The sequence below is a fragment of the Paenibacillus sp. 481 genome (genome assembly GCF_021223605.1).
Taxonomy (GTDB): domain Bacteria; phylum Bacillota; class Bacilli; order Paenibacillales; family Paenibacillaceae; genus Paenibacillus_B.
In genome coordinates this window covers 2,980,001-3,095,343 of sequence record NZ_CP075175.1, presented here as the reverse complement: position 1 = coordinate 3,095,343, position 115,343 = coordinate 2,980,001, and the positions used below count along the sequence as shown (strand labels likewise).

Here is a 115,343-nt window from a genome sequence, read left to right as displayed (position 1 = left end):
AAGGCGAGTTGGATGCCTTCCTCGTGTAATTTTGTTTCTATTCCTTGCAAAATAGGAGAAAAATAAGGGTGGTTATACTTATTATCAGGCAGTGACAAAATGCATCCGACCGCTTTCATATCCGAAACATGTTCGCCACGGCTCTTCGGTATGGGCCCACGACGTTTCGTACTGGACGTGTCATAGTTTAACGATTTTGCGATGTGCCAAACTTTTTGCCTCGTCTCTTCACTAATACGTCTGCTGTTATCGTTGTTCAGCACTCGTGATACTGTGGAAATGGAAACGCCTGCCTGGTGTGCAATATCTTTAAGCGTAGCCATTCTCCCCCTCCTTTTAAGCATGAATCTCACATGCCATGTAAATTTTCTTTATTGGTAAATTATACTTAGGGTCGAAGCAGATGAAAAGATAGCAGAAGAATTCGGTTTCGGAAACAGCGATTATAAGGTGAAAACGATTGTGGTGCATAAGTAATTGTAGAGCTAAAGTGATCGTGCGGCTAAAGTGATCGTATAGCAAAAGCGAGATCAAACAAATGTAAATATGCATTCCAGCGTGTCGAGAAAACGCTGTTTGTTAAGACGAGGGTTTCTCTTAATTGAGATAATGGCAAGCAGCTTCGCATTTATCGGTTGGTAGTCAGTTGATTCACTGTACCCCTCTCCTAACGGTTGCCACAGTTGTTATTTCAGCGAATATGAGCCCATTCTAAATTTAACGGTTATGATGGCGCTTATTACGCTGAAAATAGCTGGATTTGGAATGAAACTAGAGAAATAAGCTCACCTATAACCGTTAGAAATCAAAACGAGGCAAATCTGGCGATATAGCCACTGTGGCAACCGTTAAGAACTAACTTTGCTTTCTCAACAAGCTGAAGGGGACGACCTCTAGTGGCCGTCCCCTTTTTGCTAAATGTAGGCGTGAGAAGTATGTTACATGCTGTGCGTTGGATGCTGCGCGTCTCATTTTTCATTCAGGAAGTGCAATGCTTCATAATACATTCACAGCCATACACGAAACGCTGCCGTGCTAGCCTTGTTCCGCTAGGGCCTGCAAACAACAGGGCTTCGCAGTCCGTAGCAAATTGAACAATTTGTCGTTTGTTCAATGGCAGCAGCGCAGCATGATGTTGCACTTGCTTCGACTTCCCTGCTTGGATCATTTGTTCACTCTCTATACGCTCCCCTACCTGCTGAGCATATTCTAACAAAGTCATACCTACTGCGCGTGCTCCATACCTAGTCTCTATTAAGCACCACGCAGCCTCCCCCAAACGCAATATCCGTTGCGGGGAGGCGGGATTCTCTTGAGCTTGCTTCCGCAATAAGCGCCGTAATGCTCGCTCTGGCTTGTCCCGCCGCCTCAATTGCATAGAGACATAAGTCGCAAGCACCAATAGCATGGCTGACACAAGCCCGAGTAAGGCAGCCCACTCACGCTTCATATAGTCTGCTGCCACCTGAATTTCTCCCGCAACTTTACGAGCCAGTTGCAAGGTTGCGTGGAACGGCTGCACGAGTTGCTCATACCAAGTAGGCCGTTCAGGTAGCGCGTGCTGTGCTTTTATTTCGGTCATTAGAAATGACTTTGCCGCTTCAAATGCAACGGCAGCCTTGCTGTTGGATACGCCCGATCCACTAATAACCGAAAAATGATCGGAGCTTGCTAGCGTAATAACGTCGGAAGACAGCTTGCCTAACCTAGCAGGAGGCTCATTTAAATCAGTAGTGACATTAGAGACATTAGAAACATTAGAGTCATTTGAGCTAGAAGTTCTACTCGTTGTATCAGACTGATTAGATATACTGCTCATATCGGGTAATCTAGTTGCATTGGACGAGCTAATGGCGCTAGTCCCATTATGATTTGACCACTCGGCGTTAGGCGTCGCTTCGAACGCAATCCATCCGGCTTGGGGAAAATAAACTTCCACCCACGCATGTGCATTGGCTGCACGAACGGCATACTGGCCAGGGGCTTCTGCCTCTCCTGGCGCAAAGCCTTTTACCCAACGTGCAGGAACGCCTTGTGTCCGCAGCATAACGACCATTGCCGATGAAAAATGCGTGCAATATCCTTGCCGCTGATCGAACAAGAAATGATCGACAAAGTCGCTTCCTTGTGGCGGTACTGACGAGCCACTCATCGTATACGTATATTGTCGCTGTAAAAAGTGCTGCACCCGCTGCACTTGCTCATACCTGCTACCTGCTCCAAATGTAACTCTTCGCGCCAATTCCCGTACGCGCTCAGGCAGTGTCGAGGGCAGAGCTAGACCTTGCTCTCGAATTGGTGCCTTTTCTATCGGATCAACGGCCGCAGACAGAGTAGAACTCTGATGAAGTCGCTCTATATCGTGGCGAACAACTTGCGTCACGTATTCATACTCTAGCGTCTGACTTTTTGCTTGATTGCTTGCACTGCCCGCGTCAATTGCATTACCTGCATTGCTTGTATTGCCCATGTCATTTGCATTATCTGCCTTGCTTACATTTCCTGCATTGCCTACCTCGCTTGTATTACCTACCTTACCTGTATCGCCCATCCTGCCCGTATTGCCTACCTCGCTTGTATTGCCTACCTTACTTGCATCGCCCATCCCGCTCGTATTACCCGCCCTACTCATGTTGCTTGTATTGCTGTTGTTGCTAGTGTTACTTGCTTCAGCTGCATGACCTGTACGATTCGCAATGTCGGCATTACTTTGCGCCGCCGCTGAATCCACAGTCCAACGTTCTGCAGCAGCATCGTAAAGCAGCGTGTTTAATTTCGCTGCGGATGCAGGCGCAAGGCGCTCCACCCTTCCGCCGAATACGAGCGGTATCGTCGGCTCCCAATCGACCCATATTATGCGTTGACGCACCTGTTGAACCTTGTGCTGCTGAACGCCCTCCTGTAGCAACGAATCCGCAGCTTTCACCCGCGTAACCCCCGACTGACCATACTCCCAGCCACGCCCCGTATAAACCGACTTCGACTCTGCCCGCCAATAGGTCGGCTCAGGTGTTGTCGCGCGGAACAATACTCGGTTATCCTCCTTAACAGGCATACCTAAGCTCGAATCGTTATTGCTATATCCCGAAAAAGCTATAGCTGCACGTTCAGCATCATTCGCACGGTTGGGCATCCTTGTCCCAGACATATTTATTCCAAATGCGTTCGTCGCCAAAGCAGAATATGAACCACTCTGCTTTAGATTCGATACCCACTCCTGTAACGGTAGCAACGGTTGCTGCTCCACTCCACGGTCCATTTGCAATAAAATCGCACCACTCCCAGCAACCCCTGCTGTTACTACAATCATACCAACGAGCCACCGAACAGGCTGGCGATGCGCTTGCTCCCACGTATGACGCTGGCCCGTATCTTGCTGCCGCCGTTCGTCTAAATGCAACCAAGCAGACAGCAGCATACCCCAGCAAAAAGCCCGCAGCACGTTGTCTGCCACATCAATACCAAACCCCCACTGCAAACCGAACAAGTAAAGAATAGTCGTAATTGCAAAAAAAGAGACGGTATGGCGGTTAAACATAAGCGCCTGCACGGACGCGGTCAACATTGCCCAGCCGGCGAGCAGCAGTATTGTTCGTGTTTCGCCACTCGTATGCAACCAATTCCCATTTACCCCATGTTGTATATCCTCAACAAATGCAGTAAGAATCGACTGCGCACCTATTTTGACGGCTACCAACGCGGAAGACAGAAACCACAAGAAACCTTGCACATCACTATCACCCGAAACATGCGGAATACGATAAATGCCGAACATCCAAGCTGTCGTCATGAACATAACGACCACTCGAAACAGCACGGACCATACAGGATTTCGTACTACGAGCCCTATCGCCAAAAATAGGCCGACCGCAATCGTCACCGGAGCAACTTGGTGAAAATCGATTCGTTTGCCAAGCTCAAATAACGGCACGAACCACTCTACGAATAGAGCAAATAACAAGATAGAGAAGCCTAACCGCCTACAATGCACCTTAAATGGGCTAGAGTGATCTTTCCATGGGCTGTTGAGCGTCTGCATATCCAAACTCCGCTCCCCCCTTCATCCATAAAGCAGAAGCACTATGTTCGTTGTCCTCTCTGAAATGTGCTGCATCTTGTTCTATTGTTCGTGGCATAGATTCCGCTGCGACTGTTGCTGCAACCGCAACTTTATGTTGAGGAGGGAGCTGCACCGTTACCCATTGATTGATCGGGGTATTCCCCATCAACGCTTGCACTTGCTGACCCGTATGCTCGCTAGCATCAGAAGCAACAACGGATACAACCCGTCCGGCCAACCGTACATTTGGATGGAGTGAGCTCGAACCCGATTGCGGCTCCTTGCCCCACGTGGCGGCATCTTTTGCTTTAGGCCCAGCAACAGCTAAGGCCAAGAGCGCGTTCCAGCCCCCTGACAGCGTAATTCCGCTGCTTAGCCACTGCATATGTACTTTAATCCCGTCATGCATCGCCGTGCGGATGACGTCTGCTGTCGCACTCACAACCGCTTCCATCTGTTCAAGTTTGTACGCCACCTCATTTGGCGGCAGCGCTGTAAAGCAAGTCTCATCACTCCAGCCGCGATCATCGACGATAATGTGCAAGGCTACGTCTGCTCCCGCTTCAGGTACACGCACAACAAGCGTGCGCCGCTTGGCATACGTACGCCAATCAATGGAACGCCATGAGTTCCCAGGACGGTATTGCTGCAACTCCATTCCAGGTGCACCATTAGCGTACTCCTGATTGCGATCATGGTCTGCGGAGTCGTCTCCATTTGGCTGAATAAAATGAGCCGTGGATCGCAGTTGAGCTTGCTTCTGCTCCATATGCCTCTCTTGCTCTATCGAAGCAGCATGTGTATTGCGTGCGTATGATCCATGTGAAGCAGCATAAGGAGTAGCATGTGAACCAACATGTGTCACAGCTTGAGCGGCGAATGATGTTGTTGCGCATCCCTCTGGGAGAATGACACAGACTGGTGCCTCTCCCTCGTCTAGAGGCAGCTTTGCGCTGCGTACGAACCACCCGAACAAATCACCAGTTTGCAATTCGGTGCTAACTAACTGATAAGCTCCGCGTGGAGCTCCGGCAAAAGAGCAGGAGTAAGCAACCGAACGTCTACCTCGTAAAAAAAGGAGCCTGCGGCACAACCATCGCCCACCGTCTCCACCTGCTCGCTCCCACACGTCGGTTACAGTTATCCACGTTAAACGGTGTCGTGCAAAAATTGTGATATGGACGGCAAAATCATCCCCTTCACGTTCGTTCATCGGCCGACGCACCACACGGACATCTCGTAAGGCAAATAGTCGTAACCATAGACCGTATACGATGAACAACAAGAGTAAAGTAGCGATGAAGGATTCCAACATACTTTGACGTGACCAGCCAAGCACAGCTAACCATACGCAAGCACCTAACGTGAGTACCCAACGCAAAGTCGCCTTCATCGGAAAAAGCCTCCAAACCAGATATTTTTCTTGGTCATAGTAGCGTTAGCAGCACTAGTCGCGTTAGCAGCACTAGCAGCGTTAGCGGCGCTAGTCGCGTTAGCGGCACTTGTCGCGTTAGCGGCACTTGTCGCATTAGCAGCACTTGTCGCGTTAGCAGCGCTAGTCGCATTAGCAGCGCTAGTCACGTCAGCAGCGTTAATGGCGCTGCTTGTCCTAGCGTCAGCCTGAACAGCGGCCACCGACGCAACGGAATACGGAAGCCCCTCACGCCCAGCGAAGCTAGGCACAGCCGATTGCCGCAGCACATCGGCCAGCACGGACGCTTCCGTTGCGCCGCCAACTCTCGCGTCAGGGCGCAACATAATGCGGTGAAGCAGCACAGCCTCTGCTACCGCCTTAATATCATTCGGGATCACAAATACGCGTCCCGATACAAAAGCGTGTGCTTGCGCAGCTCGCATTAAGGCGAGCGTGCCACGTGGACTAACACCCAGCGCCACTGCACGATGCTGGCGTGTTTGCTGGGCAATGTCCGCCATATAACGGGATAATGCCGGATCAAGGTGGATGGAGCGGATGCGCCGCCTAATAAGCTGCCATTCCTCCGGCACAAATAACGGCCTTAAACGGCGCAGCGGCCCTGCATCATCCTGCCGCAGTAGCATTTCCGCTTCGGCCTCGATCGCTGGATAGCCGAGCGATAAGCGCATCATAAAGCGATCCATTTCCGCTTCCGGCAGATGATGTGTTCCTGCAAAGGAGAGCGGATTTTGCGTAGCGATAACGACAAAAGGTTGCGGCAGCGGACGCGTCACCCCGTCTATCGTAACGGCCCCTTCTTCCATCGCTTCCAATAGGGCCGATTGCGTGCGCGCTGGCGCACGGTTCAGCTCATCTACCAGCACCACATTGGCATGCAGCGGTCCCTCGCTATAGCGGAACCCACCTGTGGATGGCTCCCAAATCATACTGCCCGTAATATCAGCGGGCATCACGTCCGGTGTCATTTGCACCCGACGAAAGCCACCGCCGACTAAGCGAGCCAATCCTTTGGCAAGCATCGTCTTGCCGACACCTGGAACGTCCTCTAGCAGGATATGACCTCCCGCTAATAGGGCAATTCCAGCCAGACGAATCGTGTCGTCCTTACCTGTAATAACCGTACCTAACTGTTCCAGCAACTTAGGCCATATATGTTCAGCGAACAAGTCAGTCCACACCTCATTTTTGTCCCTCACTATGCTCATCTTTTTCCCTCCTTATTTTCAACATGATAGTGACAACCATAAGCCGCTCAACAAAAAAAGACCCGGAACGATTCCCGCACGCATTTGCACGCTTGATGAACCGTCCCGGGTCGCTCTAGTAACTAGCTTCGCCCAAGTTAATAGATTTCAAACCTAGTTATTTAATTTTATGGCGTTACTGTCGTCAGTTCGTACGTATTCAACTCCACCTTTAGTACACGCAACATTTGCCGCAACGATACCCACACAACTTCCGATTCAGCTTGAATGTCTAGTGCTTGCCGCAATGCTCCTTCTGTCGGCTGCTGCTGTTCGATCGTGTTGCCCGTGACATCTAAGACGTACGTTTGCTCGTTCCACTCAATCTGAAGCAAATTCGTCTCGCTGTCCAACCCGACTTGCCCTCCCAATTGCTCTATGAGTTGACGCAGCGGGACGTACGTCTGTTCGTTCACGGTCTTGAATTGATTTGGCGCAAAGCGAATGTCGCCTTGATCGGTCTGAATGACCAACTGTGCTACACCCGTTGGCTGTACCACTTTAGTGGGCTTCGATTCTTTCGACTCTTTCGTCTCTTTTGTTTCTTTTGTTTCTTTCTTTTCTTTTGTTTGCTTGTCTACCAATTGCTTTGCTTGTGGCTTAGTCTTCACATGTTCAGCGATCCATGCTGCCGATACAGGCGTCCGCCCCCACCCCGCTGTGTTTGCCACGCGAAACTGCACGGGCTTCATCGTCGGCGTCATTTTTGCAAAGGTATAGCCTTTGTCTTTGTAATATTTGATAATCGCTGGCAGTGCCTTTACTGTCTCACCGTGACCACCGCTATCATGCATAAGCACGACCGTATGGGGTAGCAGGACACCTTTTTTCACAGCTGCAATGATTTCACTAGCAGGAACACCACGACGGCGAGAATCCGCGCTGTCTACGTTCCAGTCGAAGACGACATATCCCGCTCTAGCCAACAGATCGAAGTACTGCTGATCAAAGTTGGCATACGTTCCGCCTGGAGCCCGTACAAGTAGCGGCTCGCTGCCCGTTATATTTTCGATTGCCTGTCCGGTTTGCTGAACTTGACTCCAAAAATGACTAAAGTCGCTATATAACTCTTTATAATTATGGTCATAGGTATGATTGCCAAGTGCATGCCCATCGCTTACGATGCGCTCTACAAGATCTGGATTACGCTCTACTTGCTGGCCTAGTACATAGAATGTCGCAGGAACTTTCTCATTTTCCAAAATGTCGAGAACATCTTTTGTATGCTTACTCGGTCCATCATCAAAGGTAAGGTAGACGATCTTTTGCTGGTGTGAGGATGTGGCCTTGCTGCCAGTTTGGCTGCTCTTACCTGTCTTGCCTGCTTCATTCTGCTTGTTGTGTTTATTAGCTGTTGCGACCGCTTGCGATAATGAAAACGGCTGTCGTTCGTTTAACTGAAGTGATGTGGCATGTGATTGTTGCAGTGGTACTGCGGGAAGGGCTGAAGCATAGCTGACTTGATTCATGTTTAAAAAGGAGAGGTCAATCAAATTCCATGTACCCACTACTAACAAACTCGTACACCACATGCGAAGCGCGCGTAGCTTCCATTTTTTTCGCCAACGTTTGTTCATGTTATGAGGTCCTCCTCGTTCTCTGTAAGGGCTGCTGTAGAGTATATGGACGAGCGCCCTTGATGATGCCACCCGCCCCGTACTCAGGTATTCACGGTATTCACGATATTCACGTGCTTCAAGTTCTTTGCTCAAGCTTCCAATCGAATTTGCCCCATGTTCGTTGTATCGTACCCACCAATAGCTTGCAGTTCTTGGCGAAAATAGTCCGAGCGCAGCATGTCCAACAAACACTCTATCCAGCGCAAATGTTCTGGCTGCTTCAGCACGACAAGTTCATACTGCTCTTGAATGAGCGGCACAAAATCTAACCCAACAGCGAGCGCTGCCTTTTCCATACCGACACCGACATCTGCTTGTCCACTAGCAATGCAGCTTGCGACTGCCAAATGCGAGCTTTCCGTATGATCGTAGCCGATAATCAACTGTGGATCGATACGATGTAAACGCAACTGCTCGTCTAGCAATACTCGCGCGCCTGCGCCTCGCTCGCGATTCACGAGTCGCAGCCCTGATTTGGACAAATCGTTCCAACCTTGGATCGCAAGCGGATTTCCTTTTTGCACAAATAAACCTGCTGTTCGCTTGGCTACATGAATGACCATAAACGGAAATCCAACGAGAATGCTACGGATGTAGGGCAAATTGTATTCCCCTGTCTCGCCATCGAATAAATGCGTGCTCACGATATGAGCATCCCCGCGAAACATAGCAAAAAGGCCTTCCATACTACCAGCAAACGAGCGCAGCGGCCGAACCCCATTCGCTTGCTTCTCCAAATGACGCGACAGTAAGTCAAGGCAAATATCTTGCCCCGTAATGACTAAAGGCGACCCTGTGAATGTGCTTACTAACGATTGCGTGGATGCATCCGCAGATGCTGACGCTACTGACGCTGACGGCTGTTGAGCGTGATTAGCTTGCTGATAGCGTGAGCTCATCTGTGTTGCTGTTGTTACTCTAGTAGATCCTTTGCGCCCACGTTGTTTGTACGCTTCTAAAGTATCCGAATCCACACGCATTTGTTTGCCGACGCGATAGGCGGGAAGCTCGCCTTTTTTAATCAGGTCGTACACGGTCAGTTTCGATACTTTCAACAGTTGGGCAATATCTTGCACGGTATAGGAAACCGATTCGGTCATCGTCTCTTCTCCTCAACATATGTACTTCCTAACGCCCAAATTTTCCAACTTTTCTGATCATACGATCTATGCGCTAGGTTCGCAATAATAGAATCCTAATATTGTCGATATAACCATACAATTTTATACTGTTCATAACTACTTATAACGAATTATAATGATCTAAATCGATATATTAACCAAAATATAACACTTAACACAAGGAGGCCATTCGTTCAAATGAATGTATCAACACGCCCGTTTCAACATGGAAGCCAGAAAAGACAGCATCGTTCTGTTGCTTGGGTCACCTTGCTCGTCCTTGCACTTGTAGGAGTCATCGTAGGGTGTGGCGCACCTTCAAGCTCATCTTCCAGCGCTACTTCAAGCACTACTCCTAGTTCTCCTGCTAGCACTTCGGTGCATTCGGATCAAAGCGATCAGAAACCTGCGGCCCAAACGGAGCTCACGATCTCCGCCGCCGCTAGTTTGCGTGATGCGCTGCAAGAGTTGGAGCAGCAATATGAAAGCAAGCATCCGCACATTATGTTGAAGTTGAACTTTGGCGCCTCTGGTGCCCTGCAAAAGCAAATTGAGCAAGGCGCACCGACAGATATGTTTATTTCAGCTGGAAAGAAGCAAATGGATGCCCTTCTGGAGAGCAACCTTATTGATGACAAATGGCAGCGGCCGCTACTGCAAAATGATCTCGTCGTTATTGTGCCGCAAGACCGCAAGGCTGAGGCCGCTTGGAGCAAGCTTGATTCGCTGGAAGGCGACCTTGTAAAGCGCATTGCCATTGGTGCGCCTGACAGCGTTCCGGCAGGTTCATATGCCAAACAAGCGTTGGAGCATGCCGGTTTGTGGGACAAACTAAATTCTAAGTTCGTGCTGACGAAAGATGTACGGCAAGTGTTGTCTTACGTCGAGACGGGCAATGTCGATGCGGGGTTCGTCTATCGCACGGACGCGCTTACTTCTAAGAAAGCGGCTATCGCCCACACGGTCGATGCTGCGTCGCACAAGCCGATTGTGTACCCAATCGGGATTGTGAAGGCAACGGCTAATCAGGCGGAAGTGCAGCAGTGGTATGAATTTTTGCTTAGTGATACTGCCAAAACAGTGTTCGAGCGCCACGGTTTCCGCACGGCTGAGTAGGCCATGCAAGGTTAGCTAGCTGGTCGTAAATTGTTAGTACGTTGTTAGCTGCATAAACATGATCGTAAGCATGATCGTAAGCATGATCATAAGCACGATCATGAACATGGATCTGAGCGTGAACATCGACAATGACTTGGCTATGACACATACGAATTGGAGGCCTAATGATGTCGTTCTGGAGCCCGATTTTACTTTCTTTACAAATTACACTCGTATCCAGCGTCATCGTGATGGTTATTGGTATTTGCGCCGCTTGGACGCTTAAAAGGCGCTCCTTTCGCGGTAAGGTGCTTGTGGAAACGGCGTTTATGCTGCCGCTTGTACTTCCGCCGACTGTGGTCGGGTTTTTACTGCTTATTATATTAGGCAGGCGTAGTGTAGTTGGACAATGGATCGAGGCGTTGTTCGGCCAGCCTGTCATTTTTCATTGGTGGGGCGGAGTCATTGCGGCGGTAGTGGTATCGTTTCCGCTGGTGTATCAATCGCTCAAGGTTGGTTTTGACGGCGTTGAGGCAGAGTTGGAGCAGGCTGCACGTGCAGAAGGAGCAAATGAGTGGCAGGTGTTCCGCCACATTACGCTTCCGTTGGCGCGGCGGTCTGTGGTCGCCGCGTATATTTTGGGCTTTGCTCGCGGCTTGGGCGAATTCGGCGCGACGCTCATGGTTGCCGGCAATATTCCCGGCGTCACGCAAACGGTGCCGACGGCCATTTATTTTGCCGTGGACGGGGGCAACTTGACGCTTGCTTGGGCATGGTCAGGCTGCACGATTGCGATGTCTTTCTTGCTGCTGTTCTTAGCGAACCAGCGAAGATAGGCAGTGTGAGATAGGTTCGTGTATGGTACTTAAACATAAAGCTGGATTGTTCTACACTAAGAAAAATCCAGCTTTATGTTGTACGATTACCCCGTTGCGGACTGTGAATCCACTATCGAGCAACTTGAGAAACTTGTTACTGTCGCCAAGGACATAAATGCCACGCGGACATAGCGAAACGTGAGTCCACAACTGCATCATGCTTCGAGATACATAATGAAACATGGCTATGGCTACTAAACTACACTTAGCTACATCTTTATTAGATTAAGCTTGGCCCAGCTCGCGCACAGCGGTGAGGACTTCGTCGGTGTGGCCCGCTACTTTGACGCTACGCCATTCGCGCGCCAATTGACCTTGCTCGTCAATCAAGAACGTCGAGCGGACGACGCCGAAGTATTCTTTGCCGTACAATTTTTTCAACTGCCAGACGCCGAACAGCTCGGACACCTTCTGCTCTGTATCCGCAAGCAGCTCGAACGGCAAGCTATGCTTCGTAATGAACTTCGCGTGCGACTTTAAGTCGTCAGGGCTGATGCCGATAACAGTCGCTCCGTATTTTTCAAAATCACCGTGATAGTCGCGGAAATCGCACGATTCTTGCGTGCAACCTGGCGTATTATCTTTTGGATAAAAATAAATGACGACCTTGCGCCCGCGCAAATCATGCAGCGCAGTCTCCCCGCCATTGGAGGAAGGCAGTTTGAAATCAGGTACTGGTTGTCCAATTTGAACCGTGTGGGACATCGGATAACACCTCTTCTTCTATATCTTTTTCAACCAAGCAAATTATAAATAAATGCCCTCACTAGCTTACCACCTACCTGTACCGATTTCAAAAATCCAGCACTATATTCCGCCTTACTACACCTTTAAATTTTTCTCCTTGTATACCGTTCCGCGCCAAGTCATCCCACCATTTTTAGTTGTGTTATATATGCCTCGTAGCGATCCGAATATAAGGAACACGTGGAGTAGTGGATGCAGTAACCCGAACCAAAACCCACTTTTTAAAAAACGGCTGTTATTCGCGTACATCAACATAATAGACACGGCTGCAACCCCGCACATCGCACGAGTAACAGATGTACCAAAGCCGATCCCGATGAATGGATATATCATTAAAAGTGAAAATAAACTTGTGCTGATTGTTCTTCCCCACGTGAATGCCGTTTTTTCCACACTGCGAATCAATTGACCTAATGTTTCGTACCAGTTCCAGACTACAACTCTATCTCGTCCAAACACAACGTCTGACATAAAACCTTTCTCCTTAACCACCTTACCAAGCATCACATCATCTAGCGTGCATAAGGCTATCGCTTCATGTGTACCTATGTCCTCGTATGCCGAACGTTTAATCATATTAAATGCGCCAATCCCAATATGCTGTTTGCTGCCTCGTTCGCGAACTTTCCAAATCTGACCGAACGAACCCCCCACCATCATCACATAAGCCCCATATACTTTGGACCACAGGTGAGTGCCGCCAAACTCCGGAATGGCGGCTAAATGATCCAATTGATGATGTTCACCATAACGGATCGCCTGCTCCAACGCTTGTGGATGGTAAAGGCTGTCGGCGTCTGAGAACAAGATCCAATCACCGTCTGTTTGCATGCTGCCCACGTATAAAGCGTGGTTTTTGCCAAGCCAGCCCTCCGGCAGCTCTTGGATCGAAATAACGTGTAAGCGGGGGTACTTCTGCTGCATCTGCTCCAATAGAGGCAGCGTCTCGTCTGTTGAACGATCATTTACGACCGTAACTTCCAAATGCGAATACGTCTGTGCCATTAGGGAATCGACACAACGCTCAATCGCCTTCTGCTCATTACGAGCCGCTATAATGACACGTAATTTAGGAAGTGCTACGCCTGATTGCACAGGCAATGGATAAGAAATGTCCCTTAAATATGAAATTTTACGCAACTGAAACGTAAGCGGCAGCGCGATACAAGTCCATAGAACAACACTAAGCACGGCAAGTACGCCGTATACAATCGTCATATCCAACCCTCTCCTCTGTTAAAAGTTGAACACAGGTTCGATTTCCCATTCGTTGCTCGATAAAGTTGTCATTCTAATAAGTAGGAAGTTACGCAAAGGAGTCGATGAAGGAGTTCGTATTATCGTAGCTTACAATAGAAAGTGGAACATTCGTTCCTCTCCAATATATGTGAATAGACATTGTGAATCAAGACACTAAAGGTACGAAGCGTGAAAAAAAGCCGTCAACCGCATCAGGACTACCCTCTGTTAAAAAACAGGGGCGGTGTCCATCATAGCGGTGACGGCTTGTACCTACATATGCTACATACGTTTACTGCAACTTGAAGCGATTAACGAGCAATTGCAGCTCTTTCGACAACACTTGTAACTGCTCTGTCAGCTGCGATATCGTTTCGATGGAAGCGGATTGCTCCTCCGATGACGCCATCACATGCTGAACAGCGTTATGTGTCGTCGCTGAAATAAGCGCCATCTCATCTACCGATGCAGATATTTCTTCGGTGCCTGCGGACATTTCCTCCGTAGCTGCCGAAGCTTCTTGAACTTGGCTCGTCACCTGCTGCACGAGCTGAACAATGTGGGCAAACGTATCGCCCGCCTGCTCAATGACGCTCATCCCGACAGCTACGTCTTGGCGAACATGCCCCATCGCGCTTACCGTTTCGGCCATGCGCGTTCGCATATCAGCGATAAGCGCTGCGATTTGCGCAGCTGATGAAGACGACTGCTCTGCCAGCTTGCGCACTTCGCCCGCTACAACAGCGAAGCCTCGTCCAGCTTCACCAGCACGTGCCGCTTCAATGGATGCGTTAAGTGCCAGCAAATTCGTCTGCCCAGCTATCGTCGTAATGACTTCAACAATTTGCTCCACCTTATCCGAACGCTCGCTCAATTGCTGAACGACAGACGATGTCGTCTGCACGGATTGCTCGATCGACTTCATTTGCTTCGTCGCATCTTGCAACTTCACATGGCCTTGCTCCGCTTGCTCGGCAGATAGCGCAGCCACATCAGACATCGATGCCGTGTTCTCGGCGATCGACTGCACACCCTTAGCGAATTCCTCTAACGCTTGCGCAATCTCAGAGGAGGATTCTTGCTGCACCTGCGCTCCGTTAGCCATCTTCTCCACTGAACGGTTAATCTGTTCAGTTGCTTGTGCCGTGTCGCGGGTATTTTCCGCAACTACACTTGCACTATGCATTAATTCCTCTGCCCGCTCGTGAACGGTGCGGGTAATCGTCACCATTCCTTCAATCATACTGTTAAAGCTTGCTGTTAGCATTCCGATTTCGTCACGGGATTCGTAGCTGCCCCGTACTGTCAAATCTCCTTGCTCGGCCTTCAACATCAAGTGTTGAATTTGCTTCAACGGACGGGTAACCATCCGAACAATAAAGAAGCCCAGCACGCCTGACACCAATACACCAAGCACTGCAAACACCAACACCGTGCGTGAAGCTACATCGGCCAACTCACGTGCTTTACTCGTCTCGTTTAATCCTAGCTTTTCATTATAATCAACGAGATCATTCAGCACAGACTGCATACTTTCCCGAATTGGGCGAACCTTTTCGATGTACTGCCTATAAGCGGCTTCACTTTGCTTCTGCTTGGTAAATGCCATAGTTTGATTAAAGTATTCCCGGTATATTTTCAAATACGATTCAAATTGCTGCATACGTTTTTTTTCTTCATCATATTTCATAACTGCTTTATATTTTTTCAACTCTACATTGTTAGCCTGCTTTAACTTCTCCATTTCATTCATAAGTTCCGAAATTCGGCCATCATTCTTGGTGACCATAAGCTCGAACAACACCGCATCGCCAGCTCGAACGTTGGCGATAACTTCTTTTACCGAAATGATGCCTTGTAAGTTATGCTCATAAATACTTTTGTTCGTTTGCTCAATGGTCGATAACGAGCCTCTAGCAATTACGGTACACAAGGCTAAAAACAGCACACCGCTTAATACGAGCAGCCCTATTTTTGTTACCGTTTTCACATCTTTAAACCTAAAACTCAAGTTGATGTCCCCTCTCAGATGTACTCTACTTATTTATCGACATTTTTTGATACATTTTTGAGGGCTCATCCAGTATATGATGAATAATATTTATATCTTTACCTTTGAGCATACCACCGCCCGCTGTATGGGCATACCTTATTCCCATTTTCTTAGTACAAGTACAGATTCGACATATAAAAAAAGAACAGACAGCGCATCTGCACTATCTGTTCCCCATTTTAATCATAACAACCTTAAGATCCTGCTCCGCGGTATCTTTTCACACCGATGTTCCACATCGTCAAACCGATTGTAAGAAACACAACGCCTACGACAGGCGTCAGTAGCGCCATTAATTGCATTCCCTTGCCATTCAAGAAGTAAGAGGCTGGAATGATACCAACAAAGGCGAACGGCAAAATCCACGTCAACAGCACTTGGATAGCGCGGTTATAAATCGTAAGCGGATAGCGCCCGTAGTTCTGAATGTTCCAGACTAGCGGCAAGATGCCGGTTGGCGCATCCGAGTAGAACGAAATCGACGTCAGTCCGGAGTAAATACCGAAGTAAATCATTACCGAGCTGATAATCATCACGAGCAGCATCAGAAACTCGAGAATGCCGAACGACAGTCCCAGCTGCGCTCCACACACCCCCATCAGCACAGCCCCGACGATGGAGCCAATCAGGGAAGGCGGATCGATATTTTCAAGCAAGATTTGAAATAAATTGTAGGCAGGACGGGTCAAAATACGGTCCATCTCGCCTTTTACGATATAGCGCTCACTGAAGTTCCACAGGCTAAAGAAGCAAGTAAATATGCCATATGGAATCATAAAATAACCATAAACGAACACCATTTCATCACGCGTCCACCCTGCTAACGTTGGCGTATGCATAAACACGACAAAAATAAAGATGAGGTTCGTGATTTGGAAAAACAGGTCCGAAATGACTTCAATCCAAAAGTCCGCGCGGTACGTTAACCGCGTTTTGATATAATTTTTTAAATATTCAGACACGAGTCCAGCATAGTACATTCCGCCTTAACCTCCTTGCACGAACAGGCGCTTCCGCGCAGATCGCCATAGCAAAATAATCGGAATAATGAGCAGAACGAACCACAATAATTGAATGCCGACAACACCCAATATCCGCTCATCTGGAATGCGTCCCGTAAATACAGAGCTTGGCAAGTACGTGATCGCCTGAAATGGCAGCCACTCATTGGCCGCCAACAGCCAGCCAGGGAAGAACGAAATCGGGATAATAACGCCTGAAAATAGGTCGACCACAACCCGCTTCATACGCATTAATCCTTCGTTATTTTCCAAATAAAACGCCATTAAGCCCGTAATAATGTTAATTTGCGAGTTAATGAGAAAGCTCATAAACAGCATGAATAAAAAGATGATCCACAGCTTCGGATCGGTTGGTAGCTTCACCGGAAACAGCAGGCAAGCGATGATCATACCTGGTGTCATAAACAAGAGCAAGCGGAATATACCTTCGCCGAAGCCTTGCATCATTTTCACGATGACGTAGTTGTACGGACGTATAAACTGAATCGCGACACTCCCGTCGCGAATATCGTTCGCAATTTCACGGTCTAGATTGTTGAAATAAAAAGCACGCGCCATCCATGAGACCGCAATATAAGTCGTCATCTGATCAGCGGTAAATCCGCCCAGCGTTTCTTGGCCGCCGTAAATCGCCTTCCACGTGAAGTAGTACACCCCGATGCTCAATGTATAAATTAAAATACCCGTGTAGTAGTTTACACGATAGGCAAGCATCATGAGGAAGCGCATACGGATCAGTTCTAGGTAGGCGCTACCCATGTTTAACGCCCTCCGCTTCCTTCTCCACTTCCTGCTCTTTCACCTGAGCGGCTGCATGCGAGTCAGCTTTAACTGCTGCTTTCGAGTCCGTGTCGACTGCTACGCGTGAGTCAGCTTCGACCTCTGCATGTGAGCCAATTTCGACTGTTGCCTGCTCCTGCTGCTGCGGTTTATCCGCGCTACCTGTACGGTAAATTTCACGAACAATATCGTCGGTGTTCGTCTCGACAATTTTCAGGTCCGAAATAGACGCCCCACCAACAACGCGACCGATCACATCAGACACATTCATGTCCAGCGGTACGAGTACGCTCGCCTCATACGGCGATGTAATCGTCCACGACAACGTGGCGAAATCACTCGTCAACGCCTCCACATCGCCAGCACGCATCGGCTTGGCGAATTGGAAATGCACCTCGCGGCCTTTGCCCCACGTCGCTTTGAGCGTGTCCAAGCCACCATCATAAATGATGCGGCCGTCATCTAGCATAATGACGCGCGAACAAAGCGCTTCGATGTCCTGTAAGTCATGGGTCGTGAGCAATATCGTCGTTCCGTGCTCACGGTTGATCATCTTCAAGAAGTCGCGAATTTCCGTCTTAACGATGATGTCGAGCCCGATTGTGGGCTCGTCTAAGAACAAGACGGACGGTTGATGCAGCAACGAAGCGACCAACTCACAACGCATGCGCTGTCCCAGACTGAGCTTGCGCACAGGACGGTTGAGCAGCTCTTGCAATTGCAAGCGCTCAACTAAATCATCCAGCCGCCGTTTAAAGTCCTGCTCGGACACACCGTAAACTTTGCGCAGCAGACGGAACGACTCGATAACGCCGATATCCCACCAGAGCTGGCTCCGCTGACCAAATACGACGCCGATCTCACGAACGAACTTTTCGCGCTCCGCAAACGGAATGTATCCGTTCACGCGCAGTTGGCCGGATGTCGGGACGAGAATGCCCGTCAGCATTTTAATCGTCGTTGATTTTCCGGCTCCATTCTCGCCAATGTACCCGCAAATTTCACCTTGCGGAATCGTAAACGATATATCTTTAACCGCCATCACTTCGTTGTACTCGCGCTTAAATAAATCAAGCAGCGCTCCTTTGAGTCCCTCACGGTTGCGCTGCACGTTGAACGTTTTACGTAAATCATGCACTTCAATGGCATTCATGATTGCTATGTTTCATCCCTTTCCTGCCTGTCCTAAACTTCTGAATCCTGTCGCCTGTGAACGGCGAGCGAAAATTGCTATAATAATGAGATAGACAAGTTATTGATTTTATCACATACCATTTAATATAGCATGTTAAACGCACAAGATGAATGCATCTGCTCCGACATCATGATCAGACAACCCCTGAACAGCTGATGCGGAAAGGACGGTCAACGATGACGGTCATCTTGAGAAAATATTGGAAGCACGCATTGATCACCTTCCTGCTACTCGTAAGTTGTGGAGTCGGTTATTATGTGTGGGCGATGTACAGCAGCTTGGACGGCTTGAAAAAGCCACCTGAGCAATCGCGTTTTCAACCAGTCCTCCATAAATTGCCCAATCCGAAACGGATTGAACCGCCAAAATGGGTAGGCGAAGAGCGGGTAAACATTTTGCTGTTGGGCGGCGATTCTCGCGGGCTAAAGGTGAAGGAAGTGCCCCGCTCGGATTCGATTATGATCGCGTCCTTTGATCCGAAAGCGAAACGAGCGAATTTATTCTCCATTTTGCGTGATACCTATGTAGACATTCCGGGTGTTGGTCGTGATCGTATGAATGCAGCACTTGCGCTGGGCGGGCCTGAGTTGGCAATGAAGACAGTGGGCAATTGGACAGGTTTGGACATGCAATATTATGTGTATACCGATTTCAAAGGATTTATTGCTCTGATTGATGCCTTAGGCGGCGTCGAATTTGAAGTCGAGAAAGATATGATTTATACGGACAGTGCTGATAAGAACCAGTTCAATATTCATTTGAAAAAGGGCAAGCAGGTGCTTAACGGCGAAACGGCGTTGATGTACGCCCGTTTTCGGTATGATGCGATGTCTGACTTTGCCCGTACGAAGCGGCAGCGCGACTTGATGCTAGCTGTGGCGAATAAGATGAAGTCGGCGTGGTCGATTATTCAGTTGCCGAGTCTGATTAATAAGGTGTCGCCGCATGTGGAAACGAATTTGTCGGCTGACGACATTATTAAGCTGGCTTCGCTCGGCTATGATAGCAGCGTTGGACAGAGCCATCAACTGCCGCCGATGGGCTTGGTCACGGATATTAAGGTGAACCATTCGGCGATGCTTGGCGTTACGGATATGAAAAAATTCAAGGCGTATATTCAACAGGCGTTGCAGCCGCCTAGTGCTCAATCATCGAGCATGCAGCAGGGTGTTGGACAACGGGACGAGAAGCAGCAGAACACGCAGCTGCCGAGCAACCAGCAGAACGCGCAACAGTCGAGCAAACAGCAACAGGGCGGGCAACAGCCCAGCAACCATTTGCAAGATGTTCAGCAGCAGAATCGTTCAGGAACTGATATAAATGCAAGTAAATCAGACAGCTCTAAGGTGCTAAAGCATAATGACCTGTGGAGTCACTAGCAATTGACTCTCTTGTTACTGTGAAGCTTTTAGGATGTATATTTGCATTAATGTTCGCTTTACATTTGGTAGCTACACTAGCTCTAGGACTCTATATCCTAATTCATAAATTAATTATGCAGTAAAAGGAGAACTCTAACTATGACAACAAATCGAACTCGTTCTGCGCAGCTATATGAAGAAGCACTACAACACATTGTGGGCGGGGTCAACAGCCCGTCTCGCTCCTTTAAAGCAGTAGGTGGCGGAGCGCCCGTCTTTATGGAGCGCGCGCAAGGTGCCTACTTCTACGATGTAGACGGCAATAAATACATCGACTACTTGGCCGCATACGGCCCGATTATTACAGGTCATGCGCACCCGCACATTACCGAAGCAATTGTGCGCGCAGCTCAGAACGGTGTGCTATACGGCACGCCGACCGAGCTTGAAATCAAGCTGGCACGCATGATGAAAGAAGCGGTGCCTTCGCTCGACAAGGTACGGTTCGTCAACTCCGGCACAGAGGCGGTCATGACGACGATTCGTGTTGCCCGCGCCTATACGAAGCGCACCAAAATTATTAAGTTCGCCGGCTGCTACCACGGCCACTCTGATCTTGTACTCGTTGCCGCAGGCTCTGGCCCGTCCACTCTGGGCATTCCGGACAGTGCCGGCATTCCGACGAGTATCGCTAGCGAAGTCATTACGGTTCCGTTCAACGACCTCGACAGCTTGAAAATCGCGTTAGAACGTTGGGGCGACGATGTTGCTGCCGTTATGGTCGAGCCTATTGTAGGCAACTTCGGCATGGTAATGCCGCAAGAAGGCTTCCTTGAGGGCATGTGCAGCCTCGCGCACGATTACGGCGCACTCGTCATTTATGACGAAGTCATTACGGCGTTCCGCTTCTACTATGGCGCAGCGCAAACGTTCAGCGCGTTTGCCGACCATGCGGCGATTGAGCCGGACTTGACGGCGTTCGGCAAACTCATCGGCGGCGGCTTGCCGATCGGTGCTTACGGCGGTCGCAAGCACATTATGGAGCAAGTTGCTCCACTCGGTCCTGCCTATCAGGCTGGGACGATGGCAGGCAACCCCGCGTCCATATCGGCTGGCATCGCCTGTCTCGAAGTATTACAGACGCCTGGCGTATACGAGCATATGGAATCGCTCGCGATTCGCCTGACGGCAGGCATTCAGGAAGGCGCTGAGCGCTACGGCTTGCCGCTCACGATCAATCGTATTCGCGGCGCGTTCTCGACACACTTCTGCGATCATCCTGTCACTAACTACGAGCAGGCGCAAGACACAGACGGCGAAGCATTCGCCGCATTTTTCCGCCATATGCTCGATCAAGGCATCTGCTTGGCACCGTCCAAGTACGAAGCTTGGTTCCTTACGACCGCGCATACTGAAGCGGACGTGGATCTTACCATCGAGGCTGCGCACGAAGCGTTCCGCCGCATGAGCCAATCTTCATAAGCGATTAGTACGTTCAAATAAATAAAATAGCAGAGCCCCCAGCACACCGATCATCACACGGTGTGCTGGGGGTTCTTTATTGAGCACTATACTTGCGATTTTATTTGTGCGGATCGTAGTTACTGCGGAGAGCGCGGAGTTTGTTGAGAGCACGGCGCTGTATGCCCAGCGTCACCATAAACGGCACCTTTTACGCTTTAACAGCCATTTTCCACTTCCAGTCTGCAACCATATCCGCTTTCAAGCACTGCCTTTCATCTACATATCCGCCTGATGTCAGGTTAGACACAGTACCTCCCCTAATTCGTTTTCACTTTATCATTTAATTCCAGCTTCGGATGCTGAAGGCGATGGAATTAAATGAAAATTCATCTCGTTAATAAACTCGATCTTCATGATGTTAAATGTAGCTTTAGCAACGGCGTTAACGTAAGGGCATCCTTCATGCTTAGTTAACGATCAATGTAAAAAGTTGACTACGTGCCAAAACAGTCGTGCACCAAGCTTGAAAGATAGAGTTGTGGAGACATTTTCAAAAAGATGATGAATTAGCCCGTGAAAATAGTCAAACGCCCAGACTAAATGTAGGCTACTGCATAGTATGGGCGTATGAGTGATCAAACACGAGTAAGGGAGTGATACTTTTGTCTCAATCTAACATTCCAAATATTACACCGCAGATTACGGTAACACGTGATGATGCAGTGACGTTATTGCTGTCCTCGATCGCTATGGAGGAGCTTGGGCTCAGTCATATCATCAATGCGGAAGGGGAAAAACTTCAATATATACTGGGCACATTGCCGGGCGTTTCAGCGCCGACAGTATCCTTGTCGGATATACTTAATGTAAACGAAAGCGTACGCGATACGTTGCGTGAGATTACGAAGAAGAACTTTATCCTCGATAGCAAACTTAACAATGTCCTTAGCACACCTATTGCAATCGGCCCAACAGGGCCAGCAGGGCCAACGGGTCCATCGGGTGGCCCTCCGGGACCAACAGGAGCAACAGGCCCAGCAGGTCCGGCAGGGCCAACGGGAGCACAAGGTGTAGCAGGCCCGGCAGGAGCGCAGGGGCCTATCGGTCCGCAAGGCCCAGCAGGTCCAGCGGGTCCGGCAGGAGCGCAAGGGCCAGCAGGCCCGGCAGGAGCACAAGGGCCAGCAGGTCCAGCAGGCCCGCAAGGTGTGGCAGGTCCGGCGGGAGCACAAGGTGACCCTGGTGTGCAAGGTCCACAAGGTCCGGCGGGTCCAGCAGGCCCACAAGGTCCAGCAGGTCCGGCAGGCCCAGCGGGGGCGGCAGGTCCAGCAGGAGCAACGGGTGCACAAGGCCCACAAGGTCCGACAGGTGCAACAGGTGCTCTAGGCGGCACTGGTGCTACCGGAGCTACAGGTGTAACCGGAGCCACAGCTCCAGTTCCAACGGCTGTTATTGCGCGAGCATCTCGAGCACAAGAACAGGCAGTAGGCGTAGCGCCTGTATTAGCGTTATGGACCGGGTTCGATTCTACTTCGACGGATATAGCAGCTACACCACCAACAACGAATATTACGTTCCAACCAGGGATTTACTGGATAACCTACGAAATTGCCATTGATAATCTTGTTGCAGCCGTACACCAGTTTACTGCACAAGCGTTATTCAATGCTGTCCAAGTACCACTTTCTTTTTATGCTACCGACATTGCACCTACATTCACAGCTTTCGTCTCAAAAACGTTTATTCTCATTGTAACTCCGGCTGCAGGAGTCCTACAGATTCAAATGAATGGAGATGCAGGTTCAAGCTTTAACGCTCAACTTAACTTGCACACGTTCAAGTTAGCAGATCTTTAGAATAAAGGGATGTTTAGGAGACGTTCATATATGATATGGACGTCTCCTTTATGCTTATCGATATGGATAGAGTATATGAAAAAATCCGCGTCCATCTCGTTAATATGCTTTTTTTTCAGTGAAAGGATTTATGTACGTAGTACCATTGAAAGTCTCAGATTTGCTCTTTAAAAATGACGTTCTTGCTCGCAGACATGAGTAAAATGACAATAGGATGCCGATACATCGATTTCGGAAGTAAATGTATAACCCTATTCAGATCGTCGATGCTATTAAGCCACAGGTGGGAATGTCTTGGGCCGCCTTATGTTGCTCGAAAAAGTGAGCGATTTTTGCCTCATACTCCTCATATTGAGCCTCTGCAAAAGGTAAATAAAAAATAATGCAGCGCCTCATGCAAATGACAAATAACAAGAGAGGCCTCGCATAGATTACCGCAAGCGGAATCGATTACGTACCTGTGCGTATACCTCTCTCGTTGCATTGGATCGGATTCATGGAGTTGTCAAGCTACAACGCAATACGCCTTGCAACAAACCTACCAATTCACATTCGCTTACATTAATCATCTGCAATACCGTTGTTGCATTGTTGTTTACCTCTAGCAATTGGGTAATTGAAGCAGAACTTTGAATCGCTGCTTGGATAAGCTCCCCTTGTGTGTTGATCAGTTCGGCCATATTCAATTCTTCCAACGCGATTAGCAACAGCGCTTGATTGACTCCCACCGCATACGTAGTCACTGTATTGCTCGTGATACTAATCAGTCCAAAGGTTACAACAGACTGGTTGTCCAAGGCAGTCGTGATCGATAAGCAATTGACACGTGCTTTGAACATAACCGTCGAGAATCCACCTGCCGCAATAGTACCGATGTTGACTCCAACATTCGGGTCTGCCAACGGCTGCTCAACGCCATTCAATGAGAAACTCCCGACGACAAACGTGCTTCCCGCAGGGATCGTATCGGTAAAGATGACATTAAGCGCATCGTCCGTACCAGAATTAATAATAACAATCGTATACGTCAAGATTTGTTGAGGAACAGCGATTGTACGATTAACCAACTTGACGGGTTGTAAGATCGGTGGCACTTCACTCCCCCCTTTTGCATAGTGGGAAGTCTTGCTTCTGCAATTGGTAGATGTGTTATTGGGCGATTCAGTCCACTATGCATAAATTGGGCAGTTCTCTCATTTGGCTAAGCTAGCAATCTATGAATATATGAAAAGAACTGCTTGTACTCTAGTAGATGCAACTCTAGCAGCGAGGGGAACGGCGTTGTAATTCAAATAGGTTAGGAGTAAGTGGTGAACGAGTGGAAAGAACCCAACTACATCCTCTTTTACAAAATTATTTCGTGTTAAGATACCATCTATGAACAGCTTCAAGGAAAATGTAGGTCATTAAACGTGACTACTTCTCTCCTTGGAGTTCTGAGTATTTTTCTTGCTAACGGACTGACGTTCCACAATAGGTAGTTCGCCCCTCTTCATGCAACTTCGCGGACTCAAGGTCCGCAAGGGGCTGGCACTGGAATTAGCACTGGCTCTAGCTCTAGCTCTGGCACTCGCACCAACACTGGCTCTAGCACTTCCACTTCACGAAAAAAAAGAAAGAGGCTGTCCAACCGTCATTTTGCAATGACTTTGAACACCCTCACTCAATCCTTACTCATCTTGTACGAATAATAGGCCGCTACAGTTATAAACGTCATTCCCATTAGCCAACTTAACAAGACTTGCCACACTTGATCCATGTTAAAAATAAGACTGGACGAGATGCATAACACTGCACTTAAGAAACAGCCCCCCACAATGAAACGGTACTTCCACATCGGGTCTTCCCCCTTGATCTTGACGATCCGCAGCGTATCTAAAGCTGAAACCATTTCTTATTTAACTTCCGAGATCCCATTTCCCCATTATAAAAAAGTGCTACTAAAGTCTCAACACTTTTTCCTACAAAAACAAACAAAAACTGTAATGATTCGGCAAGATTCTTCTAAAAACGTCTTAAAGTTTCGACTTCACATCTATGCTATAATCAACATGCAAAGGAGGGATTCCTTACACATGAATACTCGCTCAAAAGTAATGATGTGGAACACGACTGCTATCATCTTATTACTAACTGGCGTTGCCCTTATCGCTTATCCCAAATGGAGCGAATACAACGCCGAACAGCAGCAGCTCAAGCTGTTAACGCAATGGCAACATTTTAAGACGGACAGTCAGACATCGCCTCTCGCCACAAATGATGGCACCACGAAGCCAAGTAGTACTGCCACAACTAAGACGACACCTACAACAGAAGCACGTCAAGTGCCGACCGTACTTATGGACGGACTTGCGGTTTACGGCGTTATTGCCATCGATAAAATTGACATGCGGGGACCTATGGTCGCTGAGGCAACAGAGCAATCGCTAGCGCAAGGAATCGGCGTCGTTCTGCCTGATCGTGTTCCTGGGGGAAAAGGGAACTTCGTACTGGCCGGACACCGAAGTTGGACATATGGAAAGCATTTTAGTCGTCTAGATGAATTGACCGACGGTGATAAAGTAACGTTGGAAACGTCAGAGGGAACGTTTGTTTACAAAGTGAATGATAGCTTTTTGGTGGAGCCTGACGATTTATCTGTACTTGAGTCAAGCAAAGACAACGATGCACGCGAACTCACCCTTATAACATGCGAGCCGATGAAAAATCCGACTCATCGCCTCATTGTGAAAGCCCAACTTGAATCCAAGCCTACATCGCTCTAAATGGTGTTCTATACATAAATTAGTCAAGTTGAGTGAAGTATAGAACGGTCATAAAGTTGGGATACCACACAACATTCAGAACGTCTTCGCCCAGATTAGCGTGGCCTTATATGGACGAATCGGATTGATGCTATAGCACCTATTGTTAAAAAAGAGAGCTTGGGCACATTGTCCCAAGCTCTCAGTCTGTCGAGAAAGCTAAGTTAGTTCTTAACGGTTGCCATAGGGGCTATATCGCCAGATTTACCTCGTTTTGATTTCTAACGGTTATAGGTGAGCTTATTTCTCCAACTTCATTCAACATCCAGCTGTTTTCATCGTAATAAGCACCATCATAACCGTTACATGTTGAATGGGTTCATATTCGTTGAAATAACAACTGTGGCGACCGTTAGGAGAGGGGCGCAGTAAATCAGCTGACCAACCACTAACGTTTAGGGCACAAGGGATCAACTGACCACAAACCGATAAGTGTGAAGCTATTTGCCGTTATCTCAATGAAGAGAAACCCTTGGCTTAACAAACAGAGGTTTCTCGACATGCTGAGAGCTTGGGCACATTGTCCCAAGCTCTCTTTGTCCTACGCTCTTTCACCCCACGTTGTAACTACTGCTGCAACAGTGGTGTATAAAAATTTTGCGTATAATATGAATTCTTCGTCCCGCCTAATATGACCCCAGCGCCCATACGCTCGAAGTCACCCAAGATGTTATCGCGGTGACCCGACGAATTCATCCAATTGCCATGTGCAAAAATGGCACTAGCTTGTCCAGCCGCAATATTTTCGGACGCACTTGCGTACGAAATACCGTCCGCTTCCATCCGGTCAAACGGCGATGTCCCATCTGGAGAAGTATGGTCAAAAAAGCCTCTTTGCTGCATATCTTTGCTATGATTACGAGCTGTTCCCGCAATCGTATCATTCCATACGAGCGGCTTCTTGCCAAAGCGGACACGTGACGCATTCGCTAAATCAAATAACTGCAGCTCGTAGCTTTGGCGCAAGCGCTCGCTTGGCTTGCCGTGGTAACCTTTCAGCCCAAGCTCGGTCTGTTTATCGATCACTTGAACAGCCGTTACCGTCTGCTGCCGATACTTATCGTAAAAGACCGTTGTATACGTGCCGTCCATTTCATAAATAACCGTATCTCTTAAATGATTATAGCTATAAATCGTGTTCCCTTTTTTAATTTCATAAATAGGTTTACCATACGCCTTCTCGACTTGAGCACGAGTCGAACCGAGTCGAATGCCTTTCTTCGTAGACCAGCTATTCGCTTGGCCTGCATTCGTATACAGGGCAACGACTTTCCCATTGCTCACCCCTGCCTGCAAATACGATTTGTAATCCTTATTGTATATGTACCAGTCAAAGCCATACTCACTTGCATCTTTACGTTCCGGCTCACCCAGGGCAGCCACTACATCCCGCGCACTCATCCCAATAGAAATGCCCTGCGCTTTGAATTCTCGTGCGGTTAGTGGGGCTACAGCAGCACTACTTCCCTGCTTGCCAGCAGCTTTCACCGCTACGTTCGCTTTAGCCGCATCAGCGGTCGCTGTGAACGGCGTCGCTTGGAATACGAAGCTGCTCGCCAGCAAAGCAATGGCTGATACCGTTATCATTGGCACGCGCTTAACAGCGCTACGAAATGCCCGTGTTCCACCCATTGGGGTATCTTTATCATCTTTATATTGCATAGGTAACAACCTCCCCAATTATTTGCTCTTAATATACCTAGTTTTGTGAACAATGTCATGAGGAAGTGTTCCTATTTTATTTACAATCTACGAAGTAATGTGGTAAATTATAGCTGATATCTGTAAAATATATGCTTACTTACGGAAGGGGCAATGATATGTCCACGGATTCGCTATTCTATTCCACCCTGAGCGACCTCCTCAGACATCGCAGAAAAGAAGCAGGTTTATCGTTACTCCAAGTACAAGCCATATCAAACATTCACCGCACAAGCATTTCCAGGATTGAAAATGGCGTCATTAAACGGCCTGAGTTTGATACAGCCTGTGCAGTCGCACACGCGTTACAACTTTCATTCGAGGAAACAGTCGAGCACTATATTCAGATCGATCTTCGAGCAGACGTCCTGTTTAACATTTTATTAGAAACGATCAAACAGTCGAACACCCCTCTTATTACAAAGGTAGCAACCAAATATTTGGAGGCCCCTAATTTAGATAGTTTTGACACAATCGAAAATTTGTACCTCACTACAGCGTCTTTGAACACGACTGATCATGCTTCCTCCATACCATTAGCCTTGTACAATATCATTGTTAACTATTCACGCGACCACGGTGTGATGATCTACTTAGCCAAAGGCCAGCTTCAATCGTACCTAATCGAGCGCAATGATTGCACCAAATTAGAACAAACCTACCGCTACGGCAAATACATTTTAAACTATGCCAATTTCTTATCACCTGACGAACAAACTCTCCTTTACTATCAACTTAGCGAACATGCATACTGCTTAATGTACTATCAGGAAAGCATAGAACTAAGTACATTTCTGATAGAGAATGCGCAAGCGATGACTAAAATGAAAGCCGAAGCTTACTATATGCTAGGGTCAGCGCACTACAACCTTGGCAATTACGCAGAGTGCGAACATTTTTTCCGTAAATATCAAGCCTTTAAGTTGCCCAGCACAGCTGAAAAAAGCCGAGTAGCTATTGCTCTCACAACTAGTAAACTTGGCGATATAGAGTCCGCATTGAGCGAGCTTATTTCCTGCTTAGAAGAAGCAACTGACAACCATCTTATGCCGATCATCACGGGGTTAATTGAAATTTATTTACTCCAAAATGATATACCCGCAGCAACCGAATTACTGTTGCATGATTCTAAAATCGAACACACACCGGTCAACACACCTATTAATGGAGCAGAAATTGCTTACTACTACCGACTAAAGGGACACCTCTTCTATAACATACAATCATTTGATCTTGCAGTTGACTGCTACTTAATAAGTATGGAAAAATACACGAACATTTCGAGGCATAATGAAGCATTTGAAAGCTTCAATCACGTAATAAAAATGATCCTAAACCATAACCAGCTCATTAGCGTTGAAATGATGCGCAAAATAGACTCCACCTGTGCCGCACTACAGCATAAACAGGAGAAATAATAGGAGAAATAACCGCAGAAACTTCCCATCTTTTAAATGAATGATGTATCGAGTAGGAGCTTGCGCTGCACGTAAAGATAATACTAGGAACAGATGCACTTCCATATATAATCACATGAAGTTACAATATATGGATACAACCCCAATATCACCAACTGTATAGATGAGGTGAAAACATATGTGCCTTACACAATGTGATGGTATGGATAGCAACTTGCTGTTGCTCAAAATTAATCAGCTAAGAAACCATTTAGAGCAGGCAGTTCATGAACATAGTAGCTTTACGGCTGAACCGGTTATACTCATTAGTCGATCTCTTGATGACTATATTGTCCAATTTCAAAAGCGCTTACATTCAAGAGAGAACACGGTCGTTTAATCCATAGAGTGAAATACAAATGAGGACTCGTGCCATCGTTGCACGGTCCTTCTTTTTGCTATGTTTCATTTGACAAATAAATAATCTCGTTTTAAAATAAATTGTATTCGAGATAATTAAATCTAAAATATTTGTTTTTGAATGAATGGAGCTGTAGCTCCTCTTATTTTTCAATAATATCTCTAATTGAAGATTATACATTTAGAAGTAAATTTCCTACCTATACGGTGACAGGGTTGGAAATACTACACTTTATTGCTTGAAGGAGCTGCTTATTATGAACTTTCACCAACATCCCACAACTTACGTAGGGAGTGTCCATTTAGCTGTAACTGATGTCGAACGCTCGCTCACTTTTTATACCGAAGTCCTTGGATTGCAATTGTTAAGTCGAAATGGAAACACTGCCGCACTGACCGCCGATGGAACTACGGTACTGGTAAGTCTTGAGGAGCATACAGATGCTCTCAAAAAGCTGCCGCGTACGACTGGATTGTATCATTTTGCGCTACTAGTGCCGAGTCGAGCAGATTTGGCTAGAGTGCTGCAACATATTGCGAATCAGAACTACCCTCTGCAAGGCGTGTCCGACCATCAATTTAGCGAAGCCATTTACTTGGCTGATCCTGATGGACACGGCATTGAGATTTACACGGACCGCTCACCAGATGTGTGGGCGTGGCAAAACGGGGAGCTACCATTTGTAAGCAATCCCATTGATATTGCGAATTTGCTGCGGGATGGCGGCGATATCGCTTGGACTGGCTTCCCCGCCGAGACGGTGATGGGGCATATTCACTTGCACGTGGCTGATTTGGACCAAGCGAAGCAATTTTACGTGGATGGTTTAGGCTTTGAAGTGACAGTGCCGATGCGTCATCAGGCGTTGTTTGTTGCAGACGGAAAGTACCATCATCATATCGGCTTGAACACTTGGCAAGGGCAAGGAGCGCCTGCTCCTGCACCGAATACGATCGGTATGAAGTGGTACACGGTTATCGTCCCATCGATGGAAGCACGTCAGGCCATCGAAGGACGTCTACGTGCAATTGGAGCACCCCTAGATGAACAAGATGGCGTGCTGTGGACGACAGATCCTTCAGGCCACCGGATTCAATTGCTTGTGTAAGTGAATCTGAGTTTGGAATAGGATTGATGTATTCGAAGGTCGCTATGAAAATGAGGACTTCAGGTAATCGATAACGATTGTCTGGAGTCTTTGGGCTGTCACAATCCTTTTCACAGCCTGTTGGGTAAAAATTGATGAAATTAACTAAAAAATAATTATTATGAATTTTTATTGTAAATTACTTTAAAAACATATCTCTGTAAAATATAATATGATACTATGTTTATATTTTCATTCTTTAATAAGGGAGAGATTAATTTGAAAAAGTTTTATTCCTTTGCACTTTTCTTTTCATTTTTACTAGTACTACCTTTGCAATCCGTTTCTGCTGCTCAGTATTCAGAAGATCTGATTCCGAAAATGATCAACAACAACGCTCCAGCAGGTATTGCCAGTGCAAGTACTCAATACAGCCCACTCTATGCTGCATGGAAAGCATTCAACAATTCAATTGTTGATGGTTACACGGACACTTGGGAAAGCAATACTAACTCAGGTTGGTTAGCTTATGAATTCCCATATACAGTTGCTATATCTAAATATACGCTAACCAACTTCGACGGTACGAGAGCACCAAAAAATTGGACATTCGAAGCATGGGATGCCCCTACAAGTACTTGGATTGTACTAGATAGAAGAACAAATGAAAGTAATTGGAGATCAGCTGAAAAAAGAGAATTTACATTTACGAACAAGGCTGAGTATAACAAGTATAGAATTAATGTTACTGAAAACAATGGTGGGGAATTTGTTTGCATCGGTGATATGGAAATGATGAAGGAGAGCTTTTCCATAAAAGCAACTCCTGGCGAATCTTTAGTTTATCTTTCATGGGAAGCTTTAAATGATGTTACCTCGTATGAAGTTAAGCGGTCAGCAGTAATTCATGGACCATATACGACCATCGCTACAAACGTAACTACTACTTCATACATAGATAATGATGTTGTAAACAACACAAAATATTACTATGTCATTGAAGCAAAGTTGTCTAACGGCGAAACATTGAAATCAGATGAAGGCTCGGCGACACCAGAGCTGCCTAGTCATATTGAAGGAATGCAAGGCGTTACACTGCCAACTGGCTCTGTAGCTACAGCTTCAAGTCAATATCTTGAAAGCATAGCACATAAAGCAATCGACAAAGATATGAATACAAGATGGCTGGGAATTGGAAGCAAAAATACATTAGAGATAAAATTCCCAAAACAAGTGAGCTTTGAATTTGTACAAATTGCTGGATTTGCAGAACCTATTTCAAATGTGCATTATACAATATCAGGACTTAAAGATGGAAAATGGGTTCCGATTAGTAATACGGCTACTCGATATGTCTATGGGAGACCTACTATTACTGATCCAATTAACGTAACTGCTGGTTCTTATCAAGGTATTAAAATTGCGGTTGACGCTACTTCCTCTTGGGCCGCAATTAATGAGATCACACTCGGAGTTATCGACTCCGTCCCAACAGAATCTTAATATATCATATAACGTACTCTCTTAAGAGCTACGAGCTTAAATAATAAACCCCAGTCGCGAGTATTTGTGACTGGGGTTTATTTGTTATGAGGCACGGTAGAACAACTAAAGAAACCTACTTATGAATCATACCGAATGGAGGACAATGACAAATTGGGAACGGTATTAAGCAGTTGATAAGGGCAAGAGAATACAACAAGAGAATAGGCCTCAAAGAGGGAACCAATTGTAAAAGATAAAAGAACACGTTTTACGAGCAGATACACAAAAAAAGCGGCTCCCCAGCCATTTGCATGACCAAGGAACCGCTCTCTTATCATTTCATGAAGCTTCTAAGTTACGTTCTTAGTTAAGCTTCTTCATTTCTTCTTTCAACAATTCGGATTGCGTACCGAACACAACTTGTACGTTACCTTTGCCAAGGCGCATAACACCTGCTGCGCCCAGACCTTTCAAGCCTGCTTCGTCAACAACCTGATCGTCCTTCAACGTCAAGCGCAGACGCGTGATGCACGCTTCAAGGCTATCGATGTTGTCCTTGCCGCCGATCATCGCCATAACCTTCTCCGCTTTTTCAGTCAAGCTGGAAGAAGCAGCAGAGCCGGCTGCCTTACCATCAGTAGCGACATCATCTTCTCGGCCTGGTGTCTTCAAGTTAAACTTCTTAATCAAGATGCGGAACAAGAAGTAGTACACCACGAAGTATACGAGACCGATCGGAATCAATAGCAACGGTTTCGTTGCCAAGCCAAAGTTCAATGCATAGTCAATGAAACCAGCAGAGAAACCGAAGCCGTGCTTAATACCGAGAATTCCTGTAATCAAACCGGAAAGACCCGCCAACAACGCGTGAACAACGAACAATACAGGAGCCGCGAACATGAACGCGAACTCTAGCGGTTCTGTAATCCCTGTCAAGAACGATGCTGCTGCCGTACCGATAAAGATGGAAGCAACCATTTTACGATTCTCAGGCTTAGCTGCGTGAATGATAGCAAGCGCAGCACCCGGAAGCGCGAACATCATAATCGGGAAGAAACCTGTCATAAACAGTCCCGCAGATGGGTCTCCTGCGAAGAAGCGGTTAATGTCGCCCTTCACAATTTCGCCAGCTTCATTCGTAAACGTACCGATTTGGAACCATGAAATATTGTTAAGAATGTGATGCAAACCTGTTGGGATCAACAAGCGGTTCGCTGTAATAAAGATTGCGGAACCAATTCCGCCCAAGCTAACGACCCAGTTACCAAAGGAATCAAGTGCTGCCTGCACGGGACCCCAGACAATACCTAGCAATAACGCGACAACGATAATGGACAACGAAGTAATAATAGGAACAAAACGTTTGCCCCCGAAAAATCCTAACCAATCCGGCATCTTAATATTATGATACTTGTTATACATATACGCCGCGAGACAGCCCGCAACGATACCGCCAAGCACACCCATATCAAGTTTCAATGTATCTGGAATGAAGTCAAATGTCTTAGGGACAACGACCAATACCTTCATCAAAATGATATGTGCGATTACCGCAGCTAACGCTGCTACCGCATCGCCTGCCAAACCGATAGCGACACCTACCGCGAAAATAAGCGGCAAATTATCGAAAATCGTCTGGCCCCCAGCTAGTAAAAATGGAGCTACGTATTGGTTCATAAACCCGCCGACCGAGGCGCCAAATTTAAAATCTTTGACGTAGTCGATAGCGCCGAAACGAAGCAAAATCGCTGCTGCTGGAAGCGTTGCCACCGGCAGCATCAATGCTCGACCGATTTTTTGCAAAAAGCCTAGCATGTTGGTTTCCCCCTTAAATGGATTAAATTAAGTATGGATAAAAGGCTAAAGGATTATTCCTTCTCGACCTGTATCACCTGTGTAACGTGTGTATCCCTTGCAAATGACGCCTCTCATTACGCGCCGAATACAAAAAAGGCATAAGCTGTGACGAGACAGGAATTAACGAAACGTTAAATCCTGCTTGTGCAAAGCTCATGCCTAGTCGAACTAGTAACACGCTTAATTAGCGGTATGCTATTGTGCTATTTGGTGCTATTCCAAATCTTTATTGAACAAGCGATACAAATGCATCGCGATGTAAGCCGTCTCATCTTCGGAGACATCTGTATTTAACTGCTTCGCCATCAGCATAGCGCATTCGTGAGCGACGCTGAACTCATAAGGAACCATGTCCTTGAGCTTGTCGCGAAACGGATTGCGCGAATGCTGTCCCTGCCGGATACGCTCTATCGCAAAGCGAAGATGCGTAATTAAGCGCAAATAATCGACGCTATCCTTCGGAATAGCGGAACCACGCCGCTCCTCGATGAGGGCGACTAAGTCCTTGATCAGATGATTATATTGAACCACATTCCCTACCGGAACGTGAGCTACCGCCGACTGGATATGTATCGTCAAAAAGCCGATCTCATCCTCCGGCACTTCTACACCGAACGTCTCATTCATAATGAGGGCCGCTTGAGTAGCAAGCTCATACTCTTTCGGATTCAATGTGCGAATTTCCCAAAGAAACGGGTTATCAATCGCAATATGGTTGCGCAACCGATAAAGGGCGTATTCGATATGACTTGGTAAAGCCAAATGAATATGCTCATTCAAATCAGGTGACAACTGCTCGGACACTAAAGAAATAATACGTTCCGATACCATAATCACTTCCGGGTCAATTTGCTCCGTTAGCATCTGGTATTGCGATAAATGCTGTTCACTTTCTAGAGTGAACTTCTTCTCGATGCGCGGGTCTTGCGATAGGATAGCTCCTTGAGGCTTTGCTCCAAAGCCAAGTCCCTTCCCCATGAGAATAGTTTCTTTGTTCGTTAACACATCGTTTGCCAATACGACATTGTTACTTAATGCCCGTATAATTTCAAAACGACGATCGCCCGACAACTTAAAGCTCCTCCCTCATGAGTATGCAAAGAAAAGAAAAGCGTGAAACCGTTTTCGCATTTAAAGCGTTTATACTCACTTATTGTAGGTGAAGCCTAATTCAAAGTCAACAATAAACATCATATATGTATGTAACTGTATAACATGAATTAATTTTGCAAATTTTATTCATAAATAGATAAATTCGAGAAGACATCCATCAGTTCAAGAATCCATTTTGGTAACACGGAACGCTCTAATTAAAAAGAGAAACAGCTCTGCAAGGTACCTGTAACAGGTACCTTGCAACTGCTGCTTATAACTTACAATCTATGATAGCAATCTTAGATAGATAATTCATTTACGGCTGCAACACGCTCATGAACGAGACGTTGAATATCGTCTGCTGTTTCCATCATCAACGCTTCTTCAGCCAATTGTTTCATTTCGTCACGGTTCAGACGGCTAAGCAATACACGTGCCGGAAGCACAGCGCTTGCACTCATGCTGAACTCGTCCAGTCCAAGGCCGAGCAAGATCGGCACAGCAGTCAAGTTGCCTGCCATTTCGCCGCACATGCCTGCCCATTTGCCTTCTTTGTGCGCCGCATCGATAACCATGCGGATGAGACGCAATACAGCAGGATTGAATGGCTGCGTTAAGTGAGCTACTTTTTCATTCATACGGTCAGCTGCCATCGTGTATTGCACAAGGTCATTCGTTCCGATGGAGAAGAAATCAACTTCCTTCGCCAATTGATCCGAAATGATCGCCGCCGCTGGAATTTCGATCATGATGCCGACTTCCATCTCTTTGTTGTACGCGATACCTTTCGCATCCAACTCCGCTTGCGTTTCCGCCAAAATCGCTTTCGCTTCGCGCAGCTCAGTCAGCGTAGAAATCATCGGGAACATCAATTTGATGTTGCCGTGTGCACTTGCACGCAAGATTGCACGCAACTGCGTCTTGAACAATTCTACCTCGTCCAAGCAAAGACGAATGGCACGATAGCCTAAGAACGGGTTCATTTCTTTTGGCAACTCTAGGTACGGCAACTCTTTGTCGCCACCGATGTCCAGCGTACGAACAACGACTGGCTTCTCAGCACCTAGCGTTTCGCACACCGTAACATAAGAGTTGTACTGCTCTTCCTCAGATGGGAAGTTGTCGCGTCCCATGTACAGGAACTCCGTACGGAACAAGCCGACGCCTTCTGCACCGTTGTTGCGTGCACCAAGCGCGTCTTGCGGATTACCGATGTTCGCGACAAGCTCTACCTCATGACCGTCCGCTGTTACGGAAGGCTTGTCTTTGTACAGCTTCATTGCATCTTGACGCTTCTCGAACTTCGCTTTCTTTTCCTCGTACTCAGCAATTGTTGCTGCATCCGGGGCTACAAGGATAAGACCTTTGGCACCGTCAAGTACGACCACGTCGCCTGTCTTGACCGTTTCTGTAGCGTCCTTCAAACCGACAACAGCCGGAATTTCCATCGAGCGTGCCATAATCGCGGAGTGCGACGTACGGCCACCGATGTTCGTTGCGAAGCCCGCTACCTTGCTGCGATCAAGCTGTGCTGTATCGGAAGGCGTCAAGTCGTGTGCGAACAATACAACTGGTTGTTCGAAATCGTTAAGCGAAGCTGACTTGTTGCCAGACAGCAAGCCAAGGACACGTTTGCTTACGTCGCGGAAATCCGCTGCGCGTTCACGCATATACTCGCTATCCATGCTGGAAAAAATGTCAATAAGCTGCTGTGTTACTTCATTAAATGCAAACTCAGCATTAATCGCTTCCGTACGCACTTTTTCCAACGCTTGACCGATATATTCCTCATCTTGCAGCACCAAAATGTGCGTCGCAAAAATTTCGGCATGATCGTCGCCAAGCTTAGCTGCCGTATTCTCCTTAATTTGCTCCAACTCGGTGATCGCTTGATCTACCGCTTGCTGAAGACGTGCTGCTTCCGCGTCAACCGCGCCTGCATCAATGCTCTTGCGTTCAATCGTTGTCGCTTGCTCCTCCATGACAAATGCTTGTCCAATAGCAAAGCCAGATGCTGCTGCGATTCCTCTCAGTTGCATGTCGGTTTCTCCACTCCTTTAAAAATAAGGTGCTGTCCTCACCCGTTTATCGCTCTATATTCATGACGTACTCGTCATACCAGACACATTAGTTGTAAGAATCGTACTAGTCGAGTACGGATTCCAACACTTCGCCTACTGCTGCAATTGCTTCTGCTGCTTGGTCGCCTTCAGCGATAACTTTAATTTCGTTGCCCGCTTTCATGCCAAGTGTCAGCACGCCTGTAATGCTTTTTGCGCTTACTTTGCGGCCGTTGAACTCCAACGAGATCGTTGCGTTAGCAAATTCGCTTGCTTTTTTCATAATTGCGCCAGCTGGACGCGCGTGAATACCTTGCGGGTTTTTGATTGTAAATGTTTGTTCCATTGTAATTACCTCACTCTTCTATATTATGGGAATTCATTTATTGTAAACGCTGTTCATGTAAGACGTTAAGACGTGTATAACTTCAAGTGGCATACGCCACCTTTTTTATTTCATTGTGATAGCCATCAATTCGCCGGAACCTGCTGTTACAGCGCCTGTATTTACTTTAAGTTCAGCTACAACATCACCATTCGCTACGATAATTGGCGTGATAACTGGCAAGCCTGCTTCTTTAATTTGCGCGATATCAAACTCAATCAACGTTTGACCCTTTTTCACTTTATCGCCAGACTTCACGTAAGTCTTAAACGGTTTACCTTGCAAGGATACGGTGTTAACGCCGATGTGAACAAGCAATTCCAAGCCAGACTCGTGACCAAGTACCAAAGAGTGGTGCGTATCGATCAAATGTATAACTTCACCGTCGAAAGGAGCAATCAAGATGCCTTCTGTAGGCTCAACTGCGATACCGTCACCGATAATTTTTTGTGAAAATGCCGCATCTGGAACTTCCTCCAAAAGTACAGCTTTACCTGTCATAGGTGCGATAATCGAAATGTTCTTTTTCTTTTTACCAAAACCAAAAAACATACGTAATTCCTCCTTAAGTATCGTTCATCGTTTAACTTCAACGTATTAGATATATGATTTACACACGAAAATGTTAGCATCACGGCAAAGAACAGGGAAATGCAAAAAGGCATGCGCTAAAGCATGCCGTCCACCCATGTGAACAGCCGCTTAGCTCATGCCTAGTCGTACTAGTAACACGCTAACTTGCAATTAAAATTCATGACCCATTGTATCATGACGATTATGCGGATGCAAGCAAGCAAGGCGACTGTTCAAAAATTGCCAAAATCGGCGCGGTGAAGCGGCCAATATGCGGTTTACGGTATTCATAAGATGTACGAATGCGCCCTAAAACATACCTTGCATACCGCTTGCTTGCTATATTCTGATGCTTCTTTCCAACCTATTCGTGTTACTCCGATTGCTCCAAAGCTTCATTTTTCTCCAATTCGTTCAACGCTGCATCTAACAGCGTATCAAACCATTCGTCATCTTGCTCAATTCGTTCATCCAACGCAAGCATCTCTTCTTCGTTACCTGACTGCTCAGTAAAATGAAGGCTGTAATCCCAATCACGTCCTCTTTTACTGAAGAACGTAATTTCATACGTGGATTGGTACGATTCAGGCTGAAAGACAACTTTGCCTAAAAACGTGCCATCCTCTTCTTTTTTCATCGTTGCGCTTATAATGTTAATCATCATCATTTTCCTCCAGTTGCTGCAGCTCTTCATCGAGCTATCGATCTTCTGCACTTATGTAGCACGAGCACTCGCCAAATAACACGGGACACCTGACTGCTCCAACAATTGATTCACCTCTGCTGGCAGCGGCCGATCTGTAATACAGCCTGTCAGCTCATGAATAGGTGCCACCGAAAAGAGCGACGCTTTGCCCACCTTCGTATGATCAAACACTGCAAACGTCTGCTGTGCCTGCCGCATCATCAGCTTGGCCGTTTGGGCCTCTAGCTCCGAGTAGGTCGTAATCCCTTTCGTCGCTGAGAAGCCGTCAATGCCCATAAATAATTTCTCGATGTTCAATTGCTCAAGTGTACGTTCTGCTAGCGGCCCACATAGTTCGTAACTATTATTACGCATTACGCCTCCGATTACGACAACTTGAATCCCTTCACTGTCAGACAGTTCCATCGCAATATTGACGGCATTCGTAACGACCGTAATCCCTTGTCTCGCCTTTAGTTGCTTAGCAATCAAAAAGGTAGTCGTTCCTCCAGTTAAACATATGATGTCCCCATCTTCAATAAAATCCGCAGTTGTGGCCGCGATCGCTTCCTTCTCCAGCCAGAGCAGCTGGCGCTTTTCAGCAAACGGCATTTCACGCACAGAGCTAGCGCCTTCGTAAATAGCGCCTCCAATCGTGCGAATAAGCTCGCCCTTGCGCTCCAGCAAATCAAGATCCCGACGCGCCGTCGCCTCGGAACAATCGAAGCGATCCAGCATTTCAGCAATTGTAATGCGTCCCGTCTGCTTCAGCACCTGCATCATTTGCTGTCGGCGCACTTCACCTTTAGATAACGTTTCGTTCACTATGTTCACCTCGTCCTGTCCAACCCTACATTTCATTATATCGGTTATACGAGTTGGAAAATAGGCGCTAGATTTAAGTTTATATCGAAACAAATTGCGTTAAGTTACGCGGTTCATCTGGATTCAAGCTGTACTTTATAGCCGAGTAGTATCCAATATACTGCACAAACGGCAAATACAGCACCGCTCGCGCCTCGTCACTCACCGTGGAATTCAACTCCCCTAACGTGATGACGTTATCGGCGAACTTCGTATCCTCTCCAGCATAAGCAGTCAAAATAACGACCGTGGCACCAAACTGCTTCATTTCTTGCGCCACCTTTAACTCATACGATCGAGCTTGCTCGGACAAGAGCAGCACAACTTGAGTTCCTTGCTCTACGATTGACTTCGGACCATGACGAAACTCTAATGTCCCAAACGCCTCTGTCCACGTATAAGTCATTTCCTTCAGCTTCAGGCAGGCTTCCAAAGCTAAACCGTAACATGCACCCATACCTAAATAAATCGTTTTATGAAAATGATGCGCTTCTACCCACTCCTGCGCCGCTTGGTCCGCCATTTTAACGAACGAAGCATGAGCATGCAACACTACTGCTAGCTGCTCTAGTTCTCGCTCTTTTCCTGCTCCAAGCGCAATCGCAGCCTGCATCATAAAGGTCATACTGCTAAATGATTTAGTCATCACCGTACTTTGCTCTGCTCCGAACGGCGAGATCAGACATTCCGTCATGTTTGCCATGCGGCTATCCGGGTAACACGTAATACCGCACGTCACCCATTGTGGCAAGTGCTGTACAGATTCCAGAGCAAAAATGACCTCGTGGGATTGCCCTGAACGCGAAACGCAAACTAATAATGTCTTCTTAGCGGCCGTTACAGTCTGATCCCTGAACAAGAACAGGTCGGATGATGGGTGGGCTGAAGCACTGCGCCCCGTCCATTTGCGATACGTTGCAGCCATCGTTAAGGCTTGATACCAAGATGAACCGGAGCCAATAAAGACAACTTCATCAAACTGATCATTTCCTATATAACGCTGCACCCATGCCAACTGACGATACAATTCATCCCACGCTTGCTGTAAAGCCTCTGATTGATCACTAATTTCTTTATAAGTTTGCATTTCTTTGTTTGACATTCAGGAAAATCCTCCCTTATAATCAGTTTTATGAAATTATAAATCATTATTATGATTGTTTCAATCATAATTAAGCAGGCGGAGGTCATTTCTCATGGGTCATCTCGTCAGTTCTACAACGATGCTGCAAACCGCACGCGAGCAACAATTCGGAATCACAGCCTTTAATGTGCACACGTTGGAAATGCTGCAAGCAGTCGTAGAAGCTGCTGAAGAAATGGAATCACCGCTCATTATTCAAACAACTGTAGGGACCGTTCATCACCTCGGTCCAGACTATATCGTCGCAGCCGCCCAGACAGCAGCTCGGCGAGCAACAGTACCCATCGCCCTTCACTTGGATCATTGCACAGATTATGAGCTGATCGTCAAATGTATTCGTGCAGGCTACACATCCGTCATGATCGACGCCTCTATGTATGCGTATGCAGAAAATGTTCAGCGAACGCAAGAAGTCGTCAAAGTAGCAGCGGCGGCTGGCGTAAATGTCGAGGCCGAGCTAGGCAAAGTTGGCGGCGTGGAGGACGACATTATTGTAGATGAGCATGAAGCAACGTTAGCCATTCCCGATGAGTGTGCCGCCTTCGTCGCGGCAACAGGCGTTCATACGCTTGCGCCAGCCATCGGTACAGCGCACGGTATTTATAAAGGCGAGCCTAACATTGCGTTTAATCGCTTGCGCGAAATTGGACAAAGGGTACAGCTTCCGCTTGTGTTGCACGGTGGCTCCGGCATTCCTGAAGAGCAAGTTCGCCGCTGCGTACAGCTGGGCATGGCCAAGATGAACGTCGCAACAGAGCTGCGCATCGCTTTTTCCGATGCGATTAGAGCTGTGTTCGCAAGCCATGCGGCTGAGAATGATCCACGCAAATATATGGTCCCTGCGAAAGAGGCCGTCAAGCGCTTAGCGCAAGAAAAGATGAAGATGGCCGGCTGTATAGGCAAGGCCAAGGAAGTCCAAGCAAGAACCGACCATTTGAAAGCTTCACTTTGTTATTAGTGGCTATGAAACGAATCTATTCATGCGGAGGCGATCAGATGATCACTACAGTTACGTTAAATGCTGCTATTGATAAGACGTACATTGTTCCTCAGTTTGAAAGTAAAGCACAATACCGCGTAGAGCAAATGAACGCCTCTGCTGGTGGTAAAGGGATCAATGTAGCCCGTGTCATCAAAACGTTGCGCGAGCCTGTCGTTGCAACGGGTTTTGTGGCTGGATTTAACGGGATGGCTATTTTAGAGCAACTTAACTTAGAGGGGATTCAAGGGGAGTTTGTGATGGCAAGCGGTGAATCTCGCCTCTGCTTAAACATTATCGACCCCGTACAAGGCACCCAAACAGAGCTACTGGAAGCAGGCCCTACTCTTCCTGATGGCGTGCTCGCTGCAATGAAACTAAAAGTAGCCCAGCTTGCAGCGCGTTCTTATTACGTCGTGTTCTCAGGTAGCCTGCCTCGCGGGTGTCCGGTTCATTTTTATGCTGAACTCATTGAAATTGCCCGTCAAGTCGGCGCAACCCCAATCCTAGATACGAGCGGAGCAGCTCTTATTGAAGGCATAAAGGCGAAACCTTATTTAATTAAACCTAATGAACACGAGATCAAGCTACTGCTGGATGATAGTTATGACAAGGCTATAAAAAAAGAGCATGCTGGTCATCATGAACCTACCTATCGATCAGCAATGAGCGAACAACATACCGAAGCTTTTCGCTATTCGTCATCTACGCTCATTAAAGAAGATGCTAAACACCCCTTACATAGAGACAACAACCTCAATTCAGACAGAGAATCCGTATTAACACAAGTGTTAGGCGAAACCGACCTTCCTTTAAGCACCTTAAGCACTTCAACCACCCACGATGAACCTGCAATCGCTCATGCTATCCGACGCCTAAATGCGCAAGGTGTGCCCAACGTCATTGTATCACTCGGCAAGCGCGGCGCATTAGCTGGCATGGAAGGTGAACTTTACCGCGTAAACGTCCCGCAAGTAGAAGCCGTGAATACGGTTGGCAGCGGTGATGCTATGGTGGCCGGAATTATTGTTGGCGAAAAAAGAGGCATGTCCGTCGTTGATCGCCTGCGATTTGGTGCAGCATGCGGAACGGCCAATGTGCTTATGCCTTCGGCTGGTCTCGTACGCCGTGAAGATATTATGAAGCTACTAAAGGAAGTAACCGTGGAATGCATCAGCCAGCAGTACTAAATTCACTTGTGGCTATGTGTCCATATGAAGCAGACCATAGCCGACATAATAGCTTGCAGGCACGCTGCCGTCAGACGCCGAGAAACGCGCCGCGTACTCTGCCTGCCAACGCGCGTGCAGCGCTCGATTAGGTGCCGCCGATCGACCGACGACGGCGTTCCCCGCTCCAATGCGCCGCACATGGCGGAGCATGGCGTCAGTAGAGGAATAACGATGCGTGTAGCAGCGTTCTTCCCAGTTTAATGGGCGCGCCACTGTCGGAGAAGCGCACCAGCGGCTCCAATCGTGGCCTGTAGGGTACGATTGGCCCCGTGGCGAAGGCGGCAAGCCTAGCGCAGCTTCAGCCGCAGCAAAAGCGGCATGCAGCTCGCCGAGCGTGCCTGGCATAAAGGTGGCGAAAGCGAGCACGCCACCGGGCCGCAGTAGCGAGCATAAAGCGGTTAGCGTTTCATCGGGGCGATTAAACCACTGAAACGCCGCGCTCGACACAATGAGGTCAAAGCTCGCTTCCACTTGCGCACAAGCTGCATTCTGCTTATTTTTTGGCAACACGTCTTCTTTACCCTCATGCCGTAGCCGCCCCGCCCGCTCTGCCCATGTCTCCGCATCTTCAGCAATCACTTCAACCGCACTGGCTTGGATGCCGATGTGGTTCAACTTAGCAAGTGCCTGCTCCAACATTCGAGGCGATAGATCGAGCAGCGTTACATGAGATTGTGGATATGTACGCATGAGTCGTTCCGTCAACATTCCTGTTCCACAACCTATATCCAAGATACGCAAAGAAGTACTGTTGTTGTGAATAGGTGGCATAGCGGCCTTTATATGTTCAGCGAGCTGATCAGCCATCTGTTTCTGAACCTCAGCATATTGGTCATATTCATGTGCATGCCGATCAAACCGGCGTTGAACAAGCCCCTTGTCTATGGAGTCCGTCAATACGTCTTTATGTGTATGCGCTAAACTCGCTGTCGCTATCGTTGTCTTCATTTCCATGTTCAAATTGCTCATACCAAGCGTTCAGCTCCTTTAGCCATCGTTGTGGTTGGGTTAAAAAAGGGGCATGCCCCGAAAAAGGAAGCGAAATAAATCGCGCCATATGCTCTTTCCTATGATCGTTGTTAACGCTCACTTGCTCTGCCATGATCCGCGCTTGGTCAAATGCAAGCTTCGGACATACCGAATCGTCCTCACCATGCAACCAGCATATCGGTACATGGTGTGTCATCAGTCTTTGCCACACTTGCGTCAAATCGCTTTGCTGTAAATAAGCAAGCCCTGCATCAAGACCTGCGGCACTAAAAGAGGTGGCCGCAACCGCTCGTTCGAGACACTCAGCCACCCTTGAGTCATCGCTACTGGGCCGGATCGTTTCTGCAAACGCAAGCAGCGTTTGTCTCGGTTCCGTGGCCAAACGCCGACGCATTCGGGCAATAATTCGAGGATGCCAGCCAGCTCCTGCCTCGTCAACGAAACGCAACGTTGTTCCCGTTAGCACGACACTGCGAATGACAGCACGTGGAGTATGATCGCCGCACAGCACGATAGCTCTGAATAGGCCAGCCCCATTTTCCTCTGGCTCTAATTGTCCCCCTTGTGAACGTAACTGTTCGTCCAAAGCGTCCAACACGAGCATTCCGCCAAGCGACCACGCGACGATGTGCCAATCACCGCCTTCCCTACGCAGCGGTGCAAGGACGGCTTCACGCAACTCCGCTGCCGTCGCACAGTCGGCAAAGGATACATAATGATGGCTGAATTGCGGCAGCGCAATCGCACAATGGCGCCATACAAGGTCCGACATGCCCCAGCCATGCACCCATAGCAGCTTTGGCTTTGGCTTTGACCTGGGCTTTGACTCGAGCTTCAGCTTTACCCTTGCCTTCGGCTTTAGCTTTAGCTTTAGCTTTAGCTTTAGCTTTAGCTTTAGCTTTAGCTCTGCCATTGGCTTCAACTTTAGCTTTGACTTCGATTTCGGCTTCGGCTGCGGAAGAACCATTTGCTGTGACTGTGTCCGTCGCTGTGTCTGTGTCTGTCGCTGTGTCTGCGGCCGTGACTGTCGCTGTGTCTGTGGTTGTGATTGAAGCTGATGATGCCTTTTAGCTCCCGATTCCGATTCCGACTTCGAATCCGTTTCCGATTCCGTCATACGATTTCCCCCATTACATCCTTGTGCTGCTGTTCCCGCACGATGCGTACCACCTCGTCAGCCGCTCGCCGTAAATCGCTATCACGATGTACCGCCATCGGCGCAAAACGGATGCGCGCACTTCCTTCCGGCACAGTAGGTGGCCTAATCGCAACACCCGCTACACCTGCCGCCGCCAAAGCAGCACTGACCGTTAACGCGCGTGCGTCCGTGCCAAGCAACAGCGGCACGATATGACTATCGCCGTCGCCCGTATGTAAGCCAGCTGCCGTCAGGCAATCGCGAAACAATGCCGCTTTGCGATGCAATTCAGCGCGTGCGCGATCAGCAGCTCGCACCTCCGCAAGGCGTGTACGCACTAGAGCTGCCATCATCGGTGGCAGCCCCGTATTGAACACAAACGTGCGCGCTGCATTCACCAAATAGCGGATGACAATGTCATCCGCAGCCACATAGGCGCCTACAGCACCGAACGCTTTGCCAAAGGTGCCCATCATAATATCCACGCGCTGTTGCACGCCGAGTGCATGGCATAAACCACTTCCCTCCGCGCCATACACGCCCCCGCTATGCGCCTCATCGACCATTAAGATAGCATCGTAGCGCTCTTTGAGTGTCACCAGATCAGACAGCGGCGCCTTCGTTCCGTCCATACTGAACACGGCATCGGACACGACCAACTTGCGTACGCCACGCTGCGGCATCGTACCGCCAGCCGATACAGGCAAACCGCCAACTGACCATTTTTTCAACTGTTGTTCTAACCGATTCATATCCCGATGTGGATACCGTTCATGGTGTGCGCGACTTAGCACAATGCCATCTACAATACTTGCGTGATTCAGCCGATCACTGAACACTACATCGTTCCGCCGTACGAGCGCACTAATCGTCCCCACGTTCGCCATGTACCCGCTCGTAAACACGAGGCATGCTTCCTTCCCCTTAAACGCAGCCATTTCCCGCTCCAGCTCCGCATGTTGCGGATCATGCCCCGCAATAAGCCGTGAAGCGCCTGAACCGATACGCACCCCCGGCTCACCAGCACTACGACATGCGAGTTGCAGCGCTGCCCAGTCTGCATCCGTAAGCCATGGATTTAGCCCTAAGTATGCGTTAGAGGCCAAATTGAGTAGCCTCCGCCCACCCTTCAGCATCCATCCATTTTCTAGCCACGTGCACGTGTCGAGCTGACGCAGCCTGCCTGTACGCTCACGCTCTGCCAGCTCCTCACGCATCCAATCCCAACGATCCGTCTCTACAGGGCACATCGTTCAATTTCAAATCCCATATCCGCGATCATTCCGTGATCCGCGGTCGCTTCCTGTCCTTCAGTCGTCAAGTAGTCACCGACGAACACGGAATTAGCCGCGAACAGAGCCAACGGCTGTAAAGAGCGCAAATTCACTTCGCGTCCGCCGGATGCGCGAATTTCTTTTGTAGGGCATACGAAGCGAAGCAACGCGAGCGTCTTGAGGCAGCGACGTGGGTCTAGATGGTTCATACCTGCAAGCGGTGTGCCTGGGATGGAATTAAGAAAGTTGACTGGAATCGAGTCCGCATCAAGTTCACGCAGCGCAAATGCAACATCAACTAACTGCTCGTCGGACTCCCCCATGCCGATGATGACCCCTGAACAAGGAGACATTCCGGCTTGTTTGGCCGTCTCAACGGTATCAATTCGATCGTCATATGTATGCGTAGATGTAATATGTGAGTAATGGTCACGCGACGTATTCAAGTTATGATTGTAACGATCAACGCCTGCAACTTTGAGGCGATTCGCTTGTTCTTGCGATAAAATACCTAGGCAAGCGCAAATTTTCATTGGCATGGTGGATTTAATTTCTTCTACAGCGGCTACAACTTGATCTAACTCGCGCGGCGAAGGTCCTCGTCCACTTGCCACGATGCAGTACGTGCCTACTTGTAGTTCCATCGCCTTGCGTGCTCCTGCTACGAGGTCATCTTTTTGCAGCATAGAATATTTCGTAATCGGCGCATCGGACACACGTGATTGCGAGCAGTAGCCGCAGTCTTCAGGGCACAAGCCGCTTTTGGCGTTAATGATTAAATTCAACTTCACTTTTTTACCGTAAAAATGCTTACGCACTCGAAATGCCGCATCCATAATAGCTAGCAATTCATCATCATCGGCACGTAATACTGCCAGTGCCTCCTCACGTGTGATAGCCTCGCCTTGAATGGCCTTGGCCGCTAAATCGCGCCAATCGCAACCGACTTGCTCCAACATCTGTACCATTACAAACCCTCCCATTTTAGAAAACATAACATTTTCATCTACCCTAGCCTCTGCACTTCATCCATTAGTTACCTCATTCCAATTCGTGCGTGCAGCCACACCCTTAGCTCATGCAAAGCAGGCACGTTCAATATCTGCTCTACCCAAGCCGAACGCCACAGTGCCCAAGCATTTGCAGTGTCATCCGCATCAGAGACATCAGCAGCGTCAGCGGCGCCAGCGGAATCGGCGGCAGCCACATCATCAGCTTCAGCGGCTTCATCCACTACGCCTTCGCCGCCCCATTCCGCGGTCGGTTGAGGCAGCCACGGGGCGTCCCCAAGCACCGGAACGTGGGCCAGCGCTTCAATCATGCGCGCATTTTCTACACGCGCCTTTGCATTCGCCTGCTCCGGCGAACCACTGAACAATACGGCTATATCTGTGATGCCGCGGCTGCGTGCAAATTGAATAGCCGTAACCGTGTGACTTACCGTACCTAGTCCCGGTGCCGCCACTAGCAAGACAGGCATGCGCAACTGGTACGCAAAGTCGGCCATGGTCACCTGCTCGTTAAACGGTACGGCTATCCCGCCAGCACCTTCTACGAGCAATGCGCCCGCACGTAATCGACGCTGGCCTTCCGCAATAAGCGCGCCTACGTCAATGTGCCTCCCACACCGTTCCGCAGCCATCCATGGTGCTAATGGCTCTGGCAAAGTCAGCGTAACGAATTGTTCTTCCGTCACATTCGTTAACCCACTCCCCCAACGAAGTCGATAACTATCCGCATCGACAGCGCCAAGCTCCACCCCGCTCTGTACAGGCTTCCATACGTCTACAGAGCAGCCTATCGCTTGCAAATAAGCTGCAAGCCCCGAGGTAACAACCGTCTTGCCAACACCTGTTCCAGTAGAAGATATGAACACACCTCGCGCAGCATTCCCACCCACGCCTGCAATACCTTCCAAGTTCTCTACGTCTTCTGTGTCTTCCATGGCTTCCGCAGCTTCTACATCTTTCATGCCTTCCATACCCTTCATAGCCTTCATGCCTTCCATTTCTACCACGTCTTCCATAAACAAAGCATCCTCTTTGCGCTAACAGACTACTATGTATGAGTCACTCACCTAATTGTTAACCACTAAAGGGGATTAACAAGTTTACGTTATGAGTATTTATTTTAGCTCATGACCGCCCAATGCTCAAGATATTGTAAACCATATTTAAAAATAAATAGTTAACAATAAAAAAGCCTCCGCTCGACAACTGCCGAACGAAGGCTTAAGGAAAGTGTATTTATTCATTATCTTAACTTTGATACTTCTTGATCCAATTGATGCACATCATGTTCCACATACTGCTTTAACTTCGCATCCCACGAGTAAAAAGTAGCAACGGGGTCCCAGCCCCGGTCGCCGTCTTCTACCCCTCTAAACTTTTTCGACTCCTGAACGATCGTTTTCTTGTCCACCCATTGCACGTCCAAGTCACCCGTAATGTCGAACACTTCATTTAGTTCTCCATTAGCCCAACTATAAATAATGAGACCTGTATTCGAAGGAACATAATAATACATCACCGCTAAGTGTCGTACACCTGGACTTGGCTCCACGATCTCCAGCTTAGGCTCACCAGCAGTCTGATTAAATCTAACGCCATCTGCTTGCAGTCTAACCGTTGCCCCCTTAACGACATACATCCGTCCGCTCTCCGCAATAATATACGTTTCATTACGCTTATCCAGATCTATATCTGCCTCTAAATGAACGGCAACGCTCTCTTTAGGCTGCGCCTTTTTAAACGCCTCTAAATTCGCACTTGTCTTCTGCTCTTTCTCCGCCTCACGCTCCTGCAATGGAACGTTCGAAAGCTGCCAGAACGGAACTTTATTTATCGTCATAACGGGCAGCGAACTATCGCCCTTGCCACTTTTCGCTTGCCATGAAGCAAGCGGTAACGTACGAGCGTGTTCATTCGTCGGCTGATGCACCAGCTTAGCACCCGTTAATTGCTGAGCTGATTCACATGCGCCACTACCACTGCTTGGCTCTAACTTGCCCCCAACTCGCACATGATTCACTTTGGGCTGAATAATCAGGTCTTGATTCTCCAGCTTCCATGTGCCTTCATGGCCGACAATACGTTCAGTACAAGCCATTTGATCAGCAGCAAAAATATAAGATCCGTCCTTATACAAATGATAGGAATCGGAATAACTAGCACCTACACTCGGCTTATTGTGCCAAGTTCCTATGACATCTGCGCGAGTAATCAAAGATTTATCCACTGTCCTCATTCCATCCTTAAGTGCGGGCTGTGCTGGCAAGCTGGCTGCAGCTTGCAGCTGAGTTATTGCGCCACCTGTAACAAGCAGCCCACAAACGGCTATCGTTGTAATGATTGTGCGGTACATCTCCCAACCCTCCTACTGGAAATTTTTCACTTCCAACTCCATCATACCACGCTTCGCTTCCACATGACCAACACCAAGCGTACTTATCGTTCTAAACGATCCCGTGGAATTATTTGTTGCATCATTTCAATGCATTTTCGCTATTTCGCTGCATTTTGTCTCATTATATGATCAATTTCTCTACAAATGACGAATGCCACCTCTGCAACGGAAGGATGCGGGGCAAAAAAGTTCGCCATATCCCGCACTTTCGCTTTCATTTGAATGGCCAAAGATAGCGGCGTAATCATTTCTGCGGCTGCATCGCCGATGACAGTGGCGCCAACGATCGTCCCATCCTTTTTCCAATACAATTTGATAACACCCTCGTCCTGGCTGCTTATAAACGTTTTAAACGATTTGAAGTGAAGGTCAAACACCGCGGATTGGATGTCATCAGATGCAACTACATGCGGCATGCCAACTTGGGCGACTTGAGGATGTTGGTTGAAAATGATAGGTGTAGTCTCATAATTAGGCACTGCAACATGCTCTCCAAAAGCATGCAACACCGCCGCTCGGCCTTGGCGCATAGACAAAGTCGCACTACTCGCATACCGCGCGTCTCCAACTACATAAATATGATTCAGCGAAGTTTGTCCAAAAGGATCGAGTTGCAGCATTCCATTTTGCTCGACGACTAATTGCAATACCTCTAAGTTGAGCTTCAGTAAGTTGGACACGAAACCTATACTTACAAATGCCATGTCCGCCTCAAAAACGGTACCATCTTGTCGATGTACGTTAACCTTATTTTCAATTTGCTCGATATGTTGTACGACCGGACCGTTTACAATATGTATACCTTGATCAATATAGCGTTTCGTTAAATAGGAGGCGATGAGAGAATCAAACGGTGTAAAAGGGCCCTGCTCAGGAGCAAGCCACGTTGTGTTCACCCCGTATTGATTAAAAATGTTCGCATATTCAAATCCAATGGGGCCATTCCCAATAACAATGATATCTTGAGGGAGTTGCTTTAATGATGACATATGAGCAGGTGAAAAAATACGGATGCCGTCGGGTTCTAGCCCATTCGCGAATACAGGAGAGGAACCAACAGCAATGAACAGTTTATCAAATGAAACGGAAAATGGCGCGGCATCGGTCGCGGGCTTGAACCACAATTCATGCGACGATCTGAATTCAACCTCTCCGATGAACGATTTAATGTGTTTCTCGCTAATATTAGCCTCCATGCTATTCGTCCAATGATGCAGCTTAGCATCCAAATCGCTTACAGTACGATCCCAGTTAGGCAGCGGCTTATTAATCTCGTCAATAATGATGCCACTGACCCCAAGCTTCGCCCAATCGCCAATCACGTGTTGCGAAATGATCGTTACATCCGACGAGAACATACTTGCCGTTAACGCAGCTTGCACAGCCGCCGGCCCGCCTCCAATGACGACAACTTTCGTATCCATACAACCACTCCTCCAACCCAATTTGTCGAGCAGGCATGGTACCATTTTCATAACGCCCCTACCCTTGTACATTTTATCACAAAGTATTGGGAAATTAAAACAAATGTTTGGGGAGTTGTGGAATACTCTTTATTGCACACATTAAAACGTAGAGAGAATACTTACAAATCAGTCTAGTATAAGAATGACCATGTATTCCATGTTTCATATTTCACATTTTTATTCGGAAGGATTACCAATGAAAAAACCACCGCGGATTAACGGCGGCTTTTGGCGGCTTGGCCCCTAATTGAATTTATTTCCCTTGTTCTTCTTGAGCAAGTCTATAACAACAATCAGAATCAATAACAGAACAGATTGCAATAAAGGCTTTGCAAAACCGGGCTCATCGTAGATAAAGTAAGCTACTATAAAGTTGGCTATGAAAAATATAATATAGGTCAAGATTCATCCCTCATTTCAGAACCAAGGATCAAGTACCCTTCAATCAACTTCAATCCAAACTTTATAGCGTAACTCCTTAGTGTCATTAATAAAACACTTGTCTGTTCTAACCCTAAAGTTGTGGACGGAAGCTAAAAAGAATGCTAGCGCATAAGCTATTTTATGATCGGGAGTTACGTATCCATCATAAATTCGACCATAAATTTCATTTGAAATGGAATCTGCCCATTCCTCAGCTTCTCTTAATGTATCGAAAAAAAATCCGTCACTGTGCCATCGAATATTCATCATAACAACCTCATCCAATTCTAGTTATTAATAAAAAAATGCCGTACACCCCCATTGTTAGACACAGCTTACAATTGGAGGTGTACGGCATGACGACAAGACAGCCCTTTAATATTCGCAGTGAATCAAACGATATATTCTGAAGGCTATAATTGTTGCACAAAGGCATAAAGCTTAAGCCTGCTAAGTGATTAGAAACTCAGCTGTTAAGCTCGTTAAATTAGTTAAGCTTGTTAAGATAGTTAAGCTTTTCGAATCAACACCCTAATCTTAATGATTCTCGTCAATAATTCGGAAAATGTTCTTAGCTTGATCAATATTGTCAATCATACCCGCGAACCGCTCCTTGCCCGGGCCATAAGCCATAACCGGTACATCTTCACCCGTATGACCACCTGTCGTCCAGCCGGAATACGAACGCGTATTGAAAATTTTCTCGATCGCATTGTCGATCTCGGCTGCCTTCTTCGTCGTAGCTGCCTGCTTCACAGCGTCAATCTCTTCTGGCTTCAGTTCAAGGCCAATATACGCCTTCAATGTTTGCTCTACATCTGCACCACCAGCAATCTTAGCTGCCATAAAGTCTGGTGTACGCTTCGCAGCCTTGATCGGCGCAACATCGAAATTGTAGGAGCCATTCGTTCCGAGCGAGAAGCCACCTGTAGAATGATCCGCAGTCAACACGACAAGCGTCTCGCCGTCTTTTTCCGCAAACTCAAGTACAGACTTAAACGCTTGCTCGAAATCTTCCATTTCACTCATTGCAGCTACCACATCGTTGTCATGTCCGGCCCAATCGATCTGGCTGCCCTCGACCATCAAGAAAAATCCTTTATCATTTTTGTCCAGGCGCTTAATCGCCGATTCCGTCATATCTTTCAACGATGGAGTCTCAACTTCGCGGTCAATCATCTTAGGCAGACCACGTTCTGCAAAAATGCCGAGCACCTGCTTGCTCTCATCCTTCAACAATTGCTCACGATTCGTCACGTAGCTGTAGCCTGCTTGTTGGAACTCCTTCGTCAAGTCGCGGTCGTTGCGGACGAGAAACTTCTTGCCGCCGCCAAGCATCACATCAATCTTATGCTTGCCAGCTATCTTCTCATCGAAGTAATCATTTGCGATGCTGTCCATGCTCTTACGCTTTTCTTCATGCGCACCAAAAGCAGCGGGCGTCGCGTGTGTAATCTCAGAAGTAGCCACTAATCCAGTGGACATCCCCTTCTCCTTAGCATGCTCAAGGACTGTCTTTACAGCAGATTTGTCATTATCGACAGCTATCGCATCATTGTATGTTTTAACACCAGCTGACATCGCTGTCGCAGCTGAAGCTGAATCTGTAATATTTTCTTTAGGGTCTTCGGGATAAGTCATCTGTGTTCCGACCAAATGCTGATCGAACAACGTCTTCTCCATCAGTTGGGTATGCGGTGCATCCTTCATGTAACGATGTGCAGCGGTATAACTAAAGCCCATACCATCTCCGATCATAAAAATAACATTTTTGATCTTCTTCGATGATGGTTTGTCCGCTGCCGCAACGGCTTGGCGATCAGTAAAACCCGTTCCTCCAATAATGCCACTTGCCATAACAAAAGCAAGTGTAACCATTAGCAACTTCTTCGGTTTAATCTGTAGTTTCATACCGAATCCCCCCTAGGATAATAGGCTTGGGAGATAAGCTCCCGCCATATCCTAAGCATACTAGACGTTTGTTAATGGAGTATATAGCCAATGTTAAAAAATTGAAAAGAAATTTTATTGCTTCGTATCGATTGGCTTCAACTTCGCTTCAGTTTCCTCACGCTGCGGCTCCAAAAATGGTGGCAACGCCAGCGACTCACCCAAATGCTCCAATGGCTCATCCGCTTCGAAGCCTGGACCGTCTGTCGCCAACTCGAACAAGATGCCATTCGGCTCTCTAAAATAAAGCGAACGGAAATAGTAACGATCCACGAAACCCGATGTGGAGAACTGCAATTGCTGAATGCGGTCAACCCATTGACGCAGCTCCTCTTCCGTGTCGACACGAAATGCAACGTGATGCACGCCACCACGGCCCGGGCGTTCAAGTTTAAGATCATCTCGTTCTTCGACGTGAATTTCGGCACCCGTTCCGCCCTCGCCTGTTTCTAATACGATCACGTCCGGCTGCCCTTGCTGGAAGGCAGGGTAGGTGCCTTTTTCACGGAATCCGAGCACTCGTATCAACGTATCTACTGTCGGCTGTGCGTCACGAACCGTCAGTCTGACTGGACCTAAACCCGTAATCCCGTACTCCTTCGGAATCGGCCCCGTCTCTCTGGCTTCACCGCCCTTAACGCCAACATTGTTCGCGTCCGACACCATCATTAATCGCTGCCCTTCAAAATCTTTAAACGGAAGAGTTAAACGCCCATTAATCTGCTTTACTCCTTCGTTCTCCACTTCAAATTCCGTAAACCGCTGCTGCCAATATTGGATAGCTTCGTCGTCCGCCACACGCAGCGAAGTTGCTGAAATGCTGCTCACGCCATCGCGATTACGGCCCGCATTCGGAATTTCAAAAAACGTGAGCTCTGTGCCGGGGTTCCCTTTTTCATCCCCATAAAATAAATGATACATCGACGGAGCGTCTTGATTGACCGTTTTTTTAACCAATCGAAGACCTAATATATGAGTATAAAAATCAAAGTTGTTAGCTGCACTTGCCGTTAATGCAGATACGTGGTGAATACCTTTCAGTTCCATCATAAACCCCTCCCGAAATGTGCTTCTATAATGAATCTTTGTGCTTAACTTTCCAATTGTTCACGCAAATTATTATCTTGAATTAAAGATATATGATATAAAGATATTTGTCAAGTTGACATTTATCTATTTTTAATAGGCATTCACATAGCCCTGATTCCACTTTGCGGAATACGCTACATTAGTTACATGATTCCGCGAATAAAGGAGTGAGGACTTATCGCTACTTATAAAGCAATTTTGAAAGGACAAAATGAAGTTCCTCCTGTAAACACGATAGCTAGTGAAGAGGCTATCTTCCGATTGAGCCCTGATGGGACTCAACTGACATTTAAACTCGCCGTGCAAGATATTAAGCGAGTAACCGCAGCAAATATTCATATTGCACCAAAAGGTTTAACAGGCCCTATTGTTGCCTATTTATTTGGCCCGAATAAATTCGGTATCTCCGTAAAAAGCGGCATCATTTCAGGCGTCCTGACGAGCGATGATTTGATCGGTCCCCTGCAAGGCAGAACGATTAGTGACTTGGTTACGGATTTCAATAATGGCTTTGCCTATGTGAATGTTCATACGGTTAAACATCCGGACGGAGAAATTCGTGGGCAAGTATTTCGAGCTAAGGACGATGTTGTGAAACACGTGGAAACAGAGCAAGATCATCTAGCCAAAGTCAAAGCGAAAAAGGCCAAAGTGAAAAAAACTAAAATCAAGGCCAAAGGCAAAAAGGTTAATGTCAGAGGTAAAGTCAAAAAGATCAGAATCAAGGTCAAAAAGATCAGAGTCAAAGTCAAAAAAGGCAAGGTCAAAGGAGGCAAAGTCAAAAGAGGTTGAAGCTCCAAATCCCATCTGCACAAACCGAACATAAGTGAAGTCACGAGGGGAGGCTAAGGTGAGCTTCCTTCTTTTTCGTGCACATTTTATAAAGAATAGGTTTCCTTTCTAGCAAAATGGATCGATAGAAACATAGAATACACTGTTGTGATTTTAAATGAATAAGGAGGCAAAATAAATGACGAATCATGCTGAAGAACCCGACAACTCTACGCTAGCGGCACAAATAACCGTCATCGGTGTGACGAGCAACTTGGAGGGGAGTACGACAGATATTCTTGTGTCGTATCGGCCCAATGCATTGCTAGCCCTTGGAAGAGTCGTGTTTAATCTTCCCGCAGGTATTACAGCCACCACGAATGATACTATTAATGGTGGGGAGATTTTGGATTCACAGTTATCCAATGGCGGTAGAACGGTCACGCTACCCCTTACGCTAGATTTACTGGGGCTGTCTCAAATCAACCTACTGTTGAGCAACAAGACTTTACCTGTTGCCGGAACGTACCGATTCAAGGCTGAAAATACGTTCTTAATAATCGGCGCTCAATTTAACGCAGAGACTGATTTCATTATTCAGCCCGGCCCTACCGTTTATGTGACCAACACGAGTGATAACAACGTGTCAGTTATCCGTTTACTCGTTCCCTCTTCGAGTGCAACGATTGCCGTTGGAACAAGTCCTGCCGGCATTGCATTAGCATCTAACGGCAATTTTGCATATGTCTCGAACTTCAATGCCAACTCCGTATCGGTTATTCATACGGCCACCAATGCCGTTGTTCACACGATTCCAGTCGGAACTCTGCCGATCGGCATTGCCATAACGCCAAATGGTACATTAGCTTATGTTGCCAATCAAGCAAGCGGAACGGTGTCCGTCATTAATACGGCTACGAATACAGTCACGCAGACGATTCCGGTTGAAGTGTTTCCAACGGGTATTGTCATTACTCCAAATGGAAGCTTTGCTTATGTTACGAATCGAAACAGTCAAAAAGTGTCGGTCATTAATACGGCCACCAACACCGTCGTGCAGTCGATAGATGTCGGAAAAGCGCCTACAGGCGCAGCCATTACGCCAAATGGAAATACGCTATACGTCGTTAATGTGCTCGACAACAACGTTTCCGTCATTAATACAGCTACCAATACCGTCATTCAAACGATTGGAGTCGGAACAGCACCTGAATGGGTTGCCGTCCATCCTGCTGGCCAATTGGCTTACGTGACTAATCGCGACAGCGGAACGGTGTCCGTCATCAATGCGACAACGAATTCGGTCATCAACACGATACCCGTTGATCCGTCACCGTTCAGCATTTCCTTTACAGCCAATGGTCAAAAAGCCGTTATCGTACACCGTACTGGCAATAAAGTTTCCGTGCTTAATACGGCAACGAATACGGTCGAAAGAAGCATTCCCGTTGGCAGCTTCCCGTTCGGAGTCGCTATTAAATCTTAAAGTGTTGACCTGTATAAAAAAAGTACACTGACGGCTTGAAGTCAGTGTACTTTCGTATTATAAACGCTCATCCTTCCAAAAGTTCAGCGGGAAATGTTCCTCATCCTTATACACAGCAAATGAGTATCCTTTATTTTTATAAAAATCAATAATTTCCGGCAAAGCATCTAACGTTTGTTGCTTCTCATGCAATAACACAATTTCTACGTCCTCTGTCGTCTGCGTTTTGACCTCGTTAACAATCCCGCCTGGATTCCCCGTATACTTCCAATCGTTGGAGTCTATCGTCCAATCCCAAAGCTTCAACTCCGCCTCTGCCAATTCGTTTCGAAGCGAATCTTTTAACCCCGGCTTTGATCCGTATGGGGCACGCACTAACTTTGGCTTCACGCCCGTTATGTTATGAATGATGTCGATCGTATCTTTCATTTCCGATACAAACTCGTTCTGATTGTATAACTTCTTATAATTGTGCGTCATACTGTGCGGACCTACATAGTGGCCTTCATCTACAGCCCGCTTCACTTCATCATGATACCCCGCAACATTCAAGTTGCTACCCTGCATAAAAAAGGTCGCCGTGACATCATGTTGCTTTAATGTATCTAGAAACTCATCCGTCAACCTGCTCGGGCCGTCGTCGAATGTTAAATAAACGACTTTTCCTTCTGGCTGTTTCATTTCTTTTAGCTGCTTCGTTTCTTTTGAAGCTTGGCTAGTTCCCGAAGATTCGGAAGTAGTCGAGCCTGACGAAGTTCCCACAGGTTCTGATGTTCCCACCGTATTCGGACTTACTAGCGTAGAGCTTGATCCTGCTGGCGTTACTGCCTGTGAGGCTTCTCCTGTATCAGAGAACCCCCACTTTCCAATCACAAGCGTACCCACTATGATACACATAACTGCTATACTCATTTTACTCCAACGCTGAACGTTCTTCATCTGTAATCTGTCCTCTCTCTATCAACCTCGTATAACCTGAGTTTAGTAGAGAGACGTAAAGTTCAAGTGAAGACCATATAAAGAAGGTATAAGGAAATTATAAAGAAAGAGTGCAGAAATTTGCTTCTGCACCCTGATCTTACGCTACATCTTCTTATTCAAATAAAAATAAAACAACACACCGTCCGGTGTATTGAATACACCATACTCCACGTTATGCAGTTCTAAAATATTTTTAGAGATCGCAAGCCCTAAACCTGTTCCACCTTCCGCACGATGACGAGCAGCATCCCCCCGATAGAAACGATCCCATATTTTCAGAAGCTGTTCCTGCGGGATATGTGCCCCTTTATTTTCAATGCCGATTTTAACCCGTTCGCCCGCGTCTTCCATCGTGATCATAACCCGCTCATTCATAGGTGTATACCGAATAGCATTCGTCATAAAATTCGTAAGCACCTGCTCGATTCGATGTTGGTTCGCGATAACTTCGACCGAGAGCAGATCCGCCTGTACATGGAGCTGTTTGCTCGCGATATCCATACTTAATTGTTTCCATATGTGTTCGACTGACTGATCGATATAGAACTGATCGACCTGCAACTTGTACGTCCCTGACTCAAACTTCGCCAACTCCAGCATATCGACGATCAGCATGTCCATCCGGTCTACTTCTTTCGTCATCGCCGTAAAATAATAATCTTTCTTATGACTAGCAACGCCATCTTTCAAAATGGATATACAGCTTTTCATAATGCTGAGAGGCGTTTTTAGTTCGTGCGAGACGCCCGCAATAAATTCTTTGCGCGTATTCTCCAACTGCTTCTCCTTCTCAATGTCTTGATGCAGCTGAGAAATATAGGAGTTCAGCGTTGTCGACAACACATTAATGTTGCGAGACAAGTCACCGATCTCATCCTTAGACGTAATGCGGATGTTCTCCGAGAAATCGAGATTGGCGATTTTTTGGGTCGTATCGTTAATACGCAGCAGCGGACGGGCAATTTTTTTGGAGTAATAAAAAGAAACGAGTACACTTAACACCAACACGACAAGCACGATATACACAAAATATTGCTGAATCATCGTTATCGCTTCATCTACAGGCTGCAACGATGCTATTGCAAACAAATACATTTCCTTCCCCTGTGAATCATAAAACGGCTTGGCAATCGTTTGATATTTAATATCGTTCTGCTGATGCGTCATATGTTCTGTAGCCATACCGATTACCCGCGGCTCAAACAACAATCTTACCTGGAACTGATTAAGCTGCTCTATAAATAGCTTATTCGCGTAAATCGAGTTAGCCAACTCATCTGAAGTCGGCAGCTTCACTTGTGTAATGTTACTGTTTACATGTACAAACGCGGATTGCTTATAGGGAATATCTCGCCGTTTTTCTTCGGTTAAGATGTCGTCCATCTTCTTGAGAAAGACATCGTTCCCCCAACTTGCACTGCCAGCTCTGGATTCGACATTCGCAATCGAAAAAGGAATGACGGATGAGTCCTTTTTGTAGCCGGTAACAAACACTTGATTACCCACCTTGAAGGAGTTGGACAAGACCTCAGTATGCTCGAGATTCGTCATATAGTATAAAGGGACTCTCATACTTTTATTGCCGTAAGGCGCATTCTCCGACGGATGCGTATTAACCTCAATGAAATAATCATCGACATGCTTCATATTCCCGACGCTGTCCACGACCGTTATCCACGTATTATGATCCCGAAAAAATCGCTGCTCCAAATTCCGAATCGCACGTACATTTCCATTACTATTTAAGTAGTCCTGCTCAAATTTGGTCATGCTCGCTTCAATATTTTTCACCTTTTGATCCGCATAATACTGTTTGAAAAATATCGTCTGCCCAACAAAAATAGTTCCCAAAATAAATAAACAAAGGGCTGTCGTAAGCATAAATAATTTAGCTACAATCCCGAATCGCAATTTGCTCATCCTAGTTCCTCAAATTTATAACCGGTCCGCACAACCGTCATAATGAGCTTCGCTTTAACACCCAGCTTATGGCGTAAGTTGCGGATATGCGTGTTAATCGTCCGATCATCACCAGCAAACTCATAACTCCATATTTTCAAAATAATTTGCTCCCGCGTGAGTACAATGCCATAGTTCTGCATCAAATACGCTAAAATTTCAAACTCCGTATGCGTTAAATTGATCGGTTGGCCATCAATCCGCACGGACCGCGACGGAAAATGAATCGTAATGCCTCCCCGTGACAGGGAATCTTCGCTTAATGGGCCACTTTGAATTTGTACGCTTGGCTCGTGGGCAGCAGAAGCGACTGGGGGCATATGTGAAATTTGGTTAAGTAGCCGCTTTGCTCTGGCCAGCAAAATTGGCGGGCTGTACGGTTTAGTTACATAGTCATTGGCACCTAATTCAAAGCCAAGCAAGGTATCATCTTCATCTACGCGTGCGGTTAGCATAATGATGGGAACATTGGACGTTTTGCGAATACGCCTGCACACGGACCATCCGTCCAATTGCGGCAGCATCACGTCCAAAATAATTAAATGAACATCATGCTGCTCAAATAAGGTTAGCGCTTGTTTGCCGTCCTCGGCTTCCAATACATCGAAGCCTTCGTTCTGAAAGTAATCTTTTACGATTTCCCTTAAAATAGGCTCATCTTCCACGATGAGAATGGTTTGTCCCATGATGTAGCACTCACCACACATTCGTTTGTCATTATGTTATTGTAGCCTGCACGGCTGTTTCTTAATAGTTTGCTGACATTCTATTTTATAACGTTAAATAGTCGGCAACGCCATCTACAATCGCCTTCGTCACCTTCTTCTGAAATTGTGCCGAATTCATTTGCTGCTCATCATTCGCATTTGAAATGTAACCTAATTCAAGCAGTACCGCAGGGCTCCTATTTTCACGAATCACATAATAGTCGCCTTGTCTTACCCCGCGATCTTTCGTTTGCAAATCTTGCTGGAACAAAGATTGATGTAGGATGTCCGCAAGCTGTCTATCTTCTTGTTTATGATAATAAGTCGTTATGCCTGACACATCTTTGGTCACATACGCATCATAGTGCAGACTTATATAAAGATCCGCGTTAGCAGACTCTGCCATAGCTACACGCTCCGGCAATTGTACCGTCTCATCTTGATCACGCGTTAAGAGGACGGTCGCCCCTGTTTGTTCGGCTAATTCACGTTGAATATGTTTGGCCGTTAGCAAGGCAACGTCTTTCTCGTACGTTCCAGCTTGGCCGATCGATCCAACATCTTTGCCACCATGACCAGGGTCGATAACAATCGTTTTCCCATCTAAGCGACGATTATCTTCTTGTTGCCCGCCTTGCTGCGCCATGACCGACTCTATTTGTTCACCAAATATATAAATTACAGCAACCAAGCATATAAAAATGAGCACGCACAGGCTGGGGAAAAATCCTTTTTTCATCACAAATCTTCCTCTTCTCTATTTATCTATTACATTAGCCAAACTATCATGTGAGCCTCTAGCTATTGTAATTTACAAAAATAAAGATAAGGTAAAGATTAAATTAAAGATTAAATAAAAATGCCCCTATTAAACGTGTGGCACTAGGCCATCCCGTTCAATAAGGGCTTTATATAACTAGCGACTATATTATTTAGATAAACGTTTCATTAGTGCTGTTCGTTCCGCCTCAAAGCCCGGCTTGCCGAGCAGGGCGAACATATTTTTCTTATACGCCTCAACACCAGGCTGGTCAAATGGATTCACGCCGAGCAAGTAGCCACTGATCGCGACCGCTTTTTCAAAGAAATACACCATTTCGCCAAATGTGTATTCATTTAGCTCGTCCAGCTCCACGATCAAGTTCGGTACACCGCCATCTACATGGGCGAGCAACGTGCCTTGGAACGCGTTTTTGTTCACTTCGTCCATCGTCTTGCCAGCTAGGAAGTTCAAGCCGTCCAAATTGCCCGCTTCCTTCTTAATCGTAAATTCGACACGCGGCTTCTTCACTTGCAATACGGTTTCGATGAGATTGCGACGGCCTTCCTGCACGTATTGGCCCATCGAATGTAAATCCGTTGAGAAGTCCACAGAAGCTGGGAACAGACCTTTTTGATCTTTGCCTTCGCTTTCGCCAAATAGCTGCTTCCACCATTCGGCTACATAATGAAGCGATGGCTCGTAATTGACGAGCAGCTCAATGTCTTTGCCTTTGCGATAAAGCGCGTTGCGCACAGCCGCATACTGATAGCTTTCATTGGTCGCTAGGTCAGGATTGTTGTATTTATGGGCAGCTGTCGCTGCGCCTGCCATCATCTTATCAATATCGAGCCCTGCGACCGCAATCGGCAGCAAGCCTACTGGCGTCAGCACCGAATATCGGCCGCCCACGTCGTCTGGAATGACGAACGACTCGTAGCCTTCTTCGTCCGCCAGCTTCTTCAATGCGCCTTGCGCACGGTCTGTCGTCGCGAAGATCCGTTTCTTCGCGCCTTCCTTGCCGTACTTCTTCTCCATATAATCACGCAAAATGCGGAAGGCGATAGCTGGCTCTGTCGTTGTTCCTGATTTGGAAATCACGTTAACCGAGATGTCCTTGCCTTCAAGCATTTCAAGCAGGTGCGTAATATACGTCGAGCTAATGTTCTGTCCGGCAAAATAAACTTGCGTGTTGCCTTTCATCTGGTTATGAAACGTATGGGACAACGCCTCAATCGCAGCTCTTGCGCCGAGATAGGAGCCACCAATTCCGATTACGATCAACGCATCCGAATGATTTCGTATAGCTGCCGCTGCTTGCTTAATCCGCGCAAACTCTTCTTTATCATAGTGAATCGGCAGATCGACCCATCCGAGGTAGTCGGAGCCGGCTCCCTTTTTTTCATGAATCATCTGGTGTGCTGTTGCAACAAATTCACTTAATTGGTCAACCTCGCTCTGCTGCATAAACGCGAGGGCATTCGAGTAATCGAACGAAATCGTCATCCTGCTTCTCCCCTTCCCCTTCCCCTGCTTAACTCTTCATACGTCGCACTTAACTGCGCTTAGTTTTTAGGCACTGACTCCCAGTCTTTCAAGAAGCGCTCGATGCCCGAGTCTGTCAAAGGATGCTTCCACAGCGCAGGAAGCAAGGAACCTGGAATTGTCGCGATGTGAGCGCCTGCCAGCGCAGCTTGCTCTACATGCTGGATATTGCGAATGCTCGCCGCAATGATTTCGGTGTTCAAGTTGTGAATCGTCAGTATTTGCTTGAGATCATGGACAAGCTGCATGCCGTCTGTACCAATGTCGTCCAAGCGGCCGACGAACGGGCTAATATAAGTTGCGCCTGCTTTCGCTGCCATTAGACCTTGCGCAGCTGTAAAGATAAGCGTTACGTTCGTCTTAATGCCTTTTTGCGACAAGCGATAAGTCGCTTCCAAACCCGCTTCTGTAAGTGGCAACTTAATAACCACGTTCGGTGCCCATTTTACCAATTCATCTGCTTCTTTAACCATTTCATCGGCATCAAGACTGATGACTTCCGCACTGACAGGCCCCGATACGATGCTTGCGATTTCTTGAATAACATCTTTAAATTTGCGTCCTTCTTTTGCAATAATAGATGGGTTTGTCGTTACTCCGTCGACCAGACCGAGACGGCTAATCCGTTTAATTTCCTCAATGTTACCTGTGTCCAAGAAAAATTTCATGTTCATTACCTCCCAAAAGTGTGTGTGTGATTATCGTAAATGCCGTAAACTCTGCCTATGTCACTCATGCTAATTCAGCTCTATAAAGCTGATCTACTAAATGCTACAACTCCGATAGTTCCGTTACTTCTTCTCCACTGCATGCCCACCGAATTCATTGCGCAGCGCCGCAACTACTTTGCCTGTAAACGTATCCTGCTCCAAGGAGCGGTAACGCATCAGCAAGGACAACGCGATAACTGGCGTCGCCGTTTGTAAATCGAGCGCGGTTTCAACCGTCCATTTGCCCTCGCCAGAAGAGTGCATAATGCCTCTAATCTCATCCAGCTTCGCATCTTTCGAAAATGCGCGCTCTGTCAGCTCCATCAACCATGAGCGAATAACCGAGCCGTGGTTCCATAAATGGGCCACTTTTTCGTAATCGTAATCGAAATCACTTTTCTCTAACACTTCAAAGCCTTCGCCAATCGACGCCATCATGCCGTATTCGATGCCGTTGTGTACCATTTTCAAAAAGTGACCGCTACCTGCTTTGCCAGCGTACAAGTACCCATTTTCAACAGCTGTGTCTTTAAAAATAGGCTCGATGACGCTCCACGTATCCGCATCTCCACCAACCATGTAGCTCGCCCCGTGACGCGCACCTTCCATCCCGCCGGACGTTCCGACGTCGAAGAAGCTAATGCCTAGCTGTTTCATCCGCTCATAACGTTGAATCGATTCTTTATAGTGAGAGTTACCCGCCTCAATGACGATGTCCCCTTGGGATAGCAAGCCTGACAGCTCGTCCAACACCGAATCAACGACACCATGCGGAACCATAATCCACATTACACGTGGTGTTTCCGTTGCTTGCACAAGCTCTTGCAACGTTGCTGCTCCTGTCGCGCCGTAGCCTTTCATCTCGTCAATTGCACTCTGGTTCACGTCGTAAGCAACGACTTCATGTTTGTGGTCAAGTAAGTTCTGGCCTAGGTTCAAGCCCATTTTTCCTAATCCAATAAGTCCGACTTTCATTGGTATTCCCTCCATGTAGACACTTGTGATGTGTCTTTTTATCTTGTTGTCTGTTGTAAATTATGGCGAATTATTGCCACCACTTGGCGCCTTCTTGCTCCAATAGTTGGTCCGAAGCTTCAGGCCCAAATGAACCTGCTGGATACGTGTGCAGCGGCACCGTATTGTCCGCAAACGCTTCTAATATCGGCTGCACCCATTTCCAAGCCAATTCAACCTCATCCCAATGCGTAAAGAACGACACATCACCACGCAGCGCATCGAAAATTAAATTTTCATACGCTTCAGGCAAATCGTGCTGGTCCAATGAGAAATTCATCTGAATGGGCTCAACCTCGCCGCCTTTGAGCGGGTTTTTACTATTCAATTGGAGCGTAATGCTTTCGTTCGGATTAATTTGTATCGTTAACAAATTCGGATAGTGCTTATTCGATTTCAAATCCGCATCCGCTTGCAGCTTATCCAACGGATTTTTGAATTCGATGACGATGCGGGTCGACTTCTCCTTCATTCGCTTACCTGTGCGAATAAAGAAGGGAACGTCTTTCCAGAATGGGTCATCAATCCATAATCGTGCGGCAATAAAGGTATCATTGAGTGAAGAGGCCTCCACTCCAGGTTCTGACGTATAGGCCACCACCGCCTCTCCCTGAATTTCACCTGCGGCATACTGGCCGCGAATGACATCTGCACGGACTTCTTCTTTATTTAAAGGACGCAGCGCCTCCAACACCTTTTTCTTCTTAAAGCGAATTTGATCAGGTGTACAGTTGGTAGGCAATTGCATCGCTGTCATCATTAACAGTTGCAGCATATGGTTCTGGAACATGTCGCGAATCGCGCCAGTCTTGTCATAATAGGCTGCCCGCTCCTCGACGCCGACCGTTTCACTCGCCGTGATTTGTACATTTGCGATGTAACGGTTAGACCATAACGCTTTGAGAACAGGATTGCTGCTCTCCAACACTTCAAGATTTTTCACCATCGATTTACCGAGATAATGATCGATACGGTAAACTTCTTCCTCCGCAAAAGCATGGCTTAGCTTCGCATTCAGCTCACGGGCAGATTGGAGATCATGCCCGAACGGCTTCTCAATGACGAGACGCTTCCAACCTTGCGTCGTACCCAAACCACTTTCCTTCAAGTTGTTCGCGATAACATCGAAAAATTGCGGAGCCACAGATAAGTAGAACAGACGATTTTCCGGAATGTTCAACTCACGTTCACGTTGTTGGACGACTCCAAGCAGCTTGTGATAATCCTCTGGATTCGTCGCGTCGTGCTTAACGTAGCGGAATGCATCCAGAAAGGACTGAACAGCTGTCTCGTCCGATACTTCACGTCTCGAAAAAGTAGCTAAGGATTGAGCTACGTTTGCTTGAAATTGTTCGTTCGACACTTCGCTTCGGCCTAGACCTATAACCGAAAAGGCCTGCGGCATTTTTTGGTCCACATATAAATTGTATAGCGCCGGAAAAATTTTGCGTTTTGCTAAATCTCCCGTTGCTCCGAACAACACAAACGTCATTGCATCCATCGTATTTCCTCCTGTTGATTACCGTGCATAGACAACCTAGCCTGTGATGGACTGGCGTGAACATCGGTATCATGTATGTTGCTATCTAAAAATGTTATTGGTTACTTTAAGTTACCTAAATACTTTACACAACCAATTTACTTTATATCTCGAATTAAGTCAATCATAATTTGTCCAAATTGTGAAAGTGATAACTTTCTTTTCATGATAGCGCTTTATATGTTAGTATGTAGAAAATGATTTGTGTTATTTGGTTTGCCTAACTTTAATTAGCTATAAGTTATTTTTAGTTATCAAGAAACAAACCATAACCGTAGAGAAAGAGATGAAACATATGCAAGAGGATGAGCAAAAACACCAGAAACACTTGTGTGAAAAGGTTGAAACTTCACATCAAATCATCGGCAAAAAATGGGTTGCGTTAATTGTGCACTGTTTAATGGAGGAACCGAAACGATTCAGTGAAATTCATGCGTTTATTCCTGATCTCAGCAAGCGTGTATTGAATGAACGGATGAAGGAATTAGAAGAGAACGGAATCGTACTGCGAAATGTCATTCCAGAACGCCCCATTCGTACGGAATATTGCCTTACGAAAAAAGGAACCGAGTTAGGTAAAGCGTTGAAGGCCGTAGAGGATTGGGCTTTAAAATGGCTGTAACATAGCTATAACACCATTTGTTATTGAGCCATTTCCCCTTGCTTCAAATCCGACATTGTTCATGCTTCACGAGTATTTTATCCATCCTAGACGGACATCAGTCATATTCATGCCGGCGTAGCAAGTAACACTTTATTCTAAACAGCAAACAGGCTGCCCAGCTTAATAGCGGGCAGCCTGTTGTGTATTCCATGAAGGATAAATAACTTCCTAATTACTTTGCTTTACTTTATTTGTCGCTTGTTGCTTGTTACTTATTACTTATTGCTTGTTAAATACATCAGTCAAGACAGGGACGATTTGCGATTTACGCGAAACGACGCCTTTAAGGATCGCTTTATTGTCAGTCAATGTCACGTTGTAAGCTTGCTCAACTGCATTTGCAGCTTTACCAAGCGCCAAACCTACAGAATCGTTGTTCAAAATGTCCGTTACGACGAACAAGAACAAGTCCAATTCTTTCTCGGAAATGATGCTTTCAAGCGCTGCTTCAACTTCAGCTTGACGCGCAAGCACATCGTTAACGTCAACAGCGTTAACTTGAGCAATTTCAACCTTAGAGCTGCCCATTTGGAACTCTTTTGCATCCAAAGAGATCAGCTGTGCAATCGTCTTGTCGCTCAAATCAGCGCCAGCTTTCAACATGTCCAAGCCATAGCTGTCTGCGTTAACGCCAGCGATTTCAGCCAATTCGCGAGCTGCTGCTACATCTTGCTCTGTGCAAGTTGGGGACTTGAACAACAAGGAGTCGGAAATAATAGCCGACAACATCAAGCCTGCAATTTCCTTACGGATGGCTACGCCATTTTCTTTGTACATCTTATTCAAGATTGTCGCTGTGCAGCCAACTGGCTCAGCACGGTAGTACAAAGGACCCGCCGTCTCGAAGTTCGCGATACGGTGGTGGTCGATAACTTCAATGACACGAACTTGATCGATGTCATTTGCGCTTTGTTGACGCTCGTTATGGTCAACCAAGATAACGTCTTTGGCTTCACTAGCCACTTGTTCAACTAGGCGTGGTGCTTCTACTTTAAAATAGTCCAACGCATATTGCGTTTCACCATTAACGCTACCTAAACGAATAGCTTCAGCATTTAAGCCCAAGCTCTTTTTCAATTCAGCGTAAGCGATAGCAGAACAAATCGTATCTGTGTCTGGGTTTTTATGTCCGAAGATAAGTACTTTTTCCATTAAATTCACTCCTCATTCGACTAATAGCGAGTAAAGTATACTCTAGATCGACAATAACGATCAAGATTTACAATAAAGATTATAGCGCGAAATCTTCCTTATTCCAATTCCTTTAATGGGAATATTTTCGCCGCTTTATTTAGGTGAGTATGGACATTAAAAAGAGTGCCTCAAAAGTCATTGAAATGACGTTAAGGCACCTCTCTCTATTTTTGATGTACAAAATGAAATCGTTCATAGCTCTGGCCTAGGCTGGTCTAGTCCGGTCTGGATTCGACTGTGGCTAACAATTGGGGCACTGCACTTTCGGAATTGCCCCTAGCCCCTTAGCGCAGTGCAACCACAAAATAATCGTCAGCCCTGCATTTTCATTACGCTCAACTGCTTAGCTTCTTGCTCAAAAATGAAAATGCGTCCAGCGCCCAACCAAAGTACATCCACTTCGTGAGGAGCGGTAACCTTCGCCCGCCAAGACAACGGATCAGCTGTCGCAATCAGTATATCGTATCCGTTATTTGTCTTGAGCGTAAAGCTGCTGCCTTTGGAGCTGGAGCGGTGGAGATAATCGATATTTTTGTGCGTCAGGGTAGTTACAGCCTTTCCCTTGTCCACTTGCATAAGCTTCCGATGCTTGTAATCATTTACGAACACGTGCTTATCCGACATATGATACGGCATAAATCGGTTAATGCCATACTGCCATTGCAGCTTTCCGGCGGCAGAGTAGCGATACAGTTTGAATATTTCATCGCCTTTGTTCATGCGAGACAATTCAAACGCGAAGGAGCCATCCTTAAAAAAGTAAGTATTCCAGTATGCTTCAGCAGGAAAGTTGAATTTGTGCAGCACCTTGTTTTGCTCATTTTGGATACGTAGATTCGTGCTGAAACTGCGGCCCACTGACGTAGAGGACACAAGCACATAGCGGCCATTATCATAATGCTTCAATATACCAGAGAGCTTCTTCGTCTGGACGAGACGCCCTTTCTGATCGTAATAACGCAACGTGGATTGGTTGCCTAACGCGTAGGATACGAGCAGACTATTGTCGTTCGTGATCCAGTAATCCCACGAGAAGTACGTGTTTTTCTTCGGCAGCTTCTGCGTAGCATGGCGAGTAATCTTGCCTGTCTGCGCGTTAATCGCATGAACGATCATATGATTGCCCTTATCGCCTTCCAGCAATATTTCCCCGTTAGCCGACACTTTCTTAGGCGTCCGTCTCAGGCTATAGTCCTTGCCAAGCGATATCCGCCATGCCGTCTTGCCATCCTTCATATGTACCGCTTTCAATATCGTCTCTCCGGCCTCCGTTTGGTAACACGAAAAAAGTAAACTACCAGTTGGATCGGCAAACAAGTCAAACACATAAGCCATTTCCTTCGATACCGTGCTCCATAGCTGTGTGGCCTCTGCCGGAACAAACTCCCCGTTCTTCGCAGGCACTTCGATACCAATGCCACTCTTCTCCGCTGCTGCCCATGCTGCATGTTCTCCCGTTACCGCCAGCATAACCGCCAGCACCATAAGAAGCATTGGTTTCGTCCATTTTTTCATGGTGTTCTCGCCCCTTCTCTCTATAGTTGTAGAATTGAACCACCAACTATAATTCTAGCATGGCAACACCAAGTAAGCGCCTAGTATGTAGATGTACAAACTTAACTGCCCCACAATAATTTATAAATGTGGACTACCCCATATTTACCCATAAGGAATTTGATGGTAAAGTAAATACAAATATTACATATCAAATGTTTCAAGGAGGTTCATTCTATGTCCACGGGTTCGCTACAGTATACGACCATTGGCGACCTCATAAGACACCACAGATGTGCTTTGAATTTAACACAGCAACAACTTGCAGAGCTATCAAGCGTTGAAAAGTCTGCAATTTCAAGAATAGAAAGCGGAGAAACAAAGCGCCCAGACTTTAAAACGATTCAAGCAATCAGCAACGTATTGAATATCTCTTTTTATGAATTAATAAAGCATTATGTTAAGGTTGATGACCGCCCCGATGTATTAAAAGGACTACTCCTGCAAGCTGTTGCAGCATCCGATAAAAAAGCCATTCAAACCTTGTCGCTAAGTTTCCTTGAGTCGCAACGCGAAGAAAGCTATGACCTCGCCGAAAAACTTTACTTTACTGCAATGGAAGTACAAGATGAGATGGGAAAATTGGAAATAACGAAAGCCATCATTAATTATTCTAAAAGTCGTGGGATTCAACAATTCTACGCTAAAGGATTAATGCAAAAATATTTTATCGAAAGAGATGACTTCCGAAATTTAGAAACCATTTACCGAGCCCATATACACATTTTAGAATATGCTGACTTTCTCCCTCATGAAGAAAAACTAACGCTTTACTACAGGGCAGGAGTTCATGCCTACAGTTTGATGTTGTTTCAAGACTGTATCAATCTTTGTAAAAATGTTGTCCATAATGATACAAGCAAAAGCCAGATCAAGTCAGATGCGCTATATTTACTGTGTATCTCGTCTTTTGATATAAATAATTATGAAAAAGGTCAATTTTTCTTGGAGCAGTATGCTAAATTCGATCATATTTCAGGTGTTTCCGAAAAGGTTAAGATTGTAACTGCTATCGCTAATGGAAAAATAGGCAAAGTAGATTTGGCAATTGTACAACTTAATGATCTCATGTCAAAAACATCTATGAGAAATTCAACCACCGTTATCAGCCAACTAATTGAGTTATACCTGCAAAAGAACCACATCACAGCAGCCGAACATCTTCTAAGTTACGAAACTGCTTTTAGAGAGATGGTTATTACTTCGCCAGTTAAACAAGCTGAATTATCTAAATATTATCGACTTAAAGGGCTTGTTCTCCTGGCAAAAGTGAACATTGATGATGCGTTCGATTCCTTACTATACAGCGCATTAGAATATGCGAAAATAAAAAGGTACAATGAAGTATTTGAAAATTTCAGTATCATAACTAAACAATTACTGAAAAATAAAAGCCTTGTTAGCGATGAAACCATCCAGAAAATTGATGCTGTATTTGATGAACTGAAAAGAAAGAAAGAGGAAGGATAATTGTGCAGAAATTAGCTGTAGTGTTACTTGCAGTAATCGTTATTTTTTCGCCAACTCCAATGAATACGAGTACTGCTGATTCTCCAGTTGTACATTTTCCTTAACCTGATCCACACTTGGAAACAACAGAATATGGATTAGGCATCCTCTAGCGAAAAGCTAGGGGATTTTTTGTTGTTAAATGACGAAATGAAGATTATATCATAAGAACTACATTTTTCTACAAAAAAGAAATTAAACCAGCAATATTTACTATTCATATATAAAGACTTCTCATGAGGAGGCCTTTACGCTGAAATGGGAAATGATTATCTTCTTAATGAAATTCAAAAACTCAAGGACCAGTTAGTAAGGGCAGTAGACGAACACCACAGTTTAACCAATGAACGCGTCGTGCAAATCAGCCAAGAGCTAGACATTTACGTGTTGCAGTTCCAAAAAAACGTCTGGGCCAGAATGAATGAAAGGGGGACTCTACAATGATTCAGCCACGTAAATGGCTCATTCATCTTAGAGGAGCTAAGACACAAAAAGAAGTGGCCACTATGTCCGACATTAATCGCAGCTCCTATTCCAACATCGAAAGGGGTAGACGCGATCCGAGTGTTCAAGTAGCCATGCGAATTGGAGAAGCTCTCGGATTTAGTTGGTATCAATTTTTCGAGAGGGGTGATTCTATTGCTTGTGACGAAGTAAAGGCTACGCCTACCGTGAATAGACGCAGCCACTAAGAAAAACTGATTCATCTAGAGCATACAAAATCGTGCATAACAATTTCTTTTTTCATTTTGCATGCGCCAAACCATAACCATCGAGACTCGCAGCCCCTTAAATATGCCCATGAATATAGCCGTGAAAGGGAGCAGTTCGTTGAGCAATTACATGACGACTAAGATTCTTAAAGGTTTGAAAAAGCGACTGAATAACAACAGCTTGGTTATCCCTGATGTGTACGGCAATTGGCATGTTGCAAGATTCTCATTCCATCCACCAACAACCACAGATCAACTTCGTGCCTTTTACGATCAATACAAATTCATGCTCCACAGTGATTACATCGAATTTTTAAAGATTCATAATGGGGCTAGGTTATTTAGTGTTGGTACAGATTCTGGCATTGAAATATTCAGTTTGGAACAGCTAGCCGAGCAATTAGAAACAAGCAGTCCACATCATCCGCATCATCTGACTATCGCTCGTAGTCAATCAACTAGATTCTGCATTCGAGAAACGGCAGCAGGCCTATATTTAGCAGGTAACACAGGCTGGGTCAACGCCTACTTGCAGATTAACTTTGCGCAATGGCTCGGGCATTTGATAATCGCTAATGGTTTTGATTATTGGAACTGGAAGATTGCTCAACCAACTCCAACACAATAGGCTATTCGTCTGTATACAAGGGTACTTGCTTATATGTTTTTTATTGAAACTTCCGCAAAGAGCAATAGGAACATAAGCGACCATTCTCTTGTTTTTACTCTTCTCTTTTAAAATATATAGGTTGTCGCGACATCGCGAAGCATCAGCAACGAATCACTCTAAAATCATAGGGTGATTCGTTTTCATTTTGTGTGAGGGTGAATCAATTTTAAAAATCATAGATTTAACAAGATTTTTCGGGCATAGAAAAAGGAGTCCCAAAAATACCCATGACAGGCGTACGCAAAAAGAGTAACCACATTATTACACGGTTACTCTCTTTATTGTTTCACCTACCAAAGCTTAATATCTCATTATTGCTATCAGTCAATATGATAAACCGACCATCGTTGTTGTTTTTGTATTTATGTGCCGGTATACTTCCGGAATTCGCTGTTTTTCTGTAATTCGATGGATTATTTATAACGTCTTGTCTACAAGTTCCAGCAGCAAATATATAATCATGCATATTAGCCGCATTCACCTCTGCGCGGTGTTTTGAAAAGTGATAATTGAGTGAAGCTCCTCTTGAGGAAAAAGTCCCTGCATTCCAACCGAGTGCTGCTAAGTGGCTTTCAGAAAACTCTAATTTTGCACTCCCATATAATACACGTGTTTGACTGCCGTCAACTACAGTAATCGTTACATAGTAGTTCATAACGGCCTTTGTCATAGGAACATTCCACACAAAACTTGTTCCAATGACCGGAGGAACCTTAGCTGTTTGAGGGGCTAGAGTACCATAATCCGTAGCGCTTCCAGTTACCGTTACACTATCCAGAGGGTCTACACCAATATTACCAACATGTACAACCAATCTCTCATGTGATGGAGTAAGTGTAATTGGTATTGCATTTGGGAGAGGTTCAATTGTGTCTTCTTCTAAAGTCACTTTAGGAGTATACTGATCACTGCCGTGGATAGGAATCCCTGAAGCAAATACATTCGTACCGCTTGCAAACAACATAATCATGACAAGAAGGGAACATAAATACGAATTAAGTTTTAATCTCATCTTATTCTCCCCTATCTACAAAATAGTCAAACACCACATATCGTAAAACATGGTTCAAGTTCAAAGCATTCCTCAGCCCATTCATCAATTTCAGAAACTAGTTGTTTTGTGATTTCAGAACTAGAACAATAAACTGTTTTCTTTATGTTTTCCCAGTCAGATCTGTTGACCTCTGTTGGTCCATAGTAGTTAAAATGATCAAGTAACTCCGTCAACACATCACCTAATTCGGTGTTTTCAAAGCATTCATCTGTGATAAATATTGAACTTTCCAACCAATGCGCTTCTTTTAGTTTTCCTCGCATAATCTCAAAAACATCGTGGCCTTTCAGTTCATGTTTTTTCAGAGTAATCATAAGTAGCTCTATCTCCCCCTTTCATATTTACTTTTTTTAACAAATAATATAATATATTAACAAAATGATCGGAATAGTACCCAAGTCCGATATTTATTGTGTTGATGGAACTAATTTAAGTGAACTATTGTTTGTTTTTGTCGGTTTTTGTATGGAATGACTTAGTTAAAGATTCTTCATAGTGACGAGTCAGAGAAAGAAGTCCATATGAAGAATTGCCCTACTCTAATCCTTACACGCTCAGGCCCCGATCCAGCTTCATTCTGACCATTGACAAAGGTAAGTGAACCTAGAGCCGTAACACATAAGTCATCTTACTCTCGCACTTAGCTTGGTAATCAATCATGTTTAAATAAACGGGATGTCCCGCAGTAGTTAAACCTACTTTGGGACATCCCCTTTCATAACCTATTTATGCGTTCAGCCACCAGTCATACATCAATTATCCGTCTCTGCGGCAGAAAGTTCTGAAGACTCTACAGGCTCTGCTGTTTTCACTCCCAGTGCCTCGCGAGCCATCTCCATATACATCTCCTCGCCCGTCTGTAAGGCAAATACCGCGATCAAAGCAGGGAAAGCAGCCCTCAACTCGATAATATGCTCGCGCATTCGCGGCCACACACGGCCTCCAGCGCGTTCATAACGCTCTAGCAACTGTACAAGCGCCTCCTCACCTAATGTCGCATAGTAGGCCGAAAAATCAGAAGCTGGATCAGCGACTATCCCCTCCGTCCAATCTAAGAGCCCCGTAACACGCTGACTGTCATCAACCAAAATGTGCCCTGGATGCAGGTCGCCATGAATAAGCGCCGAATGCGTCGGCCAGTACGAATCATCCGCAAGCCAATTTTGCCAACGCTCCCACAAAGCGTCTGCAACGCCAAATTCCCGCTTCGCCTGTTCCATCTGCTCAATAAGGGTTTGCCGTACCTCGCGCGGCTGCTGCACCCGCACACCTGCTATGGCTGCCGCGTCATGGCTAATCCCGTGCAGCGCCACAAGCGCTTGCGCAAATGAATCGACGAACAGCTCGGACGGTGCTTCCTTATCAATTTGCCACACGTAATCTCTAATTTCCATGTCTATCGTGGCAATTACAGTGCCTTCCAGTATCGGATATGCGATCAGCTCTGGTGTGTTCACTTGCCAATCCGGTACATTAACCGGTAAATACTCACGAACTAGCTTTAGCACATTGCTCTCATATGCAGCTCTCTTCAATACATCAGACCGTCTTGGTGTACGCAGCACCCACGTCACACCGTCCGCATCGGCAGCGACAACTGCAAGGAAGTCAGCTCCTGACTCATTCAACTCTGCACGTTCTGCATCGACCTGAATCCCATTCTGCTTCGCCAGCTCGATAATGCTCTCAAGATTATGTTGTTTAGGTTCACTATTCATTGTCATGGAAACATCCACCTCTCATTTGTGTAATCCACCGGAATAAGCACAAAAAAACTCCTATTCCGTTTCCGAATAGGAGTTAAATAGCACTTACTCAAAAAGACAGCCCCGCACAAAGTGGGCATCTATTGCAGCTTTTTGATGATATAAGCACATGACTAACCCTATTCAGAAAAAGACATCGTTAACAAGCACCCTAACTTGACCTCGGTCCCCACGTATACAACAGCACGAACGCCGCCGCATACCGCTCCTAATCAAACTGGTAACTGTACAATTATTAACGAATATTTTTCTTCAAAAACAGGATTAGAACTTCATGTGCGCATATCATCCTTCCGTTTATTGTTAGGTCTATACTAATCAACTATAACCACATTGGTCAAGGTCTATTTTTTCTCCAAAATACATACGCCACGCAACAAACGCCTACCACGATAGGAATTTGAATAAAAGCACCTACAAACGGATACGCCAGTAGGCAAATCGTGCTCGTGACAGCGGCCATCCATTTTTCAAACCGAGCTCGTAACAATTTAGCTCCTGCCATAGCCCCTAACACATATGTTGCGATTCCTAAGGAATTTGGGATATGAATCAACGTGTTTAACCCTACCTTAAAAATATAAGTGATCACGAGTCCTAATAACGCAACAGCACCCACAAATACAACTGCACGTGTCGGAGTTAAATACTTGCCGTGCCTATAATCAAGCCAAGACGGCGCCACTTTGCTTTGTGCCAACGAGTAGCCAAGTCGACTTATGCCAGCAACATAGGCATTCGTCGTACCGATACAGATCAGCAAAGCGACTACCGCTGTCGCATACCCGCCGTGTACGCCTGTTGTCTTGACCATCACTTGGATAAATGACGCGCTATTTGCCGCTTCTTGTTCAGCTCCGCTGCCTGCTGTATACGCTTGTGTGCCAATAACAGCAACAGCCGCTCCAAAGTACAATACGCCTACGATGATGAGGGCTCCCAACGTTGCTCGAACAAGATCCCGCTCTGGATGTTTGAATTCAGGCGCAAGGCTGGAAATCGCCTCCCAGCCAAAAAAAGACCAAAAAATGAGCATTCCCGCCACGCCTATTGAAGATAACGCACTGCCAGATAGCTGCATCTCGAAATTGTCCGGTTCTATCAAGGGAACCGCCAGCACAATGGTCAGCAGCAAAATACACATGGTAAGCCCGCTTATCGCTAGCTGGACTTTGCCGCTTATGTTAAGTCCGACATAATTGCTTAATCCAGCAATAAGTACAGTTCCCCCCGCTATAATATAGGCAGCCTCTAGCGGCAGATCAAGGGCATACATGACAGATAGACCGCCTGTCAATGGCACAATCATTTGCCCCACAGCAGCGGCAATAAAATAGTACCAGCCGATTACAGCACCTGCGTATGTACCGAATGCCTTTTCAACGAACGTAGCAACTCCACCTGCACTTGGATATGTGCGTGCTAAAAAAGCGAAGGTAAAAGCTAACGGGATACTTAACAAAATCATACCTATCCATGCGATGAGGGCATTAGCCCCCGCTATTCCAGCTGTTATGCCCGGTAAAATCAAAATACCAGAGCCGACAACAGCTCCTACATATAGTGCAATGCCCTGCCATACCGAAATAGATGGTTTGTTCGGATTCACTTCTTTCCCTCCTACCCATTTTACGAGCTGCTAGATGTGTATGGATTTGAAATCAAAACGCTAAATAAAATATAATAAATCTTATCGCAACACTACATAAATAATTGCATTTATTTATCCATTTCTCTTTATATTTTGCATGTAAATTAGGAGTATAGACTACACTTTGAAAGATGTGATATCCGTGGATAAATTAGATATTCAACTATTGAAGCTACTGCAAAAGGATGGTCGCATGACAGTAAGTGAGTTGTCGAAGCAATTATCGCTCAGCCGCCCCAGCGTATCGGAACGAATGCTAAGACTGCAGGAGAAGGGGATTATCGCGGGGTTTACCGCAGTCGTACCACCAGCGACACTTGGCCTTCGTATGCTGCTGTTTATTCAAGTTAGCGAGCTTAAAATACCATGCTCCCAATTTGAACAAATCGCTAAAGAAATCGAAAGCGTTTCTGAATGCCATAGAGTAACGGGTGCCTTCAGCTATTTTATGAAAGCATATGTTGCAGACATGGACAGTCTGACTTTGCTAGTGGATGCGCTAGTTCCGTATGGCAAACTGACTACTTCTATTGTTCTGTCATCTCCAGTAGTTGGTCGTCCTGTACACCCTGCTGCAGAATATATTTCTTAGTACTCAAGTATGTAGCCCCTCATCTGCTGCTCGCCCCTTCTGGACTGTGAATCCGCTATCGGGCCCATATTGAAGCTTATGAGTATCGTTGCGGGTAAAATGAGACAAAGATATAACGATGAATTCAAGATGCAAACCGTTAAATATATTCAAGAGCAAACAAAGAACGTAGCGTAAGTTAAATATCCCTGTGGGCACACTTCACGAGTGGATGCCACTGCACCGAAAATTTGAGGATGAGCAGCTTCTTACTCCTGAAGCTCTTCGAGAAAATAACCGCTCCGTGCTGTCGCTCGAGCTGCGCTCGGCCACCTTCGCGCCATCAGCGCACACGCAGCAAACTACCTACAGCCCATGCAGCTCGCGCAACCCGCGCCAAACGCAAAAAAAGGTCGAGCTCGGGAACCAATCCGCCCCCGCACTCGACCTACAATTTACTCGACGCCCACCACAGCTAAGCCCGCTGGCGTAAAATCTTTTCCCCACATAAACTGCGGCTTAATCTTCCACACGCCTTGTTTGTTAATATAGCCCCATTTGCCGTTCAGCATAGCTGGTGCCAGACCATTTGCCTTGAAGTCGCCCGCACTCGTCTCCATGCCATACTCCGGTTCAAAGGTCGGCTTAATGACAAGCTTACCCTTCGTATTCACATAGCCGATCTTCTCTCCCACCAATACCCAAGCGAGCCCTTGATGGAAGTCGCCAGCTTCCGTATAGTTCGTTTTGAATAGGAACTTGCCTTTTTCATTAATGTAAGACACTTTACCGCTAACTACAACCTTAGCAATGCCATCTACAAATTTGTACGCCTGCTCATATTGTGGCTTAATGGCCCATTTCCCCTTGCTATTAATAAAGCCCATTTTTCCATTCAACTTTGCAGGAGCAAGACCGTTCTTACTAAAGGAATCGGCGATAGAAAATTGGGGCTTAATCACCCACTGGCCTTTACTATTAATATAGCCCTGTTTGCCATCCTTATAAGACCAAGCGAGCCCATTGGCAGCAAAGGAACGATCGGTAATCCAATCTGTCTCTGCTTCAACGGGTTCGAACTGCGGCTTGATGACCCACTGCCCCTTACTGTTAACATAGCCGATTTTGTATTTATCCGCTCCAACTTTAGCAGATGCCACAGCCAGCCCGTTAGGAGAAAATTCGCCTGTATATGCAAACTGCGGTTTAATGACCCATGCTCCTTTTTTGTTAATAAATCCGTACTTCCCATTTTGCCCAGCAGGAGCAAGACCGTTTGCAGCAAAGGAACCTACATATGAAAATTCAGGATTAACAACCCATTTTCCTTTTGCATCGATATAGCCCCAGACGTTCGTATCCGTCCCATTATTCACCGCAGCCGCATATAGTCCACCCGACGCTTCCTTTACGTGTTCAAACTTAGGAGCAGCACTCCAGCTTCCTTTAGCGTTAATAATCCCTTCCTTTGCCCAAGTCATCGTAGGCATCAATAACAATGAAGCTACCGATACAGCAATAACGGTTAATCGTTTCAAATTCATTCAACACACCTCTTCACGATTTTCATGGAATAAATACCCTTTACAACTATTATTCTAACGTGTATCGCCATTTTTTTGTTGCATTTTTTTTGCAGCCAACTTTGCTCCAAATAAAAATAACGGGTAACGCCACATTTCACCATGTAGAGTCACCCATTATATTTCACACGTCCTTAGACTTATTTTTGACCGAAAAAATACGCTGCTCCGCCTTCGTAATCCCATCCAGCAATCGCCTCGTCACAGCCAGTTTAGGAATTGACCAATGAACAATTAAAGCGGCAGCAATAGCCAAACTAGCTCCCATCACTACATCCGCTGGATAATGCACACCAACCCAAATTCGCGATACACCAACACAGCAAGCGACGATGAGCCAGAGCCAGGCTTCCTTTTTACGGACAAGCCAATACGTTACACATACTGCAAAAAATACGATCGTATGGTCACTCGGAAATGAGTTGTCCACACTACGTTCAATCAACTTATTCACGTCCGTTAGAACCGCAAACGGTTGGTAATTAAAGTGAAACTGACCTACTATAATTGCTAATATTTCAGCTAAAATAAAGGCTAGTCCACCTTGAATAACCATCAAACGATTCTCATAAGTACGTGTGAACCAATACACCAGCATGCTTAACGCTAACATGTACAGCAAGGGTTCAGCTACAAAGATCGCAATCGGATTTAAGTCAGGATATTGCTTTCCTAAATCGTTAATGACGCGAAATATTTCTATGTTCCATTCTGAAAATGACATCTGCTATCTCCCTCGTTCCTCCTACCGACTCAACTCTAGTGAATGTCGGACTTTTTAAAATAAACAACAGTCGCAATCAACCCGATAGCAGCCGTCACCAACACGGAAATATACGAATAGAGTGGCGGAAAATGGGCGTTAAATTCATTGTTCGCGATGGCGTGTGCAGCCGACCAAGGAAATAATACTTTGTACTTGGAGTTCGTGATTGCAATGTTGGCCATCGTAATGACGGACGTAAAGATAATGGTTGGAACGTAATTTTTGAACAAGAAAGTTACAAAAATAGTCGGTGTAGAAAGTAAGAACAAGAGCACCGCGCCTACCAAATGCTGCTGCAATGACTTCATCAGTACAGCAACACTCAACCCATCAAACTGTCCGATGAGTCCGAGTATGAGTGTCATTCCCCATGCCACCAACGTTAAAATAACAATCCAAATGAAGAGCATGGCCATCTTGCTCGCGATCAGACTCGTCCGTGAAACGGGTATCGTAAGTAAATTTTTCAGCGTATCTTCTACGTATTCACGATTAAATAAGTAAGCGGTGATGACGCCATACAGCAGCGTTCCGATTAGCAATAGCACGTACAAGTTCGTATTGTAAAAAGACACTTCAAACGTGATCGGCTGTTCAGAAGGCTTTTCATTTTCCGCCGTTAAAAAAGCGACAAACATTAAAATAGGGGCAGCTGACGCACCGATTATACTAACCATAAACATTTTTGCCCGTTTAAGCTTTAACAGCTCGGTGTATAGCAAATTAACCAATGGTGCCACCCCCTATTAATTTGATGAAATAATCTTCTAGTCTATCTTCACTTACTACCATTTTGGATACATCTATGCCGTGCTCGACGAACACCCGGTTCAGCTTCGCCTGCTGACCGATATGCGAATAGACGCGAATATGCCCTTCGGCTTGTACATCATAATCGTAAATATTCAATTGCTGCTCCAAGAGCATCGCCGCTTTGTTGTCGTTGCTTACTTGAAACTGTACATATTTCCGATTTCTTGATTGCAGCTCTGCAAAAGATACTTCCTCGAGTAGCTTGCCCTCATGTATGACCCCGATATGGTCAGCGAGCTGCTCCACCTCGGATAAAATATGACTGGAAATTAATATCGTAATTTTCCGTTCTTGAGCAAGCGACTTAATGAGCCGGCGCATTTCCTTAATTCCAATCGGATCTAAGCCATTTGTAGGCTCGTCCAAAATAAGCAGTTCTGGATGATGAACAATGGCTCTCGCGATGCCTAAGCGCTGCTTCATCCCCATCGAATATTGCCCGACTAGCTTCTTCGTTTCGTGCTGTAGCCCGACAATTTCTAGCGCTTCGGTGAGCGCATCTTTTTTGTGAACACCCATTAGCTTCGCATTAATGAGTAAATTTTCGTAGGCCGTCAAATTTTCATAGAAGCCTGAATGCTCGACCATCGACCCGATTCTGCGTAAAATGTGTTTCTGCTGCTTGACCAAATCCTCGCCAAATATTTCGATTTGTCCATGAGTTGGCTTAATTAAGCCTAGCAACATGCGAATCGTCGTCGTTTTACCCGCGCCATTCCGCCCTAAAAATCCGTAAATCTGACCTTGCTGCACATGCATGTTCAAGTTATGTACCGCTTTTTGCGCGCCGTAAGCTTTCGTTAAATGGGTCGTTTTAATGATTGTACTCATATGCTTCGCACCTCCTGCTTTGCCGAACTTGCTTCATCTGTTTCATTCGTAGTTCTATCATAAGCAGGCGAATTTAAATGGCACTTAATCAATTCTTAATTCCTTCTTAACTTTTTAATTAACCATTTGAACTGGCAAATCTGTTCATTGTACGCCTCATTCTGTGCCCCGCTTCGGGATCGTAAAGCTGAACGTCGTGCGTCTATCAGGCTCACTTTCCACCCAAATTCGCCCCGCATGCTGCTCGACTAATGCTTTCGTTATCGCAAGTCCTAGCCCGCTGCCACCATGTGTTAAATTACGTGAGCGATCGGCGCGGTACATGCGCTCAAAGATGTAAGGCACATCAGCACTCGAAATACCCGCTCCTTGATCCCAAATATGAATTTGATATTCGTCTCGACTCTCCACGAGTTCAACGCCTAATTGATGTCCTTGCTGCCCATACTGCACCGCATTTTTAATAAGGTTATTTAAAATGCGAAGCAAGCTAAGCCGATCAACCTTCAGCATGCATCTCTGCTCAGGGATGCTCACTTTCAGCTCCATACGAGCCTTTTGCAGCTCTGGCAAAAATGGAATAAGCGCCTCTCTTACGAGCTCGGCCACATCAAGCAATTGCAGCTGTAACGGCACCTCATCAGCATCCAGCTTCGCCAGATGAAAGATCTCATCCAGCAACTGCTTCAAGAAGCTGGCTTTCTTCAAAATAATGTCTAAGTATTGCTCTCTTTCTACTGTGGATACCGCGATCCCGTCCTTTAATGCATCCACGTAGCCAATAATGGTCGTGAGCGGGGTCCGAATGTCATGTGAAATATTAGACAGCAGACTTTTACGAGCCGCCTCGGATTTGATGGCGTGCACTTGGACTTTGCTTAATTGTTCGATCAGCTCGTTGACGGAGAACATGACTTCATCCAATAGAGGATCGTCTTTAGCAAGCAAGCGCGTGTTGAGATTACCAGTTCGCGCCCGCTGTAACGCTGCGACGACCTCCTTCAACTTCGCCACATATTCCAATCGCATTTGCAATAGGAATGCTGTTGTAATAAAGAGCGCAACACATAAAGCCCAACGCCACCATCCGTCAGGCTGATCCGTTATTTCCAACATGAACAGGCATAACATCAGCACGAGCTGCACACCGATAAGCCACAAGCTCTTATCATGCTTCATCTTGTTCACCTACAAACTTATAACCGATGCCCCACACGGTTTGCACCCATTTGGGCTCCGAAGGATTGTCCTCAATTTTCAAACGCAGCTTGCGAATATGTACCATGACCGTGTTGTCGTCTTCAATGTAGTCACTATCCCACACTTGGCGAAAGATTTGTGTCTTCGTAAACACTTGCTCCGGATGGGAAGCAACAAACTTCAACAATTCAAATTCCTTTGCCGTTAAGGACACATCAGCTCCATCTTTCTTAACTGTATATCTTTTTAAATCGATGGTTAATCGTTTATAGCGAAGTTGGGCTTCAGCTGACGCACCTACGCCCGCTGCTCCTGAGGCTGCTCCTACACCTGAACCTACGCCTACTCCTGTACCTGTACCTACTCCTGCCCCAGCATCAGCATGTCCGCCAAGTAGACCATGGCTTGCATGGCTTGCATGGCTTGCATGGCTTGCATGGCTTGCATAGCTTGCAATGCCCACACTGCCCGCACTGCTCACACTACCTGCACTGCTTGCACGACCTACACTACCTGCACTGCTTGCACGACCTACACTACCTGCACTGCCTACACTCCCAACACTCTCATCGCCGCCTAATACGAAATACCGCCGCAATTGCGCTTTAATACGCGCCACCAGTTCATGAATGCTAAACGGCTTCGTCATATAGTCGTCCGCACCCATACGAAGCCCAAGCACTTTATCAATGTCCTCATCCTTAGCCGTCAGCATCATGATCGGGATATTGGTGAGTTGTCTAAGCCTTCTGCACACCTCTATGCCATCCATTTTCGGCATCATCACATCTAAGAGGACTAAATGGTACGTATGTTGTTCAAACAGACGAAGCGCTTCCTCGCCGTTTGCGGCAACATCGACTTCATAACATTCTCGCCGCACATATTTTTGTAACAAGTCGCGTATTTCCTGTTCATCATCTGCAATAAGAATTCGAATCGTATCCATACGTGTCACCCTCGCACTTATTCATTATTGTCCAGTGTTCTTTTACAACTACTTTAAGGTTTAAGGCAAAACAAGGTCAAGCAAAGTCTGGGTGTAAGCTTTTCGATTGTCGGATATACATGATCGTGCTATAATGTCTCATCATATCTTGGATTTTTTTATATAAATGCAAGTATGAAACCTTTTTAGGTAATAATCTTATATTCAATCTTATTTAATATATTTTCAAAATAATGGATTAACTATTTAGACATCGCACATGCTAATGAGCATTAGAGGTTAGCAACGTTTAAACATACGTGCAATGAAAAATGAATAATAAGGAGGCTAACATATGTCAGACATCGATAATCAAAAGCAACAAATTGTTGCGTCTGTCCCGCAAAAAGGATTTTTTGGACATCCTAAAGGACTGTTCACCCTATTCTTCACCGAGTTTTGGGAGCGCTTTTCCTATTATGGAATGAGAGCAATTCTTGTCTATTATATGTACTATGAAGTCTCCAAAGGCGGATTAGGATTCGACGAGAGCACGGCTCTTGCCATTGTGTCGATATACGGGTCATTAGTGTATATGTCCGGAATTATTGGCGGGTGGCTTGCTGACCGTATATTCGGTACTTCGAAAGCTGTATTTTATGGTGGAATATTAATTATGTTAGGTCACCTTGTGCTTTCATTTCCGGGAAATATAAGCCTGTTTTTTGTTTCCATGATTTTGATCGTGCTTGGGACAGGCTTACTGAAGCCTAACGTATCAAGCGTTGTAGGTGATATTTATAGCCCGACGGACCATCGTCGTGATGCAGGTTTCAGCATTTTTTACATGGGTATTAACATGGGTGCCTTTATCGCTCCGTTAATAGTCGGCACCGTTGGTATGAATGTTGGTTTCCACATGGGCTTTGGGCTCGCTGCTGTAGGTATGCTGTTGGGTCTAGCCGTGTTTATGTTGACGAAGAAAAAGAACCTCGGCCTTGCAGGTACGATTGTAGCAAATCCGCTCTCGCAAGCTGAGAAGAAAAAAGTGTTTACGACTATGGGAATTGCAGCTGTTCTGTTAGCGATTCTCGTCGCTATAGCTATTCCAACTGGTCTGCTTACATTCAAGACATTTATCGCTCTTGTAGGTGTATTAGGTATTGTTATTCCAACGAGCTATTTTATCGTCATGTATCGCAGTCCAAAGACGACAGCCGTAGAAAAATCAAGAATTATCGCGTACATTCCATTGTTCATTGCATCCGTGATGTTCTGGGCGATTCAGGAGCAAGGCGCAACGATTCTTGCCAATTATGCGGATAAGCGCACACAGTTGGAATTTGCGGGTATTCATATTTCACCTGCTTGGTTCCAATCGTTAAACCCGCTATTCATTATTTTGTTAGCACCTGTGTTCGCTTGGCTATGGGTTAAGCTGGGCAACAGACAGCCGTCCATTCCGCAAAAGTTCTCGTTCGGCTTGCTGTTTGCTGGTTTATCATTCCTTGTCATTTTGCTGCCGGCTTATATTGGTGGTCATAGTGCACTCGTTAACCCATTATGGCTTGTCCTAAGCTATCTGATTGTCGTACTTGGGGAATTGTGCTTGTCGCCTGTAGGCCTCTCTGCGACGACGAAGCTAGCGCCTGTTGCCTTCTCGGCACAAACGATGAGCTTATGGTTCTTATCGAACGCAGCTGCACAAGCGATTAATGCACAGATCGTTAGATTTTACACGCCTGACACGGAAATGCTCTACTTCGGGGTAATTGGAGGAACTGCGATTGTACTAAGTGTAATCCTGTTCATGCTTGCTCCAAAAATCGAAGGATTCATGAAGGGTGTACGATAGCAATAAATAAGTACGGCCGTTTCTCTTGAGGTTTCAATGAGAAGCGGCCGTTTTTCTTTTTAACACGTTGTACAGTGAACCGAATGTTTAAAATGAAGTCCCCTTAGTCTACAATTTCATTTTCCTCTGTGCTTGCAATACTAAATGATTTTATATCATAAGAATTTTGCCACTCAATCGTCAATGCACCGGGTTTAATCAACTTTACATAAGTCGAGTCAACGGTTAGCTGTGCGCTATATCCTGACAGGTCGATACCAAATATCTTTTTCACAGGATCAGCTGCTGCCTTTAACATCTGGTCACTTATTGTATCTGTAATTGTCGGTTCATTTCTAAAGTTGCCTCTGATGTATAACTCAACAATGCGCCCTGTACGAGCTCCAATCTTTACAGACGCGTCACCTTTCTCGTTTTTTAATGTATACCAGTTTCCACTTTTACCATACGAACGAGTAGCCTTCACTAGCTTAACGATCTTGCCACCTTTAATATCCATAACAGCTTTCTCGGCAGCCGCCAAAATTTTAGGATCCATTTGATCAATTGGATAATCAAAGTCCATATATATTTCCTCACTATTGTAGTGGCTAATACTGAACTGCTCACCAATCAAATTCGTTTCAATTTTGCCCTTCATTTCAGGTTTAAACGTAGAACTAGTCGTGTTCTTTTCTTTCTTTTTCGTACGAACAACCTTATGTACTAGTGCTGCAAGCTGCTCCCCACCTAGGCCAGATTTCGCCTCGATTTCACTCCTAATAGAAGGATCTAGATCCGCGTAATTCATAGTGGCGAATGATTCATAAGTTTCGTCCCTTAAGTCAGCATGTACACGACTCAAATAGTCTTTACTATGAAGTGTTAAGTCATATTCACTTAGTTCAATACGACCTGGTTCGACAGATGGGCCTGCAATTTCCACGAGTGCACGCTGTGCCCTCTCAGTAGCCTCTTCCAAATTATTTACTGGCCTCTCGCCGTCATCCTCTGTCTTGTTCGGAACTGCTCCTGGTATGTGAATCGGGGCATAAAAACGCACCTCCTCCGGATCGTTGACACGCCGAATGGAAATGTCGTATTCCTTTAACTGCGGTGCCATAATGGTTACATGATAAATCTTTGCCTTCTCTGTTGTTGCCGCTGGTGTTATATTGGGCGAATACACACCTAACGTTGGGTCCCATACAATTGGGCCGCTACCTTGATAAGCACTCTGAGCGTATTGCTCATATAATTGCTGCCCTGACATTGGGATTGCCGCTGTTGCTGGAGTATCAATATTCATCCCATACTGCTTCCAAAGCTGCTTCGTGTCTGTTTCTTGCAGCTTTAAGTAATACGGCTCATAGGTGAGCAACGCAGTTCGCCATGGATTGAGTCCTTGGTCATCGGCCTGCACCTCTAGATGCAAATATCCATCTTTATAATGTGCGTTTAAGATGGTGATCACCTTACCACGATGTGTAACGGTCTGTGGAAAAGGTTCATTCAACCGCAACTTAAATGTTTTGTTTACTTTCATTTGTGTCACCCAAAGCATATTAACATCAAGGCTCGTGCTATCCTGATGTAAATCGTAAAAACCACTAGAATCAAATTGCCACGAATTATGACTAATTCCATTGGATATATCTGCGTAATTAGTTGCAGCTGTAAGTGAAGTCCATGCTCGCGTGGTTCCTCTTGAATAATAATCTACCGAGGCATTTAATTTGCTATCTTCACTATCCGTAGTTGGATATAAAGAGATTCTCCCGCCACCTGCGACGCGGGCATTAAGATCAACCACAAGCCTGCTAGGATATACTCGAACTTGCTCAACAAAAATTTGTTGAATCGCACTCTCTGAATCTATCCAGCTGTAGTCTACTTTACCAATTCGGACATCTTTGACATATTCCTTGCTTAGCGGAAATTGAATATCACTGTTCTCTGTGTGAACGACTAAGTTAGCGCTATTTCGAGACACTTTCGACAACCGAATCGTTAGCTGCTTCGTATTGCCTTGTCGTAAATGTTCCACGAAATCTGGTTCTATGGAGTACGCCGCTTTAAAGGAATATATACCTTGCTCAAGATGATGTTCTTGCCTCGAGTTAGCCCGCTCTGTTTCATAAGCTAACGACTCCGTATCATAGTATGTTTCTGTAATCCGCCTATCTTCTAATTCAGGCACACTAATAAAATACTCTAACTCCTTTGGTATTTGCTTATTTTGATAAGCTAAAGCAATCGCTGGGTCCTTGACTTCGAGTTCGAATACGAGACGATCGTCTTCAACATGGAGTTCCTGTACACTGATTTCACTCCCTTCCTGAGTTGTTTGATATAAAGGGGATGGAGGATGTTCTTCACTTTCATAATCGATAATCGAAAATATTAAAATGCACCCTACAACGATCATAGCAATACGATTTAACTTTTTTTTGTCCATACTTATACGTATTCTCCTTTTATGTATAGGTAAATGAAGGGAATCCCAACTAATCGACCGCTGCCTTGGTAACCGCCCTGCGCATAACGATCAACTAGTTACACTTATAGTTTAATAGTTAAATAAAGGAATGTATATTGAAGTTCTTCTTTAATCTTGTTGTGCGGTTGTTTCAGCTTAAGTACGTATAGGCCTGAAAAATAAAGTATGATTATGGTAAAATCAAAAAGTAGAGAGACCGCACGCGTTACATTGGAGGGGCAACCTATGGACTACAGATATCCGATTGGAACATTTGAATACGAAGGTGAAATTAGCTCTGGGCAAAGGGAAATATGGATCAAAGAGATTGAACAACTTCCAGCCCAATTAAGAGCAACTGTTCAAGATTTAACAGAGGAGCAACTAGACATTCCGTATCGAGACGGCGGCTGGACGATTCGTCAGGTTGTGCATCATGTATCAGACAGCCATATGAATGCTTTTACTCGTTTTAAGCTGGCGCTGACTGAAGACACACCCACGATCAAACCGTATCTTGAGGATCGGTGGGTTTCATTAGGAGACTCGCTAGAAGTCGATATCGACATTTCACTCGCCTTGCTTGAAGCGTTACATAAGAAGTGGGTCATTTTATTAACCTCATTAAGCGAATCTGATTACCAAAAAGAGTTCTATCATCCTGAATCGCAGCAAACGGTTCGTTTAGCTTACTGCCTTGGGACGTACGCATGGCACGGCAATCATCACGTGGCTCATATTACAGCGGTTAGAGATAGACTTCAATTTTAACGACTGTAGTAGCCCTCACCTCTAAGCGTTTGCGTAGGTGGAGGGTAGTTCACTCGTATTGAATTGCACGAAGGGAAACGAAAGAGAACGAAGGAGAACTCATCATGTCTAACAATTATGAATGTACAGAACCTGTAACACCTTTGGAACCGCTGGAACCTCTCTTGGGTGCCGATAGTCATCATCCCAGTCTGCAAGCCGACTGTGAGAGTTGCTTCGGCTTATGCTGCGTTGCGCTGCCCTTCGCGGCTTCGGTAGACTTCGCGATGGACAAAAATGCTGGACAGCCCTGCCACAACTTGCAGTCCAACTTCCGTTGTGGCGTTCACAACGACCTGAGACAGCTAGGCTTTAAGGGCTGCACGGTGTATGACTGCTTTGGTGCGGGGCAAATGGTGTCCCAAGTTACGTACGACGGACTCGACTGGCGGAAAGCTCCGGAAACAGCGAAACAGATGTTTGAAGTGTTTCCGATCATGCGGCAGCTTCATGAGCTTCGCTGGTATTTGACTGAGGCGCTGACGCTGCGGCCTGCCCGTACGATCTATGATGAACTCAGCTCTGCGCTCGCCGAGACGGAACGCCTCACTCGCCTAGAGCCTGATTCCATTCTCGAACTCGACGTGGCAACTCACCGCGCGAATGTGAACGCGCTGCTCCTACAGACGAGCGAACTTGTGCGTGCAGAAGCGTTGCGCTCGCTAAAAGGGGCCAACGGCGGTAGCCGTCGCAAGACGTACGGCCGCGGTGCAGACCTGTTCGGGGCCAAGCTTAAAGGGGCCGACTTGAGGGGTGCTAATTTAAGAGGCGCCTATCTGATTGCCGCCGACCTTAGCGGCGCTGATCTAAGGGGCGCTGACCTTATCGGGGCTGATTTCAGAGACACGAATATTAGAGGGGCAAACCTGGCAGAAAGTATTTTCCTGACCCAATTTCAGGTCAACGCGGCAAAAGGGGATTCCTCTACAAAGTTGCCACCGACGCTCAATCAACCGTCTCATTGGCGCGTAGGAAGATAGAGGAGCAATCGTGAGTGAACGTCCTTCTTTGTAAGAATGACGAAATAGGCTACTCCCCTCCGTACAGACAAGCATCTAGGGTCGGCCAGAGCTTATAACTTGGCCGATCCTATGGACCGAATGCTAGGATGCCTCTAGGCGTTAACCGCTCCTTTGAGAGGCGGTAGCACATGTTCAGGAATGAGTGACGTATACACATCCCCATCCAAGCGCTGCTTCCATTCTGCTCGTGCCTGCTCGATCAATTGTGGACTTTGCATCGCTTCAATCGCGGTGCAAGCGATCACTTTTCCGGCTTGAAGCATGCCTTTGTGAGCGATTGGCATCATCCCTTGCGATACGACCTGCCAAGTGTGAAAAGGCGTTCCCAACGCCCAGCACGTGGTCATACATTGCATCGTTGGCACAATCCAACTCACATCGCCAACATCAGTAGACCCTGCTAACGCCCCTTCATTGCCGAGAGGTGGAATGACGTCGACAATGTCCTTGTCTTTTAAAGCTTGCACCGTTTCTCGATCCAGTCCTCCTAAGGCCGCTTGAATATCTTCCTGTGACAGCGTTGCACGGATTTCCTTTGCAAACTGATAGTCGAACTCATCATATGCAGGAGCACCGACAGCAACCAAATGCTTGTACATCGCGTTCGCTAACGTTGTATTCGGAATCAGATTCGAAGCAGTACCTTCAAATTCAACGTCCATCGTCGTTCCTGTCATTAACGCTGCGCCTCTAGCAACATTGAGTACACGCTCGTATAGAGCCTCGACTTGCTGCTTTTTAGGAGCGCGAATTAAATAGACGACTTCGGCATGTGGCTGTACGACATTCGGCGAAATTCCGCCTGTATCCGTAATCGCATAATGCACTCGCGCTTCTGGAATCATATGCTCTCTTAAATAATTCACGCCCACGTTCATTAATTCCACCGCATCCAAAGCACTGCGGCCTAAGTGAGGGGCAGCCGCGGCATGTGCACTCTTCCCATCAAATTTAAACGTGACCGAATAATTGGCAAGCGAGCTATCGTTCATCATACGAGGTGATGTGAACGGATGCCAAGACAATGCCAGATCGACATCATCAAACAATCCTGCACGAGCCATATACGCTTTACCAGAACCGCTCTCTTCGGCTGGACAACCATAATAACGAACCGTTCCCTGCAAGCCCGTTTGCTGCATGTAATCTTTAATCGCAACCGCAGCGGCAAATGCACCCGCTCCTAGCAAGTTATGGCCACAGCCATGCCCGTGCCCACCAGCAGCAATCGGTTCATGCTGCGCAACTCCTTTTTGCTGGCTTAATCCTGCCAAGGCGTCGAATTCCCCCAAAATAGCGACAATTGGCTTACCCGCACCGAAACTTCCGATAAATCCGGTTTGGAGCCCCGCTACCTCTCGCTCAATCTGAAATCCTTCCTCCTCCAGCGCTTTGCATACGTACGCAGCTGATCGATGTTCTTCGAAGTAGATTTCGGGACAATCCCAAATATTATTGCTCAACGCGATCGTGTTGTCTCTTTTTTGCTCAACCATTTCCGAAATGATCGTTTGTAACTCAAATCCCGACCCTAATTCCAGCTCTTTCATAAGCGTCTCTCTCCTTTCATCTATCAAACGTGTACGTCCTGTAGGTTCTCTAGGTTCTGTAGGCTGTATATGCCGTGTAGGTTGTGTACGTTGTGTACGTCAATGCACGTCATGTACGTCATATAGACTGTGTATGTCCTGTACGTCGTACATGCCGCATTTGTCGTATATACCGCATTTGCCATATATGTCGTATAAATTACGTATAAGCTTCTTCCTTGTTTTGCTTCAGCAACTCGCCCTTTTGGTCATTCATCGTTAGAAGTGCACCAATACAAATGACCGAAAATACGATCAACATCCAAAAGGCAGCATCGAAAGAACCATTAAATGCATCAATCGTAAATCCAATTGCCATTGGCGTAATAAAGCCTGCCAATTGACCACCGGTATTGGCGATCCCCATTGCTGTTCCTGTTACGGAAGACGGCAACTGCTTAAGCACGATCGCTGGCAAGAGCGTCACAACAAAAGCAATAAACAGATTCACGATCGTTTGATACGTAATAAACGCCGCTACGCTTGAAGCGGTGAACATGAGATACAACAACACGCCAATACAAGCACAAGACAAGCTTCCTAGCCATCTCTCGCGGCCTTTTGGCAACTTATCAATCAGGTAACCAGCAATAAATATGCCTGCAATCGTTGTTATCGCTGGAATCGTTTGAACCCAGCCAAGTGAAATTAAATCAAGCCCGCGATTTTTCACTAAATAGGTCGGCAACCATGCAGAAAGCCCCCAGTTAATGGCGTAAATACTGAAATAAGCAACAAGCAAATTCCAAATGATTGGTGTTTTAAACAGCGCTTTAAAAATACCCTTCTCCATCGGAGCAGCGGCAGTTTGTCCACTTTGTACGCCTATCTCTTCTGAAGGGTGCTCTGGGAGCCTAATGAAATACCAGTAAAGAGCTGCGATAACGGCACCTGCAACTCCAAAAATAACGAACATCGTGCGCCAGCCTATCGTCTCCAGCATCGTTGCGGCTGCTAGCGGAATCATAAGCGATACAATTCCACTTGATGACAGGATGACGGACATCGCCCGGGCCCGTTCGGCTTTCGGAAACGTAAGCGATAAGATTTTGGAGCTAGCAGGCTGGAATCCACCCTCGCCGATACCAAATAGAAAGCGGATAATCATCATTGAGGTCAGGGACCAAGCAACAGCGGTCAGTCCTGTAAAGATTGACCACACAATAACAGCGGTAATCAGAACTTTTCGCGGACCGAATCGGTCAGCGAGCCAGCCCCCGGGCATTTGCATGAGCGCATATCCAGCAAAAAAGCTACTAAGCAAAATTCCCGTAGATGATGAGCTCAAATTCAAATCTTCCGTGATAGCTAACACGGCATAGTTCATAATATAGCGATCTAAGTTACCTAACGACCAACCAAGAAACAGCAACGCTAAAATCCAATTTCTTGTGCGCTTTGATGTCATAAATCCGATTCCCCCTAATCAGTCAGTCGTTAATTTCACATCCGAGATGCTTCATTCGAGAACGCTTGATCCCGAATCCTACTTAGCCCGATCACCCGCTTTTTATTATTTTACGAATATTTAACGACAATTTCGCTTTATAAGTATCTTACGGATATCATCAGCTCTTTTCAAATAAATCTTTTTTTATAACCTATAAAACAAAAAAATAAGCACCCCTCATGTGAGTGCTTATTTCAAACGATACATTTTAGTTGGTCTGCCCCGGGTGTAATGCGACTCTTCGCCCACACACTCAGCTAAATCTACTTCGCATAAATCAGCCATAATCCGCTGCGCATTTCGCTCGCTCATCTGTAGATGTGCAGCCAAATCTTTCGCCGTAAAATGATTCCAGCTCATCTTTTGAATCAAAGCGTCTATCTTCTTAAACGTTTTGACACTGATGTTGCCGCTTTTTAATTTTTCCAAAAAGTCTTTATCGTCCGTACGATAGGAATAAGTCAGCTCTTCCTCCTGCCCTGCCGACTCCACAATCGTGCCATCATCCTGAAAAATGACGATCCCTTGTTCTACTTTTTCCTTCGACTGCCGCAGCGCCCGCTGCGCATTCACTTCCGCCGAAAATACGGTCTGCCCAAACCCAATACCTACAGCCACCGTCGTATCCGCTTCAAGCGACAAGTGCTGCACTTTTTCCTGCAACGTATGAATTTCCCGTTCAATTGCGCCGCGCGAACTGAAAATCGTATACCGTCCGTTACCTTCCTCGATCAGAGAGCCATCTAACTTCTCACAGAGCTGGATCAGCGTCTCTTTCATCCGCAGCTCTAAATACTGAATCTGATACGGATTTTTCATGCGCTCTTTTATCGAATCGAACTCTTTAATTTCGATCATTTCGACACCTATCTGGGTGTCTTTATAGTAGGAGGTTTTTATTTTTTCAAAAAAGATTCGAATCGTTTGAAAAATTTCCACTCGAGTCGGGGACATCCAGTACGACGGTACGCCCGCTTCCTGTAAAGCTTCATGGACCGTTGGATAACATGTCAAAGCCGCCTCTGTCCTCTGTTGCTTCCATAGCTCCAAGTGGAATTGCGTTAATTCCTCTGGATCAATATCAACGTCGAACGTTTTCAAGTGCAGCTCTTTAACCGTGCTTTGCAACTGCTGCAAGCCTTCTCCTTCGGCTACATTCGTAGACAGAATCATATCGATACTTACCCGATCTAACAATTTCCCTTCAACGTACACCAATTCCATAAAGCCTTTATAAATCGCGGATTCAGTCGAAAATATATAAACAAGGTTTTCATCCGATGGCAACGTGTTGGCGGCAATGCGATACGGAATATATCCTGAAAAAAGCCAAAAATCAACTTGATGATCATGTGCTGATACAATGTGCGCTACTTCCTTGGCCTCTGTATAGGAATAAGGGATGAATTCCATTTCTTGTTCCATTTCATTAGCTAACTTGAGTATCCGATTGACGGACAAGCTCGGCCCAACAACGCCGATTCGATACATGTTCGGTTCCTACTTTCTCAACACTGTTATGACCATATTTTAACCCCCGCGTCCCAGTAAATCTATTTATTTCATTACAAGCGCCTCATCTTGCCATCTCGCCCAAATCTGCTCAACCGTTTCCTCAGGTGTCCATTCCGAAGAGTCTAACCACATCCCGATGCGCGGCGTTTCATTTTCCAGTACGCTGTTCAAAGCATCCACGGTCCACGCCACGTAGCCTGTTTTGGAACGAGTAGCTTCTCGCTCGGTTACAGCCTCTGAACTAGGATTAAGCACGACAACATAGAAGGGACGGCTTTGTACCAATGAAATAAATTCGTTCAGCATCGGACCAATGACAACATCCTGTACAACAACTGTAAATCCGGCTTGAACATACGTATCCGCAACCTGTGCGGCCTGCCGATACCGGAGCCGTAATTGCTCCATCTCATCATATCCTGCGTCTGGCTCCACCTCCTTGCGGTCATTCACAATCATTTTCCGGAACATATCTCCTCGTACATGCACGGACTTCGCAAATCGTTCGGATAGTAACTGTGCAACTGTAGACTTCCCGCTTGCCATGATCCCTGTCACGAGAATAATGCTTGGATGTTCCATTGGCGTTAGCACCTAGTTATCACTCCTTTATAACTTTTCCCCACGCCTCTATTTTCCCATTCATCCCAGTTCTGGTCTAGAACAAATGGGAATGTTATGAAATTGGTGTTAGTATGAAAGTATAAGGGGGAGTACATGTGGACAGCAACTATCAGAATTTATTATTAGCATTTGAGGAAGCAGAACTAGCAAAAGCGGAAGGAACTTATCCAATCGGTGCTGTAATTGTTGATTCGAATGGTCAAGTTGTTAGTAGAGGCAGGAATCGAGTGTTCTCGGAGTGCGATTGTACCGCCCATGCCGAGGTAGATGCCATTCGCAAAGCGGGAAACAAGTTGCTCGATTTACAAGCGAAGCGATTTATTAAAAATGACCTTACGATCTATACAACATGTGAACCATGTCCCATGTGCACGTGTACCATTTTGTTATCTGGGATAAAGAAGGTCGTATGGGCAGCAAATGATAATGAGTATGGTGCGATGAGCAAAATGAAGGACGGGCCTCATTTTCTAAAACAATTTAATACCATTACATATATTGCTGCTCCGTACTTAGACTTGGAAAATAGACAGCGATCCTTGCTGGAAGAATGGAATAAAAGTCGAGGAATGGAGAATACGGAGTGGCAGCAGCTTACTGCACAGGAATAACCGCATGAAAGAGCCAATCAGACAGACGTTACCTGACTGGCTCCACTTCCCTATTTCATACTTGGCGATTAATTCCGTATGTAATAAGATATCCAGTATATATTTACCATAAATATTAAAGGGGCTGGACTATCAATGACACAGCGAACACTCATTACGAAAGATAGGATGAAAGCTGATTTAAAAATATTAGGTGTCGAAAAAGGAATGGCGCTTATTGTGCATTCTTCATTGAAATCAATTGGGAAAGTAGTGGGCGGTCCTGTATCCGTCATCCTTGCCTTAGAAGAAGCAGTTGGTGAATCAGGTAACATCGTCATGCCTACCCAAACCGAGCAACTATGTGACCCTGCTGAATACGGGCAAGATTATTCAGAAGAAGAGCTTAACATCATAAGAGATGGCATGCCGTTATTTTACCCTGACCTGACACCAACATCTTATATGGGCTACATACCTGAAACATTTAGAAAGCAACATGGTGTCTATCGAAGCTCTCATCCGCACGTGTCCTTTGCCGCTTGGGGAACAGATGCCAAGTATATTACTGAACATCATCCATTAGATTATGCATTAAGTGAACAGTCGCCATTAGGAAAAATATACGAGTTAAACGGCTATATTTTATTGCTTGGAGCGCCAACCGATTCCAATTCTTCCTTACACTTAGCAGAGTATAAACAAGAAAATACATTTATAAAACCAAAAATATGGGATGTAAAATTAGACATTGATGGTGAGGAAAAATGGACTACTTATACAGATATTAATAATTCATCAGATGATTTTAATCAGATACTTGATGATTTTATTAGGGATACCAACGATGTCGTAGAGGGCAAAATAGGCGAAGCAAAAAGTTATTTAGTACCTATGAGAAAAATAGTGGACTACGCTGTTCATTGGATGAATAAAAATAGGGTATCCTAATTCACATCTTAACATTATCTATATAAAAAAATGTGAGAATAACTCTATCAAATATTTATTTCTAATGGTAGAATTATTCCGGTTGGGGTAATATCTTCATAAATCATTAGGAGGAATTAACGGCATGACAAAAACAACAAGACAGAAATTTGCAGCTCTTCTCCTTTCCGCGTCTCTTGTAGTGGGAACGCTTTCACTATCGGTTTCTCCAGTAAGTGCAGACTCAGACCCCGTTCTCAAACTGCGTCTGATGGAAACAACGGATCTACACACAAACATGGTGAACTATGACTACTACCAAGACAAATTAGTTGACGAGTATGGTTTAGCAAAGACGGCTACTCTGATCAAAAAAGCACGCGCAGAAGTGAAGAACAGCATGTTGTTTGACAACGGCGACCTCCTGCAAGGTAACCCACTGGGTGACTATGTTGCAAAAGTGAAGCCGCTGAAAGATGGCGAGACTCACCCTGTATATAAAGCAATGAACGAATTGAACTACGATGCAGCTAACATTGGTAACCACGAGTTCAACTTCGGACTAGAGCATTTGGACCGTAGCTTGAAAGGCGCGAAGTTCCCATATGTAAATTCCAATGTGTACATAGATGACAAAGACAAAAATCCGAATAACGATAAAAACAGATACACACCTTATTTGATCCTAGACCGCACCTTTAAGGATGAAGAAGGAAATGATGTAAAGCTGAAAGTCGGCGTTATCGGTTTCGTCCCGCCACAAATTATGAACTGGGATGAAGCGCACCTGAAAGGCAAAGTAATCGCAAAAGATATGGTCTCAACAGCGAAAAAATTCGTACCTGAGATGAAGAAAAAAGGCGCAGACATTATCGTAGCTATTCCTCACTCCGGTATCGGTACGGAAGCACCAGGTGCGAATGAGGAAAATGCAAACTTGGAGCTTAGCAAAATTGACGGCATCGATGCGATTCTTTTCGGTCACTCTCACGCGGTGTTCCCTGGTAAAGGATTCGAGAACATGAAAGGCGTAGACGCTGAAAAAGGTCTTATCAATGGCAAGCCATCCGTAATGCCAGGCTTCTGGGGCGACAACTTGGGCGTCATCGATTTGGAGCTCACACAAGAGAATGGCAAATGGAAAGTGAAAGATTCCAAGACGACGGTAGTCCCTGTTTTCGATAAAGAAAACAAAAAGCCACTCGTTGACGCAGACAAAACGATTGTTAACGCAGTGAAAAAAGAGCATGATCTTACAGTAAAATGGGTTCGTTCCGCAGTAGGTAAAACAACTGCACCAATCCATAGCTATTTCGCTCTTGTACAAGATGACCCATCTGTACAAATCGTAACGAACGCACAAAAGTGGTATGTAGAAAAAGCGGTTAAAGGTACCGAGCTTGAGGGCATTCCTGTACTGTCTGCTGGTGCTCCGTTTAAAGCAGGCGGACGTCAAGGCGTGAACTACTACACGAACATCCCTACTGGTACGTTGGCAATTAAGAACGTAGCGGATTTGTACGTATATCCAAACACTGTTAAAGCAGTGAAAATTAACGGTACAGGTGTACAAGAGTGGCTTGAGCGTTCCGCTGGCCAGTTCAACCAAATCGATCCGAAGAAAAAAGGCGAGCAAGCACTAATTAACGAGCAATTCCGTACGTATAACTTCGACATCCTTGACGGCGTAACGTACCAAATCGACGTCACTCAACCATCGAAGTACGATGCTGATGGCAAGCTCATTAACAAAAACGCGAAGCGCATCAAAAACCTTTCTTACAAAGGTAAGCCTATCAAAGCGACTGACAAATTCCTAGTTGTAACGAATAACTACCGTGCAACTGGTGGTGGCAGCTTCCCTGGTATCGATGGTTCTAACATTGTGGTTGATTCCCAAGAGGAAACTCGCCAAGTCGTAATCAATTACATCTTGGAGAAAAAGACGATCAACCCAACAGCGGATAAGAACTGGTCTTTCGTTCCGCTTAAAGAGAAAGCAAACGTAACGTTCGTTACATCGCCAAATGCAAAAGCATTTGCAGCTAAACAGCCTCACCTGAAATTCCAAAGCATTTTGGAGTCAGGCTTCGCGAAATTCAGCATTGATTTGTCCAAAAAGACAAAGTAATGCTGTAGCATAGCAAAGAACCGCGGGATTGATGCCCGCGGTTCTTTTTAACGAATAAACACCACTTTTACCCACTTCGAAAACAAAAAATAAGGAATGCCGATTAAGCACGTTATTGTGTACACAATAAGCCACGTTATCAACCTTTCTCTTTCCATTAACCAAACATCTGGTGTTTGATAATAGATAGCTATGGTTACAACGTGCATGATGAAAGTAAACAGAAGATACCCTATGTAAATATGCGGGAAAATCTTTTTCCGTCTAAAAAAGAAAATAAAATTAACAATTGAAAATATTGAATTTACAATCGTTTGAAATACACTTGTAATCACCACGATCGTTGCAAGTGTAGATGTATAGTAAGCAGGATCCAATGTTGGAACGAGCTCCTGCTGTCTCTCTGGTGCTGCGGAAAATAAGAAGTCCATCCAAAAACCCACAGTATTAAAGAAAGCCATTGTTAAAGGGGCCTGCAGTAAAATTAACAATCCCCCTTGAAAATATACAAACGACCAGAACTGACGATTCGAGGATAATGACTGCCATGCTGTGTGCCTCTCCATGATGATATTCGCCCCTATATTCTCTCTCTATTTTTCATACTGCCTCTATATATTTTTACCATAAATTATCATTATGCCATAAATAGTTTACCTTGTCTATTCAACATCTGAGAAGTAGTATGCATGATGAGTGTTTTGTTATACACACTCATCCACCCTATGATTGGCCAATCATTTCACTCCCCATATACAAAAAAACAGCTCCCAAAGGTAGCTGCTTTTTTGTAACAAAGTTTAATTAACATGAATTGAACCTAACCCCGAATAACTCGCTTTTTTTATTGCCTCCAAAAAGTCGAACAGTCTGCCTTATCCAAAATATTAAACTCAATCATTTTCTCAAGTAATGTGAAATCAACCGGGCTATCCCACTTGATACGCACCAACTGCTTGGTGTGATCATAGCCAGCCCTCACAATTTCATCAGAAAAATGACTGATCCCCACACTTTCAGGGGCAACAGCCAAATGCTGTTTAGATACGCTAAAGCCAATAATATATGTCCCATGATCGGTAAACATAGGCTGATTCCACGCCATTTTCGGCATTAAGCTTGGAAATTTCTTAGTTACCCAAGCCAGCGCTCCTTCCGTTCGATCCCGATGTTGCGGGTGATCTATTTTCGCTAAATATTCCGCAAAAACTTCCATGTCATTCCCTCCTTCCATACATCATTATTTCCAAACCACTCTATTGTCACTGAACACTGATTCCTATTCTTCAGCCTTCTTAAATCCACTTATCAACTCTAGATGTTCTCATTCTTTCAGACATGAAAAACACCCCGTTAGATAATCATATCCAACGGGGTGAAACGATGCAACTTGTTAAAAATAGTTATTTTTCAATAAATGATTAAACTTTATTTCAAATCTACAACATCAAATCCCAAACTCTCAATTACTCCACCGTCACACTCTTCGCCAAGTTGCGCGGCTTATCCACATCATTACCACGTGCAAGGCTCGCGTAATACGAAATCAACTGCAACGGCACTACCGCCAACGCCGGCGTCAGCATTGGAAGCGTCGCTGGCAGCACAAACGTGCCATCCACCGCTTTCTCCACACCCGCTACATTCGTTTCATCCGTCACCGCGTACACCACGCCGCCACGCGCCTTCACTTCCTTAATGTTGCTAACCATCTTCTCCACCAACGTCGGTTGAGTCGTCAACGCAATAACAGGAATGCCGTCCTCGATCAAGGCCAGCGTACCGTGCTTCAATTCACCCGCTGCATACGCCTCCGAATGAATATAAGAAATCTCCTTCAGCTTCAAAGAGCCTTCCAACGCTACCGCATAGTCAAGACCGCGCCCGATAAAGAACATATTATCGTGCTTCGCCATTCCTTCCGCAACGTCCTTCAACACGTCCGCTTGCTCCAAAATGCGCTCCACCTGCTCCGGCAACGACTCCATCGCCGCAAGCTGCTGACCAATCCAAGCCGTATCCTTCGAACCTGTGGATTGCGCCCAATACAAGCTGAACAGCATAAACGCAATTAGCTGTGACGTATACGCCTTCGTGGAAGCAACCGCAATTTCCGGTCCAGCCCACGTTACAATAGAATCATCTGCTTCGCGTGCAACCGAGCTGCCGACCACATTCGTAATCGCCAACACATGTGCGCCATTACGCTGCGCCTCACGCAGTGCCGCTAACGTATCCGCCGTCTCACCCGATTGGCTGACTACAATGACGAGCGTATCCTTCGTAATAATCGGCGAACGGTAACGATACTCGGAAGCAACGTCCGTTTCTACTGGAATACCTACGCACTGCTCAATCAACGTGCGTCCAACTAGACCAGCATGGTACGCCGTACCACATGCCACAATGTGAACATTGCGAATCGAGCTAAGCTTCGCTGGTGTCAGACCTTTCAGCTCTGGGAATTTCACCCCGCTGCGATCCTCATTTATACGACCACGCATCGTGTCACGATACGCTTTAGGTTGTTCATGAATTTCCTTCAACATGAAATGGTCGTATCCGCCTTTTTCCGCCGTCAGTACATCCCAATCGACAACGATCATTTCTCGGGAAATAAAATTCCCCTCAATCGTCATCAATTCGACAGCGTCCTTAGTCAAGACAGCCATTTCCCCGTCATTCAAAATGTATACGCGACGCGTATACTGCAAAATAGCCGGTATATCCGAGCCAATAAAGTTCTCGCCCTCGCCAATGCCGATAATGAGCGGGCTAGCAAAACGAACCGCCACAAGCTTATCCGGCTCATGCTCCGTCAATACACCCAATGCAAACGCACCACGCATATGCTCCGTTGCACGCTGTACCGCCTTCACAATGTCACCATCGTATTCGCGCGCAATCAAATGCGAAATAACTTCCGTATCTGTCTCCGATACGAAATGAACGCCTTGCGCGATAAGCTCTTCTTTCAGCTCCATATAGTTCTCAATAATTCCGTTATGCACAACTGAGAACTTCATCGTCTTGTCCGTATGCGGATGCGAATTTTCATCCGACGGTTTACCGTGCGTAGCCCAACGTGTGTGACCAATACCAACGCTGCCTTTAAGCGGCGCATCCTCTAGTTTTTCCGCAAGTACAGCCAAACGGCCTTTTGCCTTGCTCACACGCAAGCCATCCTGTGTAAACACAGCAATACCTGCCGAATCGTAACCGCGATACTCTAGCTTGCTCAACCCATCCAACAACACCGCTTGCGAATCTCTTGCTCCAATATAACCGACGATACCACACATAATATAATAGACCTCCGTTAGTCGCTGCGCTCACATGCTGAACGAAGCTCACCGGATGCCATTAGCTATGCTGTCGGATCCATAACTGCAAACGATATGAAATTATACCTTACCAAATAGGAGTAAACTACAATTCACGCATAAATTCATAACTTCCACATGAACGCCAATCAGCACAGCGTAACTTTAACTTGAACGCTAGCTCACTAATCTTCCGTTGATTAGCCAACCGCACGCTCTGCTCTCCGTGTGCTTCGCCCACCCATGTAACAGCCGTATATTTTATAAAAATGAGATTACATCTTAAAATTCCATCATCGAAAAATCCACTCAAGTTAGCGCGCGTTGTCCGACAAGTTGCCTCATCGTTTTCCGCTACGCTATTACGGTGCCTGTGGCACACCGGGAGGTCCCCGCCGATCAATTTCGAACACCTCCACCTCGTCCACTTGCTGCTGTTGCCGTCCATAGCAGTCAAGTGCTGGCGCTTTTTTGCAGTCCCCTGCTTCAGTTTTTACTACCCTCACTTTCCTTCTTGAATCTAATTCAATCCTGAATCATTTAATAGATGATAACGCTAACTCCACCACTACTCAACTACATGATTTCTCACGAATCGGCATTAACGTGGTCAATCTTGAGGATGGTGGAACAAACCTATTATATGCATTTACGACGAAATTGGCAATAGCTGCGTTTCCAAACTTCAAGTAAACAGACATAATTATGCAAAATTCCAACTACATCCCTATCCATTAAAAAGCGGCTTGCCCCACCAACATAGAGCAAACCGCTATCTCTTATTGCCTCATACAACATATGCATGCAGCATCGAATTCGTTACAATAAAAAGCCTAGCTCAGCTCCGTTTGGACAACATCCGCAATACGCTTCACATACGCTTCAACTTGTTCCACTTCCGGGCCTTCCGCCATTACTCGAATGAGCGACTCCGTGCCTGAAGGGCGCACAAGTACACGACCATTGTCACCAAGCTCCTGCTCCACACTAGCAATCGCTGCTTCGATCACCGCGTTGTTGTTATACTTGCTCTTATCACCTACACGCACATTGACAAGCACTTGCGGATATTTGCGCATCAGCGCTTTGGCTTCGCTTAGCTTTTTACCGCTTGTAATCAACGTATCAACGAGTTGAATCGCTGTCAGCATGCCGTCGCCTGTCGTAATATAATCCAAGAAGATCACATGTCCAGACTGCTCGCCGCCCAAATTATAACCGCCACGGCGCATCTCTTCCATGACGTAACGGTCGCCAACACCCGTCTTCGCCGTCTTCAAGCTTTGCTTTTCAGCAGCTTTAAAGAAGCCGATATTACTCATCACCGTCGTGACGATCGTATCTTCCTTCAGACGACCCGCTTCCTTCATTGCCGCTCCGCAAATAAGCAAAATAAAGTCGCCGTCCGCTTCTTCACCTTTTTCATCCACAGCAATAAGTCGGTCCGCATCGCCATCAAATGCCAAGCCTAAGTCCGCTTGATGACGTAATACTGCTTCCCTCAACAGCTCAGGATGCGTAGATCCGCACTCTTCATTAATATTTAGACCTGTAGGCTCTGCCCCGATCGTAATAACTTCAGCACCTAAATCGCGGAATAAGTGTGGTGCCAATTCATAGGCAGCCCCGTTTGCACAATCAAGGACGATGCGCTTGCCTTCAAAGCGGTTCGTTATCGTCGTTTTCAAAAACTCCGTATAGCTCCATTTTGCCTCTGTATCGCTAACTACCGTTCCTAAATCTTTACCTACCGGACGTGGCAGTTCATCTGTATCCGCATCCATCAAACGCTCAATCTCAAGCTCCGTTTCGTCCAACAACTTAAAGCCGTCACGCCCGAAGAACTTGATTCCGTTATCCTGAACCGGATTGTGCGATGCCGAGATCATAACACCCGCGTCAGCTCCCATTACGCGCGTTAAATAAGCAACCGCTGGCGTAGATACAACGCCCAAATGGACAACATCTGCACCAATTGACAGCAATCCCGCTGTCAACGCTGCTTCTAGCATATGACCGGACACGCGTGTGTCCATCCCGATAATGACTTTAGGCTTTTGTACTTCTTTCGTTAACACATAACCACCACAACGGCCAACCTTATATGCAAGCTCCGCAGTTAATTCCTTATTTGCTACACCACGTACGCCATCTGTACCAAAATATTTCCCCATAACTCATTCTCCTTCTCTGGCCGTACGAATTACGTTCTTGCTCATTTCTTACATAGAACGCAAATACAGCTCGTCATGTTCCTTATTGTCTAGCACTTCTATCCATACAATTACACTAACATATCCATTTAGATGTTTCTCGTATCCGCCACACTCAAATCCCTAAGGCCCTGAACCACCTGGCTCTGACGGCACGTTACCCGAAGAAGAACCAGTAGGATCTCTTTCGTTCTCCTTGTCCTTACTATCCTGCTCATCCTTCTTCGGATCATGGTTGTTCTGTCCATCTTGGTTCTGGTTACCCTGTTGTTCCTGTGGATTCGAGCCATTCCCACCTGTATCGGGCTGTTCCGACGGGTTCCCATCAATGGTCCCCGTATCCTCGCCGCCACCCTGATCGCCTGTCGACGTACCCGGATCTGGTGTCGGATCAGGCTTAGTATCTACAGGTGCCCCAGCATCTTCAATCACAATCTTGGCTGTGAACACAGTGTTATCTTCCCGCTTCACAAACCGCGGCAAGTTTACTTGCAGTGTAACATTATGCTCGCCAGGCGGCAAATCGTTCACATTGGCAATCAACTGAATATCCTCTGGTCTTAGCTCATTAATGACGTTCGGTGCCCCGATTACGGTAACATCAAACTTGCGAGACGACGGCTCTGCGATCGTTGTCTTCAGACGCTCATTATTACCCGCAATCCGAATAGGCACCCCTGTAATCGTCCGTTTTTGCACAGCTGTAATCCGCACAACGACAGTCAAATTGCTCGGTTCCATTTTCTCAATGTTAGGTGGAGGCGTCAATTGAACGTTCAGTGAATACTCCCCAGCTTTACTGAATTTACTCAGATCAACTTGCACGCTGTCGTAGAACTCAATTCGATTCAGCACCTGCTGTGGTCCATATACAGTAACTTCATTCACGCTTGGCTCAAGCGACGCAATCGCGAGACCAGTTGGCAGCTCGCCAACCGTATTCACCTGCAACGGCACCGTCTTGAAGGGCTTCGTAATAGGCACTTCGACCTCAACGACGGACGGTGTTATAACTGCACCTTTAACCTCGCGTCCCCTCGAGTCATATGCGGTCAGTTTTACCTGCTTATGAATAACCGTTTCATTAGCCTTATCAATGGAAACCACCGCACTGACCGACTTCACTTGCGACATCCTAGTCTTAGGCAACGTCACATGCACCCGTTCAGACGGACGAATGATCGGCGTTCCCGCCTTATATCCTTCCGCAGGCACACCCTGCGTTTTAATACGTACCTCGACCTGTTTCGTCTGCACTTCCTCCAGCTCCACGGTTACGACTGAAGGCTGCATCGTTAATAGGTCAATACCTGGCTCAGACTTATAGTCCAGTGAAATCACATGTCTACCAGGTCCATAACCTGTCACATCCACTGACACCTGATAATGCTCCGGTAGCGCTGCATTTAACTTCGAACGATTGCCTCGCACTTGAATGCGCGCTGTTTCCGGGCGTAATGATTTTACTTCTAGTTGGGGATCAAGCCCCACCGTTTGTATTTTAACCCCTTCGATCCAGCGCGGCTCCAGCAGCGACGGCTTCGTAGTCGTCGTTGGGTCATCCTTATGTACAACAGCAAATAACAATACACCTATAGCAAGGGCGATAATCTTCGCCACATTGTTGTTCATGAGCCATTTATCCATTTTGCTCACCTTTCCGCTTCCAGAACAATCGCCGCTCTCTTGTCTTCGGCTTTAATTCCTCAAATAGCTTGGAGATGAGCGACTCTTCTTTAATATCACGCACGACTTGTCCATTGATCGCCAACGACACCTGTCCGGTCTCCTCTGAGACCACTATCGAAATAGCATCACACACCTCGCTTATACCGATGGCAGCGCGATGTCGAGTACCTAGTTCCTTACTAATAAAGGGGTTCTCCGATAGCGGCAAATAACAAGCCGCCGCCGCGATATTTCCTTCTCGTATAATAACAGCCCCATCATGAAGAGGCGTATTTGGCACAAAGATATTAATAAGTAACTCCGAGCTAACTCGCGAATCCATTGCGATACCTGATTCCGTATACTCCATCAGCCCCGTACTGCGCTCAAACACGAGCAACGCCCCGATTTTGCGACGCGACATATAATTAATGGCTTTAATAATTTCACCAATCACACGGCCGGTTTCGTCCTCTTCTGCAAGAGAACGACCCGCAAATAGCTTCCCTCTACCAAGCTGCTCTAGCGCACGACGCAATTCTGGCTGAAAAATGATAACGACCGCAATAACCCCGATCGTAAACATCTGATTCATGAGCCACTTTAGCGTGTATAAGTCAAGCCAGGTACTGATCGCCCATGTAAGCACAAGGACGAAAATCCCTTTCAACAACTGCACTGCCTTCGTTCCACGAATCAGTACGAGTAATTTATATATGACATAGCTTACGATTAAAATATCGATAATATTTTTTATCGTTTCTGTCCATGTTAACTCACTAAAAAAGTCCATGAGGTACCCCCAAAGTTCCCCTGATAAAATCATCCTTATCTCTAAGTATTAACTATATACGTTTTACTCCGTTGACGCAAAATTTGCATCATAAATCGGTAAAAAAAGAGCCCTTTGCATATATACAAAGGGACTCATCCACCAACTTATTTGTTAGGAGCAACGTTCGTACTTGAAAATAAATTCGATACGCGGTACCACAGCCAGCTTAACGCCTCATCTATTTGCTTGACCGAACCTGATATATGAGCTGTTGAAGCCTGGTACACCTTACCGTCAACAACGGTAACATCTCCGTTCACTTTACCATGCACTTCAGCCATACCGTTATGCACAGTTAGACTTCCTGCAACCACTTTTCCTGATGGGACAATAACCTTGTTGCCTTCAATAACAACGCCGTTCAAATCTTGTCCCTTGACCATGAGCTGTTTATCCGCATTCCACATGCTCAAAGCACTTGTCATCATCACTAAGACGAAGACAGCTGCTACCGTTACAGCCGGGTGACGCTGCACCCAAATCATGAACGCGCTTTGCTTCTTAGGTTTCGGAATGACACTCATAACCCGAGCAGTGAGATCATCAGATGTAGTCTGCAAACGGTGATTGAATCCGTACAGCAAGCGTTCCGTCTGCTCTAACTCACGGAACTGCTCTCGGCAAGCCGGACATTCAAGCATATGCGCTTTAAGCTTGCTAGCGCACTCTCGGTCCAAATCGTCATCCAGTAAATCGTGCATTAATGAGACGGCTTGTTTGCAATCCATTTGAGCCAATCCTTTCATCCATTATCCAAAAATCCAACATACAGCTGCATGCGCCATTCATACCATAACTTGAACAGGACGCACGTATTACTTTGATTTGTAATACGATACGTCCCGTACTTTAAAAAAGTTTCATTCTTTTCACTTGTTAATAAATTCATAACTTACGTTCAAGCTTTTTGCGCAAAAATTCACGACCACGGTGTACCCGAGTCTTTATCGTCGTAACCGGCATATCTAATACATCGCTAATTTCTTGTAGCGACATATCCTGCAAATAGCGTAGTATCATTACCGACTTATACTTAGGCGGCAAACTTTCGATAGCTTGATGTACCATTTGCTGCGTCTCACTGACGAGCAAGTACGTCTCAGGTGTACGATCATCACTTGGAATCATCGCATAGCCATCAATACCTTCTTGATCCATCATTTCTGCATCGAGCGAATAACTTGGCTTGCGCTTACGCAGTCGGTCAATGCATAAGTTGGTACCAATGCGATAAATCCAAGTTGAGAACTTTTGATTGTCATCGTAACGGTCTAAATTGCGATACACACGCAAAAACGTATCCTGAACCACATCTTCCGCTTCATGGCGATTGCTCAGCATACGATACCCGAGATGAAAAATTTTGTCCTTATACAATTCGACAATTTCAGCAAACGCTCGCGTATCTCCGTTTCGAGCCAGTCTTGCGAGTCGTTTCTCTAACGTATCCAACGGTTTCCCTCCATCCCCACTGCTCGTTGTGCCGTTGTCATGTTCACAAATGGTCACGCAATGACGATAAGTGTGATAAACAAAGGAAAGGTCGAACCTTGAAACAATCAAGGTTCGACCGCTTAGCCCTTTATTAACCCGTATTTCGCAGTCCAGATGCAATACCGTTAATCGTGAGCAACACTTCGCGGAGCAGAACAGGATCATCTTCCCCTGCTTCACGCAGTGCGCGCAACTCGGTCAACAACTGCACCTGCATGTAACTTAACGGGTCTACATAAGGATTGCGCAGCTTGATGGATTCCTGAATAACAGGCACATTGTCCAAAATCTCATCTTGGCCTGTTATACGTAAAATCATCTCTGATGTTAATTTATATTCCGTATCAATCAGATTAAAAATACGCTCACTAATCGCGTCATCTTTAATCATACCTGCATATTCTTTTGCAATTAGCAAATCTGCCTTCGCCAACGCCATCTGTAAATTATCAATCATCGAGCGGAAAAATGGGAAATGCTCGTACATATGACGTAACGTTTGCATATTTTCTTCCTTGCCTTGATAGAAGCTATACAAGCCTGTGCCACCTGCATACCACGCTGGAAGCAAGTATCTGCTTTGCGTCCATGCAAATACCCAAGGAATTGCGCGCAAGTCTTCAAAGCGATCGCTATTTTTGCGTTTGGACGGACGTGAACCGATATTCAGCTCGCCGATTTCTGGCAGCGGCGTCGATTCCTTAAAGAACGTCAGGAAGTCCTCATCGCGGAAAATAAGATCCTGATACTTAGACTGCGACTTTTGTGAGATGTTGACAAGCAACTCCTCCCACTTCGCCTCATTTAAATCCGTGTGTGGCTCGCGAGCAAGGAACGCAGCTTGTATCAATGCAGATGTCGCCTGCTCCAAGCTTCGGTATGCAATACCTTGCATCGAATAACGAGAGCTAAGCACTTCGCCTTGCTCCGTAATTTTGATGCCTCCGCCAATCGTATGCGGCGGTTGCGCCAAAATACTCCGGTTAAGTGGCATTCCTCCGCGCCCAAGCGCCCCTCCACGACCGTGGAAGAACTTCATCTTCACATCATATTCGTTCGCCACAGCCGTTAGCTCTTTCAAAGCAACGCGCAGCTCCCAGTTTGCTGTAAGCACGCCTCCGTCTTTATTACTATCGGAGTAGCCAAGCATAATTTCCTGCAAGTTGCTCATCGAATCGATCGTCTTCCGATACAATGGCAAATCAAACAGCTGCTTCATAATACTTGGTGCAGCATGCAAATCGTCGATCGTCTCAAAGAGCGGCACGGCTTGCAATGTACAGTGGACACTGCCATCTTCCTTTTGACGGAACAATCCGACTTCCTTCGCTAACAGCATGACCTCCAGCACATCGCTGGCACCTTGCGCCATACTAATCAGATAGCTCGTGATGCAAGTAACACCAAACTCTTGCTGTGCTTTATATATGGTACGATATACGTCCAAACATTCGTTTGTAGATTCACTATAATGAATATACGGCGAAGTTAGAGGCCTAGGGTCTTTCAGTAGCTTATGCAACAGATCGACCTTCTCATCCTCAGACAACTCACTATAATTGTCCACGATGTGCATTTGCGACAGCACTTCAGCCATTGCATTTTCGTGTTCTTTACTATGCTGTCGAATGTCTAGCGACGCCATATGGAAACCAAATAGCTCCACTTGGCGAATCATCTTCTTAATATTCGTATCCGCAACATAATCGGCAAAATGATGCCTTAAACTGCGGTCAATGATTTTCAAATCTTCTATGAACTCTTCAGGCGCGTTATAACGCTGTTCTGTACCCTCCTTAGAAGGGTCCAGCACATTGTTGAGCTTTTCTTGCATATAAGACAACTTAATGCGATATGGCTCTTTATCGTTGTGCCAGAATACAGCGTAATTCAACGTGACATTGGCACGATCCGAAGCAATAGATGTTAACAGCTCATCCGATACTTGGACAATGCTTGTGCTGAAGCTAAGTGTGCGCATTAGATCTTTCAAACGCTCTTCATATTTACGAACAGCGAGAACGCGGTGCATCATTAACGTCTCCCACGTTACGTTAGACGTAACTGAAGGATTCCCATCACGGTCACCACCGATCCAAGAACCGAATCGAAGGTACGTTGGCACGTGCCAAGCTTGTGTTGGATAATATTTATCAAGGCAACGCTCTAACTCCGTATAGACGTCAGGCAAGACATCAAATAACGTTTCGTTGAAATAGTACAAGCCATTGCGAACTTCATCCAATACCGTCGGCTTGCGATCACGCAGCTCGTCAGTTTGCCATAGCGTAATAACTTCATTCAACAGCTTAGCGCGCAATTGTTCTCTTTCGCGGTGTGTAAGTGTGGGATTGTCCAATTGCATAATATCGTACGAAATTCGCTTATGAATATCGAGGATCGCACGACGCATTGCTTCTGTTGGATGTGCAGTCATAACAAGCTCTAACGAAATCCCTTCAAGGACACTTTGCAGTTCTTGTTCGGAAATGTTGCGCTCCCTAACATCCAAAATGACACTCTCGATTGAGCCTGGCTGTACCGTTTCTCCAGCGGAACGTTCATAATCTCTTTTGCGGCGTATACGGTGGTTCTGCTCGGCAATATTAACGAGTTGAAAATAAACTGCGAATGCACGAATAACTTGATGTCGAATATCGGGGTTTAACGTATTAATTAACTGCTTAAATTCCTCATACAAGTCAGGTAAAAATACGGCACGTAGCGATTTGCTCGACTCCCGAATTTTCTCTACAATGTCCAACAACTCATTTCCGCCTTGGTGAACCAGCACTTCTCCAAGAATGTTACCTAGAAAGCGAACGTCACGACGAAGTAAATTGTTAGAATTAGCCTTGTTCGCGGTTAAAGTAAGATCACTCATCCGTCTCCCCCTATCCTTATCCATACAGCTCTATTTATGCTTTCCTACCATGATACTACATAATCAGACGAAAATCTTTACTTTTATTTCATTACACTGACGTATTCCTGTGCCATTTTCAGTATACGCACAAACGAATATTTCATGAAAAAAGCCGCGCAGACGATTTCGATAAATGATGCGTCATCACAACAAAAAAGAAGCACCCCTTATTTGATAAGGAAATGCTTCTATATAAAAAGATATATATACAAAAAAAGAGCCATTAGGCTCGCGTTATTGTGGTTATGGAGCGGGTGATGGGAATCGAACCCACGCTATCAGCTTGGAAGGCTGAAGTTCTACCATTGAACTACACCCGCATCAGGTGATGAATTAGATGGTCGGGACGACACGATTTGAACATGCGACCCCTTGGTCCCAAACCAAGTGCTCTACCAAGCTGAGCTACGTCCCGATAATCAATTGCTTATAAAATTAAATGGCGCGCCCTAAGAGATTCGAACTCCTGACCTTTTGATTCGTAGTCAAACGCTCTATCCAGCTGAGCTAAGGGCGCAAATTTGGAGCGGAAAACGGGGCTCGAACCCGCGACCTTCTCGTTGGCAACGAGATGCTCTACCACTGAGCTATTTCCGCATATTCCCTTGAACGACTTTTATATTGTATCACGAAATTTCGTGAATTGCAATACTTGTCCTCAAATTTGTTTCTCACTTCTTCAAGTAATCAATGGAGCGGGTGATGGGAATCGAACCCACGCTATCAGCTTGGAAGGCTGAAGTTCTACCATTGAACTACACCCGCATCAGGTGATGAATTAGATGGTCGGGACGACACGATTTGAACATGCGACCCCTTGGTCCCAAACCAAGTGCTCTACCAAGCTGAGCTACGTCCCGACAACTGGTACCGGCGAGAGGACTCGAACCTCCACGGTTTCCCTCACGATTTTGAGTCGCGCGCGTCTGCCATTCCGCCACGCCGGCATATTGATGTAATTCATGATGTTGTAAAAATGGCGCGCCCTGAGAGATTCGAACTCCCGGCCTTTTGATTCGTAGTCAAACGCTCTATCCAGCTGAGCTAAGGGCGCAAATTTGGAGCGGAAAACGGGGCTCGAACCCGCGACCTTCTCGTTGGCAACGAGATGCTCTACCACTGAGCTATTTCCGCGCATATAATTGTCGCAATCACATTAGATAATAATCAGAGGCGACAAGTAATAATATATCACATTATTCTTGATTGCGCAAGCATTTCATTGAAAATAATTAATGGTATTAACTAACATCGTTATTCTAAGCAAGAATGAGTCTTTTTACAACCCAATTTGTACACTAAAACTAGTCAAAACACCCTAGCATATCAATCACACAACACATTTTATTACGAATTGGCACATAAAATCCATTCATTTCATGCTATTTATCAGGCAAAATGAGGCCGTCTTCAAACTTAAGTAAGAAAGTTAGAAACATAAATCCAATCTAAAACGCTTGAAGACCTATTTAAATTCTTTTAGCCCCTTCTAGCCTAGAGCGTTCGAGCGAGTAATCAGCAGCATCAGTACCATCAGTACCATCAGTACCATCAGTACCATCAGTACCATGATAATTATAAACAAAATAGTTAATCTCATAAAACAAAAAACCCTTGAGTGACAAGGGTTCAATGATGGTGGTGCGCGTGGAGGGACTTGAACCCCCACGCCAAAGGCGCCAGATCCTAAGTCTGGTGCGTCTGCCAATTCCGCCACACGCGCACACTTTAAATATACTGGTGAGCCATGTAGGACTCGAACCTACGACACCCTGATTAAAAGTCAGGTGCTCTACCAACTGAGCTAATGGCTCATACAATTTGGCTGGGGATATAGGATTTGAACCTATGCATGACGGAGTCAAAGTCCGTTGCCTTACCGCTTGGCTAATCCCCAATGTTGTATGAATGGTGCCGGCGAGAGGACTTGAACCCCCGACCTACTGATTACAAGTCAGCCGCTCTACCAACTGAGCTACACCGGCAAAATAATGGTGGACGCTGACGGGATCGAACCGCCGACCCTCTGCTTGTAAGGCAGATGCTCTCCCAGCTGAGCTAAGCGTCCAAATTGGTGACCCGTAGGGGATTCGAACCCCTGTTACCTCCGTGAAAGGGAGGTGTCTTAACCCCTTGACCAACGGGCCATAGTCATGATGCTATATCTGAGAAGTATTCATTTAGTGTCTTCCTGGAGCTCTCAACCGGGATTGAACCGGTGACCTCATCCTTACCATGGATGCACTCTACCGACTGAGCTATGAGAGCAAGAGTGGCTCCCCGAACAGGACTCGAACCTGTGACAACTCGATTAACAGTCGAGTGCTCTACCAACTGAGCTATCAGGGAACATTATAGACTCTCACATGACTCTAGGTGAGCCTGTGTAACAGCCGCTTGGCAACGTCCTACTCTCCCGGGACCCTGCGGTCCAAGTACCATCGGCGCTGGAGGGCTTAACGGTCGTGTTCGGTATGGGAACGCGTGGAACCCCTCCGCCATCGCCACCAAACAGCTTAGGCTTGTTACATAATTCAGGACTTGCGCCCTGAAAACTGATCGTGAAAGGTAAATCGTTATTTCGAATCATCTTGCTTATTTAGGATAAGCCCTCGACCTATTAGTATTCGTCAGCTCCATACATTACTGTACTTCCACCCCGAACCTATCAACCTCGTCGTCTTCAAGGGGTCTTACCAAAAGTGGGAAATCTCATCTTGAGGGGGGCTTCACGCTTAGATGCTTTCAGCGCTTATCCCTTCCATACTTGGCTACCCAGCGATGCTCTTGGCAGAACAACTGGTACACCAGCGGTATGTCCATCCCGGTCCTCTCGTACTAAGGACAGCTCCTCTCAAATTTCCTACGCCCGCGACAGATAGGGACCGAACTGTCTCACGACGTTCTGAACCCAGCTCGCGTACCGCTTTAATGGGCGAACAGCCCAACCCTTGGGACCTACTTCAGCCCCAGGATGCGATGAGCCGACATCGAGGTGCCAAACCTCCCCGTCGATGTGGACTCTTGGGGGAGATAAGCCTGTTATCCCCAGGGTAGCTTTTATCCGTTGAGCGATGGCCCTTCCATGCGGTACCACCGGATCACTAAGCCCGACTTTCGTCCCTGCTCGACTTGTAGGTCTCGCAGTCAAGCTCCCTTATGCCTTTGCACTCTTCGAATGATTTCCAACCATTCTGAGGGAACCTTGGGGCGCCTCCGTTACTCTTTAGGAGGCGACCGCCCCAGTCAAACTACCCACCTGACACTGTCCCCGAACCGGGTAACGGTCCTAGGTTAGAACTCCGATACGAACAGGGTGGTATCCCAACGGTGCCTCCACCTAAGCTGGCGCTCAGGCTTCTAAGGCTCCCACCTATCCTGTACAGTCCGTACCAAAGTCCAATATCAAGCTGTAGTAAAGCTCCATGGGGTCTTTCCGTCTTGTCGCGGGTAACCTGCATCTTCACAGGTATTAAAATTTCACCGGATCTCTCGTTGAGACAGCGCCCAATTCGTTACGCCATTCGTGCGGGTCAGAATTTACCTGACAAGGAATTTCGCTACCTTAGGACCGTTATAGTTACGGCCGCCGTTTACTGGGGCTTCGGTTCATAGCTTCGCCTTGCGGCTAACCACTCCCCTTAACCTTCCAGCACCGGGCAGGCGTCAGCCCGTATACTTCGCCTTGCGGCTTCGCACAGACCTGTGTTTTTGCTAAACAGTCGATTGGGCCTATTCACTGCGGCCCCCTCGGGCTATTAACCCTACCGAGGCACCCCTTCTCCCTAAGTTACGGGGTCATTTTGCCGAGTTCCTTAACGAGAGTTCTTCCGCGCGCCTTAGAATTCTCTTCTCGCCTACCTGTGTCGGTTTGCGGTACGGGCACCTTCTCCCTGGCTAGAGGCTTTTCTCGGCAGCATGAAATCAAGACCTTCGGTACTATAAATTTCCCTCCCCATCACAGCCCAGCCTTAGTGATGTGCGGATTTGCCTACACATCGGCCTCACTGCTTGGACGAACTATTCCATCAGTTCGCGTCCCTATCCTTCTGCGTCACCCCATTGCTCATAACGGTTCACGGTGGTACAGGAATTTCAACCTGTTGTCCTTCGACTACGCCTTTCGGCCTCGCCTTAGGTCCCGACTTACCCTGGGCGGACGAGCCTTCCCCAGGAACCCTTAGGCTTTCGGCGGACATGATTCTCACATGTCTTTTCGTTACTCATACCGGCATTCTCACTTGTGTACAGTCCAGCAGTCTTTACAGTCTACCTTCAACCCGGTACACAACGC

At 46.2% G+C, this 115,343-nt stretch carries 95 protein-coding genes, 17 tRNA genes, 2 rRNA genes and 2 pseudogenes (2 of these 116 running past the window's edge); 27 read left to right on the top strand and 89 right to left on the bottom strand.

Annotated elements, in window-relative coordinates; translation table 11 throughout:
* From KIK04_RS13670 to KIK04_RS13645, 6 genes are all read right to left on the bottom strand, one after another.
* Positions 1-323, bottom strand: partial view of a LacI family DNA-binding transcriptional regulator gene (locus KIK04_RS13670; RefSeq protein WP_232274226.1) — the beginning only. It extends 730 nt beyond the left edge of the window; the window shows 323 of its 1,053 coding nt (coding positions 1-323); its start codon is at positions 321-323; its stop codon lies off the left edge, out of view.
* 656 nt (positions 324-979) lie between these two features.
* Positions 980-4,039, bottom strand: a complete 3,060-nt coding sequence (locus KIK04_RS13665; RefSeq protein WP_232278730.1) for a transglutaminase-like domain-containing protein — start codon at positions 4,037-4,039, stop codon at positions 980-982.
* Positions 4,002-5,453, bottom strand: a complete 1,452-nt coding sequence (locus KIK04_RS13660) for a DUF58 domain-containing protein (RefSeq protein WP_232274225.1) — start codon at positions 5,451-5,453, stop codon at positions 4,002-4,004. Before KIK04_RS13660 ends, KIK04_RS13665 begins: the two co-directional genes overlap by 38 nt.
* Positions 5,450-6,703 (bottom strand): AAA family ATPase, encoded by a 1,254-nt coding sequence (locus KIK04_RS13655; RefSeq protein ID WP_332329971.1) that lies wholly within the window; start codon positions 6,701-6,703, stop codon positions 5,450-5,452. The genes KIK04_RS13660 and KIK04_RS13655 overlap by 4 nt, the downstream gene beginning before the upstream one ends.
* 167 nt (positions 6,704-6,870) lie before the next feature.
* Entirely contained in the window at positions 6,871-8,319 is a 1,449-nt protein-coding gene (locus KIK04_RS13650) for a polysaccharide deacetylase family protein (protein ID WP_232274224.1), read from the bottom strand.
* Between the two features lie 131 nt (positions 8,320-8,450).
* Positions 8,451-9,461: a helix-turn-helix transcriptional regulator gene (locus tag KIK04_RS13645; RefSeq protein ID WP_232274223.1), complete on the bottom strand. Its 1,011-nt coding sequence runs from the start codon at positions 9,459-9,461 to the stop codon at positions 8,451-8,453.
* Positions 9,462-9,680: 219 nt separating this feature from the next.
* Between KIK04_RS13645 and modA the strand changes: the two genes are divergently transcribed.
* The gene (gene modA, locus KIK04_RS13640) at positions 9,681-10,598 is read left to right on the top strand and encodes a molybdate ABC transporter substrate-binding protein (RefSeq protein WP_232274222.1); all 918 of its coding nucleotides are present in this window, start codon (positions 9,681-9,683) and stop codon (positions 10,596-10,598) included.
* Between the two features lie 170 nt (positions 10,599-10,768).
* A complete protein-coding gene (gene modB / locus KIK04_RS13635; RefSeq protein WP_232278729.1) occupies positions 10,769-11,416 on the top strand; it encodes a molybdate ABC transporter permease subunit in 648 nt (215 codons plus the stop codon).
* Between the two features lie 51 nt (positions 11,417-11,467).
* On the opposite strand, the gene KIK04_RS13630 is transcribed toward modB, so the two are convergent.
* The 7 genes from KIK04_RS13630 to KIK04_RS13600 form a co-directional block, all read right to left on the bottom strand.
* Complete coding sequence (locus KIK04_RS13630; protein WP_232274221.1) at positions 11,468-11,617, bottom strand: hypothetical protein; 150 nt, start codon at positions 11,615-11,617, stop codon at positions 11,468-11,470.
* Positions 11,618-11,683: 66 nt separating this feature from the next.
* Positions 11,684-12,163 (bottom strand): thioredoxin-dependent thiol peroxidase, encoded by a 480-nt coding sequence (bcp, locus tag KIK04_RS13625; RefSeq protein ID WP_232274220.1) that lies wholly within the window; start codon positions 12,161-12,163, stop codon positions 11,684-11,686.
* 117 nt (positions 12,164-12,280) lie between these two features.
* Complete coding sequence (locus KIK04_RS13620; protein WP_232274219.1) at positions 12,281-13,423, bottom strand: glycosyltransferase family 2 protein; 1,143 nt, start codon at positions 13,421-13,423, stop codon at positions 12,281-12,283.
* Between the two features lie 313 nt (positions 13,424-13,736).
* Positions 13,737-15,455 (bottom strand): methyl-accepting chemotaxis protein, encoded by a 1,719-nt coding sequence (locus KIK04_RS13615; protein ID WP_232274218.1) that lies wholly within the window; start codon positions 15,453-15,455, stop codon positions 13,737-13,739.
* Between the two features lie 236 nt (positions 15,456-15,691).
* The gene (locus tag KIK04_RS13610; RefSeq protein ID WP_232274217.1) at positions 15,692-16,477 is read right to left on the bottom strand and encodes an ABC transporter permease; all 786 of its coding nucleotides are present in this window, start codon (positions 16,475-16,477) and stop codon (positions 15,692-15,694) included.
* Positions 16,478-16,483: 6 nt separating this feature from the next.
* On the bottom strand, positions 16,484-17,278 hold the full coding sequence (locus KIK04_RS13605) for an ABC transporter permease (protein WP_232274216.1): 795 nt from the start codon (positions 17,276-17,278) through the stop codon (positions 16,484-16,486).
* Complete coding sequence (locus KIK04_RS13600; protein ID WP_232274215.1) at positions 17,271-18,452, bottom strand: ABC transporter ATP-binding protein; 1,182 nt, start codon at positions 18,450-18,452, stop codon at positions 17,271-17,273. Before KIK04_RS13600 ends, KIK04_RS13605 begins: the two co-directional genes overlap by 8 nt.
* Positions 18,453-18,670: 218 nt before the next feature.
* On the opposite strand from KIK04_RS13600, the gene KIK04_RS13595 reads away from it, so the two are divergent.
* The 3 genes from KIK04_RS13595 (at position 18,671) to KIK04_RS13585 (ending at position 23,172) form a co-directional block, all read left to right on the top strand.
* The gene (locus KIK04_RS13595; protein WP_232274214.1) at positions 18,671-19,873 is read left to right on the top strand and encodes an LCP family protein; all 1,203 of its coding nucleotides are present in this window, start codon (positions 18,671-18,673) and stop codon (positions 19,871-19,873) included.
* A gap of 141 nt (positions 19,874-20,014) precedes the next feature.
* Entirely contained in the window at positions 20,015-21,337 is a 1,323-nt protein-coding gene (locus tag KIK04_RS13590) for a glutamate-1-semialdehyde 2,1-aminomutase (RefSeq protein WP_232274213.1), read from the top strand.
* Between the two features lie 644 nt (positions 21,338-21,981).
* Positions 21,982-23,172 carry an alpha-helical endospore appendage domain-containing protein gene (locus tag KIK04_RS13585; RefSeq protein ID WP_232274212.1) on the top strand — a complete coding sequence of 397 codons (1,191 nt, stop codon included), beginning with the start codon at positions 21,982-21,984 and terminating at the stop codon, positions 23,170-23,172.
* Between the two features lie 494 nt (positions 23,173-23,666).
* On the opposite strand, the gene KIK04_RS13580 is transcribed toward KIK04_RS13585, so the two are convergent.
* The gene (locus KIK04_RS13580) at positions 23,667-24,266 is read right to left on the bottom strand and encodes a DUF11 domain-containing protein (RefSeq protein WP_232274211.1); all 600 of its coding nucleotides are present in this window, start codon (positions 24,264-24,266) and stop codon (positions 23,667-23,669) included.
* A 569-nt stretch (positions 24,267-24,835) separates the two neighbouring features.
* A complete protein-coding gene (locus KIK04_RS13575; RefSeq protein ID WP_232274210.1) occupies positions 24,836-25,063 on the bottom strand; it encodes a hypothetical protein in 228 nt (75 codons plus the stop codon).
* 184 nt (positions 25,064-25,247) lie between these two features.
* Here KIK04_RS13575 and KIK04_RS13570 point away from each other — a divergent pair, with 184 nt between their 5' ends.
* Positions 25,248-25,937, top strand: a complete 690-nt coding sequence (locus KIK04_RS13570; protein WP_232274209.1) for a class D sortase — start codon at positions 25,248-25,250, stop codon at positions 25,935-25,937.
* 606 nt (positions 25,938-26,543) lie between these two features.
* Here KIK04_RS13570 and KIK04_RS13565 read toward each other — a convergent pair.
* On the bottom strand, positions 26,544-27,638 hold the full coding sequence (locus KIK04_RS13565) for a CAP domain-containing protein (RefSeq protein WP_232274208.1): 1,095 nt from the start codon (positions 27,636-27,638) through the stop codon (positions 26,544-26,546).
* Between the two features lie 158 nt (positions 27,639-27,796).
* On the opposite strand from KIK04_RS13565, the gene KIK04_RS13560 reads away from it, so the two are divergent.
* From KIK04_RS13560 to KIK04_RS13545, 4 genes are all read left to right on the top strand, one after another.
* The gene (locus tag KIK04_RS13560; protein ID WP_232274207.1) at positions 27,797-29,095 is read left to right on the top strand and encodes a helix-turn-helix domain-containing protein; all 1,299 of its coding nucleotides are present in this window, start codon (positions 27,797-27,799) and stop codon (positions 29,093-29,095) included.
* A gap of 202 nt (positions 29,096-29,297) precedes the next feature.
* Positions 29,298-29,474 carry a Spo0E family sporulation regulatory protein-aspartic acid phosphatase gene (locus KIK04_RS13555; RefSeq protein ID WP_232274206.1) on the top strand — a complete coding sequence of 59 codons (177 nt, stop codon included), beginning with the start codon at positions 29,298-29,300 and terminating at the stop codon, positions 29,472-29,474.
* 277 nt (positions 29,475-29,751) lie between these two features.
* Positions 29,752-30,603: a VOC family protein gene (locus KIK04_RS13550; protein ID WP_232274205.1), complete on the top strand. Its 852-nt coding sequence runs from the start codon at positions 29,752-29,754 to the stop codon at positions 30,601-30,603.
* A gap of 258 nt (positions 30,604-30,861) precedes the next feature.
* On the top strand, positions 30,862-32,085 hold the full coding sequence (locus tag KIK04_RS13545) for a hypothetical protein (RefSeq protein ID WP_232274204.1): 1,224 nt from the start codon (positions 30,862-30,864) through the stop codon (positions 32,083-32,085).
* Positions 32,086-32,430: 345 nt separating this feature from the next.
* On the opposite strand, the gene nagE is transcribed toward KIK04_RS13545, so the two are convergent.
* From nagE to KIK04_RS13505, 8 genes are all read right to left on the bottom strand, one after another.
* Positions 32,431-33,882 (bottom strand): N-acetylglucosamine-specific PTS transporter subunit IIBC, encoded by a 1,452-nt coding sequence (gene nagE, locus KIK04_RS13540; RefSeq protein ID WP_232274203.1) that lies wholly within the window; start codon positions 33,880-33,882, stop codon positions 32,431-32,433.
* A 255-nt stretch (positions 33,883-34,137) separates the two neighbouring features.
* Positions 34,138-34,995: a PRD domain-containing protein gene (locus KIK04_RS13535; protein WP_232274202.1), complete on the bottom strand. Its 858-nt coding sequence runs from the start codon at positions 34,993-34,995 to the stop codon at positions 34,138-34,140.
* Positions 34,996-35,318: 323 nt separating this feature from the next.
* A complete protein-coding gene (gene ptsP / locus KIK04_RS13530) occupies positions 35,319-37,058 on the bottom strand; it encodes a phosphoenolpyruvate--protein phosphotransferase (protein ID WP_232274201.1) in 1,740 nt (579 codons plus the stop codon).
* Between the two features lie 106 nt (positions 37,059-37,164).
* Entirely contained in the window at positions 37,165-37,425 is a 261-nt protein-coding gene (locus KIK04_RS13525; protein ID WP_232274200.1) for an HPr family phosphocarrier protein, read from the bottom strand.
* Between the two features lie 105 nt (positions 37,426-37,530).
* Positions 37,531-38,016 carry a PTS sugar transporter subunit IIA gene (locus KIK04_RS13520; protein ID WP_232274199.1) on the bottom strand — a complete coding sequence of 162 codons (486 nt, stop codon included), beginning with the start codon at positions 38,014-38,016 and terminating at the stop codon, positions 37,531-37,533.
* Between the two features lie 394 nt (positions 38,017-38,410).
* On the bottom strand, positions 38,411-38,674 hold the full coding sequence (locus KIK04_RS13515) for a hypothetical protein (protein ID WP_232274198.1): 264 nt from the start codon (positions 38,672-38,674) through the stop codon (positions 38,411-38,413).
* Positions 38,675-38,752: 78 nt separating this feature from the next.
* The gene (locus KIK04_RS13510) at positions 38,753-39,547 is read right to left on the bottom strand and encodes a DeoR/GlpR family DNA-binding transcription regulator (RefSeq protein ID WP_232274197.1); all 795 of its coding nucleotides are present in this window, start codon (positions 39,545-39,547) and stop codon (positions 38,753-38,755) included.
* A gap of 79 nt (positions 39,548-39,626) precedes the next feature.
* Positions 39,627-40,688, bottom strand: a complete 1,062-nt coding sequence (locus KIK04_RS13505) for an SIS domain-containing protein (RefSeq protein WP_232274196.1) — start codon at positions 40,686-40,688, stop codon at positions 39,627-39,629.
* Between the two features lie 94 nt (positions 40,689-40,782).
* Between KIK04_RS13505 and KIK04_RS13500 the strand changes: the two genes are divergently transcribed.
* Complete coding sequence (locus KIK04_RS13500) at positions 40,783-41,688, top strand: class II fructose-bisphosphate aldolase (RefSeq protein WP_232274195.1); 906 nt, start codon at positions 40,783-40,785, stop codon at positions 41,686-41,688.
* 38 nt (positions 41,689-41,726) lie between these two features.
* Positions 41,727-42,899, top strand: a complete 1,173-nt coding sequence (locus KIK04_RS13495; RefSeq protein WP_232274194.1) for a 1-phosphofructokinase family hexose kinase — start codon at positions 41,727-41,729, stop codon at positions 42,897-42,899.
* Positions 42,900-42,911: 12 nt separating this feature from the next.
* On the opposite strand, the gene bioC is transcribed toward KIK04_RS13495, so the two are convergent.
* Positions 42,912-43,910, bottom strand: coding sequence for a malonyl-ACP O-methyltransferase BioC (bioC, locus tag KIK04_RS13490; protein WP_232274193.1), 999 nt, complete (start codon positions 43,908-43,910; stop codon positions 42,912-42,914).
* Positions 43,846-44,718, bottom strand: coding sequence for an alpha/beta fold hydrolase (locus KIK04_RS13485; RefSeq protein WP_269670946.1), 873 nt, complete (start codon positions 44,716-44,718; stop codon positions 43,846-43,848). The genes bioC and KIK04_RS13485 overlap by 65 nt, the downstream gene beginning before the upstream one ends.
* A gap of 59 nt (positions 44,719-44,777) precedes the next feature.
* Here KIK04_RS13485 and KIK04_RS13480 point away from each other — a divergent pair, with 59 nt between their 5' ends.
* Positions 44,778-45,002: a hypothetical protein gene (locus KIK04_RS13480; protein WP_232274191.1), complete on the top strand. Its 225-nt coding sequence runs from the start codon at positions 44,778-44,780 to the stop codon at positions 45,000-45,002.
* A gap of 42 nt (positions 45,003-45,044) precedes the next feature.
* Here the strand turns inward: KIK04_RS13480 and KIK04_RS13475 are convergent, their stop codons facing one another.
* The 8 genes from KIK04_RS13475 to KIK04_RS13440 form a co-directional block, all read right to left on the bottom strand.
* Positions 45,045-46,319: an aminotransferase class I/II-fold pyridoxal phosphate-dependent enzyme gene (locus KIK04_RS13475; RefSeq protein ID WP_232274190.1), complete on the bottom strand. Its 1,275-nt coding sequence runs from the start codon at positions 46,317-46,319 to the stop codon at positions 45,045-45,047.
* Positions 46,307-47,311 (bottom strand): biotin synthase BioB, encoded by a 1,005-nt coding sequence (gene bioB, locus KIK04_RS13470; protein WP_232274189.1) that lies wholly within the window; start codon positions 47,309-47,311, stop codon positions 46,307-46,309. The genes KIK04_RS13475 and bioB overlap by 13 nt, the downstream gene beginning before the upstream one ends.
* A gap of 68 nt (positions 47,312-47,379) precedes the next feature.
* On the bottom strand, positions 47,380-48,369 hold the full coding sequence (bioD, locus tag KIK04_RS13465) for a dethiobiotin synthase (protein ID WP_232274188.1): 990 nt from the start codon (positions 48,367-48,369) through the stop codon (positions 47,380-47,382).
* Positions 48,370-48,596: 227 nt separating this feature from the next.
* The gene (locus KIK04_RS13460; RefSeq protein WP_232274187.1) at positions 48,597-49,706 is read right to left on the bottom strand and encodes a hypothetical protein; all 1,110 of its coding nucleotides are present in this window, start codon (positions 49,704-49,706) and stop codon (positions 48,597-48,599) included.
* 140 nt (positions 49,707-49,846) lie between these two features.
* Positions 49,847-51,172: an FAD-dependent oxidoreductase gene (locus tag KIK04_RS13455; RefSeq protein ID WP_232274186.1), complete on the bottom strand. Its 1,326-nt coding sequence runs from the start codon at positions 51,170-51,172 to the stop codon at positions 49,847-49,849.
* 483 nt (positions 51,173-51,655) lie between these two features.
* Positions 51,656-51,898, bottom strand: coding sequence for a hypothetical protein (locus tag KIK04_RS13450; protein WP_442951171.1), 243 nt, complete (start codon positions 51,896-51,898; stop codon positions 51,656-51,658).
* A 276-nt stretch (positions 51,899-52,174) separates the two neighbouring features.
* On the bottom strand, positions 52,175-53,548 hold the full coding sequence (locus tag KIK04_RS13445) for an alkaline phosphatase (RefSeq protein WP_442951091.1): 1,374 nt from the start codon (positions 53,546-53,548) through the stop codon (positions 52,175-52,177).
* Positions 53,549-53,662: 114 nt separating this feature from the next.
* A complete protein-coding gene (locus KIK04_RS13440; RefSeq protein ID WP_232278726.1) occupies positions 53,663-54,634 on the bottom strand; it encodes a ring-cleaving dioxygenase in 972 nt (323 codons plus the stop codon).
* Between the two features lie 240 nt (positions 54,635-54,874).
* On the opposite strand from KIK04_RS13440, the gene KIK04_RS13435 reads away from it, so the two are divergent.
* Together KIK04_RS13435 and KIK04_RS13430 are read left to right on the top strand one after the other, a co-directional pair.
* Positions 54,875-55,468 (top strand): CHRD domain-containing protein, encoded by a 594-nt coding sequence (locus KIK04_RS13435; RefSeq protein ID WP_232274185.1) that lies wholly within the window; start codon positions 54,875-54,877, stop codon positions 55,466-55,468.
* A 178-nt stretch (positions 55,469-55,646) separates the two neighbouring features.
* A complete protein-coding gene (locus KIK04_RS13430; RefSeq protein ID WP_232274184.1) occupies positions 55,647-56,933 on the top strand; it encodes a BslA/BslB family hydrophobin in 1,287 nt (428 codons plus the stop codon).
* 57 nt (positions 56,934-56,990) lie between these two features.
* Here the strand turns inward: KIK04_RS13430 and KIK04_RS13425 are convergent, their stop codons facing one another.
* The 8 genes from KIK04_RS13425 to zwf all read right to left on the bottom strand — a co-directional run bounded on the left by KIK04_RS13425 (position 56,991) and on the right by zwf (position 66,110).
* On the bottom strand, positions 56,991-57,872 hold the full coding sequence (locus tag KIK04_RS13425; RefSeq protein WP_332329970.1) for a polysaccharide deacetylase family protein: 882 nt from the start codon (positions 57,870-57,872) through the stop codon (positions 56,991-56,993).
* Positions 57,873-58,016: 144 nt separating this feature from the next.
* Positions 58,017-59,825 (bottom strand): sensor histidine kinase, encoded by a 1,809-nt coding sequence (locus KIK04_RS13420; protein ID WP_232278725.1) that lies wholly within the window; start codon positions 59,823-59,825, stop codon positions 58,017-58,019.
* Between the two features lie 5 nt (positions 59,826-59,830).
* Positions 59,831-60,559 carry a response regulator transcription factor gene (locus tag KIK04_RS13415; protein WP_232274183.1) on the bottom strand — a complete coding sequence of 243 codons (729 nt, stop codon included), beginning with the start codon at positions 60,557-60,559 and terminating at the stop codon, positions 59,831-59,833.
* Positions 60,560-60,644: 85 nt separating this feature from the next.
* Positions 60,645-61,319, bottom strand: a complete 675-nt coding sequence (locus KIK04_RS13410) for an N-acetylmuramoyl-L-alanine amidase family protein (RefSeq protein ID WP_232278724.1) — start codon at positions 61,317-61,319, stop codon at positions 60,645-60,647.
* A 189-nt stretch (positions 61,320-61,508) separates the two neighbouring features.
* Positions 61,509-62,846, bottom strand: a complete 1,338-nt coding sequence (locus KIK04_RS13405) for a glucose-6-phosphate isomerase (protein WP_232274182.1) — start codon at positions 62,844-62,846, stop codon at positions 61,509-61,511.
* A 59-nt stretch (positions 62,847-62,905) separates the two neighbouring features.
* The gene (fsa, locus tag KIK04_RS13400) at positions 62,906-63,553 is read right to left on the bottom strand and encodes a fructose-6-phosphate aldolase (RefSeq protein ID WP_232274181.1); all 648 of its coding nucleotides are present in this window, start codon (positions 63,551-63,553) and stop codon (positions 62,906-62,908) included.
* Between the two features lie 123 nt (positions 63,554-63,676).
* Positions 63,677-64,570, bottom strand: coding sequence for a phosphogluconate dehydrogenase (NAD(+)-dependent, decarboxylating) (gene gnd, locus KIK04_RS13395; protein WP_232274180.1), 894 nt, complete (start codon positions 64,568-64,570; stop codon positions 63,677-63,679).
* Between the two features lie 70 nt (positions 64,571-64,640).
* Entirely contained in the window at positions 64,641-66,110 is a 1,470-nt protein-coding gene (gene zwf / locus KIK04_RS13390; RefSeq protein WP_232274179.1) for a glucose-6-phosphate dehydrogenase, read from the bottom strand.
* A 334-nt stretch (positions 66,111-66,444) separates the two neighbouring features.
* Here zwf and KIK04_RS13385 point away from each other — a divergent pair, with 334 nt between their 5' ends.
* A complete protein-coding gene (locus tag KIK04_RS13385) occupies positions 66,445-66,771 on the top strand; it encodes a winged helix-turn-helix transcriptional regulator (protein ID WP_232278723.1) in 327 nt (108 codons plus the stop codon).
* A 261-nt stretch (positions 66,772-67,032) separates the two neighbouring features.
* Here the strand turns inward: KIK04_RS13385 and KIK04_RS13380 are convergent, their stop codons facing one another.
* Together KIK04_RS13380 and KIK04_RS13375 are read right to left on the bottom strand one after the other, a co-directional pair.
* Positions 67,033-67,965: a manganese-dependent inorganic pyrophosphatase gene (locus KIK04_RS13380; protein ID WP_232274178.1), complete on the bottom strand. Its 933-nt coding sequence runs from the start codon at positions 67,963-67,965 to the stop codon at positions 67,033-67,035.
* Positions 67,966-68,319: 354 nt separating this feature from the next.
* The gene (locus tag KIK04_RS13375; protein ID WP_232274177.1) at positions 68,320-69,522 is read right to left on the bottom strand and encodes a hypothetical protein; all 1,203 of its coding nucleotides are present in this window, start codon (positions 69,520-69,522) and stop codon (positions 68,320-68,322) included.
* 216 nt (positions 69,523-69,738) lie between these two features.
* Here KIK04_RS13375 and KIK04_RS13370 point away from each other — a divergent pair, with 216 nt between their 5' ends.
* The 4 genes from KIK04_RS13370 (at position 69,739) to KIK04_RS13355 (ending at position 72,411) form a co-directional block, all read left to right on the top strand.
* Positions 69,739-71,031: a helix-turn-helix domain-containing protein gene (locus tag KIK04_RS13370; protein WP_232274176.1), complete on the top strand. Its 1,293-nt coding sequence runs from the start codon at positions 69,739-69,741 to the stop codon at positions 71,029-71,031.
* 297 nt (positions 71,032-71,328) lie between these two features.
* On the top strand, positions 71,329-71,514 hold the full coding sequence (locus KIK04_RS13365; protein ID WP_232274175.1) for an aspartyl-phosphate phosphatase Spo0E family protein: 186 nt from the start codon (positions 71,329-71,331) through the stop codon (positions 71,512-71,514).
* Positions 71,511-71,762: a helix-turn-helix transcriptional regulator gene (locus tag KIK04_RS13360; RefSeq protein WP_232274174.1), complete on the top strand. Its 252-nt coding sequence runs from the start codon at positions 71,511-71,513 to the stop codon at positions 71,760-71,762. Before KIK04_RS13365 ends, KIK04_RS13360 begins: the two co-directional genes overlap by 4 nt.
* A gap of 151 nt (positions 71,763-71,913) precedes the next feature.
* Complete coding sequence (locus KIK04_RS13355) at positions 71,914-72,411, top strand: SMI1/KNR4 family protein (protein ID WP_232274173.1); 498 nt, start codon at positions 71,914-71,916, stop codon at positions 72,409-72,411.
* Positions 72,412-72,739: 328 nt separating this feature from the next.
* On the opposite strand, the gene KIK04_RS13350 is transcribed toward KIK04_RS13355, so the two are convergent.
* From KIK04_RS13350 to KIK04_RS13335, 4 genes are all read right to left on the bottom strand, one after another.
* Complete coding sequence (locus KIK04_RS13350) at positions 72,740-73,465, bottom strand: hypothetical protein (RefSeq protein WP_232274172.1); 726 nt, start codon at positions 73,463-73,465, stop codon at positions 72,740-72,742.
* A gap of 26 nt (positions 73,466-73,491) precedes the next feature.
* Positions 73,492-73,821 carry a hypothetical protein gene (locus KIK04_RS13345; RefSeq protein ID WP_232274171.1) on the bottom strand — a complete coding sequence of 110 codons (330 nt, stop codon included), beginning with the start codon at positions 73,819-73,821 and terminating at the stop codon, positions 73,492-73,494.
* Between the two features lie 438 nt (positions 73,822-74,259).
* Entirely contained in the window at positions 74,260-75,225 is a 966-nt protein-coding gene (locus tag KIK04_RS13340) for a macrolide 2'-phosphotransferase (protein WP_232278722.1), read from the bottom strand.
* Positions 75,226-75,610: 385 nt separating this feature from the next.
* The gene (locus KIK04_RS13335) at positions 75,611-76,882 is read right to left on the bottom strand and encodes an APC family permease (RefSeq protein ID WP_232274170.1); all 1,272 of its coding nucleotides are present in this window, start codon (positions 76,880-76,882) and stop codon (positions 75,611-75,613) included.
* Positions 76,883-77,066: 184 nt separating this feature from the next.
* On the opposite strand from KIK04_RS13335, the gene KIK04_RS13330 reads away from it, so the two are divergent.
* Positions 77,067-77,516, top strand: a complete 450-nt coding sequence (locus KIK04_RS13330) for an Lrp/AsnC family transcriptional regulator (RefSeq protein ID WP_232278721.1) — start codon at positions 77,067-77,069, stop codon at positions 77,514-77,516.
* 434 nt (positions 77,517-77,950) lie between these two features.
* Here the strand turns inward: KIK04_RS13330 and KIK04_RS13325 are convergent, their stop codons facing one another.
* The 7 genes and pseudogenes from KIK04_RS13325 to KIK04_RS13295 form a co-directional block, all read right to left on the bottom strand.
* Positions 77,951-79,039 (bottom strand): WG repeat-containing protein, encoded by a 1,089-nt coding sequence (locus tag KIK04_RS13325; protein WP_232274169.1) that lies wholly within the window; start codon positions 79,037-79,039, stop codon positions 77,951-77,953.
* A gap of 163 nt (positions 79,040-79,202) precedes the next feature.
* Positions 79,203-79,802 (bottom strand): undecaprenyl-diphosphatase, encoded by a 600-nt coding sequence (locus KIK04_RS13320; RefSeq protein WP_232274168.1) that lies wholly within the window; start codon positions 79,800-79,802, stop codon positions 79,203-79,205.
* Between the two features lie 35 nt (positions 79,803-79,837).
* Positions 79,838-80,575, bottom strand: a complete 738-nt coding sequence (locus tag KIK04_RS13315) for an ABC transporter permease (protein ID WP_232274167.1) — start codon at positions 80,573-80,575, stop codon at positions 79,838-79,840.
* Complete coding sequence (locus tag KIK04_RS13310; protein WP_232274166.1) at positions 80,568-81,488, bottom strand: ABC transporter ATP-binding protein; 921 nt, start codon at positions 81,486-81,488, stop codon at positions 80,568-80,570. The genes KIK04_RS13315 and KIK04_RS13310 overlap by 8 nt, the downstream gene beginning before the upstream one ends.
* A 156-nt stretch (positions 81,489-81,644) precedes the next feature.
* The gene (locus KIK04_RS13305; protein WP_232274165.1) at positions 81,645-82,667 is read right to left on the bottom strand and encodes a sensor histidine kinase; all 1,023 of its coding nucleotides are present in this window, start codon (positions 82,665-82,667) and stop codon (positions 81,645-81,647) included.
* A pseudogene (locus KIK04_RS13300) lies at positions 82,657-82,965 on the bottom strand (winged helix-turn-helix domain-containing protein); the annotation flags it as partial. The gene KIK04_RS13305 and the pseudogene KIK04_RS13300, both read right to left, overlap by 11 nt.
* Positions 82,966-83,265: 300 nt before the next feature.
* Positions 83,266-83,637: pseudogene (locus KIK04_RS13295) on the bottom strand (response regulator transcription factor); the annotation flags it as partial.
* Between the two features lie 334 nt (positions 83,638-83,971).
* On the opposite strand from KIK04_RS13295, the gene KIK04_RS13290 reads away from it, so the two are divergent.
* On the top strand, positions 83,972-85,471 hold the full coding sequence (locus KIK04_RS13290) for a peptide MFS transporter (protein WP_232274164.1): 1,500 nt from the start codon (positions 83,972-83,974) through the stop codon (positions 85,469-85,471).
* 103 nt (positions 85,472-85,574) lie between these two features.
* Here the strand turns inward: KIK04_RS13290 and KIK04_RS13285 are convergent, their stop codons facing one another.
* A complete protein-coding gene (locus KIK04_RS13285) occupies positions 85,575-87,908 on the bottom strand; it encodes a hypothetical protein (protein WP_232274163.1) in 2,334 nt (777 codons plus the stop codon).
* A gap of 267 nt (positions 87,909-88,175) precedes the next feature.
* Here KIK04_RS13285 and KIK04_RS13280 point away from each other — a divergent pair, with 267 nt between their 5' ends.
* Entirely contained in the window at positions 88,176-88,700 is a 525-nt protein-coding gene (locus KIK04_RS13280; protein WP_232274162.1) for a YfiT family bacillithiol transferase, read from the top strand.
* A gap of 299 nt (positions 88,701-88,999) precedes the next feature.
* Positions 89,000-89,719: a pentapeptide repeat-containing protein gene (locus KIK04_RS13275; RefSeq protein ID WP_332329969.1), complete on the top strand. Its 720-nt coding sequence runs from the start codon at positions 89,000-89,002 to the stop codon at positions 89,717-89,719.
* 134 nt (positions 89,720-89,853) lie between these two features.
* Here the strand turns inward: KIK04_RS13275 and KIK04_RS13270 are convergent, their stop codons facing one another.
* The 4 genes from KIK04_RS13270 to KIK04_RS13255 all read right to left on the bottom strand — a co-directional run bounded on the left by KIK04_RS13270 (position 89,854) and on the right by KIK04_RS13255 (position 94,897).
* Complete coding sequence (locus KIK04_RS13270) at positions 89,854-91,311, bottom strand: M20 family metallopeptidase (RefSeq protein WP_232274161.1); 1,458 nt, start codon at positions 91,309-91,311, stop codon at positions 89,854-89,856.
* Between the two features lie 199 nt (positions 91,312-91,510).
* The gene (locus tag KIK04_RS13265; protein WP_232274160.1) at positions 91,511-92,758 is read right to left on the bottom strand and encodes an MFS transporter; all 1,248 of its coding nucleotides are present in this window, start codon (positions 92,756-92,758) and stop codon (positions 91,511-91,513) included.
* A 231-nt stretch (positions 92,759-92,989) separates the two neighbouring features.
* Complete coding sequence (locus KIK04_RS13260) at positions 92,990-94,291, bottom strand: helix-turn-helix domain-containing protein (RefSeq protein ID WP_232274159.1); 1,302 nt, start codon at positions 94,289-94,291, stop codon at positions 92,990-92,992.
* A 66-nt stretch (positions 94,292-94,357) separates the two neighbouring features.
* Complete coding sequence (locus tag KIK04_RS13255; RefSeq protein ID WP_232278719.1) at positions 94,358-94,897, bottom strand: P-loop nucleotide/nucleoside kinase family protein; 540 nt, start codon at positions 94,895-94,897, stop codon at positions 94,358-94,360.
* A 137-nt stretch (positions 94,898-95,034) separates the two neighbouring features.
* Here KIK04_RS13255 and KIK04_RS13250 point away from each other — a divergent pair, with 137 nt between their 5' ends.
* The 3 genes from KIK04_RS13250 to KIK04_RS13240 all read left to right on the top strand — a co-directional run bounded on the left by KIK04_RS13250 (position 95,035) and on the right by KIK04_RS13240 (position 98,590).
* Positions 95,035-95,550: a nucleoside deaminase gene (locus tag KIK04_RS13250; protein ID WP_232274158.1), complete on the top strand. Its 516-nt coding sequence runs from the start codon at positions 95,035-95,037 to the stop codon at positions 95,548-95,550.
* 135 nt (positions 95,551-95,685) lie between these two features.
* Positions 95,686-96,480: an AAC(3) family N-acetyltransferase gene (locus tag KIK04_RS13245; RefSeq protein ID WP_232274157.1), complete on the top strand. Its 795-nt coding sequence runs from the start codon at positions 95,686-95,688 to the stop codon at positions 96,478-96,480.
* A gap of 124 nt (positions 96,481-96,604) precedes the next feature.
* Entirely contained in the window at positions 96,605-98,590 is a 1,986-nt protein-coding gene (locus tag KIK04_RS13240) for a bifunctional 2',3'-cyclic-nucleotide 2'-phosphodiesterase/3'-nucleotidase (protein ID WP_232274156.1), read from the top strand.
* 47 nt (positions 98,591-98,637) lie between these two features.
* On the opposite strand, the gene KIK04_RS13235 is transcribed toward KIK04_RS13240, so the two are convergent.
* The 29 genes from KIK04_RS13235 to KIK04_RS13095 all read right to left on the bottom strand — a co-directional run.
* A complete protein-coding gene (locus tag KIK04_RS13235; protein ID WP_232274155.1) occupies positions 98,638-99,156 on the bottom strand; it encodes a DUF2569 family protein in 519 nt (172 codons plus the stop codon).
* A 278-nt stretch (positions 99,157-99,434) separates the two neighbouring features.
* Positions 99,435-99,806, bottom strand: a complete 372-nt coding sequence (locus tag KIK04_RS13230; RefSeq protein WP_232274154.1) for an iron chaperone — start codon at positions 99,804-99,806, stop codon at positions 99,435-99,437.
* A 250-nt stretch (positions 99,807-100,056) separates the two neighbouring features.
* Positions 100,057-101,892 carry a glutamine--fructose-6-phosphate transaminase (isomerizing) gene (gene glmS, locus KIK04_RS13225; protein WP_232274153.1) on the bottom strand — a complete coding sequence of 612 codons (1,836 nt, stop codon included), beginning with the start codon at positions 101,890-101,892 and terminating at the stop codon, positions 100,057-100,059.
* 383 nt (positions 101,893-102,275) lie between these two features.
* Positions 102,276-102,419, bottom strand: coding sequence for a hypothetical protein (locus tag KIK04_RS13220; protein WP_232274152.1), 144 nt, complete (start codon positions 102,417-102,419; stop codon positions 102,276-102,278).
* A gap of 327 nt (positions 102,420-102,746) precedes the next feature.
* Positions 102,747-104,087: a phosphoglucosamine mutase gene (gene glmM, locus KIK04_RS13215; RefSeq protein WP_232274151.1), complete on the bottom strand. Its 1,341-nt coding sequence runs from the start codon at positions 104,085-104,087 to the stop codon at positions 102,747-102,749.
* Positions 104,088-104,249: 162 nt separating this feature from the next.
* Positions 104,250-105,773, bottom strand: coding sequence for a CdaR family protein (locus KIK04_RS13210; protein ID WP_232274150.1), 1,524 nt, complete (start codon positions 105,771-105,773; stop codon positions 104,250-104,252).
* The gene (cdaA, locus tag KIK04_RS13205; protein WP_232274149.1) at positions 105,766-106,587 is read right to left on the bottom strand and encodes a diadenylate cyclase CdaA; all 822 of its coding nucleotides are present in this window, start codon (positions 106,585-106,587) and stop codon (positions 105,766-105,768) included. Before cdaA ends, KIK04_RS13210 begins: the two co-directional genes overlap by 8 nt.
* 146 nt (positions 106,588-106,733) lie before the next feature.
* Positions 106,734-107,375 (bottom strand): zf-HC2 domain-containing protein, encoded by a 642-nt coding sequence (locus KIK04_RS13200; protein ID WP_232274148.1) that lies wholly within the window; start codon positions 107,373-107,375, stop codon positions 106,734-106,736.
* Positions 107,376-107,514: 139 nt separating this feature from the next.
* Positions 107,515-108,081, bottom strand: coding sequence for an RNA polymerase sigma factor SigW (gene sigW, locus KIK04_RS13195; RefSeq protein WP_232274147.1), 567 nt, complete (start codon positions 108,079-108,081; stop codon positions 107,515-107,517).
* 133 nt (positions 108,082-108,214) lie between these two features.
* Positions 108,215-111,007, bottom strand: coding sequence for a phosphoenolpyruvate carboxylase (gene ppc / locus KIK04_RS13190; protein WP_232274146.1), 2,793 nt, complete (start codon positions 111,005-111,007; stop codon positions 108,215-108,217).
* Positions 111,008-111,295: 288 nt separating this feature from the next.
* Positions 111,296-111,369: transfer RNA gene (locus tag KIK04_RS13185), tRNA-Gly, on the bottom strand.
* An 18-nt stretch (positions 111,370-111,387) separates the two neighbouring features.
* Positions 111,388-111,464: transfer RNA gene (locus tag KIK04_RS13180), tRNA-Pro, on the bottom strand.
* Between the two features lie 25 nt (positions 111,465-111,489).
* Positions 111,490-111,566: transfer RNA gene (locus tag KIK04_RS13175), tRNA-Arg, on the bottom strand.
* Positions 111,567-111,571: 5 nt separating this feature from the next.
* Positions 111,572-111,646 (bottom strand) — tRNA-Gly (locus tag KIK04_RS13170).
* Positions 111,647-111,740: 94 nt separating this feature from the next.
* Positions 111,741-111,814, bottom strand: a tRNA-Gly gene (locus KIK04_RS13165).
* An 18-nt stretch (positions 111,815-111,832) separates the two neighbouring features.
* Positions 111,833-111,909, bottom strand: a tRNA-Pro gene (locus tag KIK04_RS13160).
* Positions 111,910-111,914: 5 nt separating this feature from the next.
* Positions 111,915-111,996: transfer RNA gene (locus KIK04_RS13155), tRNA-Leu, on the bottom strand.
* Between the two features lie 30 nt (positions 111,997-112,026).
* Positions 112,027-112,103: transfer RNA gene (locus KIK04_RS13150), tRNA-Arg, on the bottom strand.
* Between the two features lie 5 nt (positions 112,104-112,108).
* Positions 112,109-112,183 (bottom strand) — tRNA-Gly (locus KIK04_RS13145).
* 505 nt (positions 112,184-112,688) lie between these two features.
* Positions 112,689-112,772, bottom strand: a tRNA-Leu gene (locus KIK04_RS13140).
* A gap of 15 nt (positions 112,773-112,787) precedes the next feature.
* Positions 112,788-112,863 (bottom strand) — tRNA-Lys (locus tag KIK04_RS13135).
* 8 nt (positions 112,864-112,871) lie between these two features.
* A tRNA-Gln gene (locus KIK04_RS13130) sits at positions 112,872-112,946 on the bottom strand.
* A 12-nt stretch (positions 112,947-112,958) separates the two neighbouring features.
* Positions 112,959-113,034 (bottom strand) — tRNA-Thr (locus KIK04_RS13125).
* A 7-nt stretch (positions 113,035-113,041) separates the two neighbouring features.
* A tRNA-Val gene (locus KIK04_RS13120) sits at positions 113,042-113,117 on the bottom strand.
* A gap of 4 nt (positions 113,118-113,121) precedes the next feature.
* Positions 113,122-113,196, bottom strand: a tRNA-Glu gene (locus KIK04_RS13115).
* A gap of 45 nt (positions 113,197-113,241) precedes the next feature.
* Positions 113,242-113,317: transfer RNA gene (locus tag KIK04_RS13110), tRNA-Thr, on the bottom strand.
* A gap of 5 nt (positions 113,318-113,322) precedes the next feature.
* A tRNA-Asn gene (locus KIK04_RS13105) sits at positions 113,323-113,398 on the bottom strand.
* Positions 113,399-113,444: 46 nt separating this feature from the next.
* A 5S ribosomal RNA gene (gene rrf, locus KIK04_RS13100) occupies positions 113,445-113,561 on the bottom strand.
* 88 nt (positions 113,562-113,649) lie between these two features.
* Positions 113,650-115,343: ribosomal RNA gene (locus KIK04_RS13095) — 23S ribosomal RNA — on the bottom strand (it continues 1,239 nt past the right edge of the window).

What these genes read in the sequence shown, in the direction of transcription:
- KIK04_RS13665 (WP_232278730.1), bottom strand. Translation starts at nt 4,039, where the DNA reads ATGCAGACGCTCAACAGCCCATGGAAAGATCACTCTAGCCCATTTAAG.
- KIK04_RS13660 (WP_232274225.1), bottom strand. Translation starts at nt 5,453, where the DNA reads ATGAAGGCGACTTTGCGTTGGGTACTCACGTTAGGTGCTTGCGTATGG.
- KIK04_RS13655 (WP_332329971.1), bottom strand. Translation starts at nt 6,703, where the DNA reads ATGAGCATAGTGAGGGACAAAAATGAGGTGTGGACTGACTTGTTCGCT.
- KIK04_RS13650 (WP_232274224.1), bottom strand. Translation starts at nt 8,319, where the DNA reads ATGAACAAACGTTGGCGAAAAAAATGGAAGCTACGCGCGCTTCGCATG.
- KIK04_RS13645 (WP_232274223.1), bottom strand. Translation starts at nt 9,461, where the DNA reads ATGACCGAATCGGTTTCCTATACCGTGCAAGATATTGCCCAACTGTTG.
- modA (WP_232274222.1), top strand. Translation starts at nt 9,681, where the DNA reads ATGAATGTATCAACACGCCCGTTTCAACATGGAAGCCAGAAAAGACAG.
- modB (WP_232278729.1), top strand. Translation starts at nt 10,769, where the DNA reads ATGTCGTTCTGGAGCCCGATTTTACTTTCTTTACAAATTACACTCGTA.
- KIK04_RS13630 (WP_232274221.1), bottom strand. Translation starts at nt 11,617, where the DNA reads ATGATGCAGTTGTGGACTCACGTTTCGCTATGTCCGCGTGGCATTTAT.
- bcp (WP_232274220.1), bottom strand. Translation starts at nt 12,163, where the DNA reads ATGTCCCACACGGTTCAAATTGGACAACCAGTACCTGATTTCAAACTG.
- KIK04_RS13620 (WP_232274219.1), bottom strand. Translation starts at nt 13,423, where the DNA reads ATGACGATTGTATACGGCGTACTTGCCGTGCTTAGTGTTGTTCTATGG.
- KIK04_RS13610 (WP_232274217.1), bottom strand. Translation starts at nt 16,477, where the DNA reads ATGTACTATGCTGGACTCGTGTCTGAATATTTAAAAAATTATATCAAA.
- KIK04_RS13605 (WP_232274216.1), bottom strand. Translation starts at nt 17,278, where the DNA reads ATGGGTAGCGCCTACCTAGAACTGATCCGTATGCGCTTCCTCATGATG.
- KIK04_RS13600 (WP_232274215.1), bottom strand. Translation starts at nt 18,452, where the DNA reads ATGAATGCCATTGAAGTGCATGATTTACGTAAAACGTTCAACGTGCAG.
- KIK04_RS13595 (WP_232274214.1), top strand. Translation starts at nt 18,671, where the DNA reads ATGACGGTCATCTTGAGAAAATATTGGAAGCACGCATTGATCACCTTC.
- KIK04_RS13590 (WP_232274213.1), top strand. Translation starts at nt 20,015, where the DNA reads ATGACAACAAATCGAACTCGTTCTGCGCAGCTATATGAAGAAGCACTA.
- KIK04_RS13575 (WP_232274210.1), bottom strand. Translation starts at nt 25,063, where the DNA reads ATGGTTTCAGCTTTAGATACGCTGCGGATCGTCAAGATCAAGGGGGAA.
- KIK04_RS13570 (WP_232274209.1), top strand. Translation starts at nt 25,248, where the DNA reads ATGAATACTCGCTCAAAAGTAATGATGTGGAACACGACTGCTATCATC.
- KIK04_RS13565 (WP_232274208.1), bottom strand. Translation starts at nt 27,638, where the DNA reads ATGCAATATAAAGATGATAAAGATACCCCAATGGGTGGAACACGGGCA.
- KIK04_RS13560 (WP_232274207.1), top strand. Translation starts at nt 27,797, where the DNA reads ATGTCCACGGATTCGCTATTCTATTCCACCCTGAGCGACCTCCTCAGA.
- KIK04_RS13555 (WP_232274206.1), top strand. Translation starts at nt 29,298, where the DNA reads ATGGATAGCAACTTGCTGTTGCTCAAAATTAATCAGCTAAGAAACCAT.
- KIK04_RS13550 (WP_232274205.1), top strand. Translation starts at nt 29,752, where the DNA reads ATGAACTTTCACCAACATCCCACAACTTACGTAGGGAGTGTCCATTTA.
- nagE (WP_232274203.1), bottom strand. Translation starts at nt 33,882, where the DNA reads ATGCTAGGCTTTTTGCAAAAAATCGGTCGAGCATTGATGCTGCCGGTG.
- ptsP (WP_232274201.1), bottom strand. Translation starts at nt 37,058, where the DNA reads ATGCAACTGAGAGGAATCGCAGCAGCATCTGGCTTTGCTATTGGACAA.
- KIK04_RS13525 (WP_232274200.1), bottom strand. Translation starts at nt 37,425, where the DNA reads ATGGAACAAACATTTACAATCAAAAACCCGCAAGGTATTCACGCGCGT.
- KIK04_RS13520 (WP_232274199.1), bottom strand. Translation starts at nt 38,016, where the DNA reads ATGTTTTTTGGTTTTGGTAAAAAGAAAAAGAACATTTCGATTATCGCA.
- KIK04_RS13515 (WP_232274198.1), bottom strand. Translation starts at nt 38,674, where the DNA reads ATGAAAAAAGAAGAGGATGGCACGTTTTTAGGCAAAGTTGTCTTTCAG.
- KIK04_RS13505 (WP_232274196.1), bottom strand. Translation starts at nt 40,688, where the DNA reads ATGTCAAACAAAGAAATGCAAACTTATAAAGAAATTAGTGATCAATCA.
- KIK04_RS13500 (WP_232274195.1), top strand. Translation starts at nt 40,783, where the DNA reads ATGGGTCATCTCGTCAGTTCTACAACGATGCTGCAAACCGCACGCGAG.
- KIK04_RS13495 (WP_232274194.1), top strand. Translation starts at nt 41,727, where the DNA reads ATGATCACTACAGTTACGTTAAATGCTGCTATTGATAAGACGTACATT.
- bioC (WP_232274193.1), bottom strand. Translation starts at nt 43,910, where the DNA reads ATGAGCAATTTGAACATGGAAATGAAGACAACGATAGCGACAGCGAGT.
- KIK04_RS13475 (WP_232274190.1), bottom strand. Translation starts at nt 46,319, where the DNA reads ATGTGCCCTGTAGAGACGGATCGTTGGGATTGGATGCGTGAGGAGCTG.
- bioB (WP_232274189.1), bottom strand. Translation starts at nt 47,311, where the DNA reads ATGGTACAGATGTTGGAGCAAGTCGGTTGCGATTGGCGCGATTTAGCG.
- bioD (WP_232274188.1), bottom strand. Translation starts at nt 48,369, where the DNA reads ATGGAAGACGTGGTAGAAATGGAAGGCATGAAGGCTATGAAGGGTATG.
- KIK04_RS13460 (WP_232274187.1), bottom strand. Translation starts at nt 49,706, where the DNA reads ATGTACCGCACAATCATTACAACGATAGCCGTTTGTGGGCTGCTTGTT.
- KIK04_RS13455 (WP_232274186.1), bottom strand. Translation starts at nt 51,172, where the DNA reads ATGGATACGAAAGTTGTCGTCATTGGAGGCGGGCCGGCGGCTGTGCAA.
- KIK04_RS13445 (WP_442951091.1), bottom strand. Translation starts at nt 53,548, where the DNA reads ATGAAACTACAGATTAAACCGAAGAAGTTGCTAATGGTTACACTTGCT.
- KIK04_RS13440 (WP_232278726.1), bottom strand. Translation starts at nt 54,634, where the DNA reads ATGGAACTGAAAGGTATTCACCACGTATCTGCATTAACGGCAAGTGCA.
- KIK04_RS13430 (WP_232274184.1), top strand. Translation starts at nt 55,647, where the DNA reads ATGACGAATCATGCTGAAGAACCCGACAACTCTACGCTAGCGGCACAA.
- KIK04_RS13425 (WP_332329970.1), bottom strand. Translation starts at nt 57,872, where the DNA reads ATGAAGAACGTTCAGCGTTGGAGTAAAATGAGTATAGCAGTTATGTGT.
- KIK04_RS13415 (WP_232274183.1), bottom strand. Translation starts at nt 60,559, where the DNA reads ATGGGACAAACCATTCTCATCGTGGAAGATGAGCCTATTTTAAGGGAA.
- KIK04_RS13410 (WP_232278724.1), bottom strand. Translation starts at nt 61,319, where the DNA reads ATGAAAAAAGGATTTTTCCCCAGCCTGTGCGTGCTCATTTTTATATGC.
- KIK04_RS13405 (WP_232274182.1), bottom strand. Translation starts at nt 62,846, where the DNA reads ATGACGATTTCGTTCGATTACTCGAATGCCCTCGCGTTTATGCAGCAG.
- fsa (WP_232274181.1), bottom strand. Translation starts at nt 63,553, where the DNA reads ATGAAATTTTTCTTGGACACAGGTAACATTGAGGAAATTAAACGGATT.
- gnd (WP_232274180.1), bottom strand. Translation starts at nt 64,570, where the DNA reads ATGAAAGTCGGACTTATTGGATTAGGAAAAATGGGCTTGAACCTAGGC.
- zwf (WP_232274179.1), bottom strand. Translation starts at nt 66,110, where the DNA reads ATGGATGCAATGACGTTTGTGTTGTTCGGAGCAACGGGAGATTTAGCA.
- KIK04_RS13385 (WP_232278723.1), top strand. Translation starts at nt 66,445, where the DNA reads ATGCAAGAGGATGAGCAAAAACACCAGAAACACTTGTGTGAAAAGGTT.
- KIK04_RS13380 (WP_232274178.1), bottom strand. Translation starts at nt 67,965, where the DNA reads ATGGAAAAAGTACTTATCTTCGGACATAAAAACCCAGACACAGATACG.
- KIK04_RS13375 (WP_232274177.1), bottom strand. Translation starts at nt 69,522, where the DNA reads ATGAAAAAATGGACGAAACCAATGCTTCTTATGGTGCTGGCGGTTATG.
- KIK04_RS13370 (WP_232274176.1), top strand. Translation starts at nt 69,739, where the DNA reads ATGTCCACGGGTTCGCTACAGTATACGACCATTGGCGACCTCATAAGA.
- KIK04_RS13365 (WP_232274175.1), top strand. Translation starts at nt 71,329, where the DNA reads ATGGGAAATGATTATCTTCTTAATGAAATTCAAAAACTCAAGGACCAG.
- KIK04_RS13360 (WP_232274174.1), top strand. Translation starts at nt 71,511, where the DNA reads ATGATTCAGCCACGTAAATGGCTCATTCATCTTAGAGGAGCTAAGACA.
- KIK04_RS13355 (WP_232274173.1), top strand. Translation starts at nt 71,914, where the DNA reads ATGACGACTAAGATTCTTAAAGGTTTGAAAAAGCGACTGAATAACAAC.
- KIK04_RS13350 (WP_232274172.1), bottom strand. Translation starts at nt 73,465, where the DNA reads ATGAGATTAAAACTTAATTCGTATTTATGTTCCCTTCTTGTCATGATT.
- KIK04_RS13345 (WP_232274171.1), bottom strand. Translation starts at nt 73,821, where the DNA reads ATGATTACTCTGAAAAAACATGAACTGAAAGGCCACGATGTTTTTGAG.
- KIK04_RS13340 (WP_232278722.1), bottom strand. Translation starts at nt 75,225, where the DNA reads ATGAATAGTGAACCTAAACAACATAATCTTGAGAGCATTATCGAGCTG.
- KIK04_RS13325 (WP_232274169.1), bottom strand. Translation starts at nt 79,039, where the DNA reads ATGAATTTGAAACGATTAACCGTTATTGCTGTATCGGTAGCTTCATTG.
- KIK04_RS13320 (WP_232274168.1), bottom strand. Translation starts at nt 79,802, where the DNA reads ATGTCATTTTCAGAATGGAACATAGAAATATTTCGCGTCATTAACGAT.
- KIK04_RS13310 (WP_232274166.1), bottom strand. Translation starts at nt 81,488, where the DNA reads ATGAGTACAATCATTAAAACGACCCATTTAACGAAAGCTTACGGCGCG.
- KIK04_RS13305 (WP_232274165.1), bottom strand. Translation starts at nt 82,667, where the DNA reads ATGAAGCATGATAAGAGCTTGTGGCTTATCGGTGTGCAGCTCGTGCTG.
- KIK04_RS13290 (WP_232274164.1), top strand. Translation starts at nt 83,972, where the DNA reads ATGTCAGACATCGATAATCAAAAGCAACAAATTGTTGCGTCTGTCCCG.
- KIK04_RS13285 (WP_232274163.1), bottom strand. Translation starts at nt 87,908, where the DNA reads ATGGACAAAAAAAAGTTAAATCGTATTGCTATGATCGTTGTAGGGTGC.
- KIK04_RS13280 (WP_232274162.1), top strand. Translation starts at nt 88,176, where the DNA reads ATGGACTACAGATATCCGATTGGAACATTTGAATACGAAGGTGAAATT.
- KIK04_RS13270 (WP_232274161.1), bottom strand. Translation starts at nt 91,311, where the DNA reads ATGAAAGAGCTGGAATTAGGGTCGGGATTTGAGTTACAAACGATCATT.
- KIK04_RS13265 (WP_232274160.1), bottom strand. Translation starts at nt 92,758, where the DNA reads ATGACATCAAAGCGCACAAGAAATTGGATTTTAGCGTTGCTGTTTCTT.
- KIK04_RS13260 (WP_232274159.1), bottom strand. Translation starts at nt 94,291, where the DNA reads ATGTATCGAATCGGCGTTGTTGGGCCGAGCTTGTCCGTCAATCGGATA.
- KIK04_RS13255 (WP_232278719.1), bottom strand. Translation starts at nt 94,897, where the DNA reads ATGGAACATCCAAGCATTATTCTCGTGACAGGGATCATGGCAAGCGGG.
- KIK04_RS13245 (WP_232274157.1), top strand. Translation starts at nt 95,686, where the DNA reads ATGACACAGCGAACACTCATTACGAAAGATAGGATGAAAGCTGATTTA.
- KIK04_RS13240 (WP_232274156.1), top strand. Translation starts at nt 96,605, where the DNA reads ATGACAAAAACAACAAGACAGAAATTTGCAGCTCTTCTCCTTTCCGCG.
- KIK04_RS13235 (WP_232274155.1), bottom strand. Translation starts at nt 99,156, where the DNA reads ATGGAGAGGCACACAGCATGGCAGTCATTATCCTCGAATCGTCAGTTC.
- KIK04_RS13230 (WP_232274154.1), bottom strand. Translation starts at nt 99,806, where the DNA reads ATGGAAGTTTTTGCGGAATATTTAGCGAAAATAGATCACCCGCAACAT.
- glmS (WP_232274153.1), bottom strand. Translation starts at nt 101,892, where the DNA reads ATGTGTGGTATCGTCGGTTATATTGGAGCAAGAGATTCGCAAGCGGTG.
- glmM (WP_232274151.1), bottom strand. Translation starts at nt 104,087, where the DNA reads ATGGGGAAATATTTTGGTACAGATGGCGTACGTGGTGTAGCAAATAAG.
- KIK04_RS13210 (WP_232274150.1), bottom strand. Translation starts at nt 105,773, where the DNA reads ATGGATAAATGGCTCATGAACAACAATGTGGCGAAGATTATCGCCCTT.
- cdaA (WP_232274149.1), bottom strand. Translation starts at nt 106,587, where the DNA reads ATGGACTTTTTTAGTGAGTTAACATGGACAGAAACGATAAAAAATATT.
- KIK04_RS13200 (WP_232274148.1), bottom strand. Translation starts at nt 107,375, where the DNA reads ATGAAAGGATTGGCTCAAATGGATTGCAAACAAGCCGTCTCATTAATG.
- ppc (WP_232274146.1), bottom strand. Translation starts at nt 111,007, where the DNA reads ATGAGTGATCTTACTTTAACCGCGAACAAGGCTAATTCTAACAATTTA.